The organism is Bacillus sp. DWP3-1 (assembly GCF_049896565.1).
GTDB lineage: Bacteria > Bacillota > Bacilli > Bacillales > Bacillaceae > Bacillus.
Genome location: NZ_JAFCUN010000007.1, coordinates 113,712 through 229,054 on the forward strand (window position 1 = coordinate 113,712; position 115,343 = coordinate 229,054).

115 protein-coding genes and 1 pseudogene (2 of these 116 cut by a window edge) are annotated in these 115,343 nt (G+C 40.9%); 51 read left to right on the plus strand and 65 right to left on the minus strand.

The genetic code is table 11. From position 1 onward, the window contains the following. The 4 genes in view from ACP7A0_RS15560 to ACP7A0_RS15575 are tightly spaced (at most 22 nt apart) and all read left to right on the plus strand, a layout consistent with a single transcriptional unit that may run on beyond the window. Window positions 1–567, plus strand: partial view of a spore germination protein GerPC gene (locus ACP7A0_RS15560; RefSeq protein WP_066031066.1) — the 3' portion only. 48 nt of this gene lie to the left of the window's left edge; the window shows 567 of its 615 coding nt (coding positions 49–615); its start codon lies beyond the left edge, outside the window; the stop codon is at window positions 565–567. Beyond that, window positions 564–740: a hypothetical protein gene (locus ACP7A0_RS15565; protein WP_060595956.1), complete on the plus strand. Its 177-nt coding sequence runs from the start codon at window positions 564–566 to the stop codon at window positions 738–740. Before ACP7A0_RS15560 ends, ACP7A0_RS15565 begins: the two co-directional genes overlap by 4 nt. Continuing rightward, a complete protein-coding gene (locus ACP7A0_RS15570; protein WP_375567203.1) occupies window positions 740–1,171 on the plus strand; it encodes a spore germination protein GerPE in 432 nt (143 codons plus the stop codon). The genes ACP7A0_RS15565 and ACP7A0_RS15570 overlap by 1 nt, the downstream gene beginning before the upstream one ends. A gap of 22 nt (window positions 1,172–1,193) precedes the next feature. Further along, entirely contained in the window at window positions 1,194–1,412 is a 219-nt protein-coding gene (locus ACP7A0_RS15575) for a spore germination protein (protein ID WP_003211468.1), read from the plus strand. A 46-nt stretch (window positions 1,413–1,458) separates the two neighbouring features. Here ACP7A0_RS15575 and ACP7A0_RS15580 read toward each other — a convergent pair whose 3' ends face one another. From ACP7A0_RS15580 to addB, 5 genes are read right to left on the minus strand one after another with little or no spacing between them, the layout of a single operon-like run. Then, on the minus strand, window positions 1,459–1,758 hold the full coding sequence (locus ACP7A0_RS15580; RefSeq protein WP_060595954.1) for a hypothetical protein: 300 nt from the start codon (window positions 1,756–1,758) through the stop codon (window positions 1,459–1,461). Window positions 1,759–1,777: 19 nt separating this feature from the next. Further along, window positions 1,778–5,173 carry an exonuclease subunit SbcC gene (gene sbcC, locus ACP7A0_RS15585; protein WP_426005700.1) on the minus strand — a complete coding sequence of 1,132 codons (3,396 nt, stop codon included), beginning with the start codon at window positions 5,171–5,173 and terminating at the stop codon, window positions 1,778–1,780. Beyond that, window positions 5,170–6,345 carry an exonuclease subunit SbcD gene (gene sbcD / locus ACP7A0_RS15590; protein ID WP_060595952.1) on the minus strand — a complete coding sequence of 392 codons (1,176 nt, stop codon included), beginning with the start codon at window positions 6,343–6,345 and terminating at the stop codon, window positions 5,170–5,172. Before sbcD ends, sbcC begins: the two co-directional genes overlap by 4 nt. A gap of 26 nt (window positions 6,346–6,371) precedes the next feature. After that, a complete protein-coding gene (gene addA, locus ACP7A0_RS15595) occupies window positions 6,372–10,076 on the minus strand; it encodes a helicase-exonuclease AddAB subunit AddA (RefSeq protein ID WP_375567198.1) in 3,705 nt (1,234 codons plus the stop codon). Continuing rightward, on the minus strand, window positions 10,054–13,563 hold the full coding sequence (gene addB, locus ACP7A0_RS15600; protein ID WP_066031070.1) for a helicase-exonuclease AddAB subunit AddB: 3,510 nt from the start codon (window positions 13,561–13,563) through the stop codon (window positions 10,054–10,056). Before addB ends, addA begins: the two co-directional genes overlap by 23 nt. A gap of 167 nt (window positions 13,564–13,730) precedes the next feature. On the opposite strand from addB, the gene ACP7A0_RS15605 reads away from it, so the two are divergent. Then, a complete protein-coding gene (locus tag ACP7A0_RS15605) occupies window positions 13,731–14,177 on the plus strand; it encodes a ferritin family protein (protein WP_106039548.1) in 447 nt (148 codons plus the stop codon). A gap of 197 nt (window positions 14,178–14,374) precedes the next feature. Here ACP7A0_RS15605 and ACP7A0_RS15610 read toward each other — a convergent pair whose 3' ends face one another. From ACP7A0_RS15610 to ACP7A0_RS15620, 3 genes are read right to left on the minus strand one after another with little or no spacing between them, the layout of a single operon-like run. Then, window positions 14,375–14,785 (minus strand): DoxX family protein, encoded by a 411-nt coding sequence (locus ACP7A0_RS15610; protein ID WP_034663477.1) that lies wholly within the window; start codon window positions 14,783–14,785, stop codon window positions 14,375–14,377. A gap of 57 nt (window positions 14,786–14,842) precedes the next feature. Continuing rightward, window positions 14,843–15,682 (minus strand): M56 family metallopeptidase, encoded by an 840-nt coding sequence (locus tag ACP7A0_RS15615; RefSeq protein WP_106039549.1) that lies wholly within the window; start codon window positions 15,680–15,682, stop codon window positions 14,843–14,845. Further along, window positions 15,675–16,097, minus strand: a complete 423-nt coding sequence (locus tag ACP7A0_RS15620) for a BlaI/MecI/CopY family transcriptional regulator (RefSeq protein WP_024425495.1) — start codon at window positions 16,095–16,097, stop codon at window positions 15,675–15,677. The genes ACP7A0_RS15615 and ACP7A0_RS15620 overlap by 8 nt, the downstream gene beginning before the upstream one ends. 266 nt (window positions 16,098–16,363) lie before the next feature. Between ACP7A0_RS15620 and ACP7A0_RS15625 the strand changes: the two genes are divergently transcribed. After that, window positions 16,364–17,509, plus strand: a complete 1,146-nt coding sequence (locus ACP7A0_RS15625; RefSeq protein ID WP_060595948.1) for an AbrB family transcriptional regulator — start codon at window positions 16,364–16,366, stop codon at window positions 17,507–17,509. Between the two features lie 34 nt (window positions 17,510–17,543). Here ACP7A0_RS15625 and lepB read toward each other — a convergent pair whose 3' ends face one another. Beyond that, entirely contained in the window at window positions 17,544–18,056 is a 513-nt protein-coding gene (gene lepB, locus ACP7A0_RS15630; protein WP_034663490.1) for a signal peptidase I, read from the minus strand. Beyond that, complete coding sequence (locus tag ACP7A0_RS15635) at window positions 18,056–18,673, minus strand: TVP38/TMEM64 family protein (protein WP_034663493.1); 618 nt, start codon at window positions 18,671–18,673, stop codon at window positions 18,056–18,058. The genes lepB and ACP7A0_RS15635 overlap by 1 nt, the downstream gene beginning before the upstream one ends. 156 nt (window positions 18,674–18,829) lie before the next feature. Here ACP7A0_RS15635 and ACP7A0_RS15640 point away from each other — a divergent pair, with 156 nt between their 5' ends. After that, complete coding sequence (locus tag ACP7A0_RS15640) at window positions 18,830–19,192, plus strand: hypothetical protein (protein WP_106041507.1); 363 nt, start codon at window positions 18,830–18,832, stop codon at window positions 19,190–19,192. Window positions 19,193–19,260: 68 nt separating this feature from the next. Here the strand turns inward: ACP7A0_RS15640 and ACP7A0_RS15645 are convergent, their stop codons facing one another. From ACP7A0_RS15645 to ACP7A0_RS15675, 7 genes are all read right to left on the minus strand, one after another. Continuing rightward, window positions 19,261–20,217 (minus strand): LCP family protein, encoded by a 957-nt coding sequence (locus ACP7A0_RS15645; RefSeq protein ID WP_106036676.1) that lies wholly within the window; start codon window positions 20,215–20,217, stop codon window positions 19,261–19,263. 140 nt (window positions 20,218–20,357) lie between these two features. Beyond that, on the minus strand, window positions 20,358–21,302 hold the full coding sequence (locus tag ACP7A0_RS15650) for a siderophore ABC transporter substrate-binding protein (protein ID WP_426005706.1): 945 nt from the start codon (window positions 21,300–21,302) through the stop codon (window positions 20,358–20,360). 22 nt (window positions 21,303–21,324) lie between these two features. Then, window positions 21,325–22,083, minus strand: a complete 759-nt coding sequence (locus tag ACP7A0_RS15655; RefSeq protein WP_426005708.1) for an ABC transporter ATP-binding protein — start codon at window positions 22,081–22,083, stop codon at window positions 21,325–21,327. Next, window positions 22,074–23,024, minus strand: a complete 951-nt coding sequence (locus ACP7A0_RS15660) for an iron chelate uptake ABC transporter family permease subunit (RefSeq protein ID WP_044140714.1) — start codon at window positions 23,022–23,024, stop codon at window positions 22,074–22,076. The genes ACP7A0_RS15655 and ACP7A0_RS15660 overlap by 10 nt, the downstream gene beginning before the upstream one ends. Beyond that, the gene (locus ACP7A0_RS15665) at window positions 23,017–23,967 is read right to left on the minus strand and encodes an ABC transporter permease (protein ID WP_066031073.1); all 951 of its coding nucleotides are present in this window, start codon (window positions 23,965–23,967) and stop codon (window positions 23,017–23,019) included. Before ACP7A0_RS15665 ends, ACP7A0_RS15660 begins: the two co-directional genes overlap by 8 nt. 165 nt (window positions 23,968–24,132) lie before the next feature. Beyond that, a complete protein-coding gene (locus ACP7A0_RS15670) occupies window positions 24,133–24,408 on the minus strand; it encodes a barstar family protein (protein ID WP_413545210.1) in 276 nt (91 codons plus the stop codon). Window positions 24,409–24,472: 64 nt separating this feature from the next. After that, window positions 24,473–25,642: an MFS transporter gene (locus ACP7A0_RS15675; protein ID WP_426005711.1), complete on the minus strand. Its 1,170-nt coding sequence runs from the start codon at window positions 25,640–25,642 to the stop codon at window positions 24,473–24,475. A gap of 145 nt (window positions 25,643–25,787) precedes the next feature. Here ACP7A0_RS15675 and ACP7A0_RS15680 point away from each other — a divergent pair, with 145 nt between their 5' ends. Next, a complete protein-coding gene (locus tag ACP7A0_RS15680; RefSeq protein WP_060595941.1) occupies window positions 25,788–27,227 on the plus strand; it encodes a PLP-dependent aminotransferase family protein in 1,440 nt (479 codons plus the stop codon). A gap of 32 nt (window positions 27,228–27,259) precedes the next feature. Here ACP7A0_RS15680 and ACP7A0_RS15685 read toward each other — a convergent pair whose 3' ends face one another. The 3 genes from ACP7A0_RS15685 to ACP7A0_RS15695 all read right to left on the minus strand — a co-directional run bounded on the left by ACP7A0_RS15685 (window position 27,260) and on the right by ACP7A0_RS15695 (window position 29,950). After that, a complete protein-coding gene (locus ACP7A0_RS15685; protein WP_066031075.1) occupies window positions 27,260–27,742 on the minus strand; it encodes a hypothetical protein in 483 nt (160 codons plus the stop codon). Between the two features lie 354 nt (window positions 27,743–28,096). Further along, a complete protein-coding gene (locus ACP7A0_RS15690) occupies window positions 28,097–29,203 on the minus strand; it encodes an alanine racemase (protein ID WP_426005714.1) in 1,107 nt (368 codons plus the stop codon). 168 nt (window positions 29,204–29,371) lie between these two features. After that, window positions 29,372–29,950, minus strand: a complete 579-nt coding sequence (locus tag ACP7A0_RS15695) for a competence protein ComK (protein ID WP_034663525.1) — start codon at window positions 29,948–29,950, stop codon at window positions 29,372–29,374. A gap of 289 nt (window positions 29,951–30,239) precedes the next feature. Between ACP7A0_RS15695 and ACP7A0_RS15700 the strand changes: the two genes are divergently transcribed. Then, entirely contained in the window at window positions 30,240–30,476 is a 237-nt protein-coding gene (locus ACP7A0_RS15700) for an IDEAL domain-containing protein (protein WP_008348804.1), read from the plus strand. Window positions 30,477–30,532: 56 nt separating this feature from the next. On the opposite strand, the gene ACP7A0_RS15705 is transcribed toward ACP7A0_RS15700, so the two are convergent. Next, complete coding sequence (locus tag ACP7A0_RS15705; protein WP_060595936.1) at window positions 30,533–31,393, minus strand: SDR family oxidoreductase; 861 nt, start codon at window positions 31,391–31,393, stop codon at window positions 30,533–30,535. 145 nt (window positions 31,394–31,538) lie between these two features. Between ACP7A0_RS15705 and ACP7A0_RS15710 the strand changes: the two genes are divergently transcribed. From ACP7A0_RS15710 to ACP7A0_RS15730, 5 genes and pseudogenes are all read left to right on the plus strand, one after another. Then, window positions 31,539–33,071, plus strand: a complete 1,533-nt coding sequence (locus tag ACP7A0_RS15710; protein ID WP_426005717.1) for an FAD-dependent oxidoreductase — start codon at window positions 31,539–31,541, stop codon at window positions 33,069–33,071. 91 nt (window positions 33,072–33,162) lie between these two features. After that, window positions 33,163–33,702: pseudogene (locus tag ACP7A0_RS15715) on the plus strand (protoglobin family protein); the annotation flags it as partial. A 153-nt stretch (window positions 33,703–33,855) separates the two neighbouring features. Then, the gene (locus tag ACP7A0_RS15720; protein ID WP_426005782.1) at window positions 33,856–34,458 is read left to right on the plus strand and encodes a methyl-accepting chemotaxis protein; all 603 of its coding nucleotides are present in this window, start codon (window positions 33,856–33,858) and stop codon (window positions 34,456–34,458) included. Between the two features lie 61 nt (window positions 34,459–34,519). Next, window positions 34,520–35,104 (plus strand): histidine phosphatase family protein, encoded by a 585-nt coding sequence (locus ACP7A0_RS15725; RefSeq protein ID WP_106031641.1) that lies wholly within the window; start codon window positions 34,520–34,522, stop codon window positions 35,102–35,104. 387 nt (window positions 35,105–35,491) lie between these two features. Next, window positions 35,492–36,637, plus strand: coding sequence for a serine alkaline protease SapB (locus ACP7A0_RS15730; RefSeq protein WP_426005719.1), 1,146 nt, complete (start codon window positions 35,492–35,494; stop codon window positions 36,635–36,637). A 43-nt stretch (window positions 36,638–36,680) separates the two neighbouring features. Here ACP7A0_RS15730 and ACP7A0_RS15735 read toward each other — a convergent pair whose 3' ends face one another. Continuing rightward, window positions 36,681–37,964: a M48 family metallopeptidase gene (locus ACP7A0_RS15735; protein WP_106031640.1), complete on the minus strand. Its 1,284-nt coding sequence runs from the start codon at window positions 37,962–37,964 to the stop codon at window positions 36,681–36,683. Between the two features lie 177 nt (window positions 37,965–38,141). Between ACP7A0_RS15735 and ACP7A0_RS15740 the strand changes: the two genes are divergently transcribed. After that, on the plus strand, window positions 38,142–38,549 hold the full coding sequence (locus ACP7A0_RS15740; RefSeq protein WP_066031080.1) for a sporulation protein: 408 nt from the start codon (window positions 38,142–38,144) through the stop codon (window positions 38,547–38,549). Window positions 38,550–38,663: 114 nt separating this feature from the next. On the opposite strand, the gene ACP7A0_RS15745 is transcribed toward ACP7A0_RS15740, so the two are convergent. From ACP7A0_RS15745 to ACP7A0_RS15755, 3 genes are all read right to left on the minus strand, one after another. Beyond that, window positions 38,664–40,217, minus strand: a complete 1,554-nt coding sequence (locus ACP7A0_RS15745) for a fatty acid--CoA ligase family protein (protein ID WP_106031639.1) — start codon at window positions 40,215–40,217, stop codon at window positions 38,664–38,666. A gap of 171 nt (window positions 40,218–40,388) precedes the next feature. Beyond that, complete coding sequence (locus ACP7A0_RS15750; protein ID WP_426005722.1) at window positions 40,389–41,378, minus strand: lipoate--protein ligase; 990 nt, start codon at window positions 41,376–41,378, stop codon at window positions 40,389–40,391. A gap of 2 nt (window positions 41,379–41,380) precedes the next feature. Continuing rightward, entirely contained in the window at window positions 41,381–42,124 is a 744-nt protein-coding gene (locus ACP7A0_RS15755; protein WP_426005784.1) for an MBL fold metallo-hydrolase, read from the minus strand. Between the two features lie 156 nt (window positions 42,125–42,280). Here ACP7A0_RS15755 and yhfH point away from each other — a divergent pair, with 156 nt between their 5' ends. Both yhfH and ACP7A0_RS15765 read left to right on the plus strand, forming a co-directional pair. Further along, a complete protein-coding gene (gene yhfH / locus ACP7A0_RS15760; RefSeq protein WP_008359029.1) occupies window positions 42,281–42,418 on the plus strand; it encodes a protein YhfH in 138 nt (45 codons plus the stop codon). 339 nt (window positions 42,419–42,757) lie between these two features. Further along, the gene (locus ACP7A0_RS15765) at window positions 42,758–44,047 is read left to right on the plus strand and encodes a cation:dicarboxylate symporter family transporter (protein WP_034663550.1); all 1,290 of its coding nucleotides are present in this window, start codon (window positions 42,758–42,760) and stop codon (window positions 44,045–44,047) included. Between the two features lie 33 nt (window positions 44,048–44,080). On the opposite strand, the gene ACP7A0_RS15770 is transcribed toward ACP7A0_RS15765, so the two are convergent. The 7 genes from ACP7A0_RS15770 to ACP7A0_RS15800 all read right to left on the minus strand — a co-directional run bounded on the left by ACP7A0_RS15770 (window position 44,081) and on the right by ACP7A0_RS15800 (window position 54,125). Next, window positions 44,081–45,130, minus strand: a complete 1,050-nt coding sequence (locus tag ACP7A0_RS15770; protein WP_034663552.1) for a M42 family metallopeptidase — start codon at window positions 45,128–45,130, stop codon at window positions 44,081–44,083. A gap of 143 nt (window positions 45,131–45,273) precedes the next feature. Further along, complete coding sequence (locus ACP7A0_RS15775) at window positions 45,274–47,583, minus strand: YhgE/Pip domain-containing protein (protein WP_060595928.1); 2,310 nt, start codon at window positions 47,581–47,583, stop codon at window positions 45,274–45,276. A gap of 64 nt (window positions 47,584–47,647) precedes the next feature. Further along, entirely contained in the window at window positions 47,648–48,226 is a 579-nt protein-coding gene (locus ACP7A0_RS15780) for a TetR/AcrR family transcriptional regulator (RefSeq protein ID WP_034620016.1), read from the minus strand. A 174-nt stretch (window positions 48,227–48,400) separates the two neighbouring features. Further along, entirely contained in the window at window positions 48,401–49,813 is a 1,413-nt protein-coding gene (gene hemY, locus ACP7A0_RS15785; RefSeq protein ID WP_260335926.1) for a protoporphyrinogen oxidase, read from the minus strand. 22 nt (window positions 49,814–49,835) lie between these two features. After that, on the minus strand, window positions 49,836–50,774 hold the full coding sequence (gene hemH, locus ACP7A0_RS15790) for a ferrochelatase (protein ID WP_034663560.1): 939 nt from the start codon (window positions 50,772–50,774) through the stop codon (window positions 49,836–49,838). 32 nt (window positions 50,775–50,806) lie between these two features. Beyond that, window positions 50,807–51,865, minus strand: a complete 1,059-nt coding sequence (hemE, locus tag ACP7A0_RS15795) for a uroporphyrinogen decarboxylase (RefSeq protein ID WP_426005727.1) — start codon at window positions 51,863–51,865, stop codon at window positions 50,807–50,809. Between the two features lie 124 nt (window positions 51,866–51,989). After that, on the minus strand, window positions 51,990–54,125 hold the full coding sequence (locus ACP7A0_RS15800) for a transglycosylase domain-containing protein (protein ID WP_106031635.1): 2,136 nt from the start codon (window positions 54,123–54,125) through the stop codon (window positions 51,990–51,992). A gap of 127 nt (window positions 54,126–54,252) precedes the next feature. Here ACP7A0_RS15800 and ACP7A0_RS15805 point away from each other — a divergent pair, with 127 nt between their 5' ends. After that, window positions 54,253–54,738, plus strand: coding sequence for an antibiotic biosynthesis monooxygenase family protein (locus ACP7A0_RS15805; RefSeq protein WP_375567182.1), 486 nt, complete (start codon window positions 54,253–54,255; stop codon window positions 54,736–54,738). Between the two features lie 64 nt (window positions 54,739–54,802). On the opposite strand, the gene ACP7A0_RS15810 is transcribed toward ACP7A0_RS15805, so the two are convergent. Next, a complete protein-coding gene (locus tag ACP7A0_RS15810) occupies window positions 54,803–55,090 on the minus strand; it encodes a hypothetical protein (RefSeq protein ID WP_223251434.1) in 288 nt (95 codons plus the stop codon). A gap of 148 nt (window positions 55,091–55,238) precedes the next feature. On the opposite strand from ACP7A0_RS15810, the gene ACP7A0_RS15815 reads away from it, so the two are divergent. Continuing rightward, window positions 55,239–56,426 carry a M20 family metallopeptidase gene (locus ACP7A0_RS15815; protein WP_060595923.1) on the plus strand — a complete coding sequence of 396 codons (1,188 nt, stop codon included), beginning with the start codon at window positions 55,239–55,241 and terminating at the stop codon, window positions 56,424–56,426. Window positions 56,427–56,652: 226 nt separating this feature from the next. Here the strand turns inward: ACP7A0_RS15815 and ACP7A0_RS15820 are convergent, their stop codons facing one another. The 3 genes from ACP7A0_RS15820 to ACP7A0_RS15830 are packed head-to-tail and all read right to left on the minus strand — an operon-like array spanning window position 56,653 to window position 59,367. Then, on the minus strand, window positions 56,653–57,360 hold the full coding sequence (locus ACP7A0_RS15820) for an EcsC family protein (RefSeq protein WP_060595922.1): 708 nt from the start codon (window positions 57,358–57,360) through the stop codon (window positions 56,653–56,655). 53 nt (window positions 57,361–57,413) lie between these two features. Next, window positions 57,414–58,634 (minus strand): ABC transporter permease, encoded by a 1,221-nt coding sequence (locus ACP7A0_RS15825; protein ID WP_060595920.1) that lies wholly within the window; start codon window positions 58,632–58,634, stop codon window positions 57,414–57,416. After that, a complete protein-coding gene (locus ACP7A0_RS15830) occupies window positions 58,627–59,367 on the minus strand; it encodes an ABC transporter ATP-binding protein (protein WP_003212171.1) in 741 nt (246 codons plus the stop codon). The genes ACP7A0_RS15825 and ACP7A0_RS15830 overlap by 8 nt, the downstream gene beginning before the upstream one ends. Before the next feature lie 485 nt (window positions 59,368–59,852). Here ACP7A0_RS15830 and ACP7A0_RS15835 point away from each other — a divergent pair, with 485 nt between their 5' ends. From ACP7A0_RS15835 to ACP7A0_RS15845, 3 genes are all read left to right on the plus strand, one after another. Further along, a complete protein-coding gene (locus ACP7A0_RS15835; protein ID WP_034663580.1) occupies window positions 59,853–60,281 on the plus strand; it encodes an HIT family protein in 429 nt (142 codons plus the stop codon). Window positions 60,282–60,440: 159 nt separating this feature from the next. After that, entirely contained in the window at window positions 60,441–61,520 is a 1,080-nt protein-coding gene (gene serC, locus ACP7A0_RS15840; RefSeq protein WP_426005732.1) for a 3-phosphoserine/phosphohydroxythreonine transaminase, read from the plus strand. 125 nt (window positions 61,521–61,645) lie between these two features. After that, window positions 61,646–62,164, plus strand: coding sequence for a tryptophan transporter (locus tag ACP7A0_RS15845; protein ID WP_024425455.1), 519 nt, complete (start codon window positions 61,646–61,648; stop codon window positions 62,162–62,164). Between the two features lie 48 nt (window positions 62,165–62,212). Here the strand turns inward: ACP7A0_RS15845 and ACP7A0_RS15850 are convergent, their stop codons facing one another. Further along, window positions 62,213–62,404, minus strand: coding sequence for a hypothetical protein (locus ACP7A0_RS15850; RefSeq protein WP_003211362.1), 192 nt, complete (start codon window positions 62,402–62,404; stop codon window positions 62,213–62,215). A gap of 128 nt (window positions 62,405–62,532) precedes the next feature. Between ACP7A0_RS15850 and ACP7A0_RS15855 the strand changes: the two genes are divergently transcribed. Together ACP7A0_RS15855 and ACP7A0_RS15860 are read left to right on the plus strand one after the other, a co-directional pair. Then, entirely contained in the window at window positions 62,533–62,889 is a 357-nt protein-coding gene (locus tag ACP7A0_RS15855) for a YtxH domain-containing protein (protein ID WP_034663584.1), read from the plus strand. A 186-nt stretch (window positions 62,890–63,075) separates the two neighbouring features. After that, entirely contained in the window at window positions 63,076–63,696 is a 621-nt protein-coding gene (locus tag ACP7A0_RS15860) for an HTH-type transcriptional regulator Hpr (RefSeq protein ID WP_034663587.1), read from the plus strand. Here the strand turns inward: ACP7A0_RS15860 and ACP7A0_RS15865 are convergent. Next, entirely contained in the window at window positions 63,674–64,018 is a 345-nt protein-coding gene (locus tag ACP7A0_RS15865; RefSeq protein ID WP_034663590.1) for a YhaI family protein, read from the minus strand. The genes ACP7A0_RS15860 and ACP7A0_RS15865 overlap by 23 nt on opposite strands. Before the next feature lie 233 nt (window positions 64,019–64,251). On the opposite strand from ACP7A0_RS15865, the gene ACP7A0_RS15870 reads away from it, so the two are divergent. Continuing rightward, window positions 64,252–64,770 carry a DUF3267 domain-containing protein gene (locus ACP7A0_RS15870; protein WP_060595916.1) on the plus strand — a complete coding sequence of 173 codons (519 nt, stop codon included), beginning with the start codon at window positions 64,252–64,254 and terminating at the stop codon, window positions 64,768–64,770. A gap of 82 nt (window positions 64,771–64,852) precedes the next feature. Then, on the plus strand, window positions 64,853–65,038 hold the full coding sequence (locus ACP7A0_RS15875) for a hypothetical protein (protein ID WP_072368131.1): 186 nt from the start codon (window positions 64,853–64,855) through the stop codon (window positions 65,036–65,038). A gap of 53 nt (window positions 65,039–65,091) precedes the next feature. Here ACP7A0_RS15875 and ACP7A0_RS15880 read toward each other — a convergent pair whose 3' ends face one another. After that, the gene (locus ACP7A0_RS15880; RefSeq protein WP_017360317.1) at window positions 65,092–65,181 is read right to left on the minus strand and encodes a YjcZ family sporulation protein; all 90 of its coding nucleotides are present in this window, start codon (window positions 65,179–65,181) and stop codon (window positions 65,092–65,094) included. A 144-nt stretch (window positions 65,182–65,325) separates the two neighbouring features. Continuing rightward, entirely contained in the window at window positions 65,326–65,412 is an 87-nt protein-coding gene (locus tag ACP7A0_RS15885; protein ID WP_008361129.1) for a YjcZ family sporulation protein, read from the minus strand. Window positions 65,413–65,573: 161 nt separating this feature from the next. Between ACP7A0_RS15885 and ACP7A0_RS15890 the strand changes: the two genes are divergently transcribed. Continuing rightward, window positions 65,574–66,458, plus strand: coding sequence for a peptidylprolyl isomerase (locus tag ACP7A0_RS15890; protein ID WP_003211354.1), 885 nt, complete (start codon window positions 65,574–65,576; stop codon window positions 66,456–66,458). Window positions 66,459–66,511: 53 nt separating this feature from the next. Here ACP7A0_RS15890 and ACP7A0_RS15895 read toward each other — a convergent pair whose 3' ends face one another. The 4 genes from ACP7A0_RS15895 to ACP7A0_RS15910 all read right to left on the minus strand — a co-directional run bounded on the left by ACP7A0_RS15895 (window position 66,512) and on the right by ACP7A0_RS15910 (window position 71,886). Next, the gene (locus ACP7A0_RS15895) at window positions 66,512–66,739 is read right to left on the minus strand and encodes a sporulation YhaL family protein (protein WP_034663596.1); all 228 of its coding nucleotides are present in this window, start codon (window positions 66,737–66,739) and stop codon (window positions 66,512–66,514) included. Window positions 66,740–66,855: 116 nt separating this feature from the next. Further along, complete coding sequence (gene yhaM, locus ACP7A0_RS15900) at window positions 66,856–67,803, minus strand: 3'-5' exoribonuclease YhaM (protein WP_034663598.1); 948 nt, start codon at window positions 67,801–67,803, stop codon at window positions 66,856–66,858. Window positions 67,804–67,865: 62 nt separating this feature from the next. After that, window positions 67,866–70,655 (minus strand): ATP-binding protein, encoded by a 2,790-nt coding sequence (locus ACP7A0_RS15905; RefSeq protein WP_106036606.1) that lies wholly within the window; start codon window positions 70,653–70,655, stop codon window positions 67,866–67,868. A 16-nt stretch (window positions 70,656–70,671) separates the two neighbouring features. Continuing rightward, a complete protein-coding gene (locus ACP7A0_RS15910; protein WP_426005737.1) occupies window positions 70,672–71,886 on the minus strand; it encodes a metallophosphoesterase family protein in 1,215 nt (404 codons plus the stop codon). A 172-nt stretch (window positions 71,887–72,058) separates the two neighbouring features. On the opposite strand from ACP7A0_RS15910, the gene ACP7A0_RS15915 reads away from it, so the two are divergent. Beyond that, window positions 72,059–72,247, plus strand: a complete 189-nt coding sequence (locus tag ACP7A0_RS15915; protein ID WP_426005739.1) for a YhzD family protein — start codon at window positions 72,059–72,061, stop codon at window positions 72,245–72,247. A 31-nt stretch (window positions 72,248–72,278) separates the two neighbouring features. Here the strand turns inward: ACP7A0_RS15915 and ACP7A0_RS15920 are convergent, their stop codons facing one another. Beyond that, on the minus strand, window positions 72,279–73,052 hold the full coding sequence (locus ACP7A0_RS15920) for an enoyl-CoA hydratase (RefSeq protein WP_081311426.1): 774 nt from the start codon (window positions 73,050–73,052) through the stop codon (window positions 72,279–72,281). A 569-nt stretch (window positions 73,053–73,621) separates the two neighbouring features. Between ACP7A0_RS15920 and ACP7A0_RS15925 the strand changes: the two genes are divergently transcribed. After that, window positions 73,622–74,119: a cation:proton antiporter regulatory subunit gene (locus ACP7A0_RS15925; RefSeq protein WP_066031090.1), complete on the plus strand. Its 498-nt coding sequence runs from the start codon at window positions 73,622–73,624 to the stop codon at window positions 74,117–74,119. 3 nt (window positions 74,120–74,122) lie between these two features. Continuing rightward, the gene (locus ACP7A0_RS15930) at window positions 74,123–75,346 is read left to right on the plus strand and encodes a cation:proton antiporter (protein ID WP_066031091.1); all 1,224 of its coding nucleotides are present in this window, start codon (window positions 74,123–74,125) and stop codon (window positions 75,344–75,346) included. 36 nt (window positions 75,347–75,382) lie between these two features. Here ACP7A0_RS15930 and ACP7A0_RS15935 read toward each other — a convergent pair whose 3' ends face one another. The 5 genes from ACP7A0_RS15935 to ACP7A0_RS15955 form a co-directional block, all read right to left on the minus strand. Continuing rightward, on the minus strand, window positions 75,383–76,657 hold the full coding sequence (locus tag ACP7A0_RS15935) for a lysine N(6)-hydroxylase/L-ornithine N(5)-oxygenase family protein (protein ID WP_106031631.1): 1,275 nt from the start codon (window positions 76,655–76,657) through the stop codon (window positions 75,383–75,385). 75 nt (window positions 76,658–76,732) lie between these two features. After that, window positions 76,733–78,232 (minus strand): coproporphyrinogen III oxidase, encoded by a 1,500-nt coding sequence (locus tag ACP7A0_RS15940; protein ID WP_060595900.1) that lies wholly within the window; start codon window positions 78,230–78,232, stop codon window positions 76,733–76,735. A 114-nt stretch (window positions 78,233–78,346) separates the two neighbouring features. After that, window positions 78,347–79,213 (minus strand): Cof-type HAD-IIB family hydrolase, encoded by an 867-nt coding sequence (locus ACP7A0_RS15945; protein WP_060595898.1) that lies wholly within the window; start codon window positions 79,211–79,213, stop codon window positions 78,347–78,349. A gap of 447 nt (window positions 79,214–79,660) precedes the next feature. Beyond that, window positions 79,661–80,020, minus strand: coding sequence for a YlbF family regulator (locus ACP7A0_RS15950; protein ID WP_034663625.1), 360 nt, complete (start codon window positions 80,018–80,020; stop codon window positions 79,661–79,663). Between the two features lie 121 nt (window positions 80,021–80,141). Continuing rightward, a complete protein-coding gene (locus ACP7A0_RS15955) occupies window positions 80,142–81,275 on the minus strand; it encodes a DUF445 domain-containing protein (protein ID WP_106031630.1) in 1,134 nt (377 codons plus the stop codon). Window positions 81,276–81,489: 214 nt separating this feature from the next. Between ACP7A0_RS15955 and ACP7A0_RS15960 the strand changes: the two genes are divergently transcribed. The 7 genes from ACP7A0_RS15960 (at window position 81,490) to ACP7A0_RS15990 (ending at window position 87,756) form a co-directional block, all read left to right on the plus strand. Then, window positions 81,490–82,593, plus strand: a complete 1,104-nt coding sequence (locus ACP7A0_RS15960) for a YheC/YheD family protein (protein WP_106036605.1) — start codon at window positions 81,490–81,492, stop codon at window positions 82,591–82,593. Continuing rightward, window positions 82,550–83,908 carry a YheC/YheD family protein gene (locus tag ACP7A0_RS15965; RefSeq protein ID WP_106031628.1) on the plus strand — a complete coding sequence of 453 codons (1,359 nt, stop codon included), beginning with the start codon at window positions 82,550–82,552 and terminating at the stop codon, window positions 83,906–83,908. The genes ACP7A0_RS15960 and ACP7A0_RS15965 overlap by 44 nt, the downstream gene beginning before the upstream one ends. 155 nt (window positions 83,909–84,063) lie before the next feature. After that, window positions 84,064–84,273 (plus strand): YheE family protein, encoded by a 210-nt coding sequence (locus ACP7A0_RS15970; RefSeq protein ID WP_003211787.1) that lies wholly within the window; start codon window positions 84,064–84,066, stop codon window positions 84,271–84,273. Window positions 84,274–84,293: 20 nt separating this feature from the next. Beyond that, a complete protein-coding gene (locus tag ACP7A0_RS15975) occupies window positions 84,294–85,169 on the plus strand; it encodes a helix-turn-helix domain-containing protein (RefSeq protein ID WP_106031627.1) in 876 nt (291 codons plus the stop codon). A 139-nt stretch (window positions 85,170–85,308) separates the two neighbouring features. Continuing rightward, complete coding sequence (locus ACP7A0_RS15980; RefSeq protein WP_426005746.1) at window positions 85,309–86,415, plus strand: ABC transporter ATP-binding protein; 1,107 nt, start codon at window positions 85,309–85,311, stop codon at window positions 86,413–86,415. A 233-nt stretch (window positions 86,416–86,648) separates the two neighbouring features. Further along, window positions 86,649–86,852 carry an alpha/beta-type small acid-soluble spore protein gene (locus tag ACP7A0_RS15985; RefSeq protein WP_034663637.1) on the plus strand — a complete coding sequence of 68 codons (204 nt, stop codon included), beginning with the start codon at window positions 86,649–86,651 and terminating at the stop codon, window positions 86,850–86,852. 286 nt (window positions 86,853–87,138) lie between these two features. After that, window positions 87,139–87,756 (plus strand): NAD(P)-dependent oxidoreductase, encoded by a 618-nt coding sequence (locus ACP7A0_RS15990; protein ID WP_060595886.1) that lies wholly within the window; start codon window positions 87,139–87,141, stop codon window positions 87,754–87,756. A gap of 119 nt (window positions 87,757–87,875) precedes the next feature. Here the strand turns inward: ACP7A0_RS15990 and ACP7A0_RS15995 are convergent, their stop codons facing one another. Then, complete coding sequence (locus tag ACP7A0_RS15995; protein WP_106036603.1) at window positions 87,876–89,891, minus strand: ABC transporter ATP-binding protein; 2,016 nt, start codon at window positions 89,889–89,891, stop codon at window positions 87,876–87,878. Continuing rightward, a complete protein-coding gene (locus tag ACP7A0_RS16000; RefSeq protein WP_066031099.1) occupies window positions 89,888–91,645 on the minus strand; it encodes an ABC transporter ATP-binding protein in 1,758 nt (585 codons plus the stop codon). Before ACP7A0_RS16000 ends, ACP7A0_RS15995 begins: the two co-directional genes overlap by 4 nt. Before the next feature lie 557 nt (window positions 91,646–92,202). Here ACP7A0_RS16000 and ACP7A0_RS16005 point away from each other — a divergent pair. Beyond that, window positions 92,203–92,709 carry a universal stress protein gene (locus ACP7A0_RS16005; protein ID WP_003210990.1) on the plus strand — a complete coding sequence of 169 codons (507 nt, stop codon included), beginning with the start codon at window positions 92,203–92,205 and terminating at the stop codon, window positions 92,707–92,709. 46 nt (window positions 92,710–92,755) lie between these two features. On the opposite strand, the gene dat is transcribed toward ACP7A0_RS16005, so the two are convergent. Next, window positions 92,756–93,613 (minus strand): D-amino-acid transaminase, encoded by an 858-nt coding sequence (dat, locus tag ACP7A0_RS16010; RefSeq protein WP_106031624.1) that lies wholly within the window; start codon window positions 93,611–93,613, stop codon window positions 92,756–92,758. Between the two features lie 296 nt (window positions 93,614–93,909). On the opposite strand from dat, the gene ACP7A0_RS16015 reads away from it, so the two are divergent. Continuing rightward, window positions 93,910–94,764 carry a polysaccharide deacetylase family protein gene (locus ACP7A0_RS16015; RefSeq protein ID WP_066031100.1) on the plus strand — a complete coding sequence of 285 codons (855 nt, stop codon included), beginning with the start codon at window positions 93,910–93,912 and terminating at the stop codon, window positions 94,762–94,764. Window positions 94,765–94,807: 43 nt separating this feature from the next. Here the strand turns inward: ACP7A0_RS16015 and ACP7A0_RS16020 are convergent, their stop codons facing one another. The 3 genes from ACP7A0_RS16020 to ACP7A0_RS16030 all read right to left on the minus strand — a co-directional run bounded on the left by ACP7A0_RS16020 (window position 94,808) and on the right by ACP7A0_RS16030 (window position 96,923). Further along, a complete protein-coding gene (locus ACP7A0_RS16020) occupies window positions 94,808–95,539 on the minus strand; it encodes an NAD-dependent protein deacylase (RefSeq protein ID WP_375567667.1) in 732 nt (243 codons plus the stop codon). Between the two features lie 29 nt (window positions 95,540–95,568). Further along, a complete protein-coding gene (locus ACP7A0_RS16025; RefSeq protein ID WP_060595874.1) occupies window positions 95,569–96,657 on the minus strand; it encodes a mechanosensitive ion channel family protein in 1,089 nt (362 codons plus the stop codon). 164 nt (window positions 96,658–96,821) lie between these two features. Then, window positions 96,822–96,923, minus strand: a complete 102-nt coding sequence (locus ACP7A0_RS16030; protein ID WP_017360338.1) for a YhdX family protein — start codon at window positions 96,921–96,923, stop codon at window positions 96,822–96,824. 306 nt (window positions 96,924–97,229) lie between these two features. On the opposite strand from ACP7A0_RS16030, the gene ACP7A0_RS16035 reads away from it, so the two are divergent. Genes ACP7A0_RS16035 through crcB (ACP7A0_RS16045) form a run of 3 tightly spaced genes read left to right on the plus strand, consistent with a single transcriptional unit; the run spans window position 97,230 to window position 98,713 of the window. Beyond that, window positions 97,230–97,946 (plus strand): glycerophosphodiester phosphodiesterase, encoded by a 717-nt coding sequence (locus ACP7A0_RS16035; RefSeq protein WP_066031101.1) that lies wholly within the window; start codon window positions 97,230–97,232, stop codon window positions 97,944–97,946. 5 nt (window positions 97,947–97,951) lie between these two features. Then, window positions 97,952–98,347, plus strand: a complete 396-nt coding sequence (crcB, locus tag ACP7A0_RS16040) for a fluoride efflux transporter CrcB (RefSeq protein ID WP_060595870.1) — start codon at window positions 97,952–97,954, stop codon at window positions 98,345–98,347. After that, a complete protein-coding gene (crcB, locus tag ACP7A0_RS16045; RefSeq protein WP_060595868.1) occupies window positions 98,348–98,713 on the plus strand; it encodes a fluoride efflux transporter CrcB in 366 nt (121 codons plus the stop codon). Here the strand turns inward: crcB (ACP7A0_RS16045) and ACP7A0_RS16050 are convergent. Together ACP7A0_RS16050 and ACP7A0_RS16055 are read right to left on the minus strand one after the other, a co-directional pair. Beyond that, window positions 98,710–99,102, minus strand: a complete 393-nt coding sequence (locus ACP7A0_RS16050) for a hypothetical protein (RefSeq protein ID WP_060595866.1) — start codon at window positions 99,100–99,102, stop codon at window positions 98,710–98,712. The genes crcB (ACP7A0_RS16045) and ACP7A0_RS16050 overlap by 4 nt on opposite strands. A gap of 89 nt (window positions 99,103–99,191) precedes the next feature. Continuing rightward, window positions 99,192–100,574 (minus strand): hemolysin family protein, encoded by a 1,383-nt coding sequence (locus tag ACP7A0_RS16055; protein WP_060595863.1) that lies wholly within the window; start codon window positions 100,572–100,574, stop codon window positions 99,192–99,194. Window positions 100,575–100,908: 334 nt separating this feature from the next. Between ACP7A0_RS16055 and ACP7A0_RS16060 the strand changes: the two genes are divergently transcribed. Both ACP7A0_RS16060 and ACP7A0_RS16065 read left to right on the plus strand, forming a co-directional pair. Continuing rightward, window positions 100,909–101,349 carry a MerR family transcriptional regulator gene (locus ACP7A0_RS16060; RefSeq protein WP_034620022.1) on the plus strand — a complete coding sequence of 147 codons (441 nt, stop codon included), beginning with the start codon at window positions 100,909–100,911 and terminating at the stop codon, window positions 101,347–101,349. A gap of 58 nt (window positions 101,350–101,407) precedes the next feature. After that, window positions 101,408–102,739 carry a hemolysin family protein gene (locus tag ACP7A0_RS16065; protein WP_012009419.1) on the plus strand — a complete coding sequence of 444 codons (1,332 nt, stop codon included), beginning with the start codon at window positions 101,408–101,410 and terminating at the stop codon, window positions 102,737–102,739. A gap of 39 nt (window positions 102,740–102,778) precedes the next feature. Here the strand turns inward: ACP7A0_RS16065 and ACP7A0_RS16070 are convergent, their stop codons facing one another. Next, window positions 102,779–103,381, minus strand: coding sequence for a lysophospholipid acyltransferase family protein (locus tag ACP7A0_RS16070; RefSeq protein WP_034663683.1), 603 nt, complete (start codon window positions 103,379–103,381; stop codon window positions 102,779–102,781). A 372-nt stretch (window positions 103,382–103,753) separates the two neighbouring features. On the opposite strand from ACP7A0_RS16070, the gene ACP7A0_RS16075 reads away from it, so the two are divergent. The 3 genes from ACP7A0_RS16075 to ACP7A0_RS16085 are packed head-to-tail and all read left to right on the plus strand — an operon-like array spanning window position 103,754 to window position 105,574. Then, window positions 103,754–104,245: a sigma-70 family RNA polymerase sigma factor gene (locus ACP7A0_RS16075; protein ID WP_003211938.1), complete on the plus strand. Its 492-nt coding sequence runs from the start codon at window positions 103,754–103,756 to the stop codon at window positions 104,243–104,245. After that, complete coding sequence (locus ACP7A0_RS16080; RefSeq protein WP_034663685.1) at window positions 104,238–105,296, plus strand: anti-sigma factor; 1,059 nt, start codon at window positions 104,238–104,240, stop codon at window positions 105,294–105,296. The genes ACP7A0_RS16075 and ACP7A0_RS16080 overlap by 8 nt, the downstream gene beginning before the upstream one ends. Next, window positions 105,284–105,574 carry a hypothetical protein gene (locus ACP7A0_RS16085; protein WP_034663689.1) on the plus strand — a complete coding sequence of 97 codons (291 nt, stop codon included), beginning with the start codon at window positions 105,284–105,286 and terminating at the stop codon, window positions 105,572–105,574. The genes ACP7A0_RS16080 and ACP7A0_RS16085 overlap by 13 nt, the downstream gene beginning before the upstream one ends. Before the next feature lie 140 nt (window positions 105,575–105,714). Here ACP7A0_RS16085 and ACP7A0_RS16090 read toward each other — a convergent pair whose 3' ends face one another. Then, complete coding sequence (locus ACP7A0_RS16090; RefSeq protein ID WP_375567160.1) at window positions 105,715–106,548, minus strand: LysM peptidoglycan-binding domain-containing protein; 834 nt, start codon at window positions 106,546–106,548, stop codon at window positions 105,715–105,717. Between the two features lie 353 nt (window positions 106,549–106,901). Here ACP7A0_RS16090 and ACP7A0_RS16095 point away from each other — a divergent pair, with 353 nt between their 5' ends. Further along, window positions 106,902–108,266 (plus strand): alkaline phosphatase, encoded by a 1,365-nt coding sequence (locus ACP7A0_RS16095; RefSeq protein WP_375567159.1) that lies wholly within the window; start codon window positions 106,902–106,904, stop codon window positions 108,264–108,266. A 48-nt stretch (window positions 108,267–108,314) separates the two neighbouring features. Here the strand turns inward: ACP7A0_RS16095 and ACP7A0_RS16100 are convergent, their stop codons facing one another. Both ACP7A0_RS16100 and ACP7A0_RS16105 read right to left on the minus strand, forming a co-directional pair. Continuing rightward, window positions 108,315–109,739 (minus strand): SpoVR family protein, encoded by a 1,425-nt coding sequence (locus ACP7A0_RS16100; protein ID WP_374955730.1) that lies wholly within the window; start codon window positions 109,737–109,739, stop codon window positions 108,315–108,317. A 67-nt stretch (window positions 109,740–109,806) separates the two neighbouring features. Further along, a complete protein-coding gene (locus tag ACP7A0_RS16105; RefSeq protein ID WP_106156927.1) occupies window positions 109,807–111,006 on the minus strand; it encodes a globin domain-containing protein in 1,200 nt (399 codons plus the stop codon). A gap of 184 nt (window positions 111,007–111,190) precedes the next feature. On the opposite strand from ACP7A0_RS16105, the gene ACP7A0_RS16110 reads away from it, so the two are divergent. Both ACP7A0_RS16110 and ACP7A0_RS16115 read left to right on the plus strand, forming a co-directional pair. After that, on the plus strand, window positions 111,191–111,622 hold the full coding sequence (locus ACP7A0_RS16110; RefSeq protein ID WP_034663719.1) for an Rrf2 family transcriptional regulator: 432 nt from the start codon (window positions 111,191–111,193) through the stop codon (window positions 111,620–111,622). Window positions 111,623–111,781: 159 nt separating this feature from the next. Beyond that, on the plus strand, window positions 111,782–113,257 hold the full coding sequence (locus tag ACP7A0_RS16115; RefSeq protein ID WP_066031106.1) for a catalase: 1,476 nt from the start codon (window positions 111,782–111,784) through the stop codon (window positions 113,255–113,257). 40 nt (window positions 113,258–113,297) lie between these two features. Here the strand turns inward: ACP7A0_RS16115 and ACP7A0_RS16120 are convergent, their stop codons facing one another. Continuing rightward, a complete protein-coding gene (locus tag ACP7A0_RS16120; protein WP_060595857.1) occupies window positions 113,298–113,681 on the minus strand; it encodes a YqzG/YhdC family protein in 384 nt (127 codons plus the stop codon). Window positions 113,682–113,809: 128 nt separating this feature from the next. Between ACP7A0_RS16120 and ACP7A0_RS16125 the strand changes: the two genes are divergently transcribed. After that, window positions 113,810–114,058 carry a YhdB family protein gene (locus ACP7A0_RS16125; RefSeq protein WP_024426598.1) on the plus strand — a complete coding sequence of 83 codons (249 nt, stop codon included), beginning with the start codon at window positions 113,810–113,812 and terminating at the stop codon, window positions 114,056–114,058. A gap of 35 nt (window positions 114,059–114,093) precedes the next feature. Here ACP7A0_RS16125 and ACP7A0_RS16130 read toward each other — a convergent pair whose 3' ends face one another. Together ACP7A0_RS16130 and ACP7A0_RS16135 are read right to left on the minus strand one after the other, a co-directional pair. Further along, window positions 114,094–114,978, minus strand: a complete 885-nt coding sequence (locus ACP7A0_RS16130) for a GNAT family N-acetyltransferase (RefSeq protein WP_060595855.1) — start codon at window positions 114,976–114,978, stop codon at window positions 114,094–114,096. Window positions 114,979–115,229: 251 nt separating this feature from the next. Then, a protein-coding gene (locus ACP7A0_RS16135; protein ID WP_106031618.1) for a response regulator crosses the window boundary here: on the minus strand, window positions 115,230–115,343 show its end. The gene runs 537 nt beyond the window's last position; 114 of the gene's 651 nt are visible here — the last part of the coding sequence; its start codon lies beyond the right edge, outside the window; the stop codon is at window positions 115,230–115,232.

Genomic DNA, 115,343 nt, shown 5'->3' on the forward strand with positions numbered 1-115,343 from the left:
AAGCAAACACAACAAATTATGATGCTTGAAAAAAGGCTTAACGAACTTCAGCAGGAAATGCAAATGATCAAAGATAAACCGACAACGACGATTGAACGGATTGATTATCAATTTGATCAACTGAAAATCGAGCGGCTTGAAGGCACACTGAACATCGGCCTCAATCCATCTGATCCAAACAGTGTTCAAAACTTTGAAGTGGGCCAAACAACAACCCCGGGTATTGGAATGATGCAGCAAGAAATGGCTGATCAATTTTTCAATCAAACACGCCAGCTTGTCGACGCATTCTTAAATGAAGAAGCGCCAGAACTTCTTGAAGAGCTAGAGCAGCGATATGAAGGGTCTCTTGATGAGAGCAACAAACACCACATCATTGAGGACATTCGCAAGCAAATTGACAGCAGAATCAAATACTATGCAGGACAGCTCCCGCACCGGGAAGATATGACCCCGCTGCAGCGTTCAGAGCAAATTGCTGAATATGTGAAGCATGATGTCAAACGAGCGATTGAGCATTTCTTAGCCCATATTCCAAATGAAACGAAAGGAGAGGAAAACGGATGAATTTCACAGTCGTCAACCGCAACATCGAGACCGGATGCATTAAAGTAGTTGGGGTTTCGTCCTCTTCCCTATTTATCATCGGGGACACAGATCATGTACAATTATCCTCCATTTTTGATACACCGCCAGAATCTCTTATCATTGGCCCGTTTGTTCCTCTGGCACCTCGATAATGATAAAGCGCACATCTCAAGTGAGTTTCACGAAGGTGAATTCTGTGGGGATTTCAAGTGTTGTTCAAATCGGTGATACTCAGGAGCTATGCCCGAAGGTTAAGGTGTTAGCTGTTCAACGAACCATTAGTTTGTTTTATGGCAATGAAGCAGAAAACTTAAATGCGAAAGAATTTGAAGTGTATTATGAGCCTATTCCATTGATGCTGCCGGAACGATCCGTCAGAACAGCATTTTACCATGAAAAGCCTGTGATTAAAGTGTCTTCAATACATGTAGAAGGGGTGTCTTCCTCCTCTGTGTTTCAAATTGGCTCTACGTGTGGAGTGAATGGCGTTGCAAGAGTGAAGCATATTCGAGAGTTATTTAACAACGACGAAAGTCCGCCAAACTCACAAATGGATCTACCTACGCATATGATGGTGATATGACTTCGAATAAAGGATGTCGATTATGCCAGCAATTGTCGGACCCATTTACATTAACTCTATTTCTGGAGGCGTCGTAAACGTCGGTGACTCATTCTACCTGTCGCCTAAAAGTTCGTCAAAATCTGCTTTAGGCTCTGGAGCGGGAAATACCGGAGATTTCTTGATATTAAATAATGGCATTAGCGCCACCAACTATGTGGATCCTGACTTAAATGATCAGAATATGGTAGGCAATGCATAAAGCAGCTCCTCTACAGTCATTTCATTTAGAGGAGCGCTTTTTATGCTTATTTTTTTCTGCGTTGTCTCGATTTTTTTGTTTTAACCAGCTTGCTTGCCGGCTGTTTTCGAATCCATTTGATGTACGAAGCAAGCTTTTCATCCTGCCTTAGTGCATCAAGTGTGTTCAAGCGTGCGGCAAGCTCCTGGTTTGTAAAGAGTGCATGCACTTGTTTATGGCAGGGGATACACAGGAAGGCAGTCGCTAAAAAAGCCCCACCTTCTTCTCTTGGTGTTAAGTGGTGTTCTGTGAGCAGGACATTTTGTCTTCCGCACAGCTCACATAATCCAATGGTTTGCTTTGCCACCCTGTCATCACCTCAACAATTACATTAATTCCATTGAGACCGTTGTCCCTTTCCCGCTTGGATCTGCTGGATGGACAATCAGTTTCTTCGGCAGTCTCATTTTCAATTCTTCCACGTGGCTAATCACACCAACTGCTAAATTGTGAGACTGCAGTTTCTCTAATGCGGTAATGACCGTATCAAGCAAGTCTTGATCGAGCGTACCGAATCCTTCATCAAGGAAAAAGAATTGCAGCGGGAATTCACCTCTCAGCTGAATTTGTGCAGAAAGAGCAAGGGCAAGCGCCAGCGATGTCAGGAAGGTTTCCCCGCCGGACAAGCTGGACACAGGACGCCTGACACCACCATTTGCATCATCACGCATAACAAAGCCGCCTTCTGAGTCGACCTCAATCGCATATCTTTGTCTCGTCAACATACCCAAGCGGGCGGATGCATCACGACTGACACTTTCCAGCTGTTCTTCTGCTAAAAATTCAACAAACGTATTCCCTTTAAAAACGGTTTGCAGTTTATCGAGGCGATCAATTTCTTGCTGCAGTGCTTCCAAGCGTTCGTGAATACTTGCAAAGCGCTGATGATTTTCTTCAATCACACGCAGGTGTTCATGTGCGGACCCACTCATTGCTGTCGCTTCTTCCAATGCTTTTTCAGCTGCATCTTTTCTGTGCTGAATGTCAGTCCACTGCTTTTCATCCAGTGACTCTTCTTTCAGTAATTCAGAAATTCGCTTTAAGTTTGCGGCACATTCCTTTCTTCTATCCTCAAATTCCTCCATTTCCTGTTTGACCGATTGACGTACTGCCTGTTCCATTGAAGCAGACTCAATTTCCTGCGGCATATGAAAAGGAGAGGATTCTGTTTCTTTTTCCCATGCTGCTTCTGCTTCTTGTTTTCGCCGGTTCGCCTCTTGAAGCTGACGCTCACTGCTTGAAAAATGGCTTTGCGCCTCACTAAACAACTGCTGCGCGTGCTGCAATTGCTTGTACGATTGCTGTTCTTTTTCATTAAGAAGAGCAAGAGATTGTTCAACCTCAATAAGTTCATCAGAAATAGAGGCAGCTTTTAATGGATATCGGCCTAAATCTGTTTCATATTGATGGATAAGCTGATGCTGACTTTCTAGCTGATGCGCTAGTTTATCAAGTTCTTTCTCGACATTGTATATCGCTGTCTGCAGCTGCTCTTTTGCTAGCTGTTTTTCTTCCAAAAACGAAATGCTTTTCTCAATACGTTCTTTATAGCCTTCCGCTTGTTGGTCCTTTTCATCGATTTGCTTTTGCAGCTCTTGTACTTGATTCAATGTAAAATGAGGGAAGGCCTGTTCAAATTGAGTCGTTTGCTCTGAAAGCTCAGATTGAAGCTCTTTGATCAGCACCTCTAATTCTTCGATGCGCTGCTGTTCAAAAGTCATTTGCTCTTTCATCTTGCTCATCTCTGCTGCTTGATTATGCGTTTCATCCATTAAACGAGCTCGTTTACGTTCAACTTCTTGAATATCCTGCTTTATGCCTCTCCATTCTTGCATCAGATCCTGCAAAGACTGCGGATTTTGTACGGTTTCTACTGCTGCAGCTACTTCTGCTCCCGGGGCTTTCTGAGATAAGAAAGCGAATTGTTTCACTAATTGATTGGCATTCGTTTCGAGGAGCTGCTTTGCGGCATACATGTCTCTCGCATACTCCTCTGCCTGCTTGAGCTCTTTGTCCATCCGTTGAATGACTTCATCGACTTGTGCCACGGTTTCTTCATGGTCATTGGATTCCAAAGCCTTTGGATCATGATGAATTGATCCACAAACCGGACATGGCTCACCATCTACTAGCTCTGCCGCTAATTCTTTTCTTAATTCAGCCGCCCTTACAACATCACGCTGTTTTAATTTTTCGAGCTTCTGATGTTGTTCTTTTTTACTCCATTCTGTTAGAGCTCGTTCGAATTCACATACATAAAAATAGAGGTGTTCAATTGCTTGAAACGATTGGTCTATTTTTTCATGATGGTCGTTTTGCTGTTTTTGAAGCTTTTCATATGCTTCTGAAGTCTGTGAGGCTCGCTTTTTGAGCTCCTCCAGCTTTTGCTTTTCTTTTTGAATGCTGCGGTTTATTCTTTCAACATTTTCACTTAAACGTAAAGCATCCTGTACACTTTTCCGTTCTTTTACTGAGACTTGTAACTGCTCCAGCTCATGCTTCAGCTGTGTTTGTTTCGTCAGTGCACGCTCTAATAGAGATTGAAGATTGTCCGCTTCTTTTTTCTTTTGTATGAATTGCTGCGTTTTTTCATTTTTTTGTTGTTCTATTCCTGTCTTTTCCTGAAAAGCTGTCTCTTTTTTTCGTTCAATTTCCTTTAGATGAATCAGCTGCTCTTTCTTTTGGAGAAGTTCTGGCTCAGTCTCTATTTTCTTTTGCCGGGCTTGCTCATACTCATGCGTCATTTGATCATAGATCGTTCGTTGATGCAGCAGCTGCTTTTCTGCTTCCTGCTTCTCCTTTGATGCTTGAGAAAGCTGTTTTTCAGCCTTTGTTAATGCATCCGCATAGGGCTTTAGCGCCTCTGCCTGCTCTGCGATATTGAGCTTGGCCTTTTTCTCTTCCATTAATGGTGCCAGTAGATTCAGTTTGTTTTGTTCAGTCTCATAAGCTTCTTGTTCCTTTTGATACTGCCAGATCGCTTGCGCCTTTGTAAAAGCAGTGAACGCTTCGTCCCGCGCTTGTTTTTTCTCATGAAAAATGGCTTTTGCCTGCTCTGCTGCTTCCTTTGCTTTTGCCAGCGCCTCTGGGCCAGCTTCCCCTAAACCATTCAGTTCAGCCAGCAGTTCATTTTTTTGCCCATATTGATTCTGAGCTTTTGCACGCAAACGCTTGACGAGCTGATCCCCATACTTTTCCAAGTTAAACAACCGCTGAAGCATTTGACGTCTGTCTGCCCCTTTTAGGGAGAGAAATTCTGCAAATTTCCCTTGAGGTAAGACAACCGCTCGCGTAAAATCATCAATGGTTAATCCGAGTAATTCTTCTACTTTACGATTGACCTCACTCGCTTTATCTGCGAGAACGGTCTGCGTATCACCGATTTCAATCAGGCGGCATAATGTCGTTCTGACTTTCATTTCATCCGCTCGTTTGAAAGCACGTTCAACTTTATAAGAAATATGGTGTTCCTTTTGCAAAGCAAATGTAAAGGAAACCGACAGCTTTTCTTCCGCTTGGTTCAAAATACCATGTGTATTATTTAACGCGCGTTCCACTTTGCCATAGAGTGCCAGGGTCATGGCGTCTAATATGGACGACTTTCCACTTCCTGTCGGTCCAAATATGCCAAACACACCTGCATCACATAATGAGCTAAAGTCAATTGTTTGTTCTTCTCTGAAGCTATGAAGTCCTTTAATGGTCAGCGTAATCGGCTTCAAGTCGCTTCCTCCTCTTGCATTTCATTGGCTAGCTCTAAAAACAGTTTGACTGTTTTTTCATCGGGTAGACCGCCACCTGTCTGGCGCTCATAAAATTTCACGAACCGCTCTTCGATCGAGAGCTTTTCCACTTGCTTTTGCTCTTCTATTTGCTGTAGTTCTTTGAACTTTGGTCGAATGTGAACAAACCCACTATGCTGCTTACGGAGCTGATGAATCTCTTCAATAGAGAGCTGGTCTGTTAAATGAATCTCTAAATCAATCCACGCCTGAAGATCACGTTTTTCATCCAGCCACTCGTGCACTTGACTCAGTCCCTCAGTCGCCTTCCATTTCACAAGTGGTTTTCCGCTTGATAAAAACACTTCTTTCCAGCTTGCCTTTTCATTAGGTTTTGCCTCTACAATTGTGACTGATTTGGCATAGCCTGATTCAGAAAAGCTATAAGCAAGAGGTGATCCAGAATACCGGGCAATCGTTTTGGCACGTTTGATCGTTTGCGGGCGGTGCAAATGCCCAAGTGCAACATAGCAAGCTGCTTCTGGCAGGCTTTCAGCCGCAACGGTATATGCGCCGCCTACTTCAATCGGTCTTTCTGAATCTGTTTGACTTCCTCCTGCCACATAAATGTGGCTTGTTGCAATATTAACTGTATCCGGCTGGAATTGAGTACTTAAATGTTGAAACGCTTGTTGAATTTTTAAATTGTAATGATCACGAAGCACTTTCTCTTCAAATGTTTCAGCCAGCACCTCATTTAGTCTAGCCTCAGACGGATAAGCGAGTGCTGCAATGGATAAACGTTCACTCGAAGAAGGAACATCGACACGGATGATGTCATTTGTCGGATATCCAATTAAATGAATACCCTGATCATTTGTTAAAGGAGATGCGGCTGATAAGCGATCCGGATTATCGTGATTGCCTGAGATGACCACTACCTGCCGTTTTCCTTTATCAGATAAGGCAGATAGACTTTCATAAAAAAGCTGCTCTGCTCTAGCAGGCGGATTCACTGTATCAAAGGCATCACCGGCCATCACAATGACATCAATGTGTTCGTCTTTCACGATTTGATACAGTTCATCTAAAAACTGTGCTTGCTCATCAAGCCGGCTTCGACCTTCAAGGGTTTTCCCTAAATGCCAATCCGCTGTATGCAGAATCCTCATGTGATTCACCTCTCATTCCGATACATTTATAAAGAGATTTCTAAATTCCCATCGAAGAAATAGAGAATTTTCTCCTCTAATGTTCTGTTTGTCAAACGCTCTACTGCTTTTGCATATAACGCTATTTGGGTTTCATAGCGCTTTTTCAAGATAGGTTCAGCAGCGTCAAGTCCACCTGTATATCTGCCTTGCACTCTATCCGTTTTATAATCTAGTAAAAATAGCTTTCCATCTGTTTCAAATAAACAGTCAATCATTCCTTGAATCAGAACAGGCTCTCCCTCAGTATCAATATGACTGTATACCTCTTTAACAGGTAACACCATACTAAATGATACCTCTCGTTTTACCCAGTCCGCTTTCAGCAGTTTTTGACCAATTGAAGTAGAGAAGAAAGCAGCAATTCCTTCTTGATCAATTGACTGGACTTGCTCATCTGTTAGCAAGTCTCGCTGCTGTAAGGATTCGAGCAGGTGCCTTATACGTGATTCATCATAGGGCTCCTCAGAAGGAAGCGTGATATGCTGCATGACTGTATGCATTGCGGTGCCTTGTTCTGCGGCAGTGAGTGTTTTTTTCTTCATGAAAGCCGGCCGGTCATACAATGTTGCACGAGCTTTTCGAATAGAAGAAGGAACACTGTACTCATCCTGTATTTCTTTCATCCTTTTTATCTCGGAAACAGACTGCTTTGTGCCGACTTGCGAGGCCGCTAGATATGGATATTTCCATGAAAGTCTCTCTGCCACCTTCTCATCAGCATCACCATATCCTTCAACAGGCAGACCATCCATCAATGCTTGTACTACCTCGTCTTGCTGCTTCTTTTCAAGTGACATATCTTCCTTTAGAAGATCAGAAGCTTGCGTAAATGAGATAGTGAATGTAGACGGATGCGAAAGAACAACATCGCCTGTTTCTTCTAAAACAGATGACATCGCTTGATGACGGATAAGGGCAGGGCCAATAAAATCTAAGTATGTTTTCGATTGATAACGTTCAAAATCAGGGAGCAGCCACTCTTCTCCAGTCGCGGCATTTTGCCATTTGCTTAATGCTTTCACCTGATTTTTGACAGAGCCGACCAGAAATAATTTTTCCTTAGCCCTTGTGAGCGCCACATATAAGACCCTCAGCTCTTCAGATAATAACTCTTTTCTCATCTTTTTTTTCATCGCCACAAGCGGTAATGTCGCATAACTAATTCTCAGCTCTGGATGGATATACTTGCTTCCAAAGCCTAGCTCTTTATCAAGTAAGTAGGACTGGTTTAAGTCCATCATATTAAAGTTCCTGCCGAGTCCTGCAGTAAAGACGACTGGAAATTCTAATCCTTTACTGCTGTGGATCGTCATCATGCGCACAACGTCCTCTGTTTCACTGAACGTTTTTGCCGCACCAAGATCATCTCCACGCTCCTGCATTCTTTCAATAAAACGAAGGAATCGAAATAGCCCTCTAAAGGCAGCTTTTTCATATTGCTTGGCTCGATCATAAAGGGCACGAAGATTCGCCTGCCGCTGCTTACCTCCAGGCATCCCGCCAACATAATCAAGATACTGCGTATCTCGGTATACTTCCCAAATTAATTCTGCCACCGAATGATTGATGGAGAAATCACGCCACTTACGCAGCAATTGGAAAAATCGCTCTAATTTTTTGCATGTAGGGTGATCAGAATGCGTCACACTCATGAATGCCTTTACAGCATCATAATAAGTGCCTTTTTTATCACTCGTTCGAATAAGTGCCATTTCATTTTCATCTAAATGAACAATAGGTGATCTTAAAACAGCTGCAAGCGGAATATCCTGATACGGATTATCGATGACTTTTAACAAAGAAAGAATGACAGACACCTCTGTTGCTTCAAAATAACCAGAGGAAAGATTCGCATATACTGGGATTCCCTGCTTCTTTAATTCTTCCATCATTTGCGGGGCCCACGGCATAGACCGAAGCAAAATGACAATGTCACGATACTGCAAGTTACGGGTCATTTGCTGTTTTGCATCGTACACTTGAAATGGCTGCTCCACCAATTCTCTTATTTTTTTAGCAATGATTCTCGCTTCAAATTGGACGGTCTCAAGTTCTTCTCGCTCTTCGCCGGTTTCCGCTTCCTGCTGATCTAAGTGGACAAGGAGCATTTCTGTCGTTGTATCTTTGCTTTCTGGATAACTCGCTCCAAGCTTTAATTCAGCTTGTTCATCATATTCAATTTCTCCAACTGTTTCCCCCATCAGCTGCTTGAACAAAAAGTTCGTACTATCTAAAACATCTGAACGGCTTCGGAAGTTTTTATTTAAATCAATTCTCTTCCCTGTTTCTTTGCCGTCTGGTTGAAAGTGTTTATATTTGTTTAAAAAGAGCATGGGCTCAGCCAGTCTAAAACGATAAATGGACTGCTTTACATCACCAACCATAAACAGATTGCCCTCTGCAGAATGTTCCCCTTTAGACACAAGCTTTAAAATCGTTTCTTGTACGAGGTTTGTATCCTGGTATTCATCAACGAGCACTTCTTCAAACTGCTGTTGATAGTACTTGGCAGCTTCTGTTTCGATCAAATGTCCTTCTGCATCCTGCTCCGCTAAAATGCGTAAGCAATAGTGCTCTAAATCCGAAAAGTCGACAATTGACTTTTCCTGCTTCGCTCTCTCGAAACGCTCACCAAATTGGATCACAAGCTCTACAAGCGTCTCCACAACTGGCTTCATTTCAGCTAAGCTTTTTAAATGCTGGGCAGGACTGCGCATGAAGTATTCATCTTTTAGTTTTTCTAATTGTTTTTTTGCTTGATTACGTGCATCAGTGGCTTTTTCTAATAAAGCAGGGTCATATTCGTCACCTTTGCACGTTTTGAGCCTTTTAAAATTGACGTTCGGCAAAAGCTCATAAAGCTTCTCAAAATCATCTTGATGACGGATTAATTCATTGACTTGCTCTAAATCATCTATAAAATTCTCTGCTCTCGGTGCTGGGCCGCCCGGCTCTTTTGATAGCGAAAGAGCTCGTTCAAGCAGCTCCTGGCAGCTCCGGAGAACGAGAGAAAGATCTTCTTTGATATATGGATAAAACGGTAATTCTTCTACTTTTGTTAGTGCATCTACATCATAAAGTGAAAGGAATGCCCTCATCCATTGCTCAGGTAAAGGATGAGACCTAGAAAACTCATAAATTCTCTTCACAAGCCATTGCAAATCTAAGTCATGGCGGTCAGAAGTGTAACGATCAACCAGTTCAAAGAATGATGGCTTTCCAGCCTTATATTCATCCTCGAACAGTTCATCTAACACTTCATCTCCTAATAATTCTCCTTCTGTTTGATCTGCCAAACGAAAGCCTGGGTCAAGATCAATTTCATAGTAAAAGGTGCGCAAAACCTGCAAGCAAAAGGAGTGCAAGGTAGAAATATTGGCACGATTCATGAGGGACAGCTGCCTTCTCATATGAAGGGACCCAGGGTTTTTGGCTAATTCTTTTTCAAGTGCTTCTGTAATCCGATGCTTCATCTCTGCCGCAGATGCATTTGTGAAAGTCACAACGAGCAGACGGTCCACATCAACTGGATGTTCAGGCCGGGTCATTTTTCGAATCAGCCGTTCAACCAAAACAGCTGTTTTTCCTGACCCTGCCGCCGCCGCAACCAAGATATCTTGTCCTTCTGAAACGATGGCTTCCCATTGGTCATCCGTCCACGTACTGTTATTCGGTTTTGGTATTTGCATACTGATCCCCTTCTTTTTTGATCCGGTCTATCACAACATCATCTTTCTCAGAGGTGAGCACCCTAAAATCATTATCCTCTATTGATTCATCGAATTGGCAAATAGACTTGAATGAACAAAAGCGGCAAGGTGTTTGATCCTTCAATTTATATGGATTAATTGCGACCTCTCCATTTGTAATTCTTTCGCCTGCTTCTTCAAATGTGCGCCGAACGTGTTGTGTGAGTATATGGAAATGATCTTCACTTAAAACTGCAGAGTCAGAACGGAAAGACCCATCCTTTTTCAAGCCGGCTTGAATGACTTGTGATCTACCTGAATCAAGCGTTTGATCCATGAGCTTTACTGCTTCTACATCTTCAAGCAATAAACCCTTCATTTTAAATTTCTTGAATATTTCCTGCTCAATGTCATCCTCTGCAAGCGGAATAGGTGCTTGAATAAGCGGATCATGGATATGGAAATATAAAATGCCAGCAGGCGTCGCTTCAACCCCGAGCCACTCTTTCGAATACGTAATGGTCAGGTCTAAGTAAGTGAGCATTTGCAAGGCCAGCCCATAGTATACTTCTGCTAAGTCAAGACCTTTCTCACTGGATTTGTAGTCGACTATTCTCAAGAGCAGCCCTTTTGAACCTTCTGCTTTATCTACCCGGTCAATTCTTCCGACAAGCTCCATCGTGCAGCCATTCTTTAATTGAAAAGTAAACGGCGGCAATGGCCCTTGCCCCCCAAAACCTAACTCTAGCCCTACTGGAGAAAATCCACTCACTTTGGCATGTTCACTTAATATAGAAGAGACTCGAATCAAGATTTTCTGGAGCTTTTCTTTAATATAAGCATGCCGATTAGAGCTTAATAGAATTTCCTTTTGAAGACGCGGAGCAAGCTGTTCAATCGCATGTTTTGAATAAGTGACACAATCTTCCTTCGTTAGGTTTTTCCAATCCTTTTTTTGTTCAACAAGCGTATCTGAAATATGTTTTAAAGCCGAGTGAAACAACTGGCCGATATCAGGTGCTTCCAATTTGTAAAATTGTCGATCCTTTAGTTTTAACCCATGGGAAGCAAAGTGAGAAAATGCACACGCATTGAATTTCTCCATTCTTGAAACACTGCCCTGAATATGATCACCATAAAGCTCTTTTGTGACATTAGGCTTTAATGGCTTCGCTCGATTTGTAAAAAACAAACTTGACATGATGTTTTTTGATACATCCCGATGAGGAGATGTCATTAAGTAGTTATAGACACTCCACCATACACCACTAATGGGATATTGATTGAGCCATTGCTGCAGCTGTGAGACGGTATACGATAACGAAACATGCTCATTCGCTACAAATTTTAATTGCTCCTCGTCATCCAGTTGTTCTGGATCTAACACATAAAGAGCCTGCTGGTGATTTGGCATAAGCTCTTGGCAATACTTGATAAGTGTCGAAGGCAAAAGAGAACGTCCTTCTGCATCAGCAGCCGAATAGGATAGATACAAATGACGTGATGGACTCGATAACGCTTGGTAAATTAAAAATTGCTCATCTAGCAGCCGTTCCTTTCCTGTCTCTGCCAGCTCTGCTCCTGCTCGTTTTAACCATTCACGGTCATCCTCAGACAATACACTCTCATCAGAGGGGCGTGCGGGAATAACGCCATCATTTACACCAACGATAAACGTACACTTCACTTGATACATTCTCGATAAATCCATACTTCCAATAAATACTTGGTCGAGTGAAGGCGGAATCAAAGCGAATTTTAGAGAAGCTAATCCTGTATCCATCATTTGTTGGAATAAAGGAAATGAGAGCTCTTCTTCACCTAGCATTTCAACAAATTCATCCATTAATTGAATAACCGCATCCCATACTTGTCCGTGCTGCATTGCTTCAGCTAATCTCCCTGCTTCTTCAGCCTCAAGCCTCGCTTTTTCAAGCTTATCTGGTACTTGTATCTCTTCTAAAAAGACATAGACAGCCTCTACCATGTCTCTTACCTTTTGCGCTTTTTTGAGCCTTTTCTGCAACTGGTAAAGCGGGGGCACGATCCATTCTTTGACGTCATTTAGCATTTGTTCCATTTCAATTTCTTGATCTGTTTGTCCAAAATCCTCATCTAATGATTGGAAGCGCCTGTAATGAAACCGGGAACCGTTTGTCCAGCGTTCTCCTTTTACACCATAAGCAATACAATAGTTTTCGAGCTGATCTGCCTGCTCTCTCGCTTTGTTCTTAGCGAGTTCAAGCGGAAATAAGAACTCTGTTTTCACGCAGCGAAATACCGCTTCATACCGCCAGTTTCCCTTTATGACATCCAAGCTCGAACGAATCAATTCAATGAGCGGATGATACTGCATCGATTCATTTCCATCAATAAAAAAAGGAATATCGTAATCTCGAAAAACCTCTTTTAATGTATCTTTATAGTCGTCTACATGTCGTGCAACAATCGAGATATCTCTCAATCTAAGTCCTTTTTCTCTCACTAAATCAAGTATATCTCTGGCTACACCCTCAATTTCAGCTCGTTTATTTGCACTTTTAGACACTGTGAGATGAGGGGTGTTTTCCTGATATGGCTGCACTGGTCTCTGCTCATATTGGTGTTCTAAATAAGCAAGATCTGGTGTATAAATGTGCCGTTTATTTCTTTCCAAAACGTTTTCAGAAATGTCAGCTCCGCACTCTCTAGCAAGCTGATAGAGCTGGAAATACGTTTTCCCTGTCATACGAAATAAATCAAGTTCATTTGGCTGCCTATCATGATAGGAGCGATCCACTGTGAAAGCAGCAGTTATTTTTGCTGCATGCAGCAAGAGCTGTTCAATGACAAGAAGTTGCTGCGGTGTAAATTGATAAAAACCATCTATATAAATGTGTGCTCCTTTTATTTCTTCAGATGAAGGAATTTGCTGCGTGAGAAGTGTCAAATAGTCTTCTGAGTGCACATATTCATCTTGTAAATGCTGCTCCATCTGCTGATAAAGAACATGCAGATCATGCAATTTTTCGGCTGCCCGTCTTTCTTCTGTATACTCTGAATACATGCTCGACATTGAAATTTTTTCAATATCCTCCGGCAACATACAATACCTTTTGAATTCAGCCATCGTCTTTTCAATTTGCTCCACAAATCCCGGCTTATCACTCGCTTTTTTGAACACTTTAAACTTTTCTTTCTGCTCTTCAATCACTTTTCTTAAAAGCATTTGAATTCCTGTGCTTGTCACAAATTGCCGGTTCGCTCCGCCAGTCTGCTGTAAAATAGACCAAGCAAGACGTGTGAAACTAAATACTTTGGCCCTGATCATTCCGCCAGCTTCAGACGTTTTTGCAAGCTCATATTCCATTAAAAATGTCATTTGATCCGGGACTAAAAAAATGATTGGCGGACCCAACGGATCAAGCCGAAGCTGTTCTTTGATTTCCTCTAAGATTGCAGTCGTTTTTCCACTCCCCGATCTGCCTGCTAAAAACTGAATCTCCACGTTCCACAACACCTTTCTTATGTACTCATATTCTAGCGAAAATAAAGGGAAATAGCTATTTTCCTATCACGTTCCCGTTCTCCTATCTGATTGAAATAACATAGGCACCTTTCCTCACTCTTTTCATATCATAAACCATCATGAACAAAAAGGAGGCTGGCAATATCATGTATTACGATTACTATGACTACTCGCCATATGACATGCGCCAAAACACAAGGATCATTTCAGACCTTGAGAAGGCGATCAATGGTGAATATTCTGCGATCCAATGCTACGAAAAACTTGCCCAAAAAGCAAAAAACCCTGAGGCGAAAAAGGTCATTCAAGAAATACGTCAGGATGAAGTCAGACACTATCAACTATTTTCAAAGCTATATTATTCTTTAACAGGTAGAAACCACAAACCAAGCGTAACAGAAGCTTGTCCAGAACAATTCAGAGAAGGACTTATGTTTGCCTTTAAAGATGAACAAAAAACGGTCGATTTTTACTTAAGCGTATCAGACTATGTCCGTGACCAAGGAACAAAAGAGCTAATGAAACGTATCGCTCAAGATGAACAGCAGCATGCTGTATGGTTTTTATACCTTTTAACGCACCATGTGTCTTAGATAGTCCTATTTTAATAGGAGATCGTATGTTCCGTCAAAAAATGAAATCGATTTTTCGTTCCTTCAATATGTCAAAGTTAGCGCTAAATGTAGCAAAGTCTCACATCCCTTCCTCATTTTCAAACGAGAAAATGAGAATTTGACCATTAAAAAAACTCCTCTGCCACAAATAGCAGAAGGAGTTTTTTCATGATCTTTTAATGAAATTTTGCTTCATTGCTTTGCTGCTGATGCTTGAGAACCCCATCGATTGACAGCAGCTTACTGCCGCTAAGTGTTAAATAAAGCGCCATGACGAGCAGCGAAAGTTCAAATTCATAACCGCCAACAAATCCTTTAGAAAAACCAACAGTAATAATCGCTACAGCCATAATTGGTACAAATAATGCTGCGAAAATACGTGTTCCTAGACCTAAAATCAAAGCGATACCCCCGACTAGCTCAATTGTCTTGACAATATAGGCCATAAATTCGGGTAAACCGATTTGCCCAAAGAATGCTGCTGTTCCTCCCAGTCCTCCTTGATATGCCTGAAGTCCATGTAAAAAGAAAATAATACCTAAAATAACGCGTACAAAAAGTGTTCCTATTTCTTGATTCGTTTTCATATAGTGAATTCCTCCTGTTTTTACACTACATAATGTAATGTTAATAAGTAAAAAAAATTAGTAATTTAAGTTGAGCATAATCATTAAGACCACCATCAGAATGGCTGATGTGACAATTGGAAAAATTGGTACATTAAAAGGAATATTGTAAGTTGGATTTAAGATTTTTTGTATTCTTAAATTCAATGCCCGATCTCCAAAGGACACCGCAAACTTTGTTTGTTTTTGAAACTGGGTTTTCTTTTTAATCAGTTTCAAAAGGGCCTGCCCTACTCCAAGCTCAGTACCTGTCTGCTGAATGGCATAGTCATCTGCAATCACTTCGCGAAAAACAGAGTAGCTTTGTCTCATATGCTTTAACACTGGAATGTACCAAATGACTTTTGTGAGCATTGAGAACATGAAAGCTTTTAAGGGATCATAGCTGTATTTGTGATGCAATTCATGATGAACAACAGCGTCAATCTCCTCTTTATCCAGCATGTCCATGAGGGCTGTTGATAAATAAACCTTTGGGTGAAGCATCCCCATTGCAAAGGCAAGCGGTTCTTGACAGTGAAACACAATGATATCGTTTTGATATTTCTCTGACAGAAATTCGGTTGACTGTTGTTCGAATGCCAACATCATATGTCGTTTGAATTGAATGTACTTGCTGATTTGCTTTGCCATATAGAAAATTGCAAATCCCAATGTGTAGAGGACTAAGGCATCTAGAAAATACTTTAAAGGAGTGAATCCATAAAATTCGAGCACGGACTGGCATACATGGATCAGGTTATATGCTTGGTTCCAGCCAAAAAAGCTTGAAAGCACGTAATACCCCATCTGATAAAAAATGGCTAAACCAATCAATATACCGCCTAAAAACAGCAGACTCGACTTCATTTTATTCATTTTGCTGCTCCTCTTTTTTAGATGCTAGCCTTGCTTCTAGAACTTTGAGTAATTCAGGATCAGCACTTTCAATCGCATCCACCATATGATTCACTGCCAATGGACCGAAATCGTCCATCAATCCTTGCGTAATCCATTTTGTTTGCTCATTTAGAAATTCTTCTTTTGTTAAAATGGGATTATAAATAGATGAGCGCCCTTTTGTTTTTTTCTCCACAATTCCTTTTTCGGTTAAGCGGTTCAGCACAGTCATCACCGTGTTGAAATTAATCGGCTTTTCATCTGACAGCTTCTGCTGCACCTCTTTAATCGGCATATCCTCACCTTGATAAAGGATCTCCATAATTCTTCCCTCTAAAGGACCAAAAAAACGATTCAATCCCTTTTCATTATATTTAAAAGAAGGAATTTTCATGTTATCACCCCACACTAAGCATTGTAGTGTAATTGAAAATGATAGTCAACTGATAAGATAAATAGGGGAAAATCGTTGTATATTGACTTTGCTTTTGGTAAAAATTATTTCTTTCTTTATAAGAATTTGCTAACCATTTATTGATAAGATAATCTTATGAAAATGGTAAAAAAAATCGTATTATATTTATAGAGACTTTTGTATTATAGTGAAGATAACAACATTTCACTTACTGAACAAACATATAGGAAGAAGGTTTACATGTGATGAAACAAGGAAACAGCCTTCGAACCGATCTCATTCTGATTGCGATAAGCGGTTTAGGTGGATTTCTTTTGTCTTTAACAGGAATGTCTATTGGCTGGATGGTTGGTACATTAATCACAGCAGCTTTTATTGCCATGCGCCGCCCCACCCTGTTTCAGCGTAAAGGAACCAGCACCTTACGTATTCACAGCAGATGGCTGCTCCTTGGTCAATTCATTCTCGGAATCGAACTCGGACAGAAAATGAATATGAAGGTCCTTCACATTTTCGCTGAAAATTGGCTCCCTGTGAGTTTCATGCTCGTCTTTTCTATTCTACTGGCGATGCTCTCAGGCTTTGTCTTATGGAAGCTGAGCAAAACAGATATGCTGACAAGCTTTGTCGGAACTGCCCCCGGCGGTTTATCCGCTATGCCGGGGATTGCCCAAGAGGTGGGAGCAAATACAGCTGTTGTGAGTCTCGTGCAAACGATACGTGTATTAATGGTTGTACTCACTATCCCTTTTACAGTGTTTTATTTAAATACAAAAAACGAAGCGGATGCGGTTGTAGCTACGCAAGGAAGTGCCTTCTCTTCGGGCGTTTTCACCCTGTCAAACATCTCTTGGACCGCTGCACTTATTTTAGGTGCCTGGCTCATGTCACGCCTGGCAGTTCGTCTTCATTTCCCTGCCCCTTGGCTGATCGGCAGCATGCTAGGCGTCGCAGCTCTTCAAGTTGGTGCGGGCGCACTCATAGGTTATGATTTGATTCCTTATTGGCCGGCACAAGCGAACATTGCGTCTCAAGTATTTCTAGGTGCAACCATCGGATCAAAAATGAATAAACAGATGTTTGTTGGACTAAAAAACACTCTCATTGTGGCTGTCGTCAGCTCAGCCGGGCTAATTGCTGCGACTGTCCTCAGCTCTATTGCCATTGCTGAGATCACAGGCATTTCTGTCATTACAGCCATTCTTGCCTTTTCGCCTGGCGGTATTGCAGAGATGGCAACAACAGCGGTCACACTTCACGAGGATTCTACCTTTGTTGTGGCTGTACAAGTCGTCAGAATTATTCTCGTCATTGCAATGCTGCCACCGTTTTTCCGGTTCTTACATCATGTCTGGGCAAAAAGGCAGCCTGATTATAAAGCCGCAAAATAAAAAAGAGACGCTTTGCATATGCAGAGCGCCTTTTTTATTCGCTGGTATTCCTTTTGACACCGACGACTTGATCCTTTGAAATGGTGCCAAAATGCCGGCTGTCAAAGCTATGTATTCGGTTATCTCCAACCACAAAGTAATGATTGTTTTTGATTTTATCGTCTCCTGTGATGGCTTTCAGCTGAAAATCTCCTGTCAGGACGTTCCCCATTTTATGTTTTTTCTGCTCTTTTAAATAAGGTTCCTTCTTTTTTTCACCATCGACAAATAACTGATCATCTTCATACTTGATCGTTTCTCCTGGGAGTCCAATGACCCGTTTGATCAAGATTTGATTTTTAGGTCCGTGAAATAACACATAATCAAACCGGCTAATTTTCGTGAGTTTTGGCGAGAACTTATTGATTAATAATTCTGTTCCATCTGTAAAAGTTGGGTCCATACTAACCCCTTCTACTTTGTACGTGACAAACATGAAATTCTTTACTTGGAACAATAAGACGATGCCTGTAATAATCATCAACCATAGCAATGGCTTCTTTTTCATTAAGAGCCTCCTTTGTCCTCACGCTTGCTCATTCGAATGTTCAACCTATTTTCTACTCTCTTTCCAACATACCATAATAACGCGATAACTAGAACCGCAAAAACACTTCTTAACGGATTCTTAACTAAAGCAGAAAGATCATAGCCAATAAAACTAATGATAAAAAGCATGACACACTTGCCAGATAAAGCAGCTAATGAGAATTGCCAAAAGCTAATTCTTGATAAACCCGCTACAACATTGACAGCAGCAGAGGGCGTGAAAGGAAAGCAAAGTAAAATAAATAACGGACCAAACCCTCGCTTCTCCACCCAAAGCATCAATTTTTTAATGGAAGGATGCCTACTGATAAAGTTGAGCATTCTCATCTGTCCAAATTTTCTGATCAGCAAAAAGACAAGAATAGACCCTGCACTTGCGCCAATCCAGGTCAATAAAAAGCCTTCCCAAAGGCCAAATGCATTTGCATTCGCTACAGCAAACGCAACGAGTGGTAAAAACGGAAGAAATGCTTCTATTAAGGGTAGCAATATCGCCACAATCGGTCCAAAGGCCTTGTAGCTTTCAAAAAATGATGTGATATTTTCATGAGTAAATAGGGAAAGAAATGATGTCAACTTCTTTGACTCCTTCAAGGTTTGTCTACTTTTCATTTTACATGGAAAACATAAAAATATACAAATGAATCCCCCCTGCCCCCTTGAGATTGGTTGACTCATCCGATATAATAAATAAGAACAGATGTTCCATAAATAAAGAAAGCAGGCTTGGACATGACGAGACTATCAAGAATACAGCTTCAGATGATGGAACAGGCCATCTTTCTTCCAATGGTCATCTCCATCCTCAATCGTGATTTGACTCACTTAAAGCAACATCAAACATTTAAACTAAATGAACCATACATTCAGCTTGTGACCTCTGCCTTAAAGGAAGCACAGAAAGCACTTTATGAACTGAAGCAGCATTTACGTAAAGAAAAAATGAAGGTACAGCAAATTGAACACGATGAAGGATTTACAACTTATCTATTTATCATGGATGGCTATGAAGAAAAGCATAAATACTTTAATCCACGTATACGCCACCGGGTAGAGGAACTGCTGACTCAGTATTTTCTTCATCAAGCGAACTGAATTTGCTTCATTGTCGCGCTTACCCATTCAAAGCAAAAAGCCTGCCACAGCGGCAGGCTCCTACTTATTTATGATAATTCAAGCTGTTCTCTCAGCTCTGTTCTCACTTCGTCTAATCCAGCGCCATCTAACTCAAAGTAATACACATTCCCAGGCTGATAATCATGGCCCTTCAGCTGAATGGTATCCACTGATTTCAATGAGCTCAATAACGGGAAAAGACCGATAAACTGCTTCATGGACAGATTGGTTGAAACATTATCACCAAGTGTATCAATGATGTTGTCATATGACGGGATCGAAGAAATAGATTTAGATTTTTCAAAGATGGCTTGAAGTGCTTCCATTTGGCGCTTCCCGCGCATGAGGTCACTGTCTGCCTTTCTCGTTCTCACAAAGGCTAATGCTTCTTCACCATTTAATGTATGGGCGCCTGTCTGCACATGAACTTTTCCCTTTGAATCCTTTTCCATTTGTTTTGCGATACCTTCATCTTCAATCGTGACGTCAATTCCATTTAACTCATCCACAATGTCTTGAAACGCCTTAAAATTCCCTGAAATCACATAATCTACAGGAATGTTCAGCAAGTTTTCGACCGTTTTGACTGACAAATCTGCACTCCCAAACGCATGGGCGTGGGCGATTTTATCATATCCTCTTCCAGGTATATCAACATAAGAATCACGAGGAATACTGAGGAGCTTGATGGTTTTCTCTGTTCGGTTCACCGCCGCCAGTAAGACCGCATCACTTCTTGCTTCGTCTACCGTTTCACCTGGACGGCTGTCAATTCCAAGCAGCAGCACCGAGAAGCTGTCTTTTCCTGGATCAAAAGCTTTCACACGCTTTTGCGAGGTGTCTCCTCTTTCTAATGACACTTGCGCCTTATCCGACGCTTTTGAAATTTTATAGTAAGCATATCCTGTCACGGACACTGCCATCACCATGACAAAAGCCATGATAAACAGCACGGCTTTCACCCAAGGTCTCAGCCTTCTTTTTGATCTTGTTTTTTCCTTCATCCTTTCCGAACCCTCACTCTATCTTAGTCTATCAATGTAGGTTCCACTATAACATATTTTGATGAAAGTTTCCTGCATGCAACATATTTTTATGAATCCACAATAAAAAAAGCCGCTCAGTATGAGCAGCTTTTCTTCCATTATTTTTGGTCAATTCCTTGTTTTACTTCATCAATCATGGCAGTCAATGATTCAAGGCCGCCGCCAGATAAATACCACATGTCAGAGTTCAAATACACCACATGGTTGTTTTTGACCGCTTTGACTGATTTCACATAATCATTTTCAACAAGCTGTTTCGCAGAAGTTTCTTCTCCGATCGCTGCGCCTCGATCAATGACAAATAAGTAATCCGGATTCGTTTTGACCATGTACTCATATGAAATGCTTTGTCCGTGTTTGTCAGATGGCTCAAGCTTTTGATCTGCCGGCGTGATACCAAACACATCATGGATGAGTCCGTATCTTGACTTAGCACCAAAGGCTGTCATTTTACTGTCGTTGGCCATGATCATTAAACCATTCTGTTTCAACTCTTTTGCCTGTTTCTTTAATGCATCTACTTTTTGATCAATGGCTGCTAATTCTTTTTTGACTTCGTCTTCCTGATCAAAAATTTCCCCTAACGTCGTGGCATTCTTTTTAAATGATTCCATATAGTTGGCAGTGTCTACATCCATCAAAATCGTAGGAGCAATTTTAGAAAATTCATCGAATGCATCTGCTTGACGGTTCTGGATAATGATCAAATCAGGATCTAACTCTGCAATTTTTTCAAAGTTCGGCTCTTTTAAACCGCCGACATTCTCATATTTGTCACCTTCATATTTGGATAAATATTTAGGCACGACTTGTTTTGGTAAAGCTGTCACATCCACACCTAGTTTGTCCAGCGTATCAAGACTTCCCATATCAAACACGACGACTTTTTTCGGGTTTTTCTTGATCTTTACGCCATCTTTATTCAGCATGTCTTTTACCGTGACGGTTTCCTCTTTTGTTCCTTCTGTTTTTCCTTGGTTCCCGCAGGCAGCGAGTACAACAATCGCTGTTAATACAGTCATCATCCAAATCCATTTTTTCATACTTGATCACCTCTTCATTTTTTTAAGAAAAATATAAGCAAATACGCTCACCGTGAATGACTTCAATCGGTATGCGCATGTCATAAATTTGTTCAAGTGCATCTGTTTGAATCACTTCTTCTACTCCGCCTTCTTTGATCACCTGTCCATCTTTTAAAGCGACGATATGATCGGAATACACAGATGCAAAGTTAATATCATGGAGAACCACAACAATTGTTTTCCCAAGATCTTTGACGAGCTGCTTAAATAGCTTCATCATCTCAACAGAATGATTCATATCCAAGTTGTTTAAAGGCTCATCTAAGAAAATATAATCCGTATTCTGAGCCAGCACCATCGCAATAAAGGCTCTTTGCCTTTGTCCGCCGCTCAGTTCATCTACATATTGATGCTGGATATCGGCAAGCCTCATGTATTGAAGAGACACATCGATCATCTTCTCATCTTCTTTTGTCAGCTGGCCCTGTGAGTAAGGAAAACGGCCAAAGCTGACAAGCTCCCGTACGGTCAGGCGCACACTCATGTGATTGGCCTGCTTTAAAATGCTCATCTTTTTCGCTAGCTCCTGCGGAGGATACGCGCTATATGGTTTGTCCTGTAAATAAGCTGCACCTGTGTCTGGCTGAATCAAGCGGCTCATGATGGACAAAAGAGTGCTCTTACCCGCACCATTTGGACCAATGAGAGAGGTCAGCTGTCCTTTTTTCACACTGACAGTTGTTTTGTGAAGCACTGTTTTTCCGTTATATGTCTTACTGACTCCCTTCATTACGACCATGAACGACTCTCCTTTAAAAGTAAGTAAATAAAATACAATCCGCCTACTAAATCAATCAGGACACTCAGCGGCGTTTGAAAAGTAAATACCTTTTCGACAAGAAACTCCCCGCCCACAAGGGCAATCACACTGATGAAAAAAGAGCCTAGCAGCAAGTACGTATGCCGGTATGTACGAAATAGCTCTCTTGCCACGTTCACGACGAGTAAGCCGAGGAACGTAATCGGTCCGACAAGTGCTGTTGCGATGGACACAAGAACGGCTATCACGATCAGCATCTTTTTTGTGATGCTGTCATAGTCAATTCCCAGATTCACCGCATGCTCCTTCCCAAGTGACATGACATCTAATTTGGAGCGGAATGTCCAAATGTAAAGGCACAGCGCCGCAAATAAAACAGAAGCAATGAGTAAGATATCTGTGTTCATGTGATTAAAGCTTGCAAAGGATTTATCTTGTACGACCTGGTATTCATTTGGATCAATCAGCATTTCCATAAAAGAAGAAAGGCTTTTGAACAATGTCCCAAAGACAATACCAACAAGCAGAAGCAAGAAAATGTGTTTATTTTTGCGTTTGAACATCACCGTATATAACAGCACAGAAAATAGAATCATCAGCCCAACGCAAAGGAAAAAATTCAGGTTTTTATTGACGATCATAAAATTGGTCGAGCCAAACAGATAAATAATCGCTGTTTGCAAAAACAAGTACAGTGCGTCTAAACCCAGTATGCTCGGCGTTAAGATTCGATTGTTGGTCAAGGTTTGGAAGACAACAGATGAAAAGGCAATCGCGCCTCCCGTCAATGTCATCGCCAGCACTTTCTTTAAACGACTTGGCACTGTGTACGGCCAGTACCCCATTTGAAAGGTAATGAAAATCACGATCAGCACGGCTGCAATGGCTGCAATCAGGCATAATGTACGTTTCTTATGCATAGCGTTTCCTCCTTAATAACATGTACAGGAAGATCGCACTTCCGACGATGCCTACCATGAGCCCAACTGAAATTTCATATGGATAAATGATCACCCTTCCGAGCACATCACAAATCAGAACAAAAATGGCTCCTAGTAAGGCTGTATGCGGAAGGCTCTTTTTCAAGTGATCGCCGCGGTAGATCGATACAATATTCGGAATGATTAAGCCTAGGAATGGCAACATTCCGACAGTTAATATGGTGACAGATGTAATCATCGAAACGATCACCAAACCAACCGCCATCACACGTTTATACGTTAAACCTAAGTTGATGGCAAAGCTCTCACCCATACCCGCCACTGTAAAGCGGTCAGCATATAAATACGCGATGATCAATAGTGGAACACTCACATAGAGCAGTTCATAACGCCCCTGAACAATAAGAGAAAAATCCCCTTGAAGCCATGCAGATACGTTTTGGATCAGATCATATTTATAGGCTATAAACGTAGATATTGAACTGACAATCCCGCCAAACATTAAGCCGACTAACGGTACATAGATCGTATCGTTCACCTTAATATGCCGCAGGATTTTTAAGAAAAGAAGATTCCCAGCTAAAGTAAATAGAAACGCGATTCCCATTTTCATGAGCGGGCTCGCATGTGTAAAAACAAGCATTGCTGCTAAAATACCAAGCTTCGCCCAATCCATCGTTCCTGCAGTGGTTGGTGAAACAAATTTATTCCTCGTCATGCTTTGCATAATAAAGCCGCATAAACTAAGGCTCATGCCAGCAAGCACAATACTCATGAGACGCGGGATGCGACTTGAAACTAACGTATGTAATTGTTCATCTGTTAAATGAAACATCTGTAAAATGGACAGATCCTGTACACCGACAAACAGTGATACACATGCCAAACATACAAATAATAAACTTAATTGATACAACTTCATACTGGTTTCTCTCTTTCTATCAAGCTCTTTCCGCTAAAAATGATTATCATTATCAATTAAGCGACAGTTCATATATTATCATATCTAGTAAAATATTCAATAGCAGATTGAGAAAGACGGAAACTCATGAAAAAACAGCCTGCGGCAGCGGCTGCTTTTTCACCATTATTGAATGCTCACTTGAAATTGTCCTTTCAATTCCTCTTCTGCTTCTTGAAATAACTGCCTTACGCTTTCTGCATACTCGCCAAGAGCGTCTTTGCTCGTTTCAAAATTTACCCATGTCAGCTCTATTGGAAGATTTACTTCTCCTGTCAAACAGTCCCATAGGGCATCAAGATTTTTCCCGTAATAGTCAGGAAGGTGTAAAACTGTTTTTAGTTGGTCATGAAGCTCTTCTTTCGACCTGCACGATGTGCCGTCCAGCTGCACTTTTTTCATGTCATCTTCCCCTCTCATGCCTTTATTTTAAACGAACAGAAGGAAAAAGAGAAAGCGGGACTCCTCACTTTTGTTTCTGTCTGACACTTGAGATCAAAAGGATGAGACAAGCAGCCAAAACGACCAAGAAAAAGACGGTTAACACCATCTGGGTCCCGTACAGATCAGCAAAAAGACCGATAAAAACACTCGGAATACCCAGGCCTAAATAGGCAAACAAGTAAAACCCTGCAACGGCTCTAGCTGCCTCCTTTTTCCCCCGTTCGACAATAAGCTGAAGACCACCTAAATAAGTAAATCCATAGCAGGCAGTACCCGCAAGCATCGTTCCGGCAAGCACAAGAAAGATGGACCCGCTATTTGCTCCAAATAGCAAAAGGCCGTATCCGCATGGAAGACAGATAAACCCGGCAAAGAGCGCTACTGTGCTATTCATCTTGCGAACAAAAGGCTGCATCAGGACACCTGCCATATTAATCAAAAAGAGTGCCGGCCCTACCCATAATTCATATCCATTCAATTTAAGCTGTGCTGGCAAAACCGAAATGACGAGGCCGCACTCCGACCACGCGATGGCAATCGCTGCATTCGCCGGCATTGTTCCTTTTGGAAATGTTGGCATGTTCATCATCGGTTTACCTGAATCTCCTTGTACAGGCGGAACGAAAAAGAAGACACCCACGATGGTTAGGATTAAAAGGCCCAGCACAATCCAATAGCTAAGAGGCGCAAGCGACATACGCTGAAAAGAAAGCAGTGCCGTAAAAAGAGCACCGCCCCCAAAGCCAACCGAACTGCATAACGCAATAAAAGTTGGAATCCAGCTTGATTTTTCTGGATATAAAGCAATCAAATAAGCGGTGCATGTGCCAACACTCAGACCAAGCCCCACCCCTTGCAGCAGCCGGGCTGCAAAGAGCATTTGTATGGTAGGGTGCACGATCATCAATAGGGTAGCACATAACGAAAAGCTTAGCGCGACCAATAAAACCGGTTTGCGTCCAGCCCGATCAGATATGCCGCCAAGAAAAAGCAAGACTGGAATCAGTCCGAAGACATATGCAGCAAATACAAGTGCTGTAGCCGCCTTTCCGTACCCTGCTTGTTCCGCATACAACGTATAAAGGGGCACTTGCAGATTCACTGCGGTCGTAATCATAAAAAGACCAAATAAAACGAATATAAATGGAATGATGGATAGGTGTGCTGTTTCTTCTTTAGATGCAGGGATCATTTGACTCTCTCCTCTATGTCATAAGCATATGAGAACAGTGTACACACCTTTTGGCTTACTTCCTATATCCAAAAATGATGCTATTGACCACTCCATAATTCCGTGTCATCATCAAGTTATATGTGACAATGAGAGAAGGTGTCCGATGTATATTTATTTAGACCGCTCAAGTACAACCCCGCTCTGGCAGCAAATCGTGACTGGGATCATTCAACAAATTCATTCACAAAAACTGAATCCTGACGATCAGTTAACACCAACACGGGTATTAGCACAGGAGCTTAATGTATCAAGATCAACTATACAGCTTGCCTATGACGAACTGCTGGCAAGAGGATATGTCAGCACATCTAGAAGAGGCGGTACAAAGGTCATTTCGAGTGACCACTATGCAGCCTCCACTCCCCATCAAAGTGAGCCGCCTTTCCCTCTTCCGGTAAGACCACACTTTCAAGAGGCGGAGAAACAAATGGACCACTGGCTGTCGGCCAATCAATTTCATGAGAAACTCGATATTGATTTTCGACATCAGGAGCCAGCCATCGATGAACATTTTCAAAATATATGGAAACGGTCGCTCACGAAAGCATTACAGCGATTAGATATGAAAGATTGGGGCTATTCCTCCCCGCACGGATTATGGGAAGTACGTTCAGAAATACGCCAATACTTATCTGTAGAACGCGGAATCGATGTAGAAGAAGATCAAATGGTGTTAACAGGTGGCACGCAGCAAGCCATTGATTTGATTTCACAGGTATTGCTTAAAAAAGGCGATACAGTAGCTGTTGAAGATCCAGGCTTTCCTGGGGCAAGGCTTTCATTTATGCATCGTGAAATGAACATTTATCCCGCACCCGTCGATGAAGAAGGAATCATGGTGAATACAGTGCCACGGCAAACAAAGCTGATTGCGGTGACGCCCTCCCATCAGCGTCCAACCGGTGTATGTATGAGTGTCAACAGAAGGCAGCAGCTGCTGAAATTTGCTGTCAGCCATCAGTCTTATATACTAGAGGATGATTTTGATGGAGATTATCGTTATCATGGCGGACCGCTTCCTTCATTATTTTCAGAAGCACCCGACCATGTGATTTACATCTTAAGCTTCTCCAAGGTGCTGACACCCGGCATCCGCCTTGCTGCCATTATCGGCTCCAAAGCGGTCATAAAAGAAATCGCTTCCCTGCAATCACTCATTCAAAGACAGCTGCCCATTATGGAACAGATCACACTCGCTTCTTTTTTCAGAGAAGGAGAATTCACGCGATATGTCAGGCGAATGAGACAGCTGTATAAAAAAAGACAGGCTGCTATGATGGATGCCCTTTTGACACAACACTTTGACAAGCACTTTCATATCTATGGAACCGATACGGGTCTTCATGTCTTTTTAGAAGGAGCGCCAGACTTTGACGAAAAAGGCAGTATTGAAGCAGCCAAAGCAGCGGGCGTTGGCATTTATCCATTAAGTCCTTATTGTTTTGAGAGCAATCGAAAGGGATTACTGCTAGGCTTCGCCTGTACGGACGAAAACATGATTCAAGAGGGTGTCCGCCGCTTAAAGCAAATACTTTATATGTAAAAAAAGCCTGGAAGTCCGCCTTCCAAGCTTTTTTACGTTGATTGCTGAATGCGGCCTACTTCTTCAATAAATGCAGCTGTCTGCTGCAATCCATCTTGCAGATGATGGGTAGCGGAAATAAACAGCTTTTCTTGACCTGGGTGCTTTAATAGCTGCTCCACCTGACCGATTCCTTTTTCAAATGAATGAAGACCTGTCTTTAATTGTTGATCCGCCTTTTGATAAGCGGCTGGAACTTCTTGATGAGCAAGCCCCTTTTGAATCACACGATCAAAGGCTTTCGTCGCTTTTTTCAATTTTTTATTTACTTGGATCTTTCCATGTCCATCTGAAATAAATTGGTCGGTCATGTTTTCATAAGCTTCATTTAACTCATCCATATAACGCTGAACCCATTGTTCATACGCAGCTTCTTTTGTGTCTTGTTTTGAAGGCGATTGACCTGCTTGCTGACAGGCTGCTAGTAATATCACTGTCAAGGTGAATAGCAGCATCAAATGCGATTGTTTTTTCATACAGAGCCTCCATTTCTTATTCCCATTCGTTCATATCGGTCAAAATAGGAGTATCCTTTACCACATACGAACACTTTGCAAGAAATGATTTCTTTTATTGTAACAGACGGCTCGTGTCACTTCTGCGATTTATGAGTAAATGGATGAAAATACGTCTAAGGATCCACATTTTCCTGTCATTTGATTGACAGTCTACCGATACACTTAATAGACGACTGGATATATGGATTTGGTTTCAATAAGTTCATGGTGGATGTTTTCTAATGAAAAGAAATACTTCGTTCGTGTCATCATGATGATGCCAAACGAAGTCGCCTTGTATTTTCCAAGTCTTAAATTATACATCCTGTTGATTTATTGAAGTTTACCTTTACAAGCAATCTCAAGCTCTTTGACTACTTCACCATCTTGAATGAGATATGCTTTTTCATGGAGATTGACAGCGGGACAAATATGATTTGGAATGATTTGCACCTTCTCACCGATCTGGACAGTCTGACGGAAGCCTTCGTGATAGATGATGGCATGCTCATCAAATACACTTGAAACAAATACATCATCATAGTCTTTTACTTTGCCTAGTCCTTTTGTTTTCGTCAGCCCTTTTGTACGGGTTTGAGCCGTGAGCCCTTTGGCTCCAACATCTGTAATGACACGGGCCTTTGTTGGCTTACTGATCACCGTCGTCAGCACAGCTGCCGCACAATGTGAAAAAGTGCCGATCACATTGGATTGAGAGGCATCCATGAAGATGTAAGTGCCTGGTCTGATTTCGGTGACTCCCTTTGGAATATCAAATTGAAATAAGAACGGCGGTGTTGATCCTATGCTCACTACCTCTAGCAGCATGCCTGTTTCTTTCGCAATCTGTGCAAACTGAAGCGTGCGATTCACAGCGTCTTCGTATAATGTGTGACAATGCGCTTTACTTTCCGCCTTATATGTATGTCCATCATGAGAAAAAATCCCCTTTAAATGAACGAAGTCACATGTTTGAATCGCCTGCAAGATTTGACGGAAATCACTCTCTTCAATGACACCAGATCTTTCTTCTCCAACTTCTATCTCAATTAGAACCTCCGCTTTTTTCTCTGCTCCACGAAAGACATGTTCAATTTGATGCACATGCTCTACACAATCTATTCCAAATGAAATTTGTATCGACTCTGCCAGCTTTCGAATTCGCTTGAGCTTTGTCTCGCCTACAATTTGATTGGCGATAAAGATATCTGTCAGCCCATGCGCCGCCATTACTTCCGCTTCTCCTACTTTCGCTACAGTTAAGCCAGATGCGCCCATCTCCTCCTGCACCTTCGCAAGACTAGGTGTTTTATGTGTTTTCGTATGAGGACGCAGTTTGACTTGCTGACGGTCCACATACTGCTGCATAGCAGCTAGATTCTCCATCATTACCCGTTTATCAATTAATAGCGCCGGTGTATCTAGTTCATCATAAGTCATTATCATATCCCCTTTCACTGCTGCTCGTTATATAAATTTTTATACGTTATAGTTGAATTATATAATTTTTTATATAATTATCAATGTTTTTTTCTTCGAGAAAGAAAGACGATATGCTAAACCCTCGCTTCATAAGGAGTCCAGCGGCTGTCCTGCCGCTGGTTTTAGTTAATATCTGTTCCGAAGCTCCCTTAATATAAAATCGTATACAAGGTTGAGCTGTTGTTCCTTTGGATACAGCATAAATTCTTGTTTTTTAGGAAGACCTCCATCAAGGCGATCTTGAAATTTCGTTCGGAGATACGCTGTTCTGTGCACCTGACTCTCAAATGATTTATATGAGACATCGAGTTCGACGGTTTGCTCATTTGTAAAGATGACCACCGTGTCTCCGAGGGATGATTCCTGGAAGGTATGAATGTATTTGTGGGAGATCCAGCCGCACTGAGGACGGTTGGATGAATAGGTTGGGAAGAAATACAAATGATTGGATGAGTCAATCACAATTGGAGGCTTGTGAGATATTCCTGTTACTTCATATGTTCCCGCTTTTCTGCCCGCATAGCTTGAGCCGAAGAATCTGCAACTGCGTTCAATAATTTGCAGGGGCTTTAATTCAACGTAAAAGCTTGTCTCTCTTTCTATGACTTTTGAATATACTCTTTTTCCTTCTTCAACCGGAAGGACCGCCATTGTTGTTTGATTAATGACGTATGAATCTAAAGGTGTTTCACTAATTCCTGACACTTCATTTCCTCCTGTGTTAATTTTTGGTTATTTTAGATACTATTAATCTATCACCAACATATAAGAAACGACAGGATTTTTTCAAAATTTATTAAAAATCATCTTTTTATCGTATTTTTTAGTCCATTCGATCTATCGAAAAGCCTTTTTTAATGATATATCACATCCTGTCGATCGGACAAGAGATGTCGATTTCGCTCAAAAATAAATTGTCTAAAAATTATAAATTCTTGTTGATTTTTTCTCCGCCAATCCATATACTATAAAAAAGGCATCGGGGGGATTCTTTATGAAAGAGAAAAAAACGTATGCTGAGCTCATGAAGTCCCGCAACACCCAAAAAACCGAAGAAAACGGCGTCACTATTTTAGACATCTATATTCAAATGGTTTTAGATGAGGCGCTTTATAAACAGCGCTTAACCTTCCTTAGAGAAGAGATTGATAAGGCACTGGATCAGCGTGATGAAAAGCGATTCAACGACCTGTCAGCTCAATATGCAGAACACTGCTTACATCAATCATGATGATTTTACTTGCGGCAAAGAGACAGCAACTCGTCTCTTTACCGCAAGTTTTTTGTTTATCCATTTAAAATGGTTCCGCCATTTACATGCAGGATTTGTCCATTCATATAAGAGGAGTCTTCGCTCGCTAAAAACAAATAGCTCGGCGCAAGCTCTACTGGCTCACCAGGACGTTCCATTGGAACATCTCCGCCAAATTCTGAGACTTCCTTTTCCGTAAAGGTCGATGGAATGAGCGGTGTCCAAATAGGCCCTGGGGCTACCCCATTCACTCTGATCCCCTGTTTAATGAGCGATAAAGATAATGATCTCGTAAATGTCACGACTGCCCCTTTTGTAGATGAATAGTCGATCAAGGTTTCATGCCCTTTATAGGCTGTAACAGATGTGGTATTAATGATACTGCTTCCTTTCTTTAAATGAGGAAGAACCGCTTTTGTTAAATAAAACATGGCAAAAATATTCGTTTGAAATGTTCGAAGAAGCTGATGCGAGGTAATCTGTTCAATGCTTTTTTGCGGATGCTGTTCCCCGGCGTTGTTCACCAAAATATCGATGGAACCGAAAGCATCTTTCGTTTTTTTGACGACCTCGTTTGAAAACGCCTCATCTCCTAAATCACCTGCAATTAAAATGGCGCGGCCTCCCGCCTTTTCAATATAGTCCTTCGTTTCCTCTGCATCGCGGTGTTCACTCAAGTAAACAATGGCGACATTGGCTCCTTCCTTCGCAAACAAGACCGAGACTGCTCTTCCGATCCCGCTGTCTCCACCTGTCACAATGGCTGTTTTCCCTGCTAACTTTTTATCCGGCACCTCTCGATCAAAAACAGGTCTAGGGTTCATTTTATATTCCAGACCTGGACGTTCATTTTGATGCTGAGGCGGCAATGTTTTCTTCGGCTGCTTTGTTGACACGTCTGTCCACTCCTTCCTTTTATCTTGTTTATTTTTATGTGTTGGCTATTTTTTTATGTATGTCAAACTAGTTTCCTTACGAATGTATGATTTTCATTATTGTGGAAAAATTATACACAACAAGTCACTAACTGGAGGCGACAATATGGAGCAAGAACATAAAGGATCGGAACAGGCAAAATCGTTATGGATATCAGAAAGTCAGAAGCATTCTTTTCCTGCTGTACATGAGGATCTCACAGCAGATGTCATCATTGTTGGCGGCGGCATTACCGGTATCGCTACTGCGTTTGAAATGACAGAGCGCGGGCTGGATGTCATCATCATTGATGCCGATCAACTGCTGCAAGGTACGACCGGACATACGACAGCTAAGATTACCTCACAGCACGATGTGTACTACCATGAGCTGATTCAGCAAATTGGCATGCCCAAAGCTCGATTGTATGTAGAAGCAAACGAGAAAGCAAAAGAGCTGATTCAAGCTCGTGTCAAAGAGTACGACATCGATTGTCAGCTAGAGATAAAAGATGCTTACCTTTATACTAAGGAAGAAAGCGGTGTAAAAAAGTTAAAGAAGGAATTAGATGCCTACAAACAGCTTGGGATTGACCGAGAATGGAAAACAGCGCTTCCTTTTGATGCTGACATCAAAGCTGCCCTAGCAATGACGCAGCAGGCACAGTTTCATCCCCTTCATTATCTAAATGCACTAATCGACCAGCTCCTAGAGCGAGGTGTAGGTATTTATGAACAGACAACTGCTGTTGACGTGAAAGAAGGAAACCGGCCTGCTGTCGTCACACAAGACGGCCATCACCTGACAGGACGCTATATCATTTCCTGTTCGCACTTCCCTTTTTATGACGGGAAAGGACTTTATTTCACACGAATTCACCCAGAACAATCTTATGTGGTAGCAGCCAAAACAACGAAGCCGCTTCCAGACGGGATGTATTTAGGAATCGACCAGCCTGCTCATTCTTTAAGAACCGCAGAATGGCATGGTGAGGAAGTGGTTCTCATCGGAGGAGAAGGCCATAAAACTGGACAAGGCGGGGTTGAATCTGCTCACTATGAAGGATTAGAAAGGTTTGGAGACGCCACCCTTGGAATTGAAGAGGTGCTGTATCGCTGGTCGACACACGATATGGTCACAATGGATCAAATCCCTTACATTGGCCGCCTGACCAAACACCACCAAAATATCTTCGTTGCGACCGGTTTTAGAAAATGGGGCATGACGACAAGCCATGTCGCAGCCACTCTTATCGGTGATTTGATTGAGGGAAAATCGAATCCATACGAATCGATTTTTACGCCATCAAGACCTGTTTCTGACTCTTTCGTCAAAGATTTTATTAAAGAAAACAGCAATGTCGCTGCCAAGCTGATCAGTGGTAAATTAAAACGAACCGATCAAACAATTGATGATTTAAAGCCAGGTGAAGGCGGTATTGTATCTTACGAACATAAAAAATGCGGCGCCTTTAAATCAGAGGACGGGAATATCTTTCTTGTGGATACAACGTGTACTCACCTAGGCTGTGAAGTCGCTTGGAATAATAGCGACCGCACTTGGGATTGCCCGTGTCACGGCTCACGTTTTTCCATTACTGGAGAGGTAGTAGAAGGCCCAGCAAAGAAACCACTAAAAAGGTCTTATAAAGAACAGTAAAATTTTACTGATTCCCTTTAAAAAATCCAATATTATCCGATAAATAATATAAAGTCTGATAATTTGTGATGATTATGGGGGGACCAAAACATTGTTATTTAAAAAAGAGACGAAAAGAAAAAACACTGCTTTTTTCACACAGCAGGATGATGGAATAAAACGAATCAACTTTTTAAACAATACGGATATCGCGAAACAAATCAAAATGATAGACCTGACGCAGCATGACCTCTTTATTCTAAAACAGCTCAATCCAATTGTTCAGGAGAATATTGCACATATCGTTGATAAATTTTATAAAAATTTAGAAGTCGAATCTTCCTTGATGCATATCATTCAAGATAATAGTTCTGTCGAACGTTTGAAAAAAACACTCCGCATTCATATTAGTGAAATGTTTGCAGGTGTGGTTGATGAAGCCTATGTGGCAAAACGAATTAAAATTGCGCAAGTTCATTTACGGATTGGCCTCCAGCCTAAATGGTATATGGCAGCATTCCAGGATCTTCTGCTATCGATTATGGATTTATTTGCTCAGCATATCCAAGATTTCAAAGAATATCAGACAGCAGTCAAAGCGACGACGAAAATCTTAAATTTAGAGCAGCAGCTTGTCCTGGATACATTCCAAAATGAATATTCTAAAATTCGTGATGAAGCAGAACAGCAGCAGCAGGAGCTTCATACAAAAATCACAGAAACATCAAATTCGCTTGCTTCTCTCTTCTCAAACACAACAAATGCAGTGGACAAGCTTGTATCAAAATCTGATGAGATGGCGGACATGTCGCAAGCTGGAACGCAAATTTCAGCACAGGTCGAGGAAAAATCGATCGGCGGTAAAAAAGAATTAGAAATTCAACAAACACAAATGAACCAAATTGATGGCAACATGACAAAGATTGAAACAGAAATTAAGCGTTTAGAAGAAATCGCCAAACAGATTGAACAAATCTTTGGGATTGTCACAGGCATTGCAGAGCAGACGAATTTGTTATCTTTAAATGCCTCAATCGAATCTGCACGAGCTGGTGAACATGGTAAAGGCTTTGCTGTCGTCGCAAACGAGGTTCGTAAATTGTCAGAGGACACAAAGAAAACGGTTTCAACCGTGTCTGAACTCGTCAACAATACCAATTCACAAATCTCCATTGTGTCTCAGCACATTGGGGACGTGAATTTACTCGTGACAGACAGTAAAGAAAAAATGACTCAAATCAATTCGCTCTTCGATGATATCGTCAGCAGCATGAACTTAAGTAAAAACCAAAATGGAAAAATTGAAATCGACCTTCAAACCTTCCTTAACGAATTGAAGGAAGTCAAACAAACGGTGTCCCAAGTTGCCAGCTCAGTCGAATCCTTAACAAGTCTCACAAATCGCTGATCCAGTCTTTTTTTTTCTGCTTTAGTATAATAGAAGAAAAGATAGAAAAGGCGGGATTTGCTTGACAACAATTTGCCTAGTCAGACACGGGGAAACAGATTGGAATGCAGCGAAACGAATTCAAGGACGAACAGATATCCCTTTAAACGACACTGGTAAATGGCAGGCTGAACAAACGGGACTTTACTTAAAGAATGTCCATTGGGATGTTGTCATTTCCAGTCCACTCACAAGGGCAAAAGAAACGGCTCACTTGATTTTAAAACATGTAGATGCGCCTCTTGTCATCATGGATGATTTCATTGAACGTGATTATGGTGACGCTGAAGGCATGTCGTTTGAGGAGCGCCAAAAGCTGTTTCCAGATAAACAGTATCCAAACATGGAGCCGCTTGAGGCGATTCAAGATCGAATGGTAGAAGGCATTGAGAAAGTCAGAGCAGCCTATCCAAATCAACATGTCCTGATCGTGGCACACGGCGCTGCTATCCATGCTTTACTTACCACCTTAGCGGATGAACATCTGGGTCTAGAGAACACGAGACTTGTCAATGCTTGCTTAAATTATGTGGAATGGAAAGATGGTGAATGGAAGGTCCTTGATTACAACGTGGTCAGCCATTTAACTCAATCCTCCCCTTCTTAAAGAACCTGTTATTGTAACAGGTTCTTTTTAAACGACAAAAACAAAATAAAATAATATTTTTTTATATCGAAATTCGAAATAGATGTTAGACGTTTCTACCTATTTTAAGGCTTTTCGGGTATCGAATATTTGTCCGAAAATGGATCATAAGAAAAAAAGCACACTTCCTTTTTAATAGATAACCGCTGAAACAGTAGAACAAACATATTTTCCCAACGTTTCCAAGTGACTTAATTCCCCAATTTCCGCTAGGACTTTCACAAAAATTCGGGTCTACTCTTATTTGCCTACTTCCCTTAAACTGAATATACAGAATAATCAAACGAATCATTCTTATAGACTACGAATGATTATTCTGAAATAAGAAAAAAGGGATGTGGATTGTGCGTGAAAAAGAAAAATGTAATGACAAGTGTTTTATTGGCTGTCCCTCTTCTGTTTTCAGCAGGGTTTGGAGGCTCCATGGCAAATGCCGAGACGGTCTCAAAGTCAGATAGTGAAAAGAGCTATATTGTTGGCTTTAAAGCCTCTGCCACCACAAACAGCTCTAAGAAACAAGCCGTCACTCAAAATGGCGGAAAACTAGAAAAGCAATATCGTCTTATTAATGCCGCACAAGTAAAGATGTCCGAACAAGCCGCAAAAAAACTTGAACATGACCCTAGCATTGCTTACGTAGAAGAAGACCACAAAGCAGAAGCATATGCACAAACCGTCCCTTATGGAATCCCTCAAATCAAAGCTCCAGCTGTACACGCTCAAGGTTATAAAGGTGCTAATGTCAAAGTAGCTGTCCTTGATACTGGAATCCACGCTGCACATCCTGACTTAAATGTTGCAGGCGGTGCCAGCTTCGTCCCTTCAGAGCCAAATGCCACCCAAGACTTTCAATCACATGGAACTCACGTAGCCGGAACCATTGCTGCCCTTGATAACACAATTGGTGTTCTTGGGGTCGCTCCAAGTGCTTCCCTATATGCTGTTAAAGTATTAGACCGCAATGGCGACGGACAATACAGCTGGATCATTAGCGGTATTGAATGGGCTGTAGCCAATAACATGGATGTCATCAATATGAGCTTAGGTGGACCAAACGGTTCAACAGCGCTTAAAAATGCCGTTGATACAGCAAATAACCGCGGAGTCGTTGTTGTGACGGCCGCAGGTAATTCAGGTTCCACTGGCTCTACAAGTACAGTTGGCTATCCAGCAAAATATGATTCTACAATTGCCGTTGCCAATGTAAACAGCAGCAATGTCAGAAACTCGTCTTCCAGCGCAGGTCCTGAATTAGATGTTTCTGCACCTGGTACTTCTATTTTAAGTACAGTACCAAGCAGTGGATACACATCTTATACCGGAACTTCTATGGCGTCTCCTCATGTAGCAGGAGCAGCAGCGCTTATTCTTTCTAAAAATCCGAACCTATCAAATTCACAGGTTCGCCAGCGCTTAGAAAACACGGCAACACCGCTTGGTAACTCCTTCTATTATGGCAAAGGGTTAATCAACGCTCAAGCGGCTTCTAACTAAACAAGCGCGAAAAAAATCCGGCTGATCCAGCCGGTTTTTTTATTTATTGCTTCCTCGACGTTTCCTCTTTTTCCGCTGCATTTTCCATCTCCATGATTCTCTCCATCATGGTTGGGTGTCCATAGCGGAAGACCTTCACTAAAAGCGGTGGATTCACCTGAGACAGCCCTGATTTTGCAAGCTTTTGAAAAGACGTCACCCCTGCCTCTCCGTCTTTTGTCAGGTTTACCGCATATTCGTCAGCTGCTCGTTCTTGATGTCTTGAAACTGCATTTGTAAAAGGTGAAGTTGCAAATGACAGCATCGATACGATAATGAGAAGAAGCGGAAGAGCAGCGATGTCGTTTGACACCCTCAGCCGAAATGGAACTGCTCCCTTTTGATAAAAATAAAAATAGAGACGGTCAATCGCAAAAAATCCGGCAAGTGACAGCACTAGATATCCTGCTAATCCTATATAGACATGCTTCATGACGTAATGTCCCATTTCATGTGCCATAATAAATAAAATTTCGCGATCTTTCAGCTTTTGCAGTGTCGTATCCCATAACACAATACGCTTATTTTCACCAATCCCTGTGACATAAGCATTCATTGTATTCGTTTTCTCAGACATATTGACCTCATATACATGATCTGCCGGGATATGTGCTTTGTCTGCAAGCGTTAAGATCTTGTTCTCAAGAGCTTGATCCTTTAGTGGATAAAAATTGTTATATAACGGATCAATGACGACCGGCTGTATAAAGAAGAGAAATAGCGTGAAGGGGACTGTCAAACACCAAGCATACAGCCACCAACGCTTTCTTCTTTTTTGAATGAGCCAAAAGAATACAATAGCACATAGGGCAAGAAGTGGATATTGAATCCAGAAATCCAGTATTTGATCTTTAAACCAGCTTGCCGTACTTTGAGCAGATACTCCGTAGTGCAAAGACAGCTGATAGCCAATCCACTTAATGGGCAATGAAATCAGCATTGTCAAAAGCGACAACACAAACACATATACAAGTTTGCTTAAAAATGTGAAACGAGCTGCTGCCAGGCTCCAGTCTGCTATTTTTCGTGAAAACCCTGAAATGAGCAGAAGAAAAAAAACATACCAATCTAATGGAATTGTCATGAAATACAGCAGATTACGTATGTTCGAGAAATTCTCGCTGATGACAAGTTCATGGCTTGTCATAAAGGTATGCGGATCTGCACTTGTTCCTTTTACACTTTCAGGAACCGATGAATCCCCAAATAGAAACAAATAAGAATAAATAAAAAGACCGTACAATATGTAAGCTACCGTTGCAAGAGCTACCCATTTACGTACTCGCACTGGTCAGCCTCCTTTCCATCCCTCTCTCTATTCTAATCAACCATTTTTTTGTTTAGAACCTGTCTCATGTGGCTCCATCATAGCATGCCCCATCTGAAAAAGCTTTCGCGAAAAAAATGATTATGCTACTCGAAAATCGGAGATGCTACATATAAAACAGAGAGTTGGAGGATTAAAATGAAGAAAATCCTTGCAGGAGTTGTGATCTTTGGACTTTTACTCATTACCTTCTTTTATGTGTTCAGCCGGACGAGCGAAATCTTTGATGAGAATCGAGCAGAAAAATTGCTGCTTTCACCTGCAAACGAGTCCACTTCTTATGAAATAGATGATAAGGACACAGCAGAAGATTTAATAGAAGAATTAAACAAAGGCAAACAAACAAGCAATCATCTTAAGAAAAATTTAAAGGAACCAGATTATATCGCCAAGGTGATGTACGGCCGAACAAACGGCACCACCTTTCAGCTCTGGACGAGCCGATCACAGGTCGTTTTTTTAGTAGATGGGACTTATTATGAACTGAATCAAAAACAGTCTAATTCTTTTCAGAAACAGCTAAAAGAAGCGATTCAAAAGAGTTAAAATTTTATTTTAGCCCTTTGTCTTCTTTTCAGCGTGATAGAAAACCTTTTCAGACCTGAATGCGAGGGTTTGTCTACACGCTGAGGGAGCCTCCTCATAAGAGACTCCCTTTTTTTATTTACTTTCCTCTGCTTGATACTTTTCCTTTAGTACTCTTCTTAAAATTTTACCTGTTGTGTTCTTTGGAATATCATCTATGAAATGGATCGTTTGGGGCTGCTTATATTTCGCTAAAAAGCGTGAACAATGTGTGATGATGTCTTCTTGATTGATGTGAGCAAGTTTCTTAGGGGAAATGTAACAGACGACAGCTTCTCCGGTGTTCGGATCTGGAACACCGATGACGACGGCTTCTGCTACAGCTTCATGTTGATAAAGCACTTCTTCTACTTCTCTTGGATAAACATTATACCCGCCAACGAGAATCATATCCTTTTTCCGGTCGACAATATAAATGTATCCTTCTTCATCTCTTCTCGCTAAATCACCGGTATACAGCCAGCCGCCTCTTAGTGCAGCTTCAGTATCTTCTGGCATTTGATAATAGCCTTTCATAATGTTTGGTCCTTTTGCTATCAGCTCTCCGACTTCATTTGGACCGACTTCTTCTCCCAGTTCATTCACGATCTTATTCTTCACATTCATAATGTCGGTCCCAACTGAACCGGGTTTTCTTTTTCCATCAAGAGGATTGAATGCAGTTACTGGAGAAGCCTCTGATAATCCGTAACCCTCCAGCACCGTGACACCAAATTTTTTCTCAAAACCGTGAAGTAAGGCAACAGGCATTGAGGCACCGCCAGATATACAAATCCTCACTGAGGACATCGCTTCCTCGTGCCCTTCCTGGCGGTACAAATAGTTATACATAGTCGGAACACCAACAAATAACGTTGGCTTCTCTTTTTCCATCATACGCAAAAGCTCCGATGGGCTGAAATGCGGCATGACATAAATGGTCGCGCCATGAATCAATGGTGCATTCATACAAACCGTTAAACAAAATACGTGGAACATCGGCAAAGCGGCGATGACCTTGTCCTTTTCATCAATGGATAGGTACTCAGCGACGTCTCTGGCATTTGAATAAAGGTTGAAATGAGTCAGCATCGCACCCTTTGGTTTTCCTGTCGTGCCAGATGTAAATAGAATAACTGCCGTATCGTCCTGATGAATAGAAGGATGCACGTTCTCTTTCGCATGACCAGACACAAGCTTTCCAAAGAAGACAAGACGATCAGATACTTCCTTAAAACTTGATCTGCATGCAGATTCATTTTCTGCACAAATAATCACTCGTTCAATAGACGGAAGCTGTTCGTACACCTGCTCGTACACTGGCAGTAGCTGTTCAGGGGCAACAATGCCCTTTACATCACCTGTAATCAGCATATAGCCAATTTCACTAGGCGTGTATGTTGGATTGACTGGTACTACGACAAGTCCTGCCTTTAAGGCACCAAAAAAAGAAATGACAAAATGCGGTGAATTTCCTAAAATAAGCGCGATATGGTCCCCAGCTTGAAACCCTTCGTTGACTAATCCATCTGCAAATCGCTCGATACTTGTCATCAGCTCTCGATAGGTCCACTTATTTCCTTCAAAGATCAGTGCGATATTTTCTCCTTTCGTCATCGCCGTCTGCTCTAGATTTTTGATCAAATCCATTCTCCCACCCCTTACATGTCATCAATGAATGAATAGCCATTCATTTTATGGCCAAACATTCCTCCTTTCTATTATAATAGACAATCGAAAAAATCCACAAGATCAAATGTGAATCGCTTTCATTTCTTTCAATCAAAAAAGCACCGCTATCTCTAGCCGTGCTTGTCCCTTTTAATAAATCAAATCAAGAAAATCCTCTTTTGATACGTTGCCGAAGTAGTGGCGCATATCCATATCTTCTAATACGTCGCTGATCGTTTTGCGATCATATTGCTGCCCAATGAGTCTTTTTTCAATATCAGCAATATCCCCTACACCAAAGAAATCACCAAAGATTTTGCAGTCTTGGATGATGCCTTTTTTCACTTCTAATCGAAGATCAATGGAGCCTGCTGGGAATCTTTTAGAATGCTGTAAATTAAATTTCGGTGAACGGCCGTAGTTCCATTCCCATTTTTGATATCGATCCCGAGAAATCTCGTGAATCTTTTCCCAATCCTTCTCAGTCAACTGATATTGAGGGACATCCCCATTCGTATCGAAAATGTAGCTTAAAAGAATTTTTCTAAATTCTTCTGTTGTCATCTTTTGAACCATCAATTCACTAATATTGGCAACCCTGCTTCTAATGGATTTAATGCCTTTTGATTCAATCTTTTCTTTTTTCACATTTAAAGCCGAAACGACATGTTCGATTTCTGAATCAAATAGCAGCGTGCCATGGCTGAAAATACGTCCTCTTGTAGCGAACTGGGCATTTCCAGAAATTTTTCGTCCATCTGCCATAATGTCATTTCTCCCGCTTAATTCCGCTTTGACACCAAGCTTTTCAAGCGCTTTGATGACTGGCTCGGTGAACTTTTTGAAGTTATGGAAGCTGTCCCCATCATCTTTTGTGATAAAACTGAAGTTTAAGTTTCCTTTGTCATGGTAAACTGCACCACCACCGGACAGGCGGCGGACAACTTTGATGCCGTTGTCTTCCACATACTTCGTATTGATTTCTTCTATTGTATTTTGGTTCTTTCCAATAATAATCGACGGCTGATTGATGTAAAACAGCAAATACGTTTCATCAGGATCTAAATATTTTAAGCAATACTCTTCTATTGCCAAATTAATCATTGGATCATAATGTTGTTCGTTATCGATAAACAGCATCTCTATCTTCCTTCCTTGTTCCATCTAAGCCCTGAATGGGCAAGCTGTATATTGCCAGTATATAACGCCTGTGCTTCATTGACTAGGTCTTTATGACGACCAAAATGGGGCAGATGCGTGATGATGAGTTCCCCAACATTTGCTTCCCTTGCAAGCTTGCCCGCCTCTGTACTGTTCATATGTCCTGCACCCGATCCGTCCTGTCCAGCATAAAAATTGCTTTCAGCAATCAGTAGATCTGCATCCTTGCTAAATGGGATAAATGCGTCCTGATAACTTGAGTCTGCTGTATACACCACCACAGCATCCCCTGCCTGAATTCTCATAGCATAGCATTCTGCCGGATGAACCGTTTTCAAAAAATCAATTTGAAATGGACCAATTTGAATACCCTCTTCTGGCTGATAAGCCTCTGCCTTAGTATGTACATCATCCGCAAGTCGCCCAAATGCTTTTTGATCACCCGTATGTCCATAGATCGGAAGCGGACCGCTGCTTTTTCCTAAATGATATCCCACTAGCTTCGCATATTGGAGTGGTCCGATATCCGCAATATGATCGTGGTGATAATGAGAAAGGAGAACAGCATCTAGTTCTTCTATATCCATGTATTGCTGCAGTATGGAAAGAACACCGCTCCCGCAGTCTACAAGCAGACGAAATCCATCTGATTCAAAAAGGTACCCTGACGTCGCTTCACCAGCGGCCGGAAACCCTCCGTAGCATCCAATGACAGTTAATTTCATCGTCATTTTTCCCTCCTTTTCTAAAAATCCCCTTCTTACAATATACCCATTTTTCATGAAAAAAGCATTCTTCTTGCCTATTGTTGCAAAACAGATTGACAATTATCAATCTGTTATAATACAATAATAGCAACAAAATGTATTGGAGGATGACAAATGCTAGGAAAAATCACTGAGTTTTTTAGAAATTTGCCCTCAAAGAAATGCACAAAATGTGGAAATGATTTAATGGAACAACACGAGTGTTACGGTAATGAATGTGAGGAATGCTCACAAGTAAGTTATCTTAAATAAGGTAAAAAATTGAATTAAAAAGCACTTTTTTCCTCCATCGTCAGTTGGAGTCAAAAGTGCTTTTTATTTTTTCTGAAAAATAGGTAAAAAGGTAAAACCCTTGTCCTAAAAGGGTTTTTTAGTATTTTTATATGATGAGTTTTAGTTCTGAAGACACTTTTTATTGACTTGAATCAATAAAGGAGGTTCTAAATGTTCATTTTTTCAAACAATTTTGTATTTTCTTAATATAATTTAATCGTGGACGAGCCTCTTTAATTTTAGTTATACTTTAATTCATATATTAAAACTTAATATGATGGGAATATTCCTTTAATGAATATGTTAGGGAGGAAATCTATGAAAAAATTAAAATTTGGATTAGCTACACAAATCCTAATCGGTCTTATTCTCGGTGTCGTTGTTGGGGCAATCTTTTTCGGTAACCCAGGCGTTGAGACTTATTTAAAACCAATTGGAGACTTCTTCTTAAGACTCATTAAGATGATTGTTATACCAATTGTTGTATCTAGCTTAATTTTAGGTGTTGCAGGTGCCGGTGATGGTAAAAAAGTAGGGAAACTTGGTTTTAGAACTATTCTTTATTTTGAAATTATCACAACATTTGCGATTATTCTTGGTCTTGCGCTTGCAAACTTTGTTCAACCTGGTGCAGGCGTTGACTTTGGAAATACGGAAAAACAAGATATTAGCCAGTATGTTGAAACGGAAAAAGAGCAAAGCAGCAAATCAGTTGCTGATACGTTCCTTCATATCGTTCCAACGAACTTCTTCCAATCATTGGCGGAAGGTGATTTGCTTGCGATTATTTTCTTCACTGTGTTATTTGCTCTTGGCGTTTCAGCCATTGGTGAACGCGGCAAACCAGTGCTCGCCTTCTTCGAAGGTGTATCACACGCCATGTTCCATGTCGTCAATGTTGTGATGAAAGCTGCACCATTTGGTGTCTTCGCACTCATTGGTGTGACTGTATCAAAATTTGGTCTTGAATCTCTTATTTCATTAGGTAAGCTTGTAGGTCTTGTTTATTTTGCGCTCGCTCTCTTCCTTATCGTTGTATTCGGAATTATTGGAAAGATGATTGGCGTCAATATTTTCAGATTTCTTGCTTACATGAAAGACGAAATGCTTCTTGCCTTTAGTACATCCAGCTCTGAAACAGTTTTACCAAGAGTCATGGATAAAATGGAGCGCATTGGATGTCCGAAGGGAATTGTTTCTTTCGTTATCCCAATCGGTTATACGTTTAACCTAGACGGCTCCGTACTGTATCAAGCTATTGCGGCGCTTTTCCTTGCACAGGTATATGGCATTGACCTCACGATCGTCCAGCAGCTCACACTTGTTCTTGTACTGATGGTGACATCTAAAGGAATGGCTGCCGTTCCTGGCACTTCCTTTGTTGTATTACTCGCAACATTAGGAACGATCGGTGTACCTGCTGAAGGTCTTGCATTTATTGCAGGTGTGGATCGTATCATGGATATGGCGCGAACAGTTGTTAACTTAACAGGAAATGCACTTGCAGCTGTTGTGATGTCTAAATGGGAAGGTCAATATGACCCTGAAAAAGGACATCGCGTGATGACTGGACAAGAAGTACCTGAACCGACACAGCTTTCAAGCTAACGAAAAAGAACCCCATCTATCGGGGTTCTTTTTTTATGCCGTGATTAATTCTGATTGAACATAGTGATAAAGGAGATTCGCTGTATGGACGAGAGAATCTTCATGTGTTCGTTCAAATGCATGCGAGGAATCTATGCCAGGACCAATCAGTCCATGAATGATATCATACCCTGCTCTAATGGCTGCTGATGCATCAGAGCCGTAATAAGGGTAAATATCTAGACGGTAATCAATATTGTTCTCCTCTGCTAATGCGGCTAAATGCTTGCGTAATCCATAATGATAAGGACCGCTTGAGTCCTTCACACAAATAGACACACTGTATTCATCTGTTGATTGACCATCGCCGATAGCTCCCATATCGACAGCGAGGTATTCCACCGTTTCTTCTGGAATATTGGAATTTCCACCGTAGCCAATCTCTTCATTATTGGAAATTAAGAAGTGCGTCGTATGCGGCAATGTGATGTTTTCCTTTTGAATGCGGTGGATGAGTCGCAGCAAGAGCGCCACACTTGCCTTGTCATCAAGGTGTCTTGATTTAATAAAACCTGAAGACGTCACTTCCACTCTAGGATCAAATGAGATAAAGTCCCCTACTTGAATGCCAAGTGCTTTGACATCGTCTGCATTTTGCACCTTTTCATCGAGTCGGATCTCCATATTCTCTTGGTTTCGTTTTGCTTTTCCCGCATCCGCATAGACATGAACTGACGTTTGATGCATGAGAATGGTTCCTGTGTATGTATGGCCTGAAGCGGTTTCAATTTCACAGTATTCACCTTCGATTGAGTTATACTGAAAGCCTCCAATGAGTGCAAGACGAAGCCGTCCATTTGATTTAATCTCCTTTACCATCGCACCAAGCGTATCGACATGTGCTGTCAGCATGCGGTGTTCCTTATCATCGGTTCCTTTAATAGTGGCAATTAAGCCGCCCTTTCGATTTCGTTTTGTCTCAATATTTACATCCTGTAAAAAGCGTTCAACAAAGCCAATCACCTTTTCTGTATTCCCTGACGGACTTGGGATCGATACGAGCTTTTGAATCAGCTGAACGGTTTCGTTTACTTCAGTTGTCATTCGGCATTTCCTCCTTTGTCTGAAAGCAATTCCTTCCATGTATGCCTTTTATAGCATCTCTTCTTAAAATATATCGCTTCGGGTTCAAGATGTCTAATTTCAAATCAAAAATCCTTCCTCTATCAAGAGAAAGGATTTCTTGATTAAGCTTCGTCTTGTTTCATTTTTCTTACGTTCCAAGCAAAGTAAGCTGTTGTTGCCGCCATCATGATGATCGCAACTGTTCCAAGAATCGCTGCTTGGTGCCATAAATAGCTGTCATCACCGCTTGCAATGATCGTTCTAAATCCATTGATTGTATACGTCATTGGAAGCAGACTATGAATGACTTGGAAGAATTTAGGGACAAGCTCAAGCGGGAATGTACCAGCACTTGCTGCGAGCTGAAGAACTAAGATAATGACGGCAATGAAGCGTCCTGGGTTCCCCATTGTTGTCGCTAGCAGCTGAATGATCGCTAAGAATGTCAGACTGACGATGATTGCAAAGAGATAGAAGCGCCAGAGGCTTTCCACCTCAAGACCAAGCCCAAAGATGAGCATCGTACTTGCAATGACTGCTTGCAGGATACCGACAAGCAGAAGCACGCTATATTTGCTGACAAACCATTCAAACGCATTTCTAGGGCGTCCAGCAGGGTCTTTCATTGGGAATACAACGGTGAGCATCAGAGCCCCAACAAAGAGTCCCATGGATAAAATATAAGGCGTGAGCCCTGTTCCATAATTATCAATCTTTTTCGCTGTATCATTCTCTGTTTTAACAGGGCTTGCAATCATATTGTAATTGTCTTGATTTGCATCAATTTCCCCTGTTTCATCAGCGGCGCTTTTCAATTTATTGGACAGCTTACCTGTACCGCTCTTTAAATCTCCCAATCCTTTATCAAGCGATTTTGAGCCTTCGGCAAGCTTAGATGTATTGCTTTGGATATTTGTTGAACCACTTTCCAGCTTATTTAACGCTGCGCTAAGCTGGCTTGATCCATTTGCAAGCTTATCCGCTCCGCTTTTCGCCGTATCAAGCTTTCCATTTGCTGTTTGCAGGCCATCTTGTAATTGGCCTTGACCTGTTTGAAGCTTCAATGCACCTTGATATAATTTATTCGTACCAGATGTCATTTGGTCGATCGCATTTTGTATCGCGACTGTAGACGTGTACAGCTGTTCTGTTTTCTTTGGCAGCTGTTTGACTTGCTGCAGCTGAGCTTTTGCAGATGCAACCGCAGACTGTACCTCACTTGCATCAGGCAGTTCCTGCAAGGCCGCTAAGCTTTGTTCGAGTCCAGACAGATCAGGCAGTTCGATTTTAGGCAGACTGTTCAGCTGATCCATTGCCGCCTTTTTCTCTTCATCTGTCATGGAGCTGTTTTGGATAATGCTTTTTACTTTAGCATCTCGATTTGATAATGCTTCTTTTAATGAAGCAAGTTTTGTACTGAACGTTTTTGCGTCTTTTTTCACCTGATCGAGTTTAGGCGCCATCTTTTCAAGATTCGCTAATTCTGGTGACGATAAGACTTTTTCTACTGCTGCAATTTTTTCTGAAAAGGATTGTGCTTTATTGTTTAGCTGCTCAATGCCCGCTGTGAATTGCGGCATTTTAGAAGCGAGCTGCTGATGTCCTTCACGGCTTGTGTTTAATCCTTCGGTTAATGTATCAATTCCTGTACCAAGATCTCCAAATTTCTGATCAATGGTTTGATAGCCTGTTAAGAGCTGACCGAGCCCACTGTCTAGAGACTGTATGCCTGTGTTCAGTTCACCCATTTTCCCTGCGAACTGATGAACACCTTCGCTATAGGTTAACGTACCTTCAGCCAATTTGGCTAAGTTGTCTTTTAACTTTGTACTGCCATCTTTTGCGCTTTTTGTTCCGTCATCAATTTTCTTCGCGCCATCGCTTGCTTGATCTAATCCTTTTGCAATCGTTTTGAAGTTATCAAAGATGACCTCGGCGTAATTTTTTGTGACTTCCTTTGAAACCGAATCTTTTAATTTGATAATGGCATTATTCGCAATTTGTGACGCCGCATAGTTTGCGCCTGGATTCGTATAATATTTCAGATTCGATTTTTTCGGATGTTTATCTAACACTGTACTTGCATTTTTCGAGAAGTCTTTTGGTATTTCCACAACGAGATAATAATCCTCGTTATTTAATCCCTTTACGGCCTTCTCTTCACTATCGACAAAATTCCATTTGAAATTATCGTTTTTCTTTAATTCCTTCACTAAATCATCGCCGACATGAAGGGTTTTCCCGTCATAATGACTGCCTTCATCCAAGTTAACAACCGCTACAGGCAGTTGATCAACTGTACCATATGGATCCCAATATGCTTTTAAAAATACACCACTGTAAATCAGCGGAATAAATAAGACAGCTAAAATCGGGATCAGTAGTTTTTTGCTCGTTACAATGTCTTTCCATTGATTCCGAATTAAATTCATTGCTGTTTTCCTCCCATAGATGAATGACTAAATATAAAATTTGGTCATATGAACTCAAAAAAAATTATGTTGTTGCAGATAGTCCTTTTAAGACATAAAGCTCCAGCGATTCGGCTACCTCTTCTTTTGTTAAAGGCTCGTATCGCTTTTCCCAATCAAAAATCAGTGCAATATATAGTTTCACCATCACAAATGCAGTCAATTCAGGATCACAAGGCTTAATGTCGCCTTTATCCATCGCTTCTTGTACTTTCATTTTGATATAGCGAATGATCATCTGCTCCATCTTTTCGATCATTTCCTTGACCGCTGACGTGCCAAGCTCCGCATTTTCCTGAAAAATCTTAATTGTGAGCTGGTGGTTTTTTCGAAATTCTAAAATTGCAAAGAGTGCTAAGTGAAGGTTTTCAGAGAAACTATTCTTCTCATCAATCGCCTCATCCGCAATTTTCCTCATCTCTAGTAAAAGGGATGTGAAAATTTCATCGAACAACTCTTCTTTGTTTTTGAAAAATGTATAAATGGTACCTTTCCCGACGTTGGCAAGCTTCGCCACGAGGTCCATTGTGGTCGCTTTATACCCGAATTGAGTAAATGCCTTCGTCGCACCATCTAAAATCATTTGTCTCCTATCAACACTCATGATCTCACTCCCGAAATGACTATTTGAACGTTTTGGTCATTAAGTACAGAAAGTAATATACCATATCCCTTTCCCCGGATGCAACAACTTTGTTCACATTTATGATTCCCAACTCTTTTCGAATGATTCGAACATGAAAAACTCCCTTTCCATGACAGAAAAGGGAGTTGTTTTTTATGAAAATAGATACGATACAGCTTCTGAGATGGCGGCTTTTCCTTGATCAATACAATCAGGGATTCCAACACCTTCAAAAGCAGCACCTGTGATATAAACACCAGGATATGATTGCTTAAACGTTTCTCGCATGTTCGAAATAGCTTTTTGATGACCGACGTGATATTGCGGCATACTGGTCTTCCAGCGAGTCACTGTCGTCAATTCTGGATCTGCTTTAATATCCATGATTCTCTTTAAATCTTCAAGCACGATGCTGACGATTTGACTGTCTGACTGCTCGACAATCGATTCGTCGCCAGCTTTTCCGACATACGCACGCAATAGCGTTTTTCCTTTCGGAGCTGTATGCGGCCATTTTTTGTTTGTCCATGTACAGGCCGTAATAGAGAAATCACTGTTTCTTGAGATGACAAAACCAGTGCCGTCATATTCATTATGAACATCCTCTTCTTTAAAACCGAGTGCTACCGTTGCAACAGAAGTAGAGGTCATGTCATGCAAATACTCAAGCCCTGCTTCTTTAGGAAACATGGAATAGATCGATTGATGCGGAGTCGTGACAATGGTTGAATCGGCAAAAAGCGTTTGACCGCTGTCTAATTGCACACCATAGCCTCCCTCTGTTTTTTCAATCTGATTCACTTTTGTCCCTTTATACACCGTTGTCAGCTTGAGCTTACTTTCTACTGCTTCCACAAGCGACTGCAGTCCTTGATTGATCGTTTGGAACTGTCCTTGTTTTTTCGCAGTCACTTGCTGTGCTTTCGCATGCTGCTGTGATTTTTTCATCCCAAGAATCAAACTGCGATGCTGCTGTTCTGTTTGATAAAATTGCGGGAAGGTGGACATTAAGCTCAGGCGGTCAATATCCCCTGCGTAAATGCCTGATAGAAGCGGCTCGATTAAATTCTCAACGACCTCATCACCCACACGTCTTCTAAAAAATTCACCAAGCGACTGATCTTCGGTCTGCTTGCTTTTTGGCAACACGAAATCCATCGCCGCTCTCGCTTTTCCCGCAACTGAAAAAAGACCAGTTGTAATAAATGGGCTGATTTGAGTTGGAATACCCATCACAGCACCCTTTGGCATCGGATGAAGGGTTTCGTTGACTAGTACATACGCTTGCCCAGTTTCATTATTGACGAGCTGATCGGACAAACCAACATCCTTAGCCAGCTGCGGTCCACTGACCTTTCTTTCTAAAAATGAATCAGGTCCACGTTCGATGATGTAGCCGTCTTTATATAATGTTTGTATTTTTCCACCTAGCCTAGGGCTCGCTTCAATAAGAGATATTTGAATCGGAAGACCTTTTTCTTCGACTTCCTTTTCCAAATAGAAGGCGGCGGCTAAACCAGTGATGCCACCGCCAATGATGACAAGGTGTTTTTGATTGTCATGCATAGGATCGCCTTCTTTTATATGATTACTTGCTTTCGTCAAGCTTCTTTAATACGACTGTTGCCAGAGCATCAATAAATGCTGGTTTCGCATTTGGCATTTCTGGACGATAGTAGGCTGCACCAATTTCATCTGTCACGACTTTACATTCATAATCGTTGTCGTATAACACTTCAAGATGATCAGCGACAAAACCAACAGGCACATACACGAATGTTTGATAGCCTTTTTGTTCAAATAAATCCCGCGTTAAGTCTTGCACGTCTGGTCCAAGCCATGGATCCGGCGTGTTGCCTTCACTTTGCCAGCCAATTTCATAGTGTTCAATTCCCGCACCTTCCGCAATCATTTTGGCCGATTGTGCGAGCTGATCAGGATATGGATCTCCTGCTGCAATAATTTTTTCAGGCAGACTGTGTGCAGACACAATAAGTACCGCGGAATCTCGTTCCTCTTGACTCATTGATGCATACGTATCCTTCACTTGTTTCACCCAATAGTCCACAAACTTCGGCTCATCGTACCAGCTTTCAACAGACGTAATCTGTAAATTGCCCAGCTTGTCTGCCTCATCTTGTGCACGTTTGTTATACGATTTCACACTAAAGGTTGAGAAATGCGGCGCAAGAACGATACTCACAGCTTCTGTAATGCCGTCCTTGTGCATTTCAGCAACTGCATCCTCAATGAAAGGCTCGATATGTTTTAAGCCAATGTAGACATGAAATTCAATGTCGTCTTGAATGTCATTCAAGTGCTCACACAAACCATTTGCCTGCTGCTCTGTAATTTTTGATAAAGGAGAAATACCGCCGATTGCCTTGTAGCGATCCTTTAAATCTTGCAGCATTTCTGGCTCCGGCTTTCTGCCTCTACGAATATGTGTATAATAACGCTCAATGTCTTCTTCTTTATATGGGGTGCCATATGCCATGACAAGAAGCCCCATTTTCTTTTTCTCCACAACCAACACTCCTTCAGATCATTTGAAATAGTTTAGATGGATGTTTTTTTATGTTTAGCTGAATAGTCGTGAATAAAATCGGTCAGCTTCTTTAACGTATCTGGTGAAACATCTGGAAATACCCCATGACCTAAGTTAAAGATGAAGTGATCTGATTTCATCCCTTGATCTAAAATATCTTTTGCTCTCTCTTCAATGACTTCCCAAGGAGAAAGTAAGATCGTTGGATCAAGATTCCCTTGTAACGTTTTTACGAGCCCTTCTTTTCGAGCTTCGTCTACACTCATACGCCAATCCAGTCCAACGACATCTAGCGGCAGGTCATGCCAATCTTTCACCAGATGGCTTGCCCCAACTCCGTACATGATCATTGGTACATTTTCACTCTTCAACTCTGTGAAAATTCGCTGCATGACAGGTTTAATGAATGTCCGGTAATCTGCTGCATTTAAAGCACCAACCCATGAGTCAAAGATTTGAAACGCACTGATCCCTGCTTCTACCTGCGCACGTATGTACGTGATCGTCATCTCAGCTAATTTGTTCATGAGCAGCATCCATGTCTCAGGCTCACTGTACATCAGCGCTTTTGTTTTATGATAGTTTTTAGATGGGCCGCCTTCAATCATATAGCTTGCCATCGTAAATGGTGCACCGGCAAAACCAATGAGCGGTACATTCAGCTGCTCCTTCGTTAAAAGCTGAATGGTATCAAGCACATATGGCAGGTCTTCTTCAGGATGAAGCTCCCCAAGACGTTCAATATCTGCTTTTGTCCGAATCGGTGAATCAATCACAGGTCCAATTCCATTTTTAATTTCAACGTCCACTCCAATAGCCGGAAGCGGGGTCATAATATCTTTATATAAAATAGCGGCATCTACACCATATTGTTCTACAGGAAGTCTTGTTACATAAGCACATAACTCTGGCTGATGCGTAATTTCAAATAGCCCATATTTTTCTTTAAGGGCACGATATTCAGGCTGTGAGCGTCCTGCCTGTCTCATATACCAAACTGGTACATGGTCTGTTTTTTCCCCTTTGCACGCCTTTAAGAACGTGTCATTAAAAGCCTTCGTTTTTCCCATTACCTTTCATTCCACCTTTCGCCTTACACGCTCTTTGTATAAGGCTCAAACACTGCTTTTACTATACCGCTTTTTCAAGGCACGGTATACTAAAGCGGCTCAATGTTCAAAAATTCGCCGAATATTAACGTCCAAAAGCCTCTGGCTTGACATACGGACTGCCTTCTCCTTCTTCTTGCGTTTGGGTATTATATGGAACAACCTTATACTCCGCATCTGAAAACACGTTGGCATACGGCATTGTGTAGCTGCCCACGCCTGTCACTGAATCGATCAGCGTCTCGTTTCCATTTCTCTTCTCATAAATACGGTATTCAACCCGTTTATCCTCCTGCTTGTCCCAAGAAAGCTCTAATGTAAACAATCCTTTGATTTTAAACGCATAGCGGGCTTCAAATCCTGAAAGTCCCTCTAAATGGATTGGCGATTGAAGTTCTTTAATTCCCTCTGGTTTTTCAAACGTTTCATTGGTGATTTGGGCTGTCGTTAAAATATCTTTAAACAGCTGCACTGGGTATTGACTGCCGCCAGTTAAATAGTGACTGTTATCGGTTTTGTCATACCCCATCCAGATCGCACCCGTTGTACTAGGCGTATAGCCGGCAAACCAAGCATCTTTTGTTGCACCTTTCACACCTGAATATGTGGTCGTGCCTGTTTTACCTGCTAAATCTCCAGCATATGAACCGCTCTGGGCTGTTCCGCCTTTGACGACTTGCTGCAGCATTCTTGTCATATTCCAAGCATTCTGCACGCTAAACACTCGTTCTGGCTTACTGCGATTCTTCTCTACCGTTTCTCCTTCATCATTGGTGATTTTTTGAATGAAGAAAGGCTTTTTATATACGCCTTCATTTGCAAATGTGTGGAAAGCTCCAGCGATTTGAAGTGGAGAAACCCCTTTTTCTAAGCCGCCAAGTGCCATGGCAAGTCCTTTATCCGAAATCTCCATTCCCATTTTCTCGAGATATGATTTCGAGGTATCAATACCAAGCTCGCTTAATGTCCACACCGCAGCTGTATTCTTACTTTTCATGAGCGCATCCACCATTGTGACCTTGCCTTCATACTGCCCATCGTAATTCTTTGGTGAATAGCCGTCATAGCTTTTTTCTTTGTCTTCAAGCAGGGAATAAGGTCGGAATTTTTTCTCCTGCATTGCCGGACCATATACCGCGATCGGCTTGAAAACAGATCCAGGCTGTCTAACAGCGGTCACCCTGTTATAGCCCCTCGCTTGATATTCTCGTCCTCCGATTGCTGCTTTTACTCCGCCAGACTCGTTATCAATAAAGACGGCGCTGCTTTCAGGAGAACCGCTTTTTCCCGGGAAATAACGGTTGTTTTTCATCGCATCGTAAGCGACCTTTTGCAGATTCATATCGATCGGAACTGTAATGGTATAACCACCTTGAAGCAATTGCTCATGTGAAATGGCATACTCTGATTCTGCCTCCTTAATGATGAGATCGACATAGCTGTCGACCCAAGGCGTTTCTGATTTCTTTTTCAAATGAATGCCTAGTGTTCTCCCTTTTGCTTCTACTGTTTCTGTTGATGATAAATATCCTTGCTCATTCATTAAATTAAGGATGGTGTCCCGCCTTTGTTTATTTTTATCAGGGTGTAAAACAGGCGAGTAAGTAGACGGCGCTTTTGGCATCGCAGCGAGTGTAGCCCCTTCGCTGACAGTTAAATCTTTCACATCTTTACTAAAGTAATAATTGGCTGCTGCCTGAATACCGTAGACGCCATGACCGAAATAAAGCTGATTCAGATACATCTCGAGCAGTTTATCCTTTGAATAATCTCTTTCTAAATTAATGGCAATAATGACTTCTTTTGTTTTTCGAAGAAAGGTTTTGTCATTTGTGAGAAAAATATTTTTTGCGAGCTGCTGAGTGATTGTACTGCCGCCCTCTACCTTTCCTCCTGCTAATATATCTCGATAAACCGCCCTTGAAATTGACTGTGCATCAATACCATGATGCTCATAAAATCGTTTGTCCTCGACAGCCACAAAAGCTTTCGCTACTTTATCAGGTACCTCCTTTAATGAGACAGGGTCCCGATTTTCTGAATACATACTTGTAAGTTCTTTTCCATTCTGATCAATGATTTGGGATGAAGCGTGAAAAACAAGCTTCTTTTCATCTATGACATAATGTCCTAAAAATAAAATGGTCAGATAGCCAATAAATGAAAGTACGATGGTACTTCCTGCAATGACTAATGGAATGATTATCTTCTTTTTCTTCAAATTAGGTCACCTCATTCCTTTATACGGATAGTATGGGATGTATTGCTTCATAATATGTTTTATGGATTGACTACCAAAGAATTATATATCATTCTTTTGTTATACTATCAAGCAGGAGGCGGTTTAGATGAATGTCTATATCACATATGGAACAGCAGAATTCTTGCATAAAATCGCAAAGAAACACGATCAGGAAAATCTGCTTTATATGGTCGGAAAAGAACAAGCAGCTCTTTTCCATGAGACGGAGGGCGAGACTGTTTTTAAAGCCCCTCATGCCTATGATGTGATTTATGCGAAAGGTGAGCTATTCCAATCTGGCTTCGTCACCTTGAATCATATCCCTGTGAAGCTTGAAAGCAGAGCACTTTTTGAATCTACTTTTCAGAAGAAGACGAACATCTCAGAACATCAGCGGGGCTTCCAGGCTCTTCGAGTGTTAAGACCGAAAAAAGATGAAGAAGTGTATTTGATTATGACACTTTGGGAATCAGAGGACTTATTTAAAGACTTTCAAGAATCAGAAGCGTTCTTTCAGCCAAACGAGGATACTGGCTCCATCTTCTCTCGTCCTGCTTTTCTCACATCCTATCATGCCGTTACAGACAATTAAGGAAGTGCTGAAAGCAGCACTTCTTTTTTTCATGAAAAAAAGCCCAATAGCTGGGCTTTTCATTTTATCGTCGTGATGTCAGCTCGTACCGATGAATGATCGGCTGAAGCACATAGAAATTCAATAGTATCCATCCTAATAAGATCGGCCACTTCAACATAGGTGAAGCACCTTTCAATTGAATGAGCATCACCAATAGCGGAATCAAGCAGATCATGAAAAAACTCATCTTGGAGACAAAGGTTTCTTTGACTTGATGACGACAGCTTGGACACATCATCATTTTCGTATGTGATAATTGAAACTTTTCAACGAAAGAAAATGCTTTTGAACAATTTGGACAGCTTCCCAACACGATTCCTCCCTTTCCCCGCTTCATATCAACTTCGACTTTTATGTAAATTGACCTTTTGATGCAGCATGCGAAATCCTCTTCTGTTGAAAGATTCTAACAATTACCATACAATCAGTAAAAGAGCATGAAGGAGGTTTTCGACTCAATGACAATATCCACTTTACAAAAAAGCATTAATGAACGTCTTGATGAACATTATGAGGAAATGGTTGAAATTAGACGCCATCTCCACATGAATCCTGAACTTTCTTTCCAGGAAGAAGAAACAGCCGCTTTCATCGCCAACTACTATGACACATTACATATACCAACACGTACACAGGTGGGCGGCCATGGTGTACTCGCCTTTATCGAAGGAGCTTCTCCGGGGCCGACGATTGCCCTCAGGGCTGATTTTGATGCACTTCCCATCCATGATGAAAAGGAAGTGCCTTACAAATCAACAAAGCCAGGTGTGATGCATGCATGCGGGCACGATGGGCACACAGCGACACTACTTGTCTTAGCGAAAATCTTGAATGAGCACCGCGATCAATTAAAAGGGAAAATCGTCCTCATTCATCAGCACGCAGAAGAATATGCGCCAGGCGGTGCAAAACCAATGATTGAAGACGGCTGCTTAGACGGTGTCGATGTCATATTCGGTACGCACCTTTGGTCTCCAGAGCCTTGTGGCACCGTTCTTTATAAAAGCGGGAACTTTATGGCAGCCGCCGACCGCTTCTCTATTCGAGTTCAGGGGAAAGGCGGACACGGCGCACAGCCTCACTTAACGAAAGATGCCGTACTCATCGGTTCACAAATCGTCGCAAACCTGCAGCAAGTCGTTGCCCGTAAAGTCAATCCAGTTGATTCTGCTGTTGTATCTGTTGGAGGTTTTGTGGCAGAGAATGCTTTTAACGTCATTGCAGATTCAGCTGTTTTAACTGGTACTGCACGATCCTTTGAAGAAAGTGCACGACACACCATCGAACGAGAAATTGAACAGGTCGTGAAAGGGGTGTGCGACATGCATGATGCCGACTACACATATGAATATGTGAGAGGATATCCTGCTGTTAAAAATCATCCAAAGCCGACTGAATATATTGCTGACATCGCAAAACAGACAGAAGGTGTCACAGAAGTAAAAGAAGCGGAAACCCAAATGGGTGGAGAAGATTTTGCTTACTACCTTCAGCATGTCCCTGGTACCTTCTTTTACACAGGCGCCATGCCTGAAAACAGCCAAGACGTGTATCCCCATCATCACCCAAAATTTGATATCAACGAAAAAGCAATGCCTGTCGCAGCAAAGGTACTCGCCCGTGCCGTCCTTTCCTACGATGAATGAAAAAAAAGCCGCTGTCGCCAGCGGCTTTAGATTATTGACAAAGGGCTAAAATGATTTTTATTTTAGCCCTTTGTCTTCTTTTCAGTGTGATAGAAAACCTTTGAAGTCTAGGAAGGACGAGTACCGGAGCGGAGCGAATTGAACATTCGTGAGCACCGGAACGCAGCCCTGACAACGAATGCGAGGGTTTGTCTACACGCTGATGCCGCTGTCGCCAGCGGCTTTTCTATTTCATTTCTTTCAACACTCGTAAGTGAAACACATGACGAGCGACATCTCCGAGCTGTCCTGTCAGCTGATGATTTGCCACACCGCCAACAGCGGCTCCGACGATCGGCATTAATTGAAATAGCTTCACTAGGTCAATGTAATCTCGATACTCCTGCTGAAAGCTGTACCAATCCATTTCCTCGCAGCTCGTTTCCCAATCATCTATGATGTTCATCATTTTTTGACGATGTGCACTGCCGGAAAAGGCGAGTTGAAATATACAGAGCAAAAAGAGTCTTTCTTCTTTTTGAGACAAATCAAAGCCATAAATACATGCCAGCTCATAAAGACATTTCATCTTAATGCTAAGCAGCAGCGGAAAGTCTGCCATACCGAGCAATATACCACCTGCACCTGTTCCAATTCCTTCGATCGCAGCTGCCTTTTGATAGTACTTCACTTTCTCCTTTGCCAGTTCATTTCGCTCGATGATAGATAATTGCTCATCAATCACCGAAAATGAAGTGAAGTGCGATCCTGATACGGTGGATTCAACCATTGTTTTGACCGCACTTGTGATGACTTGATGAAATCGAGCAGGGATTCGGCGGTTCACCTGCTGCTGAACTCCTTTTGAAAACCGTTCGATCTTCGAAGGTTTTCTTAAAAAACGCGTTTGAAAAAAAATGGCTTCTTCATACAACTCCCGTTCAGCTGCATTCATCCGGACCCCTCCTTGATGTCATCATACGCTTGCTGTCAGAAACATATCTCCGCTTATCTCATCTTTTTTAATCGACTGAGTACGTAAGGCTTGAAGAGGACAAGTACAAATGCCAGCGAAATCAGAAGGGCAAGTCCACTTCCCTGCCATCCTCCTGCCGGGAGTACTGCACAGCTCAGCAATATCGATTGAATAATAAGCACATTACGAACGAGAACAAAAAAGCTCCGATCCTTTTCTTGCTGAGCAACTGGATAAAGTGCCTGTAATGAAAGATGGGAAAAGTGCTTCGTTAACGGCACAAGCTGTACACCTGTGATAAACACGGTGAACAAGACAAGCAGCGCACCCACCCAGCCTGCTGCACCTGTATACAAAATAATCAGCACAAACACGGCGGTTAGCCTAAACACGAGACCAAAATAGTCATTTGAACGTAAAAACGCCCTCACATACATGTAAGAAAAAGTTTTACGCTGGTCATACGGAACAAACTGCAAGAGCCAGTCCATGTATGCTCTTCTTTTCACCTGTTTCTTTAAATGAGGCACATCTGTAAATAAGTTTGCCAGACGATAAAAGCGCTGTTTTCGTTTTAATTCGTCAGAAATATGCAATTCCCATTGAAAAGGCTGTTTTTTTACTGCATTGGTTAAGTAAACGAGATAGACACCATAGATCAGATAAAAAACGATTGCGATTGCATAGGATGCCTGTAAAACGGTATATACCAAAATCATATTCAATAGAAAACGAAGGACTGCATCAAGCCATCTGATCTGTTTTCCTTGAAAATAAGTGATCCTCCATTGAATTGCTGTATTCACACCCTTGATCAAAATCATTTGCGCCAATATCAGCACATACATCTTGAGGCCGCCTGAAGACACCGCAGAATAAAGCGGAAGTGCAACAATGGATACGGCAATAAGAGGAAACAGCTGGGAAATGAAGCTAAAATTAAAAGCTTGTTTTAAATAAGGCTCCATCTTCCCTTCCAAGGGAAGCAAAAACACGAGATCTGCTTCTTTGATCAACGTACGCACGTAAGAGCTTGTCAGCACCAATGAAAAAACAACTGCCATGACCCAGTAGGATGGGAAGTGAGCCGGAATCTGTTTGAGCCAGTTACTATACCAGCTCGCTCCGCCTGCAAGGAAAAAAATGAGCACAATGACAAGATGATCATTGAACATGTATTTTAAATATTTTCTTGTATCTTGCATGTGTTCCTCTAATCGGGATTTCCAAATGGTTTGCGTCATTTTACTCATAGCTTTCTTCCTTTGTTAATTCCAAATAAAGATCATCGAGTGTCGCATCTCTCATATTGAACTGTTCTCTCAGCTCTGTCAGTGTTCCTTTCGCTCTGATTTCCCCTTCGTGCAAAATAATAAAGGAATCACAATAGCGCTCAGCTGTCGCCAAAATATGCGTCGACATCAGGACACTTGCGCCGTTTTTCTTCGCAGCATTCATCCGTTCAAGAAGTGCATTAATCGCAAGAGGATCAAGCCCTAAAAACGGTTCATCGATGATATACAGTTCTGGTTCAACAAGGAATGCACACATAATCATGACCTTCTGTTTCATTCCTTTTGAAAAATGAGCAGGGAACCATTTCAAACGTTTCTCCATTCGAAATTCTTTCAGCAATGACGGCAGACGTTCATCTAATTGTTCCTTTGACAGACCGTAAGCCATCGCTGTCAGCTCTAAATGCTCTTTTAAGGTTAATTCTTCATATAATACAGGTGTTTCTGGAATAAACGTAAATTGCGAACGATACGCCTCTTGATCGTCTTGAAGAGTTCGTCCATTCAATTCAATGACACCTTTATGCGGTTTCATGAGCCCGATGATATGGCGAATGGTTGTGCTTTTCCCCGCCCCGTTTAAGCCGATGAGACCGACGATTTGATTTCTTTCTAATTCAAATGAGATATTTTTTAGAACGGGATTCTTCGTATATCCACCCGTTACATCTTTTACAGTGAGAAGGGACATGAATTCGTTCCTTTCTTTCTTTTTTCTTTATAGTAACAAAAACGAAAGGTAATTTGAAATGTTTACCTTAATCGCGGCATGAATAAAAAATAGGCACTTTGGTCATCATAATGTATGTAGAAGAAATGAACTTGATGACCAATAAGTAAATGAGGTGTTTGTTAAAGGCAAAGAACCGCATGACAAGTTGGTTTTTCATCTAAAAACCTTAGCTTCTGTTTTGCTTCACTGATTCTTGATTTTTGTGTCCTATACAATATGTATACGACAAACCAAAACGTCAAATGAGGTGTTTACGGCAGAAATAGCAGGCATACGAATTCTTTATTTCAGTAAATAGAGAATTCAAAAGGCATATCGAATGAAAGCATCAGCATTTCTTCTGCAGGAGCAGGATGAGCGACCAAAGGAGTTCGCTTGTCCTGTTTTCTTTTTTGCTTCTTTTTGTGATACGATGAAGGAAAATGAATGAGGAGTGACATGACGTGAGCGATTGTATTTTTTGCAAGATCATTGATGGAGACATTCCATGTGCAAAAGTATATGAAGACGAGCATGTATTGGCTTTTCTAGATATTAGCCAAGTAACAAAAGGACATACCCTTGTAATCCCGAAAATACATAAAGAAAATATCTACGAGATGACACCAGAAGTGTCTAATCACTACTTCCAAGCGATTCCGAAAATTGCAAGAGCAATCAAACAGGAATTTGAACCAATTGGGTTAAACCTTCTAAACAACAACGGCGAAAAAGCCGGACAATCTGTGTTCCATTACCATATGCATATCATTCCGCGCTACGGAAAAGGCGATGGCTTTGGTGCTGTATGGAAATCACATCAAGAGCAATACACGTCAGAGGATTTAAAAGATATTTCTTCTGCCATCCACACGCGGCTTACCTCATCTTAATAGATGAGGTTTTTCTTATTTCTGCCCCTTTTTATCGCTTTCAACTCTTAATAGTAAGATATTTAAAACGATTCAAATTTTTCGTCCAATTGCTTCAAATTTGTGATAGGATGGTTTTATCTTTTGATCCATTAACGCGAGAAATAGGGAGAGATTGTGATGAAGCGAACGACGAATTTTAATGCTGGTCCGGCGGCACTGCCGCTAGAAGTGCTTCAAAAAGCACAGGAAGAACTTGTTGATTTTAAACAAACTGGGATGTCTGTGATGGAGCTGTCTCATCGCAGCGGTGAATATGAAGAAGTCCACAATAAGGCAAAAGCACTGTTGGTGGAACTGATGGACATTCCTGAAGATTACGAAGTCCTCTTTTTACAGGGCGGAGCTAGTCTTCAATTTGCGATGATTCCTATGAACTTCTTACATGAAGGCGAAACGGCTCATTTCATTCAAACAGGCGCTTGGTCAGAAAAAGCATTATCAGAAGCACAAGGGTTTGGTGAAACATCTGTGTTTGCTTCAAGTGAAGACGACAACTACTCGTATATTCCAGAAGTAGATGCCTCCGGTTTAACAGATGGCGCTTATTTACACATCACATCAAACAATACGATCTTCGGCACTCAGTGGAAAACGTTCCCTGGTACATCATTACCGCTTATTGCAGATATGTCCAGTGATATTCTCAGCAAAAAAATCGATGTTTCTCAATTTGATTTCATTTATGCTGGGGCACAAAAAAACTTAGGGCCTTCTGGTATCACGATTGTGATCGCGCGCAAACGTTTATTAGAGAAAGAGAAAAGCAGCACACCGAAAATATTAAAATATTCAACACACGCAAAAGCCAACTCTCTTTATCACACACCACCGACTTTTGCGATTTATATGCTGTCTCTTGTCCTTGAGCATGTCAAACAGGCTGGCGGCGTAGAAGCAGCGGAAAAACGCAATGAACAAAAAGCAGGCATTCTCTACGACACAATTGATCAAAGCGGCGGTTTTTACAAAGGACACGCACGCACTGACAGCCGTTCGCATATGAATGTCACGTTTACCCTTCGTGATGATGCGCTCACTGCTTCCTTTGTAGAGAAAGCAAAGCAGGAACAAATGGTTGGACTTGCCGGCCACCGTTCTGTCGGTGGATGCAGAGCATCTATTTACAATGCGGTATCGATTGAAGACTGCCAAAAGCTTGCGGACTTTATGAAAAAGTTCCAGCAAGAAAATGAGTAAAAAAGCTTTTCTATAGAGAAATAAATTTGTTATAATAACGAGAAATATAAAGTGATGACTCTTGCAATAAATGATGAGCCATATTATTGAAGAGTCCTAAGAGCTTAGCAGAGGAGAGCATAGAAATGAAAACAAAAGAATTAGTGATTATGTCATTGCTTGCAGCAATGGGAGCTGTTTTGCATACGATTTTCCCGCCCATCTTTTTCGGAATGAAACCTGATATGATGCTGGTCATGATGTTTTTAAGCATCATCCTTTTCCCAAAGGTACAGCATGTAGTGGTTATTGCCCTAGTGACTGGCGTCATTTCTGCATTAACAACGGGTTTCCCAGGCGGACAAATTCCAAATATGATTGATAAACCAGTGACAGCCTTTATCTTCCTAGCCCTTTTCTTATCTTGCTTGAAGATAAAGAACAAAGTGGTGCTGACCGCTGTGTTAACTGCGATTGGAACCATCGTATCCGGCGTGATTTTCCTATCTGCCGCTTTACTGATTACTGGACTGCCAGCTGCATTACCGGCACTTCTTGTGGGCGTTGTCCTTCCAGCAGCCGTGATTAATACCATTGCCATGGTATTTGTCTTCCCAATTGCTCAGTCCATTCTAAGGCGTGCAAGAATGATAGAAGTTGCTTAACGAATAATCGAACCTCTTCATAATAGATGAAGAGGTTTTTTCATGCTTTTATAAAAGAAAAAGGGTCAGCAGCAAAATGAGGAGCGAAATCCCTGCACCTGCCGCACACACAAGTGCTTTTTGCTTTAATACATGTTTTGGCGGATAAGACCCTGCATACCCCAGCTGTCTTGCATAATGAATAGAACCACCTGTAAAAACGACACCGATACACGTAAAAACGAACAGAAAGACAGACAACCTTCTCCCCTCCCTTTTCTTCAAAAGTATGCTAAAATAAAGCAAGCTATGTATGGAAGTTCAATGAAGCTGATCGTCAGCTCAGAGAGAACATGCGAATGTGTAAAATTTGACTAGAGGTGATTTGAATGGCTAGTGGACGTTCTTTATTAACAGGATTATTTGTAGGCGGTCTCCTCGGAGGTGCGGCAGTGCTCCTGACGACTCCCTCTTCTGGCAGAGATGTGCGCGGAAAGATGAAAGACGGCTATGACAAATTCGAAGATACGCTGACAAGATTAAAAAGAGATGGACAAGCTTTAAAAGAGCAAATTGTTGAAACAGCAAAAGAAAGCGCAGAGGTCATTAAAGAAGTCGGAACTGAATTACAAGCATCGATTCAGCAATGGCGCGAAGAAATCAAACCTCACCAGCAGGACTTGCAAAAGGAAATTCAGGAAATTGAGGAAAAGCTCAAACAACTGGAGAAAACCTTACAAAACTAATATACTCACGAAAAATATTCGTTTACAAAAGTGTGCGGGGTGCGTATCCCGCACTTTTTTTGTTGAAAAAAGGTTATTTTGTCAATGTTTTTCATGAGTTTTAAAAATTCTTGAATTTTCAGCTTTATTAATCTTTATTTTATTGGCATAATAGAATTACAAGAAAAAGAGAAGTAGGTGAAATGGATGAATCATTCGGAACAGCCTTTCGATGTAAAAGAAGCACTTTTATTCAGTCAAAGAATGGCCCAATTGAGCAAAGCTCTTTGGAAATCCATTGAAAAGGACTGGCAGCAGTGGATCAAACCGTATAACCTAAATATCAATGAACATCATATTTTGTGGATTGCGTATCAATTAAAAGGAGCTTCAATATCAGAAATTGCAAAGTTTGGCGTCATGCATGTATCAACGGCGTTTAACTTCTCCAAGAAACTGGAGGAACGAGGATTTTTAAAATTTTCTAAAAAGTTAAACGATAAACGCAATACGTATATTGAGCTAACGCCAAAAGGCGAAGAGACATTCCATAAACTACTTGAAGATTATGACCCGGCACGAACTGGTATTGTCAAAGGCGCACAGCCGCTTCATGACATTTACGGAAAGTTCCCTGAGATTTTAGAAATGATGTGTATTATCCGAAACATCTATGGTGAGGATTTCATGGAGATTTTTGAGAAATCGTTTTCAAACATTGAGAAGGACTTTTTGAATGAGCGAGGAAAAGTCACGAAAAAGCCTGAGGAACTTGAAGACTCAGCTGATGCAGCAGAAAAAGCGGCTAAAGCAAATCAAATTGTTTAATGATCTTTATAAATTCATTCATTAACGGCTGAAACAGCCCTTGATCATGCAATGCAAATATCGTCTCATGCACATCCAGCTTTTCAATTAACTGTCCTGCAAAAAGCGCAAGCATATCGTCAAACATGACGTAGCCTTGTGCTTTTTGCTTGTCCATTTCCTCTGAAAGCTCAGCACAAATACGCTCAATTTCCTTCGCCTCTTCTTTCGATACCCGCTGCCTGATCAATAATGCATAATATGGATAACGGCTCATATCGGTCGCCGTCAGCAAAAGTTCCATATAATATTCGAGCTGGCTCATTCGTTCCTCAATACTCATGTACGTTCCCTCTTTCTCTTAGTCTTTCTATTTTAGCCGAAATTACTCATTGACGAAAGAGACGAACCTCCCTCTTCTGTCTTTTTTTCTTGAAAAACCCAAAGTTTCCTCTCTTTATTCCATATGAAGGCAACATTTTATTTTTTTTCAACAAAACCATTGATTTTTATCCTCAGGAAGAGTAAATTATCTTGAGATATTCAATTAGTTTTTTAAGATTGGAAGGATGAAAAATGAATTGTTGGAAGACCATTAATCTTGAAAAGGATTATGGTTATACGAGACTGCTGATTTCAGCCATAAGTCTTGCTATACTTTTTTTCATTATGGCTTTTTTATGTTTTCAACTGACTCATCCTGAAACGAGACTAAGCAGCCACAACGCACCGCTTTTTGCTGTGCTTTTACTTGTGACATTGCTTGTCCACCGTGTGGTTCACTTGATCCCAGTGATGAAAAACAAGAAAAAAATGACGCTATTTAAACGAAATTGCTGGAAGCGTGTGCCAAAGAAAGTAATGCTTTATTCACTTCTCAGTCCATTTTGTTTGATTTCACTGCTTTACTTTGTGTTAGGCGTGGCGTTTCCAATGTATGCACACTATTTTATCATCATCGCAAGTATTCATGCAGGCTATTGTTTGCCTGACTTTTTATTTGCATGGAAACTGCTCAAAGCACCTAAATCCTGCATCATCGATCAAGCCCAAGACGAGTTTGATATTTTAGTTGACCAAACTTCCTCATCATGAGGTTTTTAAAGCCAACTTCTATCTTTTTCATAAAAAATTTGGTAATGTAGTATGGGAATAGCATAGAGAGGGGGGATCTCCGATAGTTTTATTTTACTTCATCGTCTTTGCCGCGTTTATTGTGTATTCAATAAACAGGCTTACTAATACATTATGCCTTGTCAGAGAGATTCCTGAAGAACGGCAAGATAAGGTGTTTCGCTTTATCAATGTATCGATACTGATCTTACTGATCTCATCATTTGTTGAAATTACCATTTCTATTTAAGATCAAAGCAAAAGCTGCCAGTTTGAGGGCAGCTTTTTGTGTATATTGATTGATTAGCAAATCCAAGATGCACCGATAATGATCAATAAGATGAATAACACGACGACTAGTGCAAAACCGCCAGCAAAGACTTCTCCTCCCATGTAAAACACCTCCTGCCAGTTCTTGCTCTGTTCTAAGCTCAGTGTATGCAAAAAAAATGAAAACGTTTAGGCACCTGTCATCGTTTGAAAAAAGAACCGCCCGCACGCATGGCAGGACGGCTCCTTTCTGTCACAGCGATTTAATTAGTAAAGATATGCTGCACCAACGATGATCAGCAAAATGAATAGCACGACCAATAAAGCAAACCCATTAGAATATCCTGCTCCCATATAATTCAGCCTCCTTTTTGTGATCACTATATGTGTATGTCGCGCGCAAATTTTTGACTAGACGAATGCCCTCCCATTTGCATTTCTTTTTACAGCGTGTCACAATATGTTATGATACAAGCAATGATAAATAAATTGGAAAGATTAGGAGTGTTTTTTGAATGAAAAAAATGGCTTTAGCAGCTGTAACAGCAGTTAGTGTTTTAACTCTTGGCGCATGCAGTAGCGGTGATAAAGATGTCATCGCAACAACAAAATCAGGAGATGTCACAAAAGAAGAGCTTTATACAACTCTTAAGAAACAAGCAGGTGGAGATGCTTTAAATCTACTTGTTCAACAAAAGGTTCTTGCTGACAAATACAAAGTATCTGATAAAGAAATTGATAAGAAAATGGAAGAATATAAAAAGACACTTGGTGAAGATCGTTTAAAACAACTTCAAGATGAATTCGGAAAAGATTACATCAAAGATCAAGTGAAATATGAGCTGCTGACTCAAAAGGCTGCCAAAGCTAACATCAAAATCACTGATAAAGAAGTAAAAGCGTATTACGATGACCTAAAAGGGAAAATCCGCGCAAGCCACATTTTAGTAGCTGATAAGAAAACAGCTGACGAAGTGGAAAAGAAATTAGATAAAGGTGAAAAATGGGATGCCGTTGTGTCTGAATATTCAACTGATACCGCTTCAGCAGCACAAGGCGGCGATGTAGGCTGGTTCGCAAAAGAAGGCCAAATGGACGAGAACTTCAGTAAAGCAGCTTTCAAACTAAAAGTGAATGAAATCAGCAAACCAGTGAAATCACAATTCGGCTACCATATCATTAAAAAGACCGAAGAACGCGGTAAATACGATGACATGAAAGCAGACTTGAAAAAAGAACTGCTTAATCAAAAACAAGCAGACACAAATGAAATCCAAACGATCTTAAACAAATTGGTGAAAGATGCCGATGTGAAAGTAAAAGATAAAGAACTTGAAAACACATTCAAAGAAAAGTCTCAACAACCCGCACAAAATCAACAACCTCAACAAAACCAGTAATCACAAAAAACCCCTCTGCCGTGCTCGTGCAGAGGGGTTTTTATATGACCTGATTAAGCAATCGAGTCTTCATGTGCCGCCGTATCATGTGATCTTTTCACTTGCTGATCCTGACGTCTACGCTCTCTTTCTTGTTCCATTCGCTCGATAAAAATTTCTCCTTCCTTTTCAATAAAGGATTGATCAATCTCTTGCTCCTCTTTGGCCGTTGTCATTAATTTATACGCACAGAAAATAATGCCAATGATACATGCATACACCCACCATGGAAAAAACAACATTTTTTCATCGCCTCCTTTTTTCAGAACAGCTCTCTCTTCCTTTGTGTTACATGCTTATGCGAAAAGAAGACAAGTTATGAAAAAAACGCCCGCAATAAACGGACGTTTTGACATGGTTATTCGTGATGAAAGGTTGGTTTATAAAATGAACGATTCTCTAGCGCAAAAATACGTTCTGTATATTCTCCTGGCTTCACATGCTCAAGCGCACGATCCATCATATTCATCTTCGCATCTAAATTATCAATATAGTGGAGTATTTCGGCTTCCTTCACCATTGGTGGTTTCGGGCTGCCCCACTCTCCTTTTCCGTGATGACTCAGTACTAAGTGCTGTAAAATCAGAATTTCTTCTGAATCAATGCCAAGCTCTTCTGCAGCTTTCGCAATTTCTGTCACCATAATCGAAATATGACCAATTAAATTCCCTTCCACCGTATAGGTGGTTGAGACTGGGCCCGAAAGCTCTTTGACTTTCCCTAAATCATGAAGAATGATGCCTGAATATAAAAGATCTCGATCTAATGATGGATATAGGTCAACAATTGATTTAGCCAAATGCAGCATGGACACCACGTGATAAGCAAGACCAGAGACAAATTCGTGATGGTTTTTTGTCGCTGCTGGATAGTCAGCGAATTCCTGTCCATATTTTTTCAGCAAATGCCTTGTAACACGCTGTATATTAGGGTTTTTCATATCAAAGATATATTGCATAATCGTATCCATCATATCATGTTTTGGAATAGGAGCTGTTTCGAGAAAATCATCAATTCGAATTTGCTCATTTTCAGCAACAGGGCGTATATTCCTAAGTTTCAGCTGATTCCTCCCGCGATAATGATGAATATCGCCTACTACCTTCACAATGGTTTGCGCGGCATAGGTTTGTTCATCATTCTGCTTTGCATCCCATAGTTTCGCCTCAATATCTCCACTTTGATCTTGAAGAATTAACGTTAAAAATGGTTTGCCATTACTCGCAATCCCTTTAGTAGATGATTTAATTAATAAATGCAGGTCAACTTGTTCGCCGACATCATAGGTCATGATCCCTTTAGCCATTCAATAAAAGCTCCTTCCATGTTTCTGCTCATATAAGTATAACATAAGTCATTATTTGTCAATCATTCAACTGCTAAACTCGTAATCTGTCCATCTTCTGCTGCTTGCTTCATATGCTCATGACAGGTGAAATAAAACAGCTGTGTTTCAAAACGTGTGAGCTCGTTCATCATCTCCAGCACTCTTCCTAGACGAACGTGATCGAAATGAACGAAGCTGTCATCCATCATAAACGGAAGCTGACAATCTTGCTGATGAGACAAAGCGAGCGCAAAACGAATCGCCAGATAGATCTGTTCACACGTTGCCTGTGAAAGCTCCTCTGGACGGAATATTCGTCCATCCATTCTTTTCACCATCAGCAAGTCATCTTCAGGTGAAAATAAAATCGCTTCATAACGATCATTTGTTAACGGCTGAATAAAACTTGAGGCTGTTTGAAGCAATGCAGGCAGCCTTGTTTCTTTATGCTCATTCAATTTTTCTCGTATGACGGAGCGGACAAGCTGAATTGCCGCCCATTTTTTTGCGAGGTGCTTCGCATGCTCCTGCTCTGCGGCAAGCTGATGAGTCAAATCAGACACCGTTCCAGAAGCTTCTATTTGCCGGATTTCCACCGCTAGTTCTGCTAAACGTTTTTCCATATTCTCCGCATTCAATTGAACGTCATGAAGGTGCTGCTTTGCTTCTGCACACTCCTCTTCAAGGAGAGGTAATCCTTTGCGAACAATCCATTCCTCCTCATCAAAACAACCGCTTCTATGAAGCTCTTGATTCAGCTGCTGCAAATGGGAAAGCCGTTCCCGGTATTCTTTAGATAGATGAGAAAGCACTTGGTAATCTTCTTTGGACTCTGCTTCTACTTGACGAAAAAGCTCGTCAGTTTGTTTTTCGTAATATTGAATTTCCCCTTCTAGTGTCGTGAGCTGCTGGATCGCATGTTGAATGGATACGTACAATGTCTGGCGTTCTTTTTCTCTTCTCGCCTCATCTTTCAATATCTCTTGAAAAGCTGAGATATTCTCCTGAATGGTTCCTTCCTTTTTTTGAAGGATACTCCTTAACGCTGAAACCCTGCGCTCATAAATCGATTGCTGATCGGAAAGCACGCCTATTTCACGATGAAGCTCCTCATATGCCGCTGTATTCATTTTTAATTGTTTTAGGATATGGAAGGCCTCTACTAGGAAAGTAAGCTCAGACGACAAGCCAAGCTGTCTCTTCTTTTCCTCTACTTGCTGCTGGACAGGTTCCAGCTCTAGCTCCCAGTCTTCATATTGCCGGATGATTCTTTCGTACAGAAGCTCCTTCTGCCTCATAAGTGTTTCAGCTGAAGCTGCCTGCACTTGAAATGAATCAAAGGCCCCTTCGCCGCTTCTTTGTTTCATCGGGCTCATTTGACTGAATGGGTAAATGAGAAAGAAGAGAAAAACAGAAAATCCCGCAAACAAGAGCGTGATCCACCACTCTGTTAAAAAGAATAGAACAAGCAGAAGCACCACATCAAATGCGATCAAGCCTCGGAATAACAACGCCCGGGAATGAATCGGTTTCTTTTTCGATCTTGTCCCCTTCGCATCGTCTTCTGCTCCGTGCTGTCTGACTTGCTGTTCCTTTAATCCTTTTAGAGCGGCTTCTGCTTCGTCCAGCTCATGTCTTGCGTGATCAAATCGTTCATCTAACTGCGCTTTTCTATCCATGAGACGAACGTATTGAGTGACAGTCTCCTTTAATTCCCACTCAAATTCAAGCGAATCGTCGATTTGTTCGAACTTTATCGGGTACTCCCACTTTAGCTTTGCTACCGCTTCGTCTATTTTTTGTTTCAATGAATCACGGTTTGCTCGACACTCTGCTATGCGCTTTTTCACAAGCTCAGCATCAGATGCTTCATCTACGACTCGTTTCATCTCCATTATGGTATCCTTGTCATAGAGCGGTTGAACTTGTACAAGTGAGGTTTGCAAATGGTCTAACTTCTGCTTCAGTGCAGTCAATTGAGCCTTTTTCGGGTGAAGGTGTGATTCTAGTTTATCCAGCTCATGCTCTGTTTCTGCTCTAAAACGTTTGACTCGGTCTGGATAGCGGGCTAATCCCTTTTTTAATTCCACTTTTCTCTCGATCATGGGATAAACTTGAATGGATTCAGCCAGTTTCTGAATGTGTTCCTCAGCTTGCTTCATTTCATTTTGAAGCATTTCGATCGTCTCCGTTAATTCAGATTGCTCCCGTTTCTTTTCGGTATAACGGCCTTCTACCAATTTGGCTTGTTTCAGCTGACCTGTCAGCTCTTTTAAACGATCAAGCTGCTGATTTAATTCCGGCTTGCGTCCATTTGGTTTAAACAGCTGCTCCTGCTGCTTTAGCAGCCTGCTATCCATCTTGGTGGCTGCATCCGAGCCAAATAAACTTGAGAAAAGTAGAAATTCGCCTATTTGGTCCTGGTTTAAGGCTTGGACATTTTGCAGTCCAAACACATCAAATGAATAGATTGATTGATATAACCTGCGATCCGTTCCCTTTAAAAGTGTCTGTAGAAAAACTTCGTCTTTCACTTCACCATTCGGTAAAAACACCTGCGCTTGACCACCTCGATCGGACGTTCTTTCAATATGAATAACGCCTAACTCGTCATCTTGGCAAGTGAGGGAACCACCATAAAAAGAACCCTGTTTCGTCTTGTACATCTTGTTTTTCGGAAAACCAAATAACATCGATTCAATAAACGTTTTCAATGTCGTTTTCCCCGATTCATTCAGGCCGTAAACTAGCTGAAAACCGTCATCAGAAAAGTGAAAGGTCCGATTTGAAAATTTCCCGAAATGGGCGATATGGAGTGAACGTATTTTCATTGTGCCTCTCCTTTTCTCATAATTGCTTTAGCTGTTCTGTCAGCAGCCTTTGTGCTTCTTCTTTTATATCCACTTCATCCTCTTTTGTGAGAGCTTTTCCTGATTTTCTATAGGTTGGGTGACGCTTGATCGGTGATAACAGCTCTTCATATGCCTCAAACTGTGAAATTTCAGCAGTGAGTTCCTTCAAAAAAGAATCTTCTAAATAGATCACATCCTCGTTTGTTCGGCAGTCAATCGATATCACCCAAACGAATACCTCTTCATCTTCTTCCTGTTCATGAAGAACGGTCAACAGCTCCTCAAGAACCTCAAGCTGAGTACGCTCAAAGTAAGGAGGAGCATCACCCGTCAATTCAATTTTCACAAAATGAGGGACGCCCTCCTCTTTCAGCTCACTGATTTTGCTATCCACAAGTGTCACAAGATCCGTCATATGAACCGTTTCTGTCATGTCTATTGCAAGTGTCTCAAACATCACATCCGCACAGCTAATAAATTCCGCTGTCTCAGAATCCTCGGAGAGTTGAATAACGTAACAGCCTTTCTCTCCTGTTTCTTTTATATGTCTGCCCTGCATGTTACCAGGGTAAATAATCAACGGGTCTTCATGCAGAAGGGCTCTCTTATGTATATGTCCAAGCGCCCAATAATCGAAATCCCGTGAAAGAAGCTGCTCAAGCAGAAATGGTGCATACGCATCATGCCCTTCTTGTCCGGCTAATGTACCGTGAAGCATCGCAATGTGATAGGCAGCATCTGTCGTTTTGACATAATGAGATGTCATATTTTCATAGACAGCCCGCTCTTTGTAGCTAAACCCATAAATACTTGCAACAAGCTGCCCCCCTCTATAGTAGGATTGCTCACTTGGTGTACTGCTTGAAAAAACGTGCACATTCTCAGGCCACTCAATCGGTGTCCATTCACCGCCTAAATGATCATGATTACCATAAATAATAAAGACGTCAATCCCTTGAGTTTGCAGTCTTAGAAACTGATTTCTTAAAAACAGCTGTGCTTTCAGACTGCGATTTGATTCGTCAAATAAATCTCCGCTCAGCAGCACAAAGTCTACTGATCGAGCAATGGCGAGATCAAACATATTCTTCGCACTTTGAAATGTACTTTCTTTGAGCCGCTTAAATGGTAAGCTAGGGATATTCGACATTCCTGCAAATGGACTGTCTAAATGTAAATCTGCGGCATGAATAAAGGTAAGCTTAGTCAAACGTCTATCTCCTTGTCCGATACTGTCATTGTCCATATTTTATCATGCCATTTTTACGAATGCACGTTCTATCGCTTTCATTCTAAAAAACACATTTTTAACAGTTAAAAAAGAGGTTTTGTCTTATTCATTGTTTAATTACATAGAAAAGCAGAGGAAAGGGAGATGAGGAATGGAGAAGACATACTTTTTAACTGTATTTGACCGGTCGGGTGAGACCTTATTAAATGAAAAAATCACAACGGATAGTGATGAAAAGGCAAAGGAATTAGGGCACCATCGCTTAATCGAACAGCAATACACGAAGCATTCCCACCGGCTCGTTGATGATGCAGGCAAGCTTCTTTTATTTGAACGTTAAAAAAACCGGCATTCGCCGGTCTCACATTCGTTTATACGTTCTGAAACACAGGTCGTCTTTTTTCTAAAAAGGCCTGAATGCCTTCCTTATGATCATGACTTTGCCTCAGTCTTGCCTGTGCTGCCCTCTCCTTTTGAAGAACGGCTAGCAGCTCAGGTTCTGACTGCTGAAAATAGATCAGCTTTGTTTCGACAAATGCTTGAAGCGGCATGTTCATAAACGGCTTCACACATACTTTTTGATACGCATCGACTTCATCCTGAAACACCCCGTCTGCAAGGCGCAGTTTTAACGCTTCTTCAGCCGGCAGCTTTTGTCCGCTCCAAATCAATTGTTTCGCGGTTTGTTCACTGACTCTTTTTGTGAGAAAAAAATGCCCTCCGCCATCTGGAATTAATCCTACTCCATTAAAATTCATGGCGAGCTGTGCATCCTGATGCATAAACAAGTAGTCACAGCTTAAAGCAAAGCTAAAAGCAAGGCCTGCCGCTGACCCGTGGACAAGGGCAATCGTCACTTTTTTCATACCGGCTAGAGAAAGTGTAATTCCCTCGATCAAATCCATCACACGATGGAAATCTTCTTCACTTTCCTGCTTAAGCATCATGCCAATATCTCCGCCTGCAGAAAACCCTTTCCCCGCTCCCTTGATCACAACGACTTTTGCACTGCTTTCTTCCGCTGCATCACATGCCTCTTTGAATTCAGCAAACATGTCCACATGAAATGAATTATAAGCATCAGGCCTGTTGAAAACGATTTCAAAAATATCCCCGTTTAACTGACAATTGATATATGTCATCATCCATCCCCCTTTTCTTTTAAACTCATGACTTAATTCCATTTCAACCCGAATAATTCCTTTTCCTCTGCATGAAAAATTTCAAGATCAATTGATACTAAAATAAGCATAATTGTTGAAACAAGAAATATATTTTTATATAGTAAATGAAGAAAGAAATGATTTTGAAAGGGGGAGGATGATTGATAAGGTGTTCCATATTCATATTGGTTAGTTTCATCGTCATGTTTTCTCCTTTTTCAAATGTCGTTTTTGCTCCACAGGCAGAAGCGAGTGCACCTAGTCTTATTTCTCCATCCATCTACGATGAAGAAATTCAAGCTGTGAAGACACCTCCATTTTCAAAAAAACATGCCTTCTCTATTCTGTTAAAGAACAGATTATCACTGGCTGATTCAAAGGTTTTTCTACTCAAGCCTGCTCCATCAGCTGCGTTATCCATTGATCTATGTTTTTTGGAAATGAAGTGTGCGATCCCCATTATGTGTCAATCAAATTACCTCTACTGATTCATTTTATTTCATCCGTATTACTATATGAAAAACACAACCTATCATATTCGGAGGGATAAAATGAATATTAAAGAAAATGATCTTCCTGGGATCGGAAAGAAATTTGAAATTGAAACGAGAAATAGAGAAAAAATGACGATAGTGATTCATGATGATGGCAGACGGGAGATTTATCGTTTTGACGATGATGATCCAGATGAAGTGCTGTCCACCATTTCTCTCGATGATACTGAATCAAGGCAAATCGCTGCGATTATCGGCGGCATGGTGTATAAACCGCAGGCACTTGAAACCATTGAAATGGCCTTCAATGACTTGATGATTGAATGGTTTAAGGTGGAAAAAGGCGCAAAAGCGGTTGGACATACACTCGGTGATTTAGATGTGCGACAAAACTATGAAGTCACCGTCATTGCGATCATTAAACATACAAATGAAAAATTACTGAACCCTGGTGCCGATTCGATTATTGAAGCAAATGATACGATGGTCATTTCAGGCGAAAGAAAACACTTAAAGCGATTGATACGTGATTTTCTTTCTAGAGGGGGAGAGTGATGAATGGATCATTTAGTCTTTGAAGTTGGGACGGCGCTGATTCTCATCGCCATCGCCAGCTTAATCGCCAATAAAATGAAATTCTCTATCATCCCTTTTCTCATTGTCCTCGGTATGATCGTTGGGCCGCATGCTCCAACCATCGGGATCATTGATCTAAAATTTATCGAAAGCACCGAAATTATTTCGTTTTTTGGCAGAATGGGCGTCTTGTTCCTTCTTTTCTATCTTGGACTTGAGTTCTCTGTCGGAAAGCTTATTAAATCGGGCAAATCCATTGCTGTCGGCGGATCTATTTATATTTTGATTAACTTCAGCTTAGGACTGCTTTACGGTTTTATCACAGGGTTTGGGTTCCTTGAGGTTCTCATTATGGCAGGAGTTATCACGATTTCATCCAGTGCCATTGTGGCCAAAGTCCTTGTTGATTTGAAACGGACTGCGAACCCTGAAACTGAGTTAATTCTTGGGATCATTATGTTTGAGGATATTTTCCTCGCTGTTTATTTATCCGTCGTATCTGGTCTTGTCCTTGGAGATGCCACAACGGTTAGCGGTGCCTTATTATCCATTTTCATTGCTTTTGGTTATATGATGCTTTTCTTTATCATCGCACGTAAGCTGCCAAAACGATTAAACAAGTTGTTCGATATCCGTTCGAACGAAGTGTTCATCATTGTGATTTTTGCGGCTTTATTCTTTGTCGCTGGTTTCTCAGAGACAATCCATGTAGCAGAGGCCATTGGGGCACTCTTACTTGGTCTTGTTTTCTCAGAAACAGAGCACTCTGACCGCATCGAACATCTTGTGGTTCCATTTAGAGATTTCTTCGGGGCCATGTTCTTCTTCAGCTTCGGTCTCAGCATTGATCCATTTACATTAGGTGATGCCTTCTGGCTTGCGATCGGCGCTGTGATTCTCACCTTCATTGGGAACTTCACTGCTGGAATGTTCGCTGGAAGAAGAGCTGGATTTTCTCATAAAGCCTCTTCTAATATTGGATTAACCATCGTATCACGAGGAGAGTTTTCAATCATTGTAGCCGAGCTCGGTATTGCGGGCGGACTTGCCGCTACCTTGAAGCCATTTGCTGCATTGTACGTCTTAATCCTTGCGATTTTAGGACCGCTTGTGACGAAGGAATCTAAGCGAATTTATCAAATTCTGAACAAAATGTTCAAATGGCAAACAGAAAAACCAAAAGTGAAAAAAGAAACGACAATCTAATGAAAAAGGGCCCTATACTTGGGCCCTTTTTATCTCTTATTCAAATTGCTGAAAGGCTGTTTCTTGCTTGACTGGCGCTTCTTTGACCCCGCGAATGGTTTGAATCACTTTCTGATTGCGGTAGATGGATAGTTTTAAATTGGTCGCCGCTGTTCCATGAGAGTGATCTAAGTTCGTAAATGTAAAGAAATGATGCGGACGCTTGTCTTTGAACACAAGCCTGAAGTCTTCTGTCACTTTAAAATGCTCTTCACTTTCCCATTCAATTAAAGGTTCATACGCACTAAACCACGCCGGGATATTCGGAGTGTACCCTGTAGCCAATAGAGCACGATCAGCTGTTATGCTCTTTTCTTTCTTTAGCTGCCACTGCTTTAGGTGCAGCTTCAGGGACTGATTCTCCTCCACCTGAATCGCTTCAAGCTCGGTCATTGGCTGAATCACCACAGATGGCTCTTCACCTGTAACAGACCGATGATACAATTCCTGATAAATACGCGAGAGCGTCGATGCATCTATACCATTTCTTAATCCAGTCAGCCTAGGCAATGTGTTCATTCGTTCTTCATAAGGAAGCGAATGGAAATATTCGACGTACTTCGGTGTAAATAGCTCCTGGCCAAGCTCTGCCGTCTCCAGCTCTCTAAATTCACTAGATCGCGTAAACCACGAAAGCTGCTGTCCTTTCTTTTGATGCTGAAGCAGGTCTAAGAAGATTTCGGCTGCACTCTGCCCAGAGCCAATCACCGTCACCGACTCAGCTTCATGAAGTTCTTCCTGCTGGTCTAAATAACGGCTGCTATGTGTCACATATGGCAGTGCAGCATCAGGCACATCGACAGGAATCATCGGTTTGCTCCCTGTTCCAAGCACGACATGCTTTGCCCGATACTCAGAGAGCGATCCATCCTTCAATCGCCGGACTTTCACAAGATAACCACCTTGGCAGTCCGTCACTTCCTCTACCTTCATCCCAAATTGACAGCTATCTAATTCACCTGCGACCCATGATAAATACTCATTGAATTCTCTTCGCGGAATGTCAAACTGTTCAAATGTATAGAACCGGTGAAGTCTATTTGATTCATGTAAATAATTTAAAAATGTATACCTGCTCCTTGGATTCGCCATCGTCACAAGATCAGCTAAAAAGGAGACTTGTAAATCCGTTCCTTTGATCAGCATACCAGGATGCCACGCAAACTCGGACTCCTGTTCAAAAAAACAGCATGAAACATCTTCATACTCCTCTAACAAAGCCGCCAAACCTAAATTGGCGGGCCCAATCCCAATTCCGATCACATCAATCATATGTACACCTGCTTTAACTTTTTATCACTTATATACCCTTTTACAAATGAAAAAAACACTGCGTCACCGCAGTGTTTAAACGTGAGGAACAAATAATGACTCAAGAAATTCAATTTTCTCTTCGGTATAGTGTTCATAGCGGTCATTATACGATTTTGGATCTTTTGGATTGGCGTACTGCGTAATTTTTCCTGAACGCGGATCAATGAATTTACTAGCAGCACCGCATCCAATCCCTATAATTGTCTGCACTTCTTCCATAATAATGATATTATACAAACTTTCCTGCCCATCCAATGAATACCCGACATTTTCAAGGTTCCCTAAGATGTTTTTTTGTCTATATAAATAATAGGGATGATAGTCATGTGCTTTCGTCCAAGCGACCGCTTCATCCATCATACGTGTGATTTCTTCTCGGTCTGCTACTTGATATTTGTCCTTATTGCGCGTCATCTCAGAAGCTCTTTTAAAGGAGAGCGTATGCACGGTTAAAGATTCAGGCTTAAGTTCTTCAGTCTGCTGCAAGGAATGCTGGAATTCCTTTAGCCCTTCTCCCGGCAAACCAATAATTAAGTCCATATTAATATTATTCATGCCATACTGTCTTGATAAGTGATACTTTTCAATCGTTTCTTCTACACTATGGTGCCGGCCAATGGCTTTCAGTGTTTCATTCTCATACGATTGTGGATTGATGCTAATCCGGTCAATATGATATTGGTTTAGCACTTCTAGCTTATCAGGCGAAATCGTATCAGGACGCCCTGCTTCGACAGTCACTTCCCGTATATGTTTCACATCAGGGAACGAGCGATACATTTCTTCATACAGCAAATCCATTTCTTCCGCAGTGATACTCGTCGGCGTACCCCCGCCAAAATAAACAGTCGTCACTTTGATCCCATGTTCTTTTAGCCAAGTACCGATTTTTTGCATCTCATAATGCAGACCAAACAAAAATGTTCCCACTCTTCCAGCTTGTCCTTTAATCGCATAAGCAGGGAACGTGCAATAAGCGCATTTTGTTGGGCAGAAAGGAATACCAATATAAATACTTACTTCCTGCTGAAGATCATACAGGTCAGGAATCGCTTGAAGCTGACGGTCGACAATCTCCTGCATCAAATCGATTTTTTCATCATGAATCAAATAATCACGCTTTAGTGCGGCATGCGCACCTTCCTTTGTCATTCCTTCTCTCAGCATCTTATGGAGTAATTTTGTAGGACGTATCCCTGTGAGAATCCCCCACTTTTGCGTCATTCCTGTGTGCTCCTGAAGCAGATGTAAATAAACAGACAGCACTGTGTTTTTGATTTGTTTCCAGCGCTCCTTGTCATTCAAGCCCTCTGGGACGTCTCGCGAAAAACGACTAGTGATGTCTGATCCAGCGATATGGCCAGATGCTTCCACCGTTCCATTTTCTTCTTTCCAGCTAAACACCATGGTTAAGCCATCTTCCAATTCACCTGTATCAAACAGCACTTCACTATCTTCTTCAAATAAATTGGCTATATTGACAAGCGGGCGATGAAATCGTTCATCTGACAGCCCTTTAATTAAAATTCGCATCGTATCACCTTTATCTTCAAACTTGTTTCATTTTACAAAATCTATGTAGGAAAAGCAATGACTGGAACAGTTGAAGGCCCTGCCATTTCTTGATTGACAGGGCCTTCGTCTATATTATCGTTTAATATCGAATTGATGTAAAAATCCTTCTCTTTGCTGCATTCTAAAGTATTCTTTGATCATATAAGCGACTCCCTGTTCATCTTGCGAACGTGTCACCCAATCGGCTTTACGCTTAACAGAATGAGGGGCATTTCCCATTGCAACGCCTAAGCCAGCCAATTCGAGCATTGGGATGTCATCTGTCCCCTGTCCAATGACCACAGTATCTTCTAAAGTCAAACCTAATGCTGAGGTCAAAAGAGAAAGCCCCGCTTCTTTCGATACGCCTTTGCATACAATATTCATTTTCTCATCACTGATCCGAATGAGATCGACAGATGGAAAAGCTTGTTGAATGGTTCGGTGAATTTCAGGCTGAAGCTCTGCGGTTGAATATACTTCAATCACCGGTGTACTGACCGGTTCATCCATCAGCATATCACTTAGCGATTCAACAAATTGCACAGGATAGAAAATTGGATCAGACGGATGAATCAACGTCTTTCCCATCAGCTGTGACTGCGTTTTTTTCCGGTTGCCAATTGAGAATTTTTCATGCAGTAAGCGAACATTACAATCAAAGCTTTCAAGAATTTGCACAAGATTAAATGTTTTTTCTTCCGTTAATTTCTTCACATGAAGCGGCTCATCGAGTTTATTCGCGATAAATGCACCACTATGCGTCACAAGGGTTGAAGTTGGAATCTTCAACGCCTTGGCAATTTTTTGTGCGGAACGAAAATGCCGGTTGGTGACAAGCGTCACGTAAACCCCTTTTTTCTTCACGTATTCCACAGCTTCTTTTGTAGCGGAATGGATTTTTCCATTGGAACGAAGTAACGTTCCATCTATATTGAGTGCAAGTAGTTTTTTTGACACTGAGGCATCCCCCTTCTTGATGACTGTACTTACGATGAGGATATGCCCTAGCTTGGTGCTTTAGAACATGCAGTTGAAAGAGCTCTGTGTTATGAATCTTTTGTAAATAAAAAAAGCCTACCCCTAGGCTTTTTTTTTATGTATGGTTTGGATGCGTCACAATGAGGTGATGAAGCTCCCCATGATCCCCTTATCTTTCACACACCAAAGCATTGCTTATATCAGATCCCCTTATGCTTTGCGTTTCTCCCAGAAGCGCTTCTCTCTCGTTTGGCTAATCGCCGTAAATCCCAAGTGAAACGCACCCAATTGTCCCATGAGAGCGCTCATTTGAAAGCACTTTCAATATAAGTATTATCGCAGAATTTATGAGCTTCGACAACCTTTTTTTGAAAAGTTGGACAGGGAACATGTGAAATAAAAAAAGGGCGAATATCATCGCCCTTTTCATTCATTTTCTTCTGGATTCCCATAAAGCTCTTCAAGAGGCTTCATGATCACTTTATTTAATTCTCCGATGAGAACACTCACACGTTGTTCTGCTTCCATCAACTGAGAGATTTTATCGTGCTGTTGAACAAGTGCCACTGTTTTTTGAGCTTGCTCCACTTCTTCTTGTGTGATCTCTTGACCAGTCATTTGTTTTTGTTGAAGGTTTACTTGAATGTCTCGGAAGTTCTCGAACATTCTTTTAGAGGACTCATCCGCGTTTACCTCATCATAAAGATTTTTTAAAGTTGAATATTCTTCGCTATGACGCAGAGCTTTTTCAAGGTCATATGCAACATCATAAACATTTACAGACATGTTATGTCTCCTTTCTATCCGTTATCACCGATATGATCGGCGGACACCACTCCACTATAACAAACTATGGCTTTCGTTTCACATATATACAATGAATTCATCAAAATTTCTCTAGCTTGTCTTAAAATAGCGTGACAAAGATTGCTTGAATTGCGCCGATTAATCCGCCTAAAAAACCGCCTAAAAACGTGATCATTTTAAGTTCATTGTTGGAAATGCTAACCACAAGCTCCTCCATTTTTTTAAGCGGAAAATGTTCAATCTGCTCACGAATGATATCTTCAAATTTGAGCTTTGCGAGCAGTCCCTCTAAAGCATTCGATGCTGCTTTAATCCCCTTGTCGACAAGCACTGGTGCAAAGTGTGTTTTGAGATCAAGCGCTACTGCACTGACATAATATCCAACTGGCTTGTCTAATATCAGCTTTGTAGAGAAGTGTGAAAGCAATTGCTTTTTCACACTATAAGCAAGCTCCTTCACATTCCATTTTTCATCTAGCTCCTGAAGAGAAAACTGCTTCACCTTGTCCCATTCTTGAACAAGCAAATCTGATAAAAATCTTTTTGTTTCTGCGTTTCTTAAAAATTTGATGATTTCAGGATGTACCCGATCAATTAAGCTTGAATTCCCTAGAAACATTTGAACCATACTGCCAAGCATGCCTCGTTCCTTTAAGAAATCATCAATCATATTACCAAGCCTTGCTTTACCTTCCTCGCTTTCAAAATAATGAATGCCCCTCTTTAAAATATAATCAGCTGCATCTGGAATTTTTGAAGATATTTTGTTTTCCACATCTAGCGGAAGCAATTCAGATAAAGTTTGCTCATTATATTTTTCAAGCAGTGAATTGAGCTTCTGATCAGACCACTGATGGATCCATTCATCTGCTTTGACGTCAGCCTGTGATACGCCGACTCTTTCAAGCAAAGATAGCACTGTTATCTCCATTTCAGCGCCTTTGTCAATATATCGATGGACTGTATGCAAGATCTCTTGCTTTGCCTCCGATGATTCAAATCGCTTTTGAATTCCTTCTGGCGTGAGCAAATGCTCCATAACCATGACACCAACCTGCTTGGCTACTTCGTCTCTTCTTTTAGGAATGAGCCCTGGTGTAAAAGGAAGCTGTTTCCCGAATAAGTAATACGGCTTATAAGGGCGAAAAAGCATTTTAATTGCAAGATGGTTTGTCGCTGCTCCTATGACTGCGCCTATAACAATCATAAAGATAAACGTTGTGAATATATTCAAAGTCGTCATCTACCTTTCAAACAACACCCGATGTTTATTGGTTTAATCTATACGTATTATAGTTGTTGTCAAGTCCCCAAGCAAATGAAGCATGTTGCTAGACATATGATCAATCGATCTGTCGTAATGATAAAGGAGCGCAATCTTTATGTAAAATCATGAAAAAGTGTTTTTGTGCTGGTAAAAAAAGAAGTTGAAAAGAAGGTGTTTTTTAATGACATCAACATTAGGTATTGTGAGCCTTTCTTCAAAGTATGAAGAGGCATTCACTCGTGGGTTAGCCAAAGCTGCCCCTTCTTATGGTTTAAAGGTTGTTCGTTTTACACCATTTGATTTAAAGCCGGCTTCAAATTTGATACAAGGTCAAACTTATACGAATGGTCAAGGATTTGCCGCAGCAGAATTTGAGATTCCTGACTTGATTTACGATCGATGCCTTTACAAGCATGACGCACAATCTAAAAAAGCAAAACCAATCATGGAATGGCTGAAAAAGTATCCGAAAACAGATTTTTTGAATACAGGTATTTCAAATAAAATGATGCTATTTGAGCAGCTCCGTCTTCTCCCTTCTTTACAGCCATATTTACCTGTCTGCTCATTATTAAAAGAGCCATCAGAACTTCTCAACATGGTAAGGAAAGACGGTTATTGTAAAATGCAGCCGCTCTCTCAACAGCATGCAGCATCTACTTACTTCATTTTCTTAAAAGACAACACTTTCACTGTTCAGCTAAGTCCCGAGCAAGTCATCACATTTTCGCGTCCATCAGATATAGAGCGCTGGTGCAAAAAGTACGTAGGCCGATATTTCCTTCAATTTTTTCAGACGAGTGATCAAAAAGACTTTTTATTCAATGAAATAAGGATTTTCCTTATGAAAGATTCACAAAATCAATGGAGTCGCATAGGGATTCACACAAAATCACCTACAGAAAATAGTCATTTAAACATTACACAAAAATCAGCTCCCATGATAGGCTTTGATCACTATCTAAACACATTGCAGCCGCACATCAAAGAGCTTCTTTTAGATGATATTGCATCCATTCAAGCATCTCTCCCAGCATATATAGATAAAACCTTCTCCCCTTGCTTTGAATTCGCTGTAGACTTACTCCATACAAGTGAAGGCAGGCTTTTCATATCAAATATAAGATCAAAGCCAGGGCGATCCGCTTTTTTAAAAGCTTATCCTGACAAGGAAGATCAATTGATTCGTACCATTCTTGCACATGCTCAATCGATGACGTCTCAACCGAAGGAGGTTTCTTATGAACAAAAATCGCTTCTTCATCGCCCCTCATCTCACAAGTGAAAAAACAGTTCATCTTCCCGCCCATTTTAAACAGCAGGATGCGATCTATTCTCTTGCTTTAGGATCCCGTTTAGTAGATGACTTCACCGTTTCCTATCATCAACATCCAAATAAAATTTTATTATCAGAAAATCTATATAGAAATTTACTAATTCCTTATCAATCAAAAGCTGATGTAATCGCCGTTGATCATACACTGTTTATAGGGCCGCTGCTTGGCATTTTCACAGCAGGTTTTGGGCAAAGCACGCAGCCACTAGGAACGAGATCAGACTTTTTTATCAAACTGCTGCACTCTTTCAGGCAGCATGCTGGATTTGCCTACCTTTTTGGTACACATTCTATTGATTGGGATAAAGGAATAGTAGAAGGATTGTTGTACCAACAGCAAACATGGGTTAAAAAACAGATGCCCCTGCCGTCAGTCATTTACGACCGTCTTCCAAATAGAAAGGCTGCTCAGTCGGCATTCATTCAAGAAACAAAGCGTAAACTCACACAAGACTATGATATTCCTTGGTTCAACCCTTATTTTTTCAATAAATGGGATATTCATGAACAACTGTTAACAGATGAAAAAACATGTCCTTTTCTTCCACATTCCATACAATTGGATCCGGTGGACGCTCTAAATAAAATAGAAACACTCCTCCATCTACATCAGGTCATATACGTAAAACCATCGAACGGAAGTCACGGCGACGGTATTTATCAATTAAAGAAGACGGCTCATGGAATCACTGTATGCTCAAATCACGGAAGCGCTGTTCCATATGACTCAATAGAGCATTTCGTGACCAAGCTCCGGAAAGATCACGCAATTCAAGACTTTATGGCTCAACAAGGCATTGCACTTCTTCAAATAGACAATCAACCAATGGATTTCAGAGTTCATACGAATAAAAATAAGTACGGCCATTGGACAGTCACGGCAGCAGCAGCAAAAGTCTCTGGCAATCACACAGTAACGACTCACCATTTACATGGTGGCTTAGTAAAAACACTTTATGATGTTTTTCCAGAAAAGAAGAAGCGTTTGAAAACTTTAGAGCAGCTTTCTTATACTGCCATCACGCTTAGTCAGGTGATAGATGAAAAAATGTCCGGCCATATTGGTGAAATCGGTTTTGATTTAGGCATTGATCAGACAGGAGCTATCTGGATGTTTGAAGCCAATTCTCGCCCTGGCCGCGAGATTTTCCAGCATGTTTCATTGCGAAACTCAGAAAGGCTGATTGGGAAAAGAATCATGGATTATGCATCTTATCTTTCACGAACGACCTCAACAACTACAGACCACACGAACGTCTACTAACTGTTTTTCGTTTTAAATTGATGGTGTTATGAAATCTATGCTTTTCCTATGCTCTTTTCATCAGATGAGATACAATAAAATCAAGTTCAAGGTTGTTTCCGTATTGTCGTGTTTATTTATTGTTTCATCAATAAAAGCAAGGAGGCAATGATGATATGATTTCTCATTTTCAATGGAAACCTCTCTTTAAGAAAGCACAGTTGCCAGGCTGGAAAATATCCTTTTTTCACAATGGTGCGCACTACGAAGGCATCTACCACAAAACAGGTGATATTGAATGGGGCTCTCAGCTTCCACCTCATGAAGTCGAACCAACCTTAAAAGAAGAAATCCACGAATTAATGCTATTCCATGTCTATGATTAAACTGTTTAAGGAGCTTCGCCATGTTAGAAAAATTAAAGCTTGTTTACGGAGAGCATATCATCAGCTCACCTACAAATGATCATCAAATTCTTTGGTATCAAACAGACGAAGGCGAATTATTTGGAGTAGACAAATCAGAGCTTACAGCGAGAGAAACACTTCTTCTCAATACTTTCCTTACACCAATTGATCTTTCTCATACAAAGCAGACTGAGGATGAACAAAAATGGTACAGCTATCTTTTTGATAACAAACCACTAACCGTTCAGCACCCCGTCCGTGTATATTATTTTAAAATGTCCCATCAAGCAGAACAAAGGCAGCAAATAAAAGAGGCTGTGGTTCACAGCCTCGAACATACTCATTTCATTTGGACAGGCGCTGATACAGCGATGCTGATTCAAACAAACGCTACATCAGAAAATGGTCAATTAGATCTGCTAAACGATTTGTCTCTAGCCATTACAAGTGACTTTTTAACAGACTCAGTCTTTTTACAAGGACAGCTCCATTTGCCAAATGAACATTTACAGAAGAAATTGTTAAATGAACAGCAGCTTTTCTTGGACCATGTGCAGCGAGGCAAGCTTAGATCAGGGATTTCCACATTTTATGAATGTCTGCCATCACTCATACGTTATGATGAATCCGCGCTCTCTCATGCTATTTCAGATGCTTTTAAAGAGGCGGTCTTTGATCGGGACGTTTACCGCACCCTCATGACCTATATGCAATGTAACTTAAATGCATCCAAGGCAGCAAAAGCTTTATATGTTCACAGAAACAGCCTTCAATATCGAATCGATAAATTTATTGAGCGCACAGGAATCGATATACGGCATTTTCCAGAAGCATCTGCTGTTTATTTTATGATGAATCTTCTCGACCTTTCATAACAATCAATGACATGAGCATCCTGCCCAAAAGTGAAAATGAGATGTTGTGCACGTTGTCCATTTACAGACGCTTCCCCATTTTATACACTTTATTTACAAGTAAAGCGCTTTCAATAAGAGGATGGGGAGGTTATCATCTATGGCTGAAATGATGCTCAATCAAATTTATAAAGTGTATGATAACAAGGTAACAGCAGTAGACAACTTTAATCTACATATAGAAGATAAAGAATTTATTGTGTTTGTTGGTCCATCTGGGTGCGGAAAATCAACAACCCTTCGCATGATTGCAGGACTTGAAGAGATTTCACAAGGGGATTTTCTGTTAGACGGAAAACGGATGAATGATGTAGCACCAAAAGACCGGGATATCGCAATGGTTTTCCAAAACTATGCTTTGTACCCTCACATGAATGTATACGATAATATGGCTTTTGGATTAAAGCTGCGGAAGTTCCCGAAATCAGAAATTGATGATCGGGTTCGAAATGCTGCGAAAATATTGGGGCTTGAGCAATATTTAGACAGAAAACCAAAAGCTCTGTCTGGCGGTCAAAGACAACGCGTTGCACTTGGGAGAGCAATTGTGCGTGATGCAAAGGTCTTTCTTTTGGATGAGCCGCTTTCTAATTTAGATGCAAAGCTTCGCGTTCAGATGCGTGCTGAAATATCTAAGCTTCATCAGCGTCTGCAAACGACATTTATCTATGTCACACATGATCAGACTGAAGCTATGACAATGGCTACTCGCCTTGTTGTGATGAAAGATGGCTTTATTCAGCAGGTTGGAGCGCCGAAGGATGTATATGAAAATCCAGAGAATGTATTTGTAGGCGGATTCATTGGCTCTCCTGCGATGAATTTTTTCACAGGAAAACTCTCTGACGGTGCTATTGCAGTTGGAAAAACGCATATTCGTGTACCAGAAGGAAAGATGAAGGTATTACGCAGCCAAGGTTATATCGGAAAAGATATCATCCTTGGTATCAGACCAGAAGATTTTCATGATGAACCCGTGTTTATAGAGGCATCTGAGGGCACAAAGATCGATGCCAGTGTAGAAGTTGCTGAATTAATGGGAGCAGAAACGATGCTTTACTCTTCTCTCGATGGTCAGTCTTTTATTGCACGTGTTGATTCTCGTACTGATGTTCAGGCTGGACAGTCTATCCCTCTTGCTATTGATATGAACAAGGCCCACTTCTTTGATTCGGATACAGAACTTCGCATTCGCTCTGCTGATTAAAGAGATCTAAGCAGCACCATCACTCATGATTGAGTGATGGTTTTTTTGCATGTTGAACAACATTTACCATGTTCTTTTCTCGTATGTTTTTTTCAGAAATCACCATAATACTTAGTACAAAGCAGTTACTGCATTGGGTTTCGCCAAGTGGCAAATGACTTGCTCATTTCGCTGGTGCGATTCCAGCAAACCCAACCAAAAACCAAATCATATACAAAAAGGAGATTCACATCATGGCAAATTCTAATAGTTCAAATCAATTACTAGTTCCTGGAGCAGAGCAAGCAATCGACCAAATGAAGTACGAAATCGCTTCTGAATTCGGTGTAAACCTTGGTGCAGAAACAACATCTCGCGCTAACGGATCAGTTGGTGGAGAAATCACTAAGCGTCTTGTATCTTACGCTCAACAACACATGGGTGGAACACAAGCTTAATTTCATATTTGGATCATAGAAGGCACCTCTTAAGGTGTCTTCTTTTTTTATTTTTATCCCTCACCAATCTCCTTTCCAGCTCATATCATGTAGTAGAAAGGAGCGGATCTTCATGGACATTATTTCCGGTATGAACTTTGAACTTCTACAATTTGTAGGGATCTCTCTATTATGTGAATATGCTCATAGTATTCGGTCCTTTCACCTTTATAAAAAAAGCATCACATAAAAGTTGTACCATTTTGGGTTCTTTTCACTTATAGTATGTAGTGGAGGGATCGAACAGATGAAAATAGCTCTTTTCGGTGCTCATGGACGTGTAGGACAAGCATTTCTTCGTTTCGTTCAAGTAGATGATCGTTACATAGTTCGTTCATTGATTCGGACAAACCGAGAAGAAATGCTTGCGGGTATGTTTCAAGTCACCGGCAATTCAAGAAATCGAGAAGATGTGCTTGAGACGATCAAAGGAGCAGATATTGTTGTGAGCTGTCTATCAACAGATGGTGATGATACATTATCTGTTTCAATGGAGCATATCGTACAAGCCATGAAGCAATCAAATACTTCAAGAATTATTACAATTGGTACGGCAGGTATTTTAAAGGCAAGGCAGCAGCCGGAGCTTTACCGTTTTGAAACAAATGAATCAAGGCGGACTACTTCCCGAGCAGCTAAAGAGCATGCCAAAGCGTTTGAAATCCTTCAATCGACTGATCTAGATTGGACCATTATTTGTCCAACCTATTTACCAGATGGAGAAGTGACACGGTCATATCGCTATGAGAAAGATTTTCTCCCTATAGATGGAAAGAAAATTTCAGTTGAAGATACCGCACACTTTTTATATCAGCAGTTAAATTCGAAGGAATTTGTACATCAACGCGTCGGCATTGCCTACTGATGATGCAGCTCGTGTAAACGATATAACTAGTAAAGGTCGAGGTCAAAAACGAATCCTCGACTTTTTATGCAAATAAAAAGAGCCTCATTCAAAGTGAATAGGCTCTTTTTTGTTATTCATCAGCTGTTTGCAACAGCACCCTTTTGCAGTTCGTACATTTGCGCATACAGCCCTTCTTGCTGCATGAGTTGATCATGACTGCCTCGCTCGACAATTTCACCTTTTTCTAATACCAAAATCATATCGGCTTTCTTAATGGTGGATAATCGGTGAGCAATGACAAAAGTCGTTCGTCCTTCTTTGACGACATCAAGCGCCCGCTGAATGATCGCTTCTGTTTCTGTATCAATGTTTGCGGTGGCTTCATCTAAAATTAAGATCGCTGGATCGTACGCTAATGCACGGGCAAATGAGATTAACTGACGTTCTCCTGAGGAAAGAGTACTTCCCTTTTCAACGACTGGTTCATCAAATCCTTTTGGCAGGTGCTTCAATAACTCTACTGCGCCTACTTGCTTTAATGATGATTCAATCGTTTCTCTTTTAATGTCTTCATTTCCTAAGCTGACATTGGATGCAATCGTTCCGGAAAATAAATACGGGTCTTGAAGCACAATGCCCATTTGTTTACGCAACGTTTGGCGTGACTGGTGATAAATGCTTTCCCCATCTATGAGAATGTCTCCTTGCTGAATGTCATAAAAACGCAGCAGCAAGTTCATGATCGAGCTTTTCCCAGAACCGGTATGCCCCACAAGTGCAACTGTTTGGCCTTTTTTGGCCTCGAACGTAATGTTCTTTAATACATTATTTCCTTCATTATAAGCAAAGGTGACATCTTGGAACTGAACGTGTCCCTCCATTTTCTTTTGAACAGGTTCTTCCACTGTTGTTCCTGGCTCATCCAATAATCGGAAAACCCTTTCCGATGAAACCCTTGCTAATTCCAATCTCGAGAACTGGTTCACAATGCCTGTAATCGGCTGAAATAATCGATTTAAATAATCGACAAACGCATAGAGCACACCAATTGACACAATGCCCGTCGCACTTAAGGACGCACCGCCAAAATACCAAATGAGTGCCACATATGCTAAATTCCGAAGCAGGTTAACCAAGTTATGCGACAGAAGTGAATTTAAATGCAGCATCTTTCGCTGATATCGAAAGTGATTGTTGTTCAGTTCATCAAATTCCTCTTTCGTCACTTTTTCATGACGAAACGCTTGAATAATGGTCATCCCTTGAATGGCTTCATTTAGCTTGGCATTGATGTCACTAATGATCGAACGAATGCGGTGGTTGTACACTGATGCAAACTTTCTGTAGGTCATTGACCATAGGAAAATAATCGGTACCGCCACCAAACAAATGAGTGCCAGCTTCACATTTAATAAAAACATGGCAATATAAATTCCAATCATGTAAATAGCACTCGTCACGAAATTAGCGAGGACTGTCACATATAAATCACGAATGGTTTCTGTGTCATTGGTAATCCTCGCTACGACCTTTCCAGCCGGTAAATTATCAAAATACCGGATAGGCAACGTTTGAATATGCTCAAATACATCAACCCTCATTTTTTGAATAATTCGATTGGCTATCCGCTGTAGCAGATAATGCTGCGCATACTGAAAGAAAATCGCAATGACGAGAAGCCCTAGATAAAATAGAACAAGCTGCACCAAACCACTGATTTCCGGCTCATAAAAAGAGAAAATTTCCTCTTTTGATAAACGCTGTACTTGATATGTCTCGCGCTCGTTCCCATTTTCAATGGTAAGCTGATCTCCGGATATCTTTCGGTTTCCATCAAAACGAATCGGCTCATTTACAAAATAGTAACCGAATCCGACTTGCACCACATTGATTTGTTTTCCGGATTTCATATCACTGTCTAATCGATCGCTTCGTATATAGTTATTTCCCTGGTAATAAACGGTTTTGTCTGTTTTTTCATTGACCTCGACATATGGTTTTTCTACACCTAAAATATGATCATCAATCATTTTCTTCCCAATAAATGGTCCTGTCAGTTCAGCACCTACTGCAATGATGAGAAAGATCAAGGCAACAGACAGTACTTTCTTATAAAGGAGTGCGTAGGCAAGGAGTCTTCTTCCTGTTGTCATGCCTCATCCCCTCCTTCCAGCTGGTTTGTCAGCTGCTGACGCAGAAATTGTTCTTTGTACCACCCATCTTGCTGAATGAGCTCTTCGTGGGTGCCCTTTTGGACAATGCGTCCTTCTTCCATGACAAGTATGAGATCCGCATGCTCAACAGCTGATAGACGATGAGTCGTAATAAACGTCGTTTTCCCATGACGATTTTGCCTTAAATTTTCTAAAATAGCGGTTTCTGTTTTTGCATCTACCGCAGAAAGCGAGTCATCCAGTATCAAAATGTCGGGGTCTATTAATAAAGCGCGTGCAATGGAAATTCGCTGCTTTTGTCCACCTGACAGTGCCACACCTTTTTCCCCCACCATGGTTTCGAGACCCTCTGGCAAAAGACGTAAATCTTTTTCAAAGTAAGCATCTTTGATCGCTTGTGCTAATTCATTTTGTTTTGCGTCCCGATGACCAAAGCGCATATTCTCTTCTACACTTTTTGAAAAAAGGATATGATCCTGCGGTACGTATCCGATCCATTGAAATAGCTGATCCAATTCGATCTCTTGGATTGGGACTCCTGATAGCAGGATTTGACCATCACCTGTTGGATACTGGCGCAGAAGCTGTTTTACGATAGTCGTTTTACCGCTTCCTGTTTTGCCTGTAATTCCGATTGTCTGCCCTTTTCGAACCGTAAAGGACACATCAATTAAATTATCTTTAGGGGAAGTTGGATACCTGAATGTCACGCGGTCAAACTGAATATCGCCAGGCTCTTGTAACGTTTTTGGCTGAGAAGCGTCTGTGACATCCGGCTTGTAGCTGAGTGTATGATTCAACCGGTCTAACGACGCATTTCCCCTTTGCATAATATTAATCAATTCGCCTATCGCAAACATTGGCCAGATCATCATTCCAAGATAGACGTTAAATGCGACAAGCTCACCAATGGTTAAATCACTTTGGAACACAAGATAGGCTCCGTAGCCGATTCCAATTAAGTAGCTGACACCGACAAGTAATTTCACTGTCGGCTCAAACAATGAATCAATGATCGCCACTCTCATATTTTTTTGAAATACATCATCTGTCATTTGGCGAAAGCGTTCGACATCTTGTTTCTCCTGTACAAAAGACCGAATAACCCGGACACCTGCGACTGATTCAAGGACGCGATCGTTCATATCACCAAATGCATCTTGAGCAACTGTAAAGCGATCATGAATCTTGCTGCCATAATACGCAATCAAGAGCGCCATCAGCGGCATAGGGATGATCGCCATTAAGGTTAATTTCCAGCTAATCGTCAGCCCCATCGTAAAGAAGATCATCAGCATATAAGCAGTGGAATCAACCAATGTCAGAACGCCAAAACCTGTCGTTAAAGCCACAGCATTTAAATCGTTTGTACCTAATGCCATTAAATTACCGGTTTTTTTCTTTTCATAAAAGGTGGGTGTCATCTTAAGTAAGTGACGCATGAGCTTCCCGCGCATCACACGCTCCATGACATTTGCGCCGCCAAATAACTGATACATCCAAAAATATGTCAGCGTATAGACGACGACACCTAGCAAGCAAAAAATGGTTACATAAAACACAATACTGGATGTTGTAAATTGACCAGAACGAATGTCATCAACTGCCTGCCCAAGATATCTTGGCGGCAGCATTTCAAGCACATTCACAATGAGCAGAAGCGTAATGGCGATCGTATAACGCCTCCACTCTTGTTTGAAGAACCAGCCTAATTTCGCAAATACTGAAAACATGTTTGTCTCTCCTTTTAAAGCTAGCCGCTTTCTAGATTTTCCTGGCTGTCACCTTGTTTCGTTTTTTTGGTTTTTGTCATTTGTCTTGCTTTTGGCATGTTCACATGCTTTCACTCCTCTTCATTTACTTGTTGATCTCCATCCCTTTATTTCGAAATGCGAAATGAATACAACAAAAAAAGAGGCAACCAGCTGTCTGGTACGCCTCTTTTAGTCATGTAAAAAGGCGCATGTTGACAAATACGCAACATACGCCTTGATTCATCCGATCAATTGGAACATACGAGTCCCTTTTCAATGACCAATGAAGGTGTAATTGTCACGTGAATCAACCCATTCATGCAGTTTGATTTCATTCTTCCAATGTTGCACATGACATTTCCTCCTTTTGGCTCTTGAATCTTTTTTTATCTTATAGTGGCTGTCACCATTTTGTCAATAAATATTTTTCAATAAATGAAATTTTCTAACAAAAAGTTCACCGCCTTCATGTGTATCTTTTTCAGATAACGGGTATACCATGAGTGTAAAGACTCCTTTTGAAAGGAATGAGGACATTGTTTCAAGCTGATCGGATGGTCGTTGCGTTTGATGGACATGAAGACAGTAAGAAAGCATTAAAAAAGGCAATCGCTCTAGCCAAAACCTTGAATGCCAAGCTGACTGTTGCCTATGCACATGATGGCAAATCAAGCAGACAGGTGTTTGATGCACCACGCCCAATGACTGGCGGAGCTTATATCGGCGGCGGCATGGCAGACCTTCAAACACCCCCTGTGTATGTACCTCATGATGAACAGCAAAGTCCCTTGATTTTTGAAGATCATACAGAAGAAGTCGTTGCAGAAGCAAGAATGCTTTTAAATGAGGAGCAGTTTGAAGCTGCCATTGAAATTGTTGAGGGGGAACCAGCGGAAGCGATTATCGAATATGCTGAAGACATATCAGCAGACCTCATCGTCATGGGAGCACGTGACCAAAGCAGATTGAAAAAAATGCTCTTTGGCAGTGTAAGTGAAAAGTTATCATCAAAATCAGATATACCTGTGCTTATTGTAAAATAAAAGAATCACAAAAGGCTGTAAACATTGGTTTACAGCCTCTCTTTATTTATGAAGAAATAGATGCTTCACTTTCATGTTTAATTTTTTGCTGGAAGCCTTCCTGTACACGCTTTGTCAACTCTCCTGGAACGCCTTCCCCTACTGGCTGGCCATCAATTTCAACAATCGGAATGACTTCAGCCGTCGTCGAGCTGATGAAGATTTCCTGCGCGCGCAGCAGCTCTTCTTTACTTATACAAGTTTCTTCAACACTGCATCCCTCTTCTTTACATACCTCAAGAAGCTTTCTACGGGTAATACCGTTTAGAATAAGATTGTTTGCTGGATGTGTGCGAATCACGCCATCAATGACGGCATATACATTCGAGGAGGTTCCCTCAGTCACAAAACCATCTCTAATGAGAATGGCTTCAAATGCACCAGCTTCAGATGCCTTCTGCTTTTCCATGACGTTATATAAGAGATTTAAGCTTTTAATATCACATCTTAACCAGCGAAGGTCCTCAGATAATATGGCCTTTGCACCAGCTGTCTGCTCATGAACAGGCTTTTTCACCTGGAACGTATATGCTGTGATTTGAGGAGTGAGAGAATCGCCATATTGATGTTTACGAGGTGCGACGCCCCGCGTGACTTGAATATACACACCTCCATCTGTTAATTGGTTGTGGGCGACGAGCTGTTTTAACTTTTCTTCCATATCTGATACTGCACCTTGAAGATGAATGCCGATTTCTTTTGCACTCTTGAACAGACGCTCTGTATGCTCTTTTAATGTAAACAAAGTCCCATTGTATACACGGATGACCTCATAGACGCCGTCACCAAATTGATAGCCTCTGTCTTCAATATCAACATGTGCATCCTTTTTTTCAATGAAATCGCCATTATACAATACTTTCATACGGAATCTCCCCTTCGCTTCGCATTAATGGTTGAGTCTGATGCTATCTTAGCGGATAAATGAGTACGTTTCAATGATTATTCAGAATTATTTCACATCATGATAAATGGTCAACTTTTTATTGTAACAAACATAGACTCATAACCAAAAAGATTCCAATTTTTTAGCATCTTCTATATTCATAGGCTCTTTTTTCCTGTATACTTAATCGATATGAGCACGACAAAAAACAGCGGAAAAAGACAGAATCTACTACATGATTCGACACAAATTTTTGATTTATTGGAGCGATTGTAATGCAACGGGTTACGAAAAAACAGACACCTTCAAACACGATGCTGCTCTCAAAGGCGATTGGTTTAGTGATTCTGTCACTGATCCTCTTTTTTATTTGGGATATATCTAAAACCAATATGCAGGCAGCAGATCAGCCGGCTAAAATGTCTGCGAGCAGTCAATTCCGAGACACAAGCGCAAGTCTGAAAGCAAAAGATGATTCTACGAAAACATTAGATGCACATTTTAAGATCAACCCAAACAAACATGTAACGGATCAAACGATCTTTTTAACCTTTGATGATGGTCCGTCAGCGACATCAAATCAGCTTTTAGATGTGCTCAAAGCGCATCAAGTAAAGGCCACATTCTTTATGCTTGGGCCGCAGATTAAGGAACACCCGGCAGCTGTGAAAAGACTTCATCAAGAAGGTCATCAGTTAGGGCTTCATGGTATCACACATGATGTGAAACGCTTTTATCAAAAAAGTGATTCTCCCGTCAATGAGATGAAGGAAGATCAGCGCATTTTGGCTTCTGTCACAGGTGAGTATACACATCTTGTGAGAACACCTTATGGCAGCGCCCCAAATTTAACGGATCAGCAAAAGGCACGTTTAAAACAAAAAGGCTTTGTATACTGGGATTGGACAATTGACAGTCTTGACTGGAAATATAAAAGCTCAAAATATGTACCAGAGGTATTAAATCAGCTGCAAGTGCTTGAGACAAAACATCCAAAAGAACCAAAAATCATCTTAATGCACGATCAGCCAGCGACAGCAAAATACTTAAACAGTTTAATCACACAGCTAAAAGCGAAGGGCTATACATTTGAAGTCCTTGATGAATCGATGAAGCCGCTGCAACAATAAAGAAAGACCCCGCACCTTTTTTGGATGCGGGGTCTTTGATGATTTATAAAGCTTTCACGAGATCGCCAATTCGCTCATGAAAGACAAGATCAAACAGTGGATCGTATTCTGTTTCACTCAAATTCATCATCACCTTGAAGATGGAAGGATTTTGAGCGGCATCTTCTGGAATATATCTTGCTGGCGCCACTTCTAGGGAAGTCCCCATGACGAGCAGAAGGTCCGCTCGCTGAAGTGATTTCTCTACTTGATCAAAATGTTTGATCCTGTCTCCAAAAAGGACAACATCTGTTTTCAGCACACGCCCACATGTCCGTCCGTCTGAGGAAACCTTTAGACATACAGGCACTTCTTCTTGTAATAAATAAGGCAGTTCATATGTCGCATGACACGATGGGCAAGTAGCTGTTTGAATGGAGCCGTGGAGTTCATATACATGCTGGCTTCCTGCTTTTTTATGCAAGCCATCAATATTTTGGGTGAAAATATCCACATGTTTTCCTTGTTTCTCAAGGCTGGCTAAAAAGGTATGTCCACTATTGGGCTCGTACTCTCCGCTCATTTTCATCTGAAACAATTCCTTGAATTTCGGCCAGAATTGCTGAGGGTGTGATAAAAAGTAGGACCGGCTCATCGCCTCCATGCGGGCGGTGTCTTCAGTCCATAAGCCGCCCGTTGATCTAAAATCGGGGATACCTGATTCCGTGCTCATACCCGCACCTGAAAGTACCATAATATGTGAAGCCTGCGTTAATTTCTCGCTTAGCGCTGCCACCTTTGTTTGATCCACTCACCATTCCTCCTTTATTCACCCAGCTGTTTTTCGCCTTTTTGTTTCATATAAATGGTCTGTCCAGGGAAGGCAAATTCTACACCTTCTTGATGGAAGATATCCATGATACGGTAGTTAATGTCCTGTTTAATATCAAGGTTTTCAGCCCAGGCCGTCGTGTTTGTGTAAAAGTTGAAAAATAAATTCAAATAACTGTCTGCCAGTACATCGAGATTTACCATGATCGTCTCCTTGTGCACCCCATCATGTTCATAAAGCATTTGTTTGAGACGTTTGATGCATCGGTCAAGATTTTCCTTTGGTGTATTATAGGATACACGTACGGAAAACGTAATTTGGCGTTTATTCATTCTCGTCCAGTTCGTGATAGGTTCCTTTGAAAGCGTAGAATTCGGAACTGTCACAACAGCTTCAGCAGGTGTTCTAAACTTTGTGCTTCGAAATGTAATGTCCTCGACAGTTCCAAGAACACTTGGCGTCTCCACAAAGTCACCCATTGTAAAAGGCTTCTCTGTAATGATGACGATCCCTCCAAAAAAGTTCGCCACCGTATCCTGGGCAGCAAGCGCAAAGGCTAGACCACCTAGACCAAGACCTGCCACAAGTCCATTTACATCATAATTAAATTCTTGTGCAATGACACTAATACTTAGTGCAATGATAATGAAGCGAAGTACCTTTGATAAAAACGGTGCTAAAATATCATCCATTTCCAATTCAAATTTCGAATTTACTTTTTGAAATAAGAAAGAAGAAGCTGCGGTTAAATTACAAAGCCCCCATGTCAGCATCAATATAATGGAGGATCTATATAATTTGACGATGACATCCATATGATGCTCAAAGTATGGTGCCTGTCTTAACGCAAAATATAACCCAAGTGCGACAAAAAACAGTCTGGCTGGCTTTTCGAAAGCCACAACAATTTGGTTAATGACCTCCGTTTTAGACCGATTGGTCAGCCTAAAGAGAAGATGAAATAAGTACTTCGTAAATACTTTCCGAAGCAATAAAAAAAGCAATAAAATACAAAGGCTAATACCGATTTGGATCGCAACATCTACTGTAAAATATGTATCCATCCATTTTTGTGTAATCATGTTTGTCTCTCTCCTTTAAAACAATCCTCTCTAGTTTATAATATAACCTTCGTTTATGTCCTCTCATAAATGTCTGACCTCTATATAAAAAGCCTCGGGACCAGTCCCGAGGCATGATGTTCAATTATGAAATTTTGGCTAGAGACATATCGACGGGCAGCAAACTACTTTTTCTTCTGAGCCTGATCAAGGAGAGTCGCTTTAAACATTTCAGCATCCGTTTCGGCCTTAATACGTTCTTCCACTCTAATTCTCCCTTTACCCAATCATCTCGCCTCCTTTTCATCATTATAAAACATCAGAATTTTCAGTCAACATGACGAAAGCACTAATATTTTGGCGAACGCTGACGATTTGGACAAAATTGATCGAAGAAAAATTGATGTACTTCAGATTTACTCAATCATGGCTTGGGATATTCCTGCAACTTTTCACATTTGAATCATCATACTTTCTTAGCAATGCGATTCACCATTACATACAGCTCTTCTTCCCTCCATATAGTAAAGAAGGAAAAACGGTAAAGCATTTGATATGATAAGACCAGAACTTATGTCAGGGAGCTGGAGCATGTGTATATTATCGCGCATAGAGGGTCATCAAGTGCTGCCCCAGAAAATACAATTGCCGCGTTTGATTTAGCTGTTCAGCAGGGTGCAGATTATATTGAATTAGATGTACAGCTCACATTGGATCAGCACGTCGTCGTGATCCATGATGATACAGTTGACCGAACGACGAACGGAAACGGTTTAGTCAAAAGCTATACACTTGATCAGCTGAAAAAACTGGACGCAGGAAGCTGGTTTGACCAGCAGTACACGAATGAACGAATTCCAACATTACAAGAAGTTCTTGAGAGATACAGTCAGCGGATCGGGATATTGATCGAGATCAAACACCCAAGACGGCAGATAGGAATTGAAAAGGCAGTTGTCGACATCATCAATCGGTTTGCCTATTCTCGTCATATCATGATTCAATCTTTTGATGATCATGCACTTCAAAGAATCAAAGCTTTCGCCCCTTCTCTTCGAACAGCTTTGATTATAAAGCCTACTGCATATAAACTGGCGAAAAGAAAGTTAACTGCATACAGCTCGTTTGCTGATTGTCTTAATATGAAGAAAACGCTGATCAACAGATGGTGGATAGACCGCATCCACTCATTCGGGATGGATGTGTTTATATGGACTGTGAAAGACCAAAAAACAGCCGATCGGATCAAAAAATATCCCGTTGATGGAGTGGTGACGGATCACCCGCCATTTTTTCTAAAGGAGAAATGATGTAAATGAAAGCGTATCTTGCTGTATTTATAGGCGGACTGCTTGGGACACTTTGCAGATATGAACTAAGCCAATCGATTGTCAGCCAAACATTCCCTTATGCAACGCTAATCGAAAACGTAACAGGCAGTCTGCTTCTTGGTTTTTCAACAGGATATTTTATGTTCCAGAAGGGAAAAAAATATCTTGCCGCTTTGATCGGAACAGGATTTTGCGGAGGTTTTACGACAATGTCCACTTTTTCTAAAGAAACGGTTCTTTTATTACAGACTGGGCAATTCACCTCAAGTGTGATCTACATCCTGCTCTCAGTCATTGCCGGAGTAGCCGCTGCCTTATGTGGACTGATGCTTGCTCAGCGGCTCTTTCATCAAAATAAGCAGCAGAGAGGAGGCAGATAAATGATCGTTTTATATACAGCTGTTGCCGGCGGGATTGGCAGCGCCCTTCGTTTTTTCATTAGCCAATTAATACAGAAAACCAAGTCTCATGCTCGTTTCCCGTATAGTATTATTCTCATCAACTTATTAGGTGCTGCCGGTTTAGGTATACTGACAGGTGCCGTGACTGCCAATCATCCGCTGCTTATGATCATTGGAACAGGTTTTTTCGGTGGCTTTACAACATTCTCTACGTTTAGTGTAGAGTCTGCGACCATGCTAGAGCAGCGGCAAATCGGAAAACTTGCTGTCTACTTATTGATGACGATCATCGGGTCTTTCTGTCTCTTTGCTGCGTTCTATCAAATAGGACATCACCTTTTTTAAATATTGGTAATGGCGGCTAAGCTGATGAGCAGTTGATCCATGAGCTGGCGCTTCATTAAAAAGAGTGTTTTTTCACTGTAGCCGATTTCCATCGCACATTTGGCCATCCGCCAATCTCGAAAATATTTGTAATCGATGAGCTGCTGCTCTATTTCATCCAACTCTTTTAATGCTGTTTTAATACATGCAACGATGAGTTCATACTGATTTTTTTGCTCTTCTAACTTCTTCCGTGTCATGTGATCCAGATGATGCGGGCTTCTTTTTTCAAGCTGTCTTTCGATATTTAAAATCGCTGCCTGGTAATTTTTGAAATTCTTCAAATGAAACTCAATACGTTTCATTGAGGTTTTTTTCTCTGTGATACTTGCTGTTTCATACCAAAGCATGTCCATCCCCCTCTATCGAACATTTGTTCTTATTATAACTCGAACAAACATTCGTAAAAAGAGACTAAATACCTAAAAAAACCTTGAGCTTATTTTTCGCTCAAGGTCATTTCATTTACTAACAGCGGCTCTTTTATATCAAGCCCAGTGCGTGCATTTCCTTTTTCTGATGATATGACGCCTTTCTTCAGGTCGATCTTTTTAACATAGCGTCCATCCATCTCCAAGACCTTCATCCGAATATCATCAAGATAAATGGATTGTCCTTCTCGGATATCAATATTCTCTTTTAAGATTAACCCGCCTATTGTATCAATTTCTTCATCATGATATGACATTTCGATCAAATCTTGAACTTCATCTAATCTTACTTTGCCATCTAAAACATAATGATGATCGGCTCTTTTTTGAATAACCGGCTGCTCATCTTCATCGAATTCATCTCGAATATCTCCAACAATCTCTTCTAAAATATCTTCTGTTGTGACAAGTCCAGACGTTCCGCCATATTCGTCGGTTAAAATCGCCAAATGCATTCTATCGCGCTGCATCTTGACGAGAAGCTCCTGAATAGGAATCGTGTCAATGACCTCAATCACTGGATATATATAATCTTGAATCTTCAGTTGATCTTTTTCTCCTTGATACACAAGATCTGCAAAGAGCTGCTTTTTGTTCAGCATGCCGATGACATGGTCTTTATCCCCTGAAAACACGGGAAAGCGTGTATACTTTTCCTGCGTCATGATGGAGAGGATATCATCTAGCGGCATATCTTCTGGAATGGCACAAATTTCTCTCCGCGGTACCATGATCTCTCTGGCAATTCGATTATCAAAGTCGAAAATCTTGTTCATATAATTATATTCTGATGGGTTGATTTCCCCATTTTTTAAGCTCTCAGATAATAAAATCTTCAATTCCTCTTCAGAATGGGAATGTTCTTTTTCAGACCCCATATCGATGCCCATCATTTTGGTTAGAACACGGGCTGACCCGTTTAACACATAAATGAAAGGGAACATCAGGATATAAAATGCATGCAGCGGGCCTGACAGCCAGAGCGTCATTTTTTCCGCCTTTTGAATCGCAAGCGTTTTTGGTGCAAGCTCACCGACGACTACATGCAAAAAGGTAATAATAGAGAACGCAAGTGTTGCTGAGATCAGGCTGATTGCTGAATCAGGAATGTTTGTCAAACCAAAACCTCGAACCAAAAGTTCTTTTACAGCCGGCTTACCAATCCACCCTAAACCAAGGGATGTCACTGTAATACCGAGCTGACAGGCTGACAAATATTCATCTAGCCTTGATGTCACCTTTTTCGCCACGATGGCCTTTTTGGACCCTTCGGCAACAAGCTGATTAATTCTTGAACTTCTCACCTTTACTATGGCAAATTCAGATGCAACAAAGAAAGCTGTTAAAGCAATCAAAACACCAACTATACTCAGATTAACAATATCGTCCATTTAACCTTGCTCTTTCTTAGAAGAACAAGGAGTCACCTCCTGATTGATGATGTTATATTTTGCAAAACGGTTAACTGATTAAATAAGACTACATTGAGGGCCCCACTTAACCACCTCCGGTTCACGTATAAATCCGCCTCTCTACATATATATGAAACGGTATTCATTTTATCTTACCATAAATAATCTGAAAATTCCTGTATCACCATGTTAAATTTGACAGGACAATCTAGACTGAGAAATCCCTCTCTAATGTTCATATCGGCAGGAAATATGAACAATTAACTTGTATTTCAGACTCGAATTATATTAAACTATTTTCATAAACTATAACGTGACGGTTAGGAGGAGATGTTCAGATGGGGCTGAGAAAAAGTATCGTATTGGTGAACTAGCACAGATTGCACAGGTGACGAAACGAACTGTAGATTATTATACAAATCTAGGTTTGCTTGCGCCTGTTAGATCTTGCTCAAATTATCGTTATTACGATGAACATGCTTTAAAACGATTACAATTAATCGTTCTTTGCAAACAGCAGAGATTGGCTCTTTCTGACATCAAATCCAGATTAGATGAACAATTCCCTTCTCAAAAGGAAGATCCTGATGAACTTGTCCATTTAACCTCTGATATCGATCGGATGAACGAGCATATGGACCGCATTTTGGTACGTTGTAAGCAGCTTCAGCCAGAACAACGTGAAAAATTAAAAGAGCAGCTTACACCTGAAAAGATGACGGCTGTCCAATCATTTTTACTGCTGTTAAGTTAAAATTTTTACTAAACAGGAGGTGTTACCTTCGTTCTCAAAGTCAGAACGAAGGCCTTAATTGGACATAGTTAATTTACTTATAGTTGCTTTGCTTATAGCTTTAACCGCATTTTTCGTAGCATCAGAGTTTGCGATCATTCGCTTAAGAAGCTCAAGAATTGATCAGTTAATCGCAGAAGGTAATAAAACAGCAGTTGCTGTCAAGCATGTCACGACTCACCTTGATGAGTATCTGTCGGCCTGTCAGCTCGGTATTACCATTACCGCCCTTGGTATTGGTTGGTTAGGGGAAGAAACAATTGCACACATGCTTGCTCCACTATTTGTAGAGCTGTCCATTCCTCAATCAGCTAGTTCTATTGTCACTTTTATTATTGCGTTTAGTATTATGACGTTTTTACACGTTGTGGTTGGAGAACTTGCACCAAAAACACTCGCCATTCAAAAGGCGGAGCAAGTATCTCTTCTTTTTGCTAGACCGCTTATGATTTTTTACAAAGTGATGTTCCCGTTTATCTGGGTATTAAATGGATCTGCTCGTTTGTTAACAAAAGCGTTCGGTCTTCAGCAAGTTTCTGAGCATGACATGGCGCACTCTGAAGAAGAATTGCGGATTATTTTATCAGAGAGCTATAAAAGCGGCGAAATTAACCAGTCTGAATTCAAATATGTAAATAAAATTTTTGAATTTGATGACCGTCTGGCGAAAGAAATTATGATTCCTCGTACCGAAGTTGTCAGCTTCCCTCATGATATTACCATTGAGGAAATGCTGAAGGTGACCAAGGTAGAAAAATATACACGTTATCCAATTGAAGATGGCGATAAAGATAACATGATTGGTGTTCTGAACATTAAAGAGGTTCTCACTGCCTGCATTAGCGGTGAGTGTTCTACAAGTGATACAATCGAAAAGTTTGTCAACCCGATTATTCATGTGATTGAAACAGTTCCTGTACATGATTTATTGCTCAAAATGCAGCGTGAACGTGTACACATGGCGATTTTATCAGATGAATACGGCGGTACAGCAGGTCTTGTGACTGTAGAAGACATCCTTGAAGAAATCGTCGGTGAAATTCGTGATGAATTCGATATTGATGAAATCAACGAAGTGCGTAAACTTGGAGAAGACCATTACATCTTTGATGGAAAGGTTCTAGTTGACCAAGTCAACCTGCTCTTAGGTACGCAGCTTGATAACGAAGAGGTCGATACGATCGGCGGATGGTTTCTTACACAGAAATATGAAGTTGAGAAAAATGACACCATTCGTGAACAAGGCTATGAATTTATCATTAATGAAGTCGATGGACACCATGTGGTATATATCGAAGTCAAAAAGTTAAATGAACAATTAGCAGAAGCCGCTGAAGAAGGCGCTTCTTAAGAAAAAAACGACCCTTGCCAAAGCAAGCGGTCGTTTTTCTTATGCCTTTTCCATTAATTGAGCTTCAAGTTCTTTAATTCTCGTGTTTAATACTTCCGTCATGGCACCTAACCGTTCTTTTGGCGGCAGATGCTCAAATTCTGACTGCTCAATCGGTTCACCGATAATTAAGCGCATTTTCCCCTTTTTGAAAAGACTTTTCGCATTGGACGGTCCTTTGTACGCTGCTGGAACGATTGGCGCTTTACCGAGCTGGGCAATGGTGACCGCACCTCTTTTTAAAGGTACATCCTCTGTTGTACGTGTTCCGCTTGGAAAAATCCCAACGATCTTCCCCTCTTTTAATAATTTAATGGGCGTTTTAATACTGCTTGGCCCAGGATTCTCTCGATCAACTGGAAAGGCATGAATCTTCTTTAAAAATCCACCGATCCATTTATTTGCAAACAATTCTTTTTTCGACATGTAGTGGATCTCAAACGGAAGAATCCCTGCGCCTAATGCAAGAACATCCACAAAACCCTCATGTGTACATGCAATGACAAACCCCCGATCCGTTGGCAGATTCTCTTTTTGATATACTTTGATTCCGCCTCGGAGAGAAAATAATACTTTGATGGTATAGCCTGAAAATTTATACATAGTGCACTTCCTTTGTTTGAAGAATGAAGGATTTGTTTCTATTATAACAAATTTTTTATTACCTGGTACTAAAAATTTCATGAAACAGCCAAACCATCACATCATTTTTCGTTAAGAATCACCGTTCTTTCTGTATCCAGGTCCATGGTTTTAGGAGAGAATAGAAGAGGAATTGTGTCCAATTTTGTCGTTTTTTAAGGTTTTTTCCTGATTTGTTCTATTGAAAATGCTTTATAAATGGCGTAAATTTCGCTATGATAAGGAGAAATGATTTTGATTCGGCGAAAGAGATGAGTAATGTACGGTATTGAGAAGTTTCGTGCAACTTTATGCCTTTCTTATGCGTGTATAACATAGAGGGGAGAAAAATCAGTGACGATCGATGAAATTTATCAAATGTATATGAACGATGTTTACAGGTTTCTGCTCTCCATGACAAAAGACAAACATTTGGCAGAAGACTTATTGCAGGAAACCTTTATGCGTGCTTATATACATATTCATTCCTACGACCATAGCAAAGTGAAACCTTGGTTATTTCAGGTGGCACGAAATGCTTTTATTGATTATGTCAGGAAACATAAAAAAGAAGTGACCATATCGGATGATCTAATTGGCGGCCTTTTACAAACGTCTGTACAAAGCCCTGCTGAACAGGTTGAAATAAAAGAAGTCCTCAACATGTATTTGGAGCAGCTTCCAGATAACTACAAGGAAGCGTTGACATTGTATTATTTAAAAGAACTGAACTACAAGGAAGCATCCAAGGTCATGAATATTACTGAAGCAAATTTTAAAAGTGTTTTATTTCGTGCAAGGCAGCGCCTAAAAGCACTTTACAACAGAGGTGTTAATGATGAATGAAGAGTTTAACAAGCGATGGGAACAATATAATAATGGTGAGATGAACGAGGAAGAAATGATGGCGTTTGAAGAAGAACTTGAAGAAAACGAAAAACGCTTAAGTCAGGAACTGAACGACTCGGATTGGACAGATTTTTCCATCAGTCCTGAAAAGCAAAAAGCCATCTTACAATACGGAAAAAGAAAGTCTTATTTACGTATTTCCGTGCTTGCTGTCATATCGACACTCATTATTTTACCGCTTTGTACATTAGGAAGTTATCTATACTACGGTGTTGGCGGAGCAGAGAGCAAAGGGAATCACTTCATGGAAACAGCCGCTGTAACAGTCGCTTTGACGAAACCAAACGTGGCGATTGATATGAAGGATTTAAAAGGCCAGGTCAAGCTTTTTGGGATGAACACCGAATTGAAGCTGCAAAAACAAATTGGCAATAAAACAGAAGCCATTGGCAGTGAACAAATTGAGATGTTTTTCGATAAATTAAAGCAGCCTACCATCTCGTATTATGGTGACAGCGCACGCGATACGGAGGATTTCTTTACCCATCCTTCGGCGCAGCCAGATGCATCAAAAAAACAAACACTCACTACTTTAGACAAGCTTCCTGAAGGAACAGTCAGTGAAGTGTATGTATCCTATGACAAAGCTTATACACCAAAGGACGTTTATTCCTTTGCTAAAAAATATGATATGAAAGTGCTCTGGAATGCGATTAAAACAGAGGATTCATTAAGCGGGAATCAGCGGCCAATCGGCTTCCCTGGGAAAGACTCTGAATTCTTAAAAGAGCTTCAGCACACATCAAAAACAGAGGTAGATCAATTTAAAGATGCCCTTGCTTATGTGGATCAGCACCCAACCTGGGCAAAAACGATCTCTGGCAGACCTGAACTGGATCTGTCAAACCGAATACGCTATATCAACCAAAATGGTGTCACGATTTATGGCTCTGTGATCACAGGTCCTTCGAAAGAAATCGAGAAATTTGTGAAGACAAAACGCATTAAAACGGCAAAAGTGAGCGAGGTGGAATTATGGAATTGGTAAGAATTTTTAAAGAGCATAATGTATTTGGCTGGATTTCCGTCGGTACAGCGATATTATCCCTGCTCATGCTGAACCTCGCCATTATCAGCAACGTGACATTTTATTCTTTTCAGATGCTTCCTTTTGCAATGGCCGCAGTTCCATTTGGCATTATTGAACTGTTCATTAAAAAAGGCCGTACAGGCCCAGGGTTCCTCGGTGTCGTACTGAATATCTTTGTTATTGTTTGTGTCTACACCATCGTATCGATCGATGTCGATCTTCAATTAGGTTTTTAAATCTCATTAGATGAATAGCCAGTGTTACTTGACTAACGCCAAGCAGCACTGGCTTTTTGGTATTTTCTTAAATATACCCAACGGTAAGTCTACAGCGCAAATAAAAAGAGACTGCTTCATAAGCAGTCTCTTAGAATAAATTAGTTCACAAATGTTTTCGCTCCAAGGTAAATCGGCTTCCAGTAGCTTGAATTCATATTACTGATCGTCACACCATCAGAAGCAGCATGAATAAACTTGTTGTTCCCAATGTAGACACCCATGTGAGATGGACCCGATTTATATGTTGTAAAGAACACGAAATCGCCAACCTTTGGTGTTGATACGCTTTTCATTGATCCCCAGAAACCTTCAGTTGTTTGTCTTGAAATCTTTTTTTGTTTATTAATGATATACCACATAAACCCGCTGCAATCAAAGCCCTTTGGTGTCGTTCCACCCCATCTATATGGTGTGCCATTGTGCGCTTTAGCATCTGCTACAAGCTTAGACGTGTTTAAAGAAGAAGCAGAAACTGTTTTTTCTTTAACAGGTGTTGTCTTCACTTTTTTAGATGTCTTTTTGACCTTTAGCTTTTGCCCAATTTTGATCAGGTTTGTTCTGAGTTTATTTAACGATTTCAGCTCTTTTACAGTCATGCCGTACTTTTTGCCGATTTTAGATAATGTATCACCTTTAACAACTTTATGAGTAGCTGTCGCTGACGCCGCTTTTACTTTTGTTGTTGTTTTTGATGTTTTCGTAGTTTTTTTTGAGGAAGTACCATTTACTTTTAAAGTTTGTCCAACATAAATCGTGTTAGATTTCAGCTTATTATCTGATTTAATCTTGCTCACACTTGTTTTGTATTTTTTCGCTAGAACAGAAAGAGAGTCACCTTTTTGAACTTTTACTGATTGTGCTGAGGCAGCTCCGGCAAATAATGTCGTCCCAAGTAGAACTGCACTTGCAGCTGTGATCAATTGTTTTTTCATTTGTTCCTCCTGTATGTATCTATCGTGATCCGAATTTTATCTACTTACTATTATAAGGATCAAATACCAGAAGAAATAGTCTTGACTTCCTACGACATTATGCTTATTAATTCGGCAAAATTTATTTTTTTTTAGGGTTCTTTATATTTCATTTTCATTACACAATCATGACAAAATAAACGCAACTTGTCATGGATAAATGATACATTCATTTCTCTTTTTGGTCCATTCTATGTAAAGTGGACCTTTACAATTTTAAAGTGAACTTTACGATCCTGTAAATGGGAATCCACAATTCTGCTCTACCATTGTAAACGTAAGAGCGATACATAAACAATGAGGAGGCAAAATGAATGAGTGTGTTGAAAAGCTCGAAAACGAAAATCGCTGCAGTAGCGGCAGCATCTGTGCTATCGATTGGCATTTTTTCAGGGATTGAATTTGGACAGGCTGACAAAGCAGAGGCTAAAAAGAAGCCAAAAAATGACGTGCAAAATGTGATCGTGCTGATCGGGGATGGCATGGGAACTCCTTATCTTTCAACTTACCGTTCATTTAAACACAACGGAGACCTTTCAAAACAAACAGCGTTTGACCCTTACCACACTGGCATGCACAAAACATACCCTAACGACTCTAAAAGCAATATCACCGATTCTGCCGCAGCTGGTACAGCTATGGCAACTGGTAAAAAGACTTACAACAATGCGATCGGTGTAAATAAAAACGGCAAAAAATTAAAAACAGTTCTAGAAGAAGCAAAACGGAAGGGAAAATCTACAGGTCTTGTCGTGACCTCTGAATTAACAAATGCCACTCCTGCTGCGTATGCGGCTCACGATGTATCGAGAAAAAACACAGCAGCCATCGCTGATGATTTCTTCGATGAAAAAATCGGAAAACAGCATACAGTCGATGTCATGCTTGGCGGAGGTCTTGTCGATTTTGTCCGGAAGGATCGTGATTTGACGAAAGAATTCAAGCAAGCCGGATATGATTATGTCACCAATAAAGATGCCTTACAAAAAAACAAAAATCAAAAGGTGCTAGGCATTTTTGCTGACGGTGGTCTTGATAAAGCGATTGATCGTGATAAAAAGACCCCTTCCCTGCAAGACATGACGTCCTCAGCCATTAAACAGCTGTCTAAAAACAAAAAAGGATTTTTCCTTATGGTTGAAGGCAGCCAAATTGACTGGGCTGGACATGATCATGATATTGTCAGTGCAATGAGTGAAATGAAGGATTTTGAAAAAGCATTTGAAGAAGCCATTCGTTTTGCAAAAAAGGATAAAAATACGTTAGTCATCACCACTGCCGATCATTCAACTGGCGGACTTTCCTTCGGAGCAGACGGCTCGAGCAGCTGGGATTACAAACCGGTAAAAGCAGCGAAAAAGACGCCTGACTTTATTGCAAACAAAATTGTCAGCGGCATGCCTGTTGAATCAGCGCTGAAACAATATATCGATCTTGAATTTACAAAAGAAGAAATAGCCTCCATTCAAAAGGCTTCTGAAACAAAGGATGCTGTTAAAATTGATGATGCGATTGAAGAAGTGATCAACATGAGATCACATACAGGCTGGACAACATCAGGTCATACGGGTGATGAAGTTCCATTCTTTGCATATGGCCCAACAAGCCAAAAGCTAAAAGGTCTGATGGAAAACACCGATCAAGCAAAACACATTTTCAAACTGCTGAAAAACCAATAAAACGGGCAAAAAAGATGTCTGCTAAGAGACATCTTTTTTTGGTCTTTTTTAAGCGAGATATTTCCTATGAACCCCTTTTCCATCATACGAAAACATGACTTCTTTTCCTTCAAGAACTGATTCGATATGCACACTTCTTCCCCATAGCTGATGCAAATAAGGGAGTACTTTTTCTAAGTATTTCAGATCTAGTTCAATGCCTTCATACCAATGTTTAATATAGAGTTCATTGTTTTTTAAATAGTCGCCATCCATCACGGTCAAATAAGGAAAGCCGCCATTGACCCTCATGCTGACTAGCTGATCACGAACAGCCTTCCATTCTTTATCGATGACTTTATAGTCTCTCCCTTGTTTTTGAAACAAGTACAAATCTTCTCTCATCACAAGGTCTTTTGTTAAGTAATTTCGAATAAAGGAAATATCTGATTCAATTTCCCTGACTTCAAACATTTTGCTGCGGCCCGATCCTTCTGTCACCCCTGCTTTTTTTAATTCTTCACATGGGTTGTCATAGCGCTCTTCGATATCTTCAAAAATCTTCAGACCTAAATAGTAAGGATTGATGCCTGTTTTAGATGGCTGCACCACGCCTGCATTTAATTTGGCAAACTCAATCGATTCACTTGAATCTAAATCAAGCTCACGCATAATCCGCTGATGCCAATACGATGCCCAGCCTTCATTCATAATCTTTGTTTCCAGCTGCGGCCAAAAATAGAGCATTTCCTCCCTCAGCATGGTGAGGACGTCCCGCTGCCACGGCTCTAGCTCCCGGGAGTGCGCCTCAATAAAGAGCAAAATATCTTTTTCCGGCTTTGGTGGAAATTGCTTGACGATTTTCTTTTTCTCATGCGTCTTCGGCTCATCCATTCCCCACAAATCATCATACGGCGTCTGACGTTTTGGTTTATCATCTTCACATTCTTCTTCATCGTCCATATTCCAGCTTAGTTTTGAACGAACAAGAGACGGATCAATATGCTCCTGTAGAGCCAATACGGCGTCTAAAAAGGATTCCACTTCTTTTGTTCCATGAAGATGCTCATATTCTTTGATCCGCTCTGCCGCTGCTGACATGCTTTCTACCATGTCTCGTTTTGTGTTTTGGAAACGGCAATTATTTTTGAAGAAATCACAGTGTGCCAGTACATGAGCCACAATTAATTTATTTTGAACAAGCGTGTTGTTATCAAGTAGAAAGGCGTAGCAAGGATTTGAATTGATGACCAGCTCATAAATTTTGCTTAACCCTAAATCATAATGAAGCTTCATTTTATGAAATTGCTTCCCAAAGCTCCAGTGGCTGAATCGTGTTGGCATTCCGTATGCACCGAACGTATAAATAATTTCCGCGGGACAGATTTCATACCTCATCGGATAAAAATCTAGACCAAATCCATCTGCAATTTCTGTAATTTCATCAATGGCTCTTTGTAAAAGACGTTTTTCAGATACGCTCAAGGAAACCATCCCTCCTCATCGGACTTATCCCTACTATATGAGCGCACCTAAAAAAACATGATGTTCCGCCATTCGTTTAGACGACTTCCATTTCTTTCGTGGATTGCCCGCCGAATGACTCGAAATGAATATTCTGTTCTGGAATTCCCAGCTCTTTTAGCATATGAATCATCTCCTGTGTAAACACCGGGGAACCGCATAGATAAAATTGGCCTTTCCCTTCTCCAATCACTGATTGAAGGAATGGACGGTCAATGCGGGAAGCTGCCTTTTCAACAAGCTCACCCTTACCAGGCTGTACAAATTGTTCATTACATAAGATGATGCGACCATGAGAAGCTGCAGCTAGAACGCTTTCAAATTCATTTTCAAAAGCAGTTACATCCTCTAATCGATCTGCATGAATCATTGTAAACGGCTGGCTGTTTTGCGCTGCTGTTTTCATTAAACCGATCATTGGTGTGACACCAGAACCAGCACTAATAAAATAAACAGGCTCTTTAGTGTCTTCTTGCAAACAGAACATTCCCTGCGGCATACTCACTTGAAGAACGTCCCCTTCTTCCATTTCATCATGCAAAAATGTAGACACATGACCATCACGCTTTACTGTAATGCGGTAATAAGAAGGATGATGCTGATCAGATAAGCTATATTGTCTGCTGCACATATAAGCTTCACCCGGCATATCTGCCTGTACCGTAACATATTGGCCTGCTTCATACATTGGCAGCTCTGATTCATCTTCTGGTACTAAGTAAAAGGAGATCAGCGATGGAGATTCCTGTACCTTTTTCTTAATCACAAACGGCTTCACATCTGCCCATCCGCCAGTTTGCTTTACATTCTCCTCCATCATTTCTGCTTCAATCGTGATAAAAATATTTGCAATAATGTCATATGCGGCCTTCCAAGCTAAAAGCGTGTCATCTTTTTCCGTTAAACCAAACACTTCTTTCATCGCTTCAATGAGGTGATATCCGACGATTGGATATTGCTCTTTTTTGACCATCACACTGACATGCTTATGGGCAATCTGTTTGACCGCAGGAAGTAATTCTTCTAATCGATCGATGTGCAGTGCTGCTTGATATAGTGTCGCAGCAAGCGCCTCTGGCTGACTTCCGTTCATGAGGTTTGTTTTATTAAATTGATTGAGTAGTTCTGGGTGCTGCCGAATCATATTTTGATAAAAAACAGTCACAAGTTTGGTTCCCTCAGCTTTTAATAGAGGGGCTGATTGTTTAATGGCATTCATTTGATCTTTAGATAACATCGTCATTCCTTCTTTCAAAAAGGTGTATTTTAAATACATCTTTATCGTAATGGATGACAGCTTATAAAAGCAATATTTATAATACATGTTTTAAATGTTGTCACATTTAACACTTTCTCGAACAGTTTTTGTCTAAAATGTGTTACGATGATACAAAACTCTATCAGGTTTAGAGGTCGTCAAAATGAAACTAACGAATTATACAGATTTCTCATTAAGAGTACTCATTTATTTAGCATCAAGAGAAAACAATGAACTGTCAAATATTCAGCAGATCGCCGATGTTTATGGCATTTCTAAAAATCATCTGACTAAGGTGATTTATCATCTTGGAAAACGCGGGTATGTGGAAACGATCCGTGGAAGAAATGGCGGGATTAGGCTTGGGAAAAGCCCAGAAAGCATTAATATTGGAGAAGTTGTCCGTTATACTGAGGATGATTTAGTCATGGTTGAATGCTTTGATTCAAAGAAAAACAGCTGTATCATCTCTCCGATTTGTTCATTAAAGCATGTACTTCATGAAGCACTTACTGCTTACTTACGCGTTCTTGATCAATACACATTAAAAGATTTAACTCAAAACAAAGATGCTCTTAGAGAGCTCCTCCTTTAGGCGAAAGAATTCTTTTCTTTCGTCTTTTTCTTTACCTTCTTGTAATAATAATTAATTTAAAATTATTATAAATAAATATTGACTATCAGGTTTGATTTAATATAATTAGGGTATATAGATTACTAGAAATCATTTTTTTGTTTACAGGAGGAGAAAAGAATGACAAATTCAAATCATAAAAATTTGACAACGAATCAAGGCGTGCCTGTTGGCGATAACCAAAACTCAAGAACAGCTGGTCACCGCGGACCTACATTTCTTGATGATTACCATTTGATTGAAAAACTTGCACACTTCGATCGTGAACGTATTCCAGAGCGTGTCGTTCATGCAAGAGGCGCCGGCGCTTATGGTGTGTTTGAAGTTGAAAATAGCATGGAGAAACATACAAAAGCTGACTTCTTAAGTGAAGAAGGAAAACAGACAGACGTTTTTGTTCGCTTCTCAACAGTTATTCATCCTAAAGGTTCACCTGAAACATTGCGTGACCCGCGCGGCTTTGCTGTCAAATTTTACACAGAAGAAGGTAACTATGATCTAGTTGGTAACAACTTGCCGATCTTCTTTATACGTGATGCATTGAAATTCCCTGATATGGTTCACTCTCTCAAGCCAGATCCTGTAACCAATATCCAAGATCCTGACCGTTATTGGGATTTTATGACCTTAACACCTGAATCAACTCATATGCTCACATGGCTCTTCTCTGATGAAGGAATCCCTGCGAGTTACGCTGAAATGCGCGGTTCTGGTGTGCATACATTTAGATGGGTCAACAAATATGGAGAAACAAAATATGTGAAATATCACTGGAGACCTTCAGAAGGTATTCGCAATTTATCTATGGAAGAAGCAGCAGAAATCCAAGCGAATGATTTCCAGCATGCGACAAGAGATTTATATGACCGCATTGAAAATGGCCATTACCCAGCATGGGACTTATATGTCCAGCTGATGCCGCTTAGCGATTATGATGACCTTGACTATGATCCATGTGATCCAACAAAGACATGGAGCGAGGAAGATTATCCGCTTCAAAAAGTAGGACGCATGACACTCAACCGCAATCCTGAGAACTTCTTTGCTGAAACAGAGCAATCTGCTTTCACGCCAAGTGCACTTGTTCCAGGAATCGAAGCATCAGAAGATAAACTGCTTCAAGGCCGTCTGTTCTCATATCCTGATACGCAGCGTCATCGTCTTGGTGCAAACTACATGCGCATTCCGGTGAACTGTCCTTATGCACCAGTACACAATAATCAGCAGGATGGCTTTATGACAACGACTCGTCCAAGCGGTCATATTAACTATGAACCAAACCGTTACGATGATCAGCCAAAAGAAAATCCTCACTACAAAGAAAGTGAGCAAGTTCTTCACGGTGACCGTATGGTGAGACAAAAAATTGAAAAACCGAACGATTTCAAACAAGCTGGGGAAAAATATCGAAGCTACTCTGAAGAAGAGAAGCAAGCATTGATCAAAAACCTAACAGCTGACCTGAAAGATGTAAATGACAAAACAAAATTACTTGCGATCTGCAACTTCTATCGTGCAGACGAAGACTACGGACAACGATTAGCCGATTCACTTGGTGTGGATATTCGCTCATACCTTCAAGGAAGCATGAAATAATTGATCCGTAATGAGCACCTCTTTATTAGAGGTGCTTTTTTTATAGCCGGAATACGTTAATACTAATCAAATGACCGGTCACCGGGTGAAAATAGATTTCTGCATGTGCGGCGAAAAGCGTTGAGCCTTCCTTCACGGTGACGCGAAACACATCTTTTGTCTGATCTTCATTTACTTGTGTACGCCCAATATATTGATAATCGTTTAAAGCGGCGCCTTCATATTCCTCTTGCAACGCTGTGTACGCAAGTCTTTCCCAATTTTCAACAGGCTGCATCGCTGCATTTGCTGCAGGATGGATCATGAAAATGCCATACAAAACCATTCCTGCTGCAAAAGGCATCCACCATTTCGGCTGCATAATATCATTGATCTCACTTTCATGTATATTTTGTTTATGTTTTGCTGGTCGATCCTTTTTCATACATGAAGCATTTATTCAGCCTAAAATTCCCGGTACATGATTAATGCGGACACCAACTTTTCCCCTGAAAATGTCGATATGTTCCGAGCAAACTAATGAGGACTTCTCAAGGGAAAGGAGAAGGTTTGATGAATGTGGCGGATTATGATAAAGCACTTTATTATACGCATCGCTCGCAATGGGATAATTTACTTATTCTTATGGTACGTACGCAAGATGACTTGCTCTCGAAACGTATTGAGCATTTCTTACACGCGTATCAATTTAACCGGAACGATGCTGATGTTGAAAAATGTTTATATGGGCTCCTGCAGTACATTGACCATGCTTCAGAGGCTGCTGCTTCTGAAGTTTATTCACAACCGATGTACACATAAAGAAAAAGGCTGATTATCAGCCTTTTTACATACACTTAGCAGTGCGCAGTGATTGGAAGCATAAAGTGGTCTTTTACCCATTCTTTTTTTGTATAAATAAACAGCGCATCCTCGTCATTTGGCGCCATAACCACATGTAAGCCGTCAATTGACGTATCAGGTGTAAAATAGAATATCACTTTTTCCGTCGTTTCATTCACAATATGTGCAACAACTTCCTCTATATTTTGCGGCTGGAGAGAAATGATATCAAAGACATGTATGGTTTCATTTTCTTCATTCATCAGGACAATGGTATCCAACGCTTCAATATAGAAAATGGCATCCGGCCAAACGAATGTAAAATAAAACATCAATAAGCTGCCATGGTCTTCAGCATCTAATTTCATTGATCCCGTTTGACGTTTTTCTGCGAACTGTTCAAGTAATGGCAGGTCATGTTCCAACGTCAGCTGCTTTTTGCGCATGTCCTTTTTCATTTGAATGGCGCTTTTGCCGATATTTAGACTAAATTCGCTTTCGTGGTAACGGGTAAAGCCGAATCTTGGATAAAAATCCAGTACAGTTTCATTGGCAAAAAGAAAAATCATATCATAGTCATTTTCGTACGTATCCATAATATGCTGCATTAACTTTGTCGCTAATCCTTTATGGCGGTAGGCTTGATCCGTCATCACCGTGCCAATTTGAACAGCTCGATACGTTTGGCCATCAATGATCAGGGACATGAGGTAGACGGAAGCGTTTGAGATCACTTTCCCGTGATGGACAAAGGAATAAGGAATATATTTTTCATCCCAGTACCCTCTTTTATACCAGTCACTAAAATCCAAATCAAATGTATTGATCGCTAACGCATTAAAGCTTTCTTTCAATTTGTCATCATGGCGATAACCATTCACTAATTCATATGTCTCCACTTTGTTCCCTCCTTTTTTAAATTCACCTTTAGTCAGCCGGTTCATCACCTCCCTCAAAATAAAAAAAGACTTGATGAGCATATACTCATCAAGCCTTTTATCGTTTCATTATTAGAAATTAGACTGGACATGCTTCTCTTTTTACGCAAAAGGGCACGTCAAATAAACCAACATCTGTGCTCTTTTTTATTCAATTCATTGAATTGAATGTGCGCTTAAAAGTTTTAGCATAACGACTAAATTCCCTTCTGTCATAGCAGCTCTTTCGGCTGATTTTTTTGATAATCCACTGCATACAGAGCCGCTTGTGTACGATCTGCCAGCTCTAGTTTTGATAATACATGAGATACGTGTGTTTTGACAGT

Coding starts and splice junctions, on each gene's coding strand:
- ACP7A0_RS15565 (WP_060595956.1), top strand. CDS start 564: ATGAATTTCACAGTCGTCAACCGCAACATCGAGACCGGATGCATTAAA.
- ACP7A0_RS15570 (WP_375567203.1), top strand. CDS start 740: ATGATAAAGCGCACATCTCAAGTGAGTTTCACGAAGGTGAATTCTGTG.
- ACP7A0_RS15575 (WP_003211468.1), top strand. CDS start 1,194: ATGCCAGCAATTGTCGGACCCATTTACATTAACTCTATTTCTGGAGGC.
- sbcD (WP_060595952.1), bottom strand. CDS start 6,345: ATGAGGATTCTGCATACAGCGGATTGGCATTTAGGGAAAACCCTTGAA.
- addA (WP_375567198.1), bottom strand. CDS start 10,076: ATGCAAATACCAAAACCGAATAACAGTACGTGGACGGATGACCAATGG.
- ACP7A0_RS15605 (WP_106039548.1), top strand. CDS start 13,731: ATGTATTACGATTACTATGACTACTCGCCATATGACATGCGCCAAAAC.
- ACP7A0_RS15610 (WP_034663477.1), bottom strand. CDS start 14,785: ATGAAAACGAATCAAGAAATAGGAACACTTTTTGTACGCGTTATTTTA.
- ACP7A0_RS15615 (WP_106039549.1), bottom strand. CDS start 15,682: ATGAATAAAATGAAGTCGAGTCTGCTGTTTTTAGGCGGTATATTGATT.
- ACP7A0_RS15620 (WP_024425495.1), bottom strand. CDS start 16,097: ATGAAAATTCCTTCTTTTAAATATAATGAAAAGGGATTGAATCGTTTT.
- ACP7A0_RS15625 (WP_060595948.1), top strand. CDS start 16,364: ATGAAACAAGGAAACAGCCTTCGAACCGATCTCATTCTGATTGCGATA.
- lepB (WP_034663490.1), bottom strand. CDS start 18,056: ATGAAAAAGAAGCCATTGCTATGGTTGATGATTATTACAGGCATCGTC.
- ACP7A0_RS15640 (WP_106041507.1), top strand. CDS start 18,830: ATGACGAGACTATCAAGAATACAGCTTCAGATGATGGAACAGGCCATC.
- ACP7A0_RS15645 (WP_106036676.1), bottom strand. CDS start 20,217: ATGAAGGAAAAAACAAGATCAAAAAGAAGGCTGAGACCTTGGGTGAAA.
- ACP7A0_RS15650 (WP_426005706.1), bottom strand. CDS start 21,302: ATGAAAAAATGGATTTGGATGATGACTGTATTAACAGCGATTGTTGTA.
- ACP7A0_RS15655 (WP_426005708.1), bottom strand. CDS start 22,083: ATGGTCGTAATGAAGGGAGTCAGTAAGACATATAACGGAAAAACAGTG.
- ACP7A0_RS15660 (WP_044140714.1), bottom strand. CDS start 23,024: ATGCATAAGAAACGTACATTATGCCTGATTGCAGCCATTGCAGCCGTG.
- ACP7A0_RS15665 (WP_066031073.1), bottom strand. CDS start 23,967: ATGAAGTTGTATCAATTAAGTTTATTATTTGTATGTTTGGCATGTGTA.
- ACP7A0_RS15670 (WP_413545210.1), bottom strand. CDS start 24,408: ATGAAAAAAGTGCAGCTGGACGGCACATCGTGCAGGTCGAAAGAAGAG.
- ACP7A0_RS15675 (WP_426005711.1), bottom strand. CDS start 25,642: ATGATCCCTGCATCTAAAGAAGAAACAGCACACCTATCCATCATTCCA.
- ACP7A0_RS15680 (WP_060595941.1), top strand. CDS start 25,788: ATGTATATTTATTTAGACCGCTCAAGTACAACCCCGCTCTGGCAGCAA.
- ACP7A0_RS15685 (WP_066031075.1), bottom strand. CDS start 27,742: ATGAAAAAACAATCGCATTTGATGCTGCTATTCACCTTGACAGTGATA.
- ACP7A0_RS15690 (WP_426005714.1), bottom strand. CDS start 29,203: ATGACTTATGATGAACTAGATACACCGGCGCTATTAATTGATAAACGG.
- ACP7A0_RS15700 (WP_008348804.1), top strand. CDS start 30,240: ATGAAAGAGAAAAAAACGTATGCTGAGCTCATGAAGTCCCGCAACACC.
- ACP7A0_RS15710 (WP_426005717.1), top strand. CDS start 31,539: ATGGAGCAAGAACATAAAGGATCGGAACAGGCAAAATCGTTATGGATA.
- ACP7A0_RS15720 (WP_426005782.1), top strand. CDS start 33,856: ATGTCGCAAGCTGGAACGCAAATTTCAGCACAGGTCGAGGAAAAATCG.
- ACP7A0_RS15740 (WP_066031080.1), top strand. CDS start 38,142: ATGAAGAAAATCCTTGCAGGAGTTGTGATCTTTGGACTTTTACTCATT.
- ACP7A0_RS15745 (WP_106031639.1), bottom strand. CDS start 40,217: ATGGATTTGATCAAAAATCTAGAGCAGACGGCGATGACGAAAGGAGAA.
- ACP7A0_RS15750 (WP_426005722.1), bottom strand. CDS start 41,378: ATGCTGTTTATCGATAACGAACAACATTATGATCCAATGATTAATTTG.
- ACP7A0_RS15755 (WP_426005784.1), bottom strand. CDS start 42,124: ATGAAATTAACTGTCATTGGATGCTACGGAGGGTTTCCGGCCGCTGGT.
- yhfH (WP_008359029.1), top strand. CDS start 42,281: ATGCTAGGAAAAATCACTGAGTTTTTTAGAAATTTGCCCTCAAAGAAA.
- ACP7A0_RS15765 (WP_034663550.1), top strand. CDS start 42,758: ATGAAAAAATTAAAATTTGGATTAGCTACACAAATCCTAATCGGTCTT.
- ACP7A0_RS15770 (WP_034663552.1), bottom strand. CDS start 45,130: ATGACAACTGAAGTAAACGAAACCGTTCAGCTGATTCAAAAGCTCGTA.
- ACP7A0_RS15775 (WP_060595928.1), bottom strand. CDS start 47,583: ATGAATTTAATTCGGAATCAATGGAAAGACATTGTAACGAGCAAAAAA.
- ACP7A0_RS15780 (WP_034620016.1), bottom strand. CDS start 48,226: ATGAGTGTTGATAGGAGACAAATGATTTTAGATGGTGCGACGAAGGCA.
- hemY (WP_260335926.1), bottom strand. CDS start 49,813: ATGCATGACAATCAAAAACACCTTGTCATCATTGGCGGTGGCATCACT.
- hemE (WP_426005727.1), bottom strand. CDS start 51,865: ATGGGAAAAACGAAGGCTTTTAATGACACGTTCTTAAAGGCGTGCAAA.
- ACP7A0_RS15805 (WP_375567182.1), top strand. CDS start 54,253: ATGAATGTCTATATCACATATGGAACAGCAGAATTCTTGCATAAAATC.
- ACP7A0_RS15815 (WP_060595923.1), top strand. CDS start 55,239: ATGACAATATCCACTTTACAAAAAAGCATTAATGAACGTCTTGATGAA.
- ACP7A0_RS15820 (WP_060595922.1), bottom strand. CDS start 57,360: ATGAATGCAGCTGAACGGGAGTTGTATGAAGAAGCCATTTTTTTTCAA.
- ACP7A0_RS15825 (WP_060595920.1), bottom strand. CDS start 58,634: ATGAGTAAAATGACGCAAACCATTTGGAAATCCCGATTAGAGGAACAC.
- ACP7A0_RS15830 (WP_003212171.1), bottom strand. CDS start 59,367: ATGTCCCTTCTCACTGTAAAAGATGTAACGGGTGGATATACGAAGAAT.
- serC (WP_426005732.1), top strand. CDS start 60,441: ATGAAGCGAACGACGAATTTTAATGCTGGTCCGGCGGCACTGCCGCTA.
- ACP7A0_RS15845 (WP_024425455.1), top strand. CDS start 61,646: ATGAAAACAAAAGAATTAGTGATTATGTCATTGCTTGCAGCAATGGGA.
- ACP7A0_RS15855 (WP_034663584.1), top strand. CDS start 62,533: ATGGCTAGTGGACGTTCTTTATTAACAGGATTATTTGTAGGCGGTCTC.
- ACP7A0_RS15860 (WP_034663587.1), top strand. CDS start 63,076: ATGAATCATTCGGAACAGCCTTTCGATGTAAAAGAAGCACTTTTATTC.
- ACP7A0_RS15865 (WP_034663590.1), bottom strand. CDS start 64,018: ATGAGTATTGAGGAACGAATGAGCCAGCTCGAATATTATATGGAACTT.
- ACP7A0_RS15870 (WP_060595916.1), top strand. CDS start 64,252: ATGAATTGTTGGAAGACCATTAATCTTGAAAAGGATTATGGTTATACG.
- ACP7A0_RS15880 (WP_017360317.1), bottom strand. CDS start 65,181: ATGGGAGGAGAAGTCTTTGCTGGCGGTTTTGCACTAGTCGTCGTGTTA.
- ACP7A0_RS15885 (WP_008361129.1), bottom strand. CDS start 65,412: ATGGGAGCAGGATATTCTAATGGGTTTGCTTTATTGGTCGTGCTATTC.
- ACP7A0_RS15890 (WP_003211354.1), top strand. CDS start 65,574: ATGAAAAAAATGGCTTTAGCAGCTGTAACAGCAGTTAGTGTTTTAACT.
- ACP7A0_RS15895 (WP_034663596.1), bottom strand. CDS start 66,739: ATGTTGTTTTTTCCATGGTGGGTGTATGCATGTATCATTGGCATTATT.
- yhaM (WP_034663598.1), bottom strand. CDS start 67,803: ATGGCTAAAGGGATCATGACCTATGATGTCGGCGAACAAGTTGACCTG.
- ACP7A0_RS15905 (WP_106036606.1), bottom strand. CDS start 70,655: ATGAAAATACGTTCACTCCATATCGCCCATTTCGGGAAATTTTCAAAT.
- ACP7A0_RS15915 (WP_426005739.1), top strand. CDS start 72,059: ATGGAGAAGACATACTTTTTAACTGTATTTGACCGGTCGGGTGAGACC.
- ACP7A0_RS15920 (WP_081311426.1), bottom strand. CDS start 73,052: ATGATGACATATATCAATTGTCAGTTAAACGGGGATATTTTTGAAATC.
- ACP7A0_RS15925 (WP_066031090.1), top strand. CDS start 73,622: ATGAATATTAAAGAAAATGATCTTCCTGGGATCGGAAAGAAATTTGAA.
- ACP7A0_RS15930 (WP_066031091.1), top strand. CDS start 74,123: ATGGATCATTTAGTCTTTGAAGTTGGGACGGCGCTGATTCTCATCGCC.
- ACP7A0_RS15935 (WP_106031631.1), bottom strand. CDS start 76,657: ATGATTGATGTGATCGGAATTGGGATTGGGCCCGCCAATTTAGGTTTG.
- ACP7A0_RS15940 (WP_060595900.1), bottom strand. CDS start 78,232: ATGCGAATTTTAATTAAAGGGCTGTCAGATGAACGATTTCATCGCCCG.
- ACP7A0_RS15950 (WP_034663625.1), bottom strand. CDS start 80,020: ATGTCTGTAAATGTTTATGATGTTGCATATGACCTTGAAAAAGCTCTG.
- ACP7A0_RS15960 (WP_106036605.1), top strand. CDS start 81,490: ATGACATCAACATTAGGTATTGTGAGCCTTTCTTCAAAGTATGAAGAG.
- ACP7A0_RS15965 (WP_106031628.1), top strand. CDS start 82,550: ATGAACAAAAATCGCTTCTTCATCGCCCCTCATCTCACAAGTGAAAAA.
- ACP7A0_RS15970 (WP_003211787.1), top strand. CDS start 84,064: ATGATTTCTCATTTTCAATGGAAACCTCTCTTTAAGAAAGCACAGTTG.
- ACP7A0_RS15975 (WP_106031627.1), top strand. CDS start 84,294: ATGTTAGAAAAATTAAAGCTTGTTTACGGAGAGCATATCATCAGCTCA.
- ACP7A0_RS15980 (WP_426005746.1), top strand. CDS start 85,309: ATGGCTGAAATGATGCTCAATCAAATTTATAAAGTGTATGATAACAAG.
- ACP7A0_RS15985 (WP_034663637.1), top strand. CDS start 86,649: ATGGCAAATTCTAATAGTTCAAATCAATTACTAGTTCCTGGAGCAGAG.
- ACP7A0_RS15990 (WP_060595886.1), top strand. CDS start 87,139: ATGAAAATAGCTCTTTTCGGTGCTCATGGACGTGTAGGACAAGCATTT.
- ACP7A0_RS15995 (WP_106036603.1), bottom strand. CDS start 89,891: ATGACAACAGGAAGAAGACTCCTTGCCTACGCACTCCTTTATAAGAAA.
- ACP7A0_RS16000 (WP_066031099.1), bottom strand. CDS start 91,645: ATGTTTTCAGTATTTGCGAAATTAGGCTGGTTCTTCAAACAAGAGTGG.
- dat (WP_106031624.1), bottom strand. CDS start 93,613: ATGAAAGTATTGTATAATGGCGATTTCATTGAAAAAAAGGATGCACAT.
- ACP7A0_RS16015 (WP_066031100.1), top strand. CDS start 93,910: ATGCAACGGGTTACGAAAAAACAGACACCTTCAAACACGATGCTGCTC.
- ACP7A0_RS16025 (WP_060595874.1), bottom strand. CDS start 96,657: ATGATTACACAAAAATGGATGGATACATATTTTACAGTAGATGTTGCG.
- crcB (WP_060595870.1), top strand. CDS start 97,952: ATGAAAGCGTATCTTGCTGTATTTATAGGCGGACTGCTTGGGACACTT.
- crcB (WP_060595868.1), top strand. CDS start 98,348: ATGATCGTTTTATATACAGCTGTTGCCGGCGGGATTGGCAGCGCCCTT.
- ACP7A0_RS16050 (WP_060595866.1), bottom strand. CDS start 99,102: ATGCTTTGGTATGAAACAGCAAGTATCACAGAGAAAAAAACCTCAATG.
- ACP7A0_RS16055 (WP_060595863.1), bottom strand. CDS start 100,574: ATGGACGATATTGTTAATCTGAGTATAGTTGGTGTTTTGATTGCTTTA.
- ACP7A0_RS16070 (WP_034663683.1), bottom strand. CDS start 103,381: ATGTATAAATTTTCAGGCTATACCATCAAAGTATTATTTTCTCTCCGA.
- ACP7A0_RS16080 (WP_034663685.1), top strand. CDS start 104,238: ATGAATGAAGAGTTTAACAAGCGATGGGAACAATATAATAATGGTGAG.
- ACP7A0_RS16085 (WP_034663689.1), top strand. CDS start 105,284: ATGGAATTGGTAAGAATTTTTAAAGAGCATAATGTATTTGGCTGGATT.
- ACP7A0_RS16090 (WP_375567160.1), bottom strand. CDS start 106,548: ATGAAAAAACAATTGATCACAGCTGCAAGTGCAGTTCTACTTGGGACG.
- ACP7A0_RS16095 (WP_375567159.1), top strand. CDS start 106,902: ATGAGTGTGTTGAAAAGCTCGAAAACGAAAATCGCTGCAGTAGCGGCA.
- ACP7A0_RS16100 (WP_374955730.1), bottom strand. CDS start 109,739: ATGGTTTCCTTGAGCGTATCTGAAAAACGTCTTTTACAAAGAGCCATT.
- ACP7A0_RS16105 (WP_106156927.1), bottom strand. CDS start 111,006: ATGTTATCTAAAGATCAAATGAATGCCATTAAACAATCAGCCCCTCTA.
- ACP7A0_RS16110 (WP_034663719.1), top strand. CDS start 111,191: ATGAAACTAACGAATTATACAGATTTCTCATTAAGAGTACTCATTTAT.
- ACP7A0_RS16115 (WP_066031106.1), top strand. CDS start 111,782: ATGACAAATTCAAATCATAAAAATTTGACAACGAATCAAGGCGTGCCT.
- ACP7A0_RS16120 (WP_060595857.1), bottom strand. CDS start 113,681: ATGAAAAAGGATCGACCAGCAAAACATAAACAAAATATACATGAAAGT.
- ACP7A0_RS16125 (WP_024426598.1), top strand. CDS start 113,810: ATGAATGTGGCGGATTATGATAAAGCACTTTATTATACGCATCGCTCG.